Annotated in this window: 86 protein-coding genes, 2 tRNA genes and 4 riboswitches; of the genes, 42 read left to right on the top strand and 46 right to left on the bottom strand. The window is 66.1% G+C overall.

The window, feature by feature from the left end; genetic code table 11:
- Positions 1–187: 187 nt before the first annotated feature.
- From ACWF5H_RS08595 to ACWF5H_RS08585, 3 genes are all read left to right on the top strand, one after another.
- Entirely contained in the window at positions 188–1,015 is an 828-nt protein-coding gene (locus tag ACWF5H_RS08595) for a creatininase (protein WP_452036196.1), read from the top strand.
- 4 nt (positions 1,016–1,019) lie between these two features.
- Complete coding sequence (locus ACWF5H_RS08590) at positions 1,020–1,442, top strand: cupin domain-containing protein (RefSeq protein ID WP_452036194.1); 423 nt, start codon at positions 1,020–1,022, stop codon at positions 1,440–1,442.
- Between the two features lie 61 nt (positions 1,443–1,503).
- Positions 1,504–2,310 carry an IclR family transcriptional regulator gene (locus ACWF5H_RS08585; protein ID WP_452036193.1) on the top strand — a complete coding sequence of 269 codons (807 nt, stop codon included), beginning with the start codon at positions 1,504–1,506 and terminating at the stop codon, positions 2,308–2,310.
- A gap of 92 nt (positions 2,311–2,402) precedes the next feature.
- Here ACWF5H_RS08585 and ACWF5H_RS08580 read toward each other — a convergent pair whose 3' ends face one another.
- Positions 2,403–3,545 (bottom strand): aromatic ring-hydroxylating oxygenase subunit alpha, encoded by a 1,143-nt coding sequence (locus tag ACWF5H_RS08580; RefSeq protein WP_452036192.1) that lies wholly within the window; start codon positions 3,543–3,545, stop codon positions 2,403–2,405.
- 52 nt (positions 3,546–3,597) lie between these two features.
- Positions 3,598–4,803 carry an NAD(P)/FAD-dependent oxidoreductase gene (locus ACWF5H_RS08575; RefSeq protein ID WP_452036190.1) on the bottom strand — a complete coding sequence of 402 codons (1,206 nt, stop codon included), beginning with the start codon at positions 4,801–4,803 and terminating at the stop codon, positions 3,598–3,600.
- 254 nt (positions 4,804–5,057) lie between these two features.
- Here ACWF5H_RS08575 and ACWF5H_RS08570 point away from each other — a divergent pair, with 254 nt between their 5' ends.
- Together ACWF5H_RS08570 and ACWF5H_RS08565 are read left to right on the top strand one after the other, a co-directional pair.
- Positions 5,058–5,408, top strand: a complete 351-nt coding sequence (locus tag ACWF5H_RS08570; RefSeq protein WP_364651968.1) for a bifunctional 3-phenylpropionate/cinnamic acid dioxygenase ferredoxin subunit — start codon at positions 5,058–5,060, stop codon at positions 5,406–5,408.
- 150 nt (positions 5,409–5,558) lie between these two features.
- On the top strand, positions 5,559–8,042 hold the full coding sequence (locus tag ACWF5H_RS08565; protein ID WP_452036188.1) for a GcvT family protein: 2,484 nt from the start codon (positions 5,559–5,561) through the stop codon (positions 8,040–8,042).
- A 116-nt stretch (positions 8,043–8,158) separates the two neighbouring features.
- Here the strand turns inward: ACWF5H_RS08565 and ACWF5H_RS08560 are convergent, their stop codons facing one another.
- The 5 genes from ACWF5H_RS08560 to pcrA form a co-directional block, all read right to left on the bottom strand.
- Positions 8,159–9,214, bottom strand: a complete 1,056-nt coding sequence (locus ACWF5H_RS08560) for a zinc-dependent alcohol dehydrogenase family protein (protein WP_452036186.1) — start codon at positions 9,212–9,214, stop codon at positions 8,159–8,161.
- 116 nt (positions 9,215–9,330) lie between these two features.
- Positions 9,331–10,251, bottom strand: a complete 921-nt coding sequence (sucD, locus tag ACWF5H_RS08555; RefSeq protein ID WP_452036185.1) for a succinate--CoA ligase subunit alpha — start codon at positions 10,249–10,251, stop codon at positions 9,331–9,333.
- A 19-nt stretch (positions 10,252–10,270) separates the two neighbouring features.
- A complete protein-coding gene (gene sucC / locus ACWF5H_RS08550) occupies positions 10,271–11,434 on the bottom strand; it encodes an ADP-forming succinate--CoA ligase subunit beta (RefSeq protein ID WP_364651962.1) in 1,164 nt (387 codons plus the stop codon).
- Positions 11,435–11,655: 221 nt separating this feature from the next.
- Positions 11,656–12,687, bottom strand: a complete 1,032-nt coding sequence (locus ACWF5H_RS08545) for a mechanosensitive ion channel family protein (protein ID WP_452036183.1) — start codon at positions 12,685–12,687, stop codon at positions 11,656–11,658.
- Between the two features lie 102 nt (positions 12,688–12,789).
- Positions 12,790–15,186: a DNA helicase PcrA gene (gene pcrA, locus ACWF5H_RS08540; RefSeq protein WP_452036182.1), complete on the bottom strand. Its 2,397-nt coding sequence runs from the start codon at positions 15,184–15,186 to the stop codon at positions 12,790–12,792.
- A gap of 96 nt (positions 15,187–15,282) precedes the next feature.
- Between pcrA and ACWF5H_RS08535 the strand changes: the two genes are divergently transcribed.
- Together ACWF5H_RS08535 and ACWF5H_RS08530 are read left to right on the top strand one after the other, a co-directional pair.
- On the top strand, positions 15,283–15,924 hold the full coding sequence (locus ACWF5H_RS08535) for a hypothetical protein (RefSeq protein ID WP_452036181.1): 642 nt from the start codon (positions 15,283–15,285) through the stop codon (positions 15,922–15,924).
- 96 nt (positions 15,925–16,020) lie between these two features.
- Positions 16,021–16,093: transfer RNA gene (locus ACWF5H_RS08530), tRNA-Arg, on the top strand.
- Between the two features lie 516 nt (positions 16,094–16,609).
- Here ACWF5H_RS08530 and ACWF5H_RS08525 read toward each other — a convergent pair.
- The 12 genes from ACWF5H_RS08525 to ACWF5H_RS08470 all read right to left on the bottom strand — a co-directional run bounded on the left by ACWF5H_RS08525 (position 16,610) and on the right by ACWF5H_RS08470 (position 30,657).
- A complete protein-coding gene (locus ACWF5H_RS08525) occupies positions 16,610–17,839 on the bottom strand; it encodes an ROK family transcriptional regulator (protein ID WP_452036180.1) in 1,230 nt (409 codons plus the stop codon).
- A 119-nt stretch (positions 17,840–17,958) separates the two neighbouring features.
- Positions 17,959–19,833 carry an ABC transporter ATP-binding protein gene (locus tag ACWF5H_RS08520; protein ID WP_452036178.1) on the bottom strand — a complete coding sequence of 625 codons (1,875 nt, stop codon included), beginning with the start codon at positions 19,831–19,833 and terminating at the stop codon, positions 17,959–17,961.
- A 512-nt stretch (positions 19,834–20,345) separates the two neighbouring features.
- Complete coding sequence (locus tag ACWF5H_RS08515; RefSeq protein ID WP_452036176.1) at positions 20,346–22,655, bottom strand: FdhF/YdeP family oxidoreductase; 2,310 nt, start codon at positions 22,653–22,655, stop codon at positions 20,346–20,348.
- Between the two features lie 51 nt (positions 22,656–22,706).
- Positions 22,707–23,591 carry a formate dehydrogenase accessory sulfurtransferase FdhD gene (gene fdhD / locus ACWF5H_RS08510; RefSeq protein ID WP_364651948.1) on the bottom strand — a complete coding sequence of 295 codons (885 nt, stop codon included), beginning with the start codon at positions 23,589–23,591 and terminating at the stop codon, positions 22,707–22,709.
- Positions 23,592–23,681: 90 nt separating this feature from the next.
- Complete coding sequence (locus tag ACWF5H_RS08505; RefSeq protein WP_452036174.1) at positions 23,682–24,848, bottom strand: molybdopterin molybdotransferase MoeA; 1,167 nt, start codon at positions 24,846–24,848, stop codon at positions 23,682–23,684.
- Entirely contained in the window at positions 24,845–25,123 is a 279-nt protein-coding gene (locus ACWF5H_RS08500; protein ID WP_452036172.1) for a DUF6457 domain-containing protein, read from the bottom strand. Before ACWF5H_RS08500 ends, ACWF5H_RS08505 begins: the two co-directional genes overlap by 4 nt.
- A 51-nt stretch (positions 25,124–25,174) precedes the next feature.
- Positions 25,175–25,840, bottom strand: coding sequence for a molybdenum cofactor guanylyltransferase (gene mobA / locus ACWF5H_RS08495; protein ID WP_452036170.1), 666 nt, complete (start codon positions 25,838–25,840; stop codon positions 25,175–25,177).
- Positions 25,837–26,337: an HNH endonuclease gene (locus tag ACWF5H_RS08490; RefSeq protein WP_452036168.1), complete on the bottom strand. Its 501-nt coding sequence runs from the start codon at positions 26,335–26,337 to the stop codon at positions 25,837–25,839. Before ACWF5H_RS08490 ends, mobA begins: the two co-directional genes overlap by 4 nt.
- Before the next feature lie 292 nt (positions 26,338–26,629).
- Entirely contained in the window at positions 26,630–27,409 is a 780-nt protein-coding gene (locus tag ACWF5H_RS08485; RefSeq protein ID WP_452036166.1) for a C40 family peptidase, read from the bottom strand.
- 4 nt (positions 27,410–27,413) lie between these two features.
- A riboswitch (cyclic di-AMP (ydaO/yuaA leader) is annotated at positions 27,414–27,588 on the bottom strand.
- A gap of 268 nt (positions 27,589–27,856) precedes the next feature.
- Positions 27,857–28,579 carry an NlpC/P60 family protein gene (locus ACWF5H_RS08480; RefSeq protein WP_452036164.1) on the bottom strand — a complete coding sequence of 241 codons (723 nt, stop codon included), beginning with the start codon at positions 28,577–28,579 and terminating at the stop codon, positions 27,857–27,859.
- 3 nt (positions 28,580–28,582) lie between these two features.
- Positions 28,583–28,756: riboswitch (cyclic di-AMP (ydaO/yuaA leader) on the bottom strand.
- 117 nt (positions 28,757–28,873) lie between these two features.
- Positions 28,874–29,644, bottom strand: a complete 771-nt coding sequence (locus ACWF5H_RS08475) for a M23 family metallopeptidase (protein WP_364651934.1) — start codon at positions 29,642–29,644, stop codon at positions 28,874–28,876.
- Positions 29,645–29,648: 4 nt separating this feature from the next.
- Positions 29,649–29,863: riboswitch (cyclic di-AMP (ydaO/yuaA leader) on the bottom strand.
- Positions 29,864–29,961: 98 nt separating this feature from the next.
- A complete protein-coding gene (locus ACWF5H_RS08470) occupies positions 29,962–30,657 on the bottom strand; it encodes a metal-dependent transcriptional regulator (protein ID WP_452036162.1) in 696 nt (231 codons plus the stop codon).
- A gap of 249 nt (positions 30,658–30,906) precedes the next feature.
- On the opposite strand from ACWF5H_RS08470, the gene serC reads away from it, so the two are divergent.
- The gene (gene serC, locus ACWF5H_RS08465) at positions 30,907–32,040 is read left to right on the top strand and encodes a phosphoserine transaminase (protein ID WP_452036161.1); all 1,134 of its coding nucleotides are present in this window, start codon (positions 30,907–30,909) and stop codon (positions 32,038–32,040) included.
- A gap of 127 nt (positions 32,041–32,167) precedes the next feature.
- Here serC and ACWF5H_RS08460 read toward each other — a convergent pair whose 3' ends face one another.
- The 3 genes from ACWF5H_RS08460 to ACWF5H_RS08450 are packed head-to-tail and all read right to left on the bottom strand — an operon-like array spanning position 32,168 to position 34,635.
- Positions 32,168–33,433 carry an MFS transporter gene (locus ACWF5H_RS08460; protein ID WP_364651928.1) on the bottom strand — a complete coding sequence of 422 codons (1,266 nt, stop codon included), beginning with the start codon at positions 33,431–33,433 and terminating at the stop codon, positions 32,168–32,170.
- Positions 33,434–33,480: 47 nt separating this feature from the next.
- Positions 33,481–34,242 carry a DUF3027 domain-containing protein gene (locus tag ACWF5H_RS08455; protein ID WP_452036159.1) on the bottom strand — a complete coding sequence of 254 codons (762 nt, stop codon included), beginning with the start codon at positions 34,240–34,242 and terminating at the stop codon, positions 33,481–33,483.
- A gap of 9 nt (positions 34,243–34,251) precedes the next feature.
- Positions 34,252–34,635 (bottom strand): cold-shock protein, encoded by a 384-nt coding sequence (locus ACWF5H_RS08450; RefSeq protein ID WP_136786865.1) that lies wholly within the window; start codon positions 34,633–34,635, stop codon positions 34,252–34,254.
- A gap of 231 nt (positions 34,636–34,866) precedes the next feature.
- Between ACWF5H_RS08450 and ACWF5H_RS08445 the strand changes: the two genes are divergently transcribed.
- From ACWF5H_RS08445 to ACWF5H_RS08415, 7 genes are all read left to right on the top strand, one after another.
- A complete protein-coding gene (locus ACWF5H_RS08445) occupies positions 34,867–35,121 on the top strand; it encodes a hypothetical protein (RefSeq protein ID WP_452036158.1) in 255 nt (84 codons plus the stop codon).
- 77 nt (positions 35,122–35,198) lie between these two features.
- Positions 35,199–37,796, top strand: a complete 2,598-nt coding sequence (locus ACWF5H_RS08440) for a helicase-associated domain-containing protein (protein WP_452036156.1) — start codon at positions 35,199–35,201, stop codon at positions 37,794–37,796.
- The gene (locus ACWF5H_RS08435; RefSeq protein WP_364651919.1) at positions 37,797–39,452 is read left to right on the top strand and encodes a DNA repair helicase XPB; all 1,656 of its coding nucleotides are present in this window, start codon (positions 37,797–37,799) and stop codon (positions 39,450–39,452) included.
- Between the two features lie 110 nt (positions 39,453–39,562).
- Complete coding sequence (locus ACWF5H_RS08430; RefSeq protein ID WP_452036154.1) at positions 39,563–40,390, top strand: methyltransferase domain-containing protein; 828 nt, start codon at positions 39,563–39,565, stop codon at positions 40,388–40,390.
- Positions 40,391–40,473: 83 nt separating this feature from the next.
- Complete coding sequence (locus ACWF5H_RS08425; protein ID WP_452036153.1) at positions 40,474–41,184, top strand: response regulator transcription factor; 711 nt, start codon at positions 40,474–40,476, stop codon at positions 41,182–41,184.
- A gap of 66 nt (positions 41,185–41,250) precedes the next feature.
- Complete coding sequence (locus ACWF5H_RS08420) at positions 41,251–42,648, top strand: sensor histidine kinase (RefSeq protein ID WP_364651913.1); 1,398 nt, start codon at positions 41,251–41,253, stop codon at positions 42,646–42,648.
- A 118-nt stretch (positions 42,649–42,766) separates the two neighbouring features.
- Entirely contained in the window at positions 42,767–43,057 is a 291-nt protein-coding gene (locus tag ACWF5H_RS08415) for a WXG100 family type VII secretion target (RefSeq protein WP_127515210.1), read from the top strand.
- A gap of 31 nt (positions 43,058–43,088) precedes the next feature.
- Here the strand turns inward: ACWF5H_RS08415 and ACWF5H_RS08410 are convergent, their stop codons facing one another.
- On the bottom strand, positions 43,089–44,093 hold the full coding sequence (locus tag ACWF5H_RS08410) for an RNase H family protein (RefSeq protein ID WP_452036151.1): 1,005 nt from the start codon (positions 44,091–44,093) through the stop codon (positions 43,089–43,091).
- Positions 44,094–44,144: 51 nt separating this feature from the next.
- On the opposite strand from ACWF5H_RS08410, the gene ACWF5H_RS08405 reads away from it, so the two are divergent.
- Entirely contained in the window at positions 44,145–45,068 is a 924-nt protein-coding gene (locus ACWF5H_RS08405; protein ID WP_452036150.1) for a DUF4031 domain-containing protein, read from the top strand.
- A gap of 86 nt (positions 45,069–45,154) precedes the next feature.
- Here ACWF5H_RS08405 and groL read toward each other — a convergent pair whose 3' ends face one another.
- The gene (gene groL, locus ACWF5H_RS08400) at positions 45,155–46,783 is read right to left on the bottom strand and encodes a chaperonin GroEL (RefSeq protein WP_364651905.1); all 1,629 of its coding nucleotides are present in this window, start codon (positions 46,781–46,783) and stop codon (positions 45,155–45,157) included.
- Positions 46,784–47,178: 395 nt separating this feature from the next.
- Between groL and ACWF5H_RS08395 the strand changes: the two genes are divergently transcribed.
- Positions 47,179–47,763: a TM2 domain-containing protein gene (locus ACWF5H_RS08395; protein ID WP_452036149.1), complete on the top strand. Its 585-nt coding sequence runs from the start codon at positions 47,179–47,181 to the stop codon at positions 47,761–47,763.
- A gap of 205 nt (positions 47,764–47,968) precedes the next feature.
- Here the strand turns inward: ACWF5H_RS08395 and ACWF5H_RS08390 are convergent, their stop codons facing one another.
- From ACWF5H_RS08390 to ACWF5H_RS08380, 3 genes are all read right to left on the bottom strand, one after another.
- Entirely contained in the window at positions 47,969–48,175 is a 207-nt protein-coding gene (locus ACWF5H_RS08390; RefSeq protein ID WP_127515201.1) for a cold-shock protein, read from the bottom strand.
- A gap of 152 nt (positions 48,176–48,327) precedes the next feature.
- Positions 48,328–48,966: a LytR C-terminal domain-containing protein gene (locus tag ACWF5H_RS08385; RefSeq protein WP_452036147.1), complete on the bottom strand. Its 639-nt coding sequence runs from the start codon at positions 48,964–48,966 to the stop codon at positions 48,328–48,330.
- Positions 48,967–49,026: 60 nt separating this feature from the next.
- The gene (locus tag ACWF5H_RS08380) at positions 49,027–49,335 is read right to left on the bottom strand and encodes a DUF3263 domain-containing protein (RefSeq protein WP_127515197.1); all 309 of its coding nucleotides are present in this window, start codon (positions 49,333–49,335) and stop codon (positions 49,027–49,029) included.
- A 161-nt stretch (positions 49,336–49,496) separates the two neighbouring features.
- On the opposite strand from ACWF5H_RS08380, the gene ACWF5H_RS08375 reads away from it, so the two are divergent.
- Together ACWF5H_RS08375 and ACWF5H_RS08370 are read left to right on the top strand one after the other, a co-directional pair.
- Positions 49,497–50,252, top strand: a complete 756-nt coding sequence (locus ACWF5H_RS08375; protein WP_364651899.1) for a uracil-DNA glycosylase — start codon at positions 49,497–49,499, stop codon at positions 50,250–50,252.
- 620 nt (positions 50,253–50,872) lie between these two features.
- Positions 50,873–51,760, top strand: a complete 888-nt coding sequence (locus ACWF5H_RS08370) for a siderophore-interacting protein (RefSeq protein WP_452036146.1) — start codon at positions 50,873–50,875, stop codon at positions 51,758–51,760.
- Between the two features lie 148 nt (positions 51,761–51,908).
- Here the strand turns inward: ACWF5H_RS08370 and ACWF5H_RS08365 are convergent, their stop codons facing one another.
- Together ACWF5H_RS08365 and ACWF5H_RS08360 are read right to left on the bottom strand one after the other, a co-directional pair.
- On the bottom strand, positions 51,909–53,543 hold the full coding sequence (locus tag ACWF5H_RS08365) for a threonine/serine ThrE exporter family protein (protein ID WP_452036145.1): 1,635 nt from the start codon (positions 53,541–53,543) through the stop codon (positions 51,909–51,911).
- 139 nt (positions 53,544–53,682) lie between these two features.
- A complete protein-coding gene (locus ACWF5H_RS08360) occupies positions 53,683–55,278 on the bottom strand; it encodes a sialidase family protein (protein WP_452036143.1) in 1,596 nt (531 codons plus the stop codon).
- 181 nt (positions 55,279–55,459) lie between these two features.
- Between ACWF5H_RS08360 and ACWF5H_RS08355 the strand changes: the two genes are divergently transcribed.
- The 4 genes from ACWF5H_RS08355 to ACWF5H_RS08340 all read left to right on the top strand — a co-directional run bounded on the left by ACWF5H_RS08355 (position 55,460) and on the right by ACWF5H_RS08340 (position 59,640).
- Positions 55,460–56,860, top strand: a complete 1,401-nt coding sequence (locus ACWF5H_RS08355) for an OFA family MFS transporter (protein WP_452036142.1) — start codon at positions 55,460–55,462, stop codon at positions 56,858–56,860.
- 1 nt (position 56,861) lies between these two features.
- Positions 56,862–56,963 (top strand): MFS transporter small subunit, encoded by a 102-nt coding sequence (locus ACWF5H_RS08350; protein WP_414962484.1) that lies wholly within the window; start codon positions 56,862–56,864, stop codon positions 56,961–56,963.
- 138 nt (positions 56,964–57,101) lie between these two features.
- Positions 57,102–58,520, top strand: a complete 1,419-nt coding sequence (locus ACWF5H_RS08345; protein WP_452036141.1) for a lipase maturation factor family protein — start codon at positions 57,102–57,104, stop codon at positions 58,518–58,520.
- A gap of 82 nt (positions 58,521–58,602) precedes the next feature.
- The gene (locus tag ACWF5H_RS08340) at positions 58,603–59,640 is read left to right on the top strand and encodes an LLM class flavin-dependent oxidoreductase (RefSeq protein ID WP_452036140.1); all 1,038 of its coding nucleotides are present in this window, start codon (positions 58,603–58,605) and stop codon (positions 59,638–59,640) included.
- 91 nt (positions 59,641–59,731) lie between these two features.
- Here ACWF5H_RS08340 and ACWF5H_RS08335 read toward each other — a convergent pair whose 3' ends face one another.
- Positions 59,732–61,063 (bottom strand): MFS transporter, encoded by a 1,332-nt coding sequence (locus tag ACWF5H_RS08335; protein WP_452036139.1) that lies wholly within the window; start codon positions 61,061–61,063, stop codon positions 59,732–59,734.
- Between the two features lie 205 nt (positions 61,064–61,268).
- On the opposite strand from ACWF5H_RS08335, the gene ACWF5H_RS08330 reads away from it, so the two are divergent.
- From ACWF5H_RS08330 to ACWF5H_RS08315, 4 genes are all read left to right on the top strand, one after another.
- The gene (locus ACWF5H_RS08330; RefSeq protein WP_452036138.1) at positions 61,269–62,141 is read left to right on the top strand and encodes a shikimate dehydrogenase; all 873 of its coding nucleotides are present in this window, start codon (positions 61,269–61,271) and stop codon (positions 62,139–62,141) included.
- Between the two features lie 31 nt (positions 62,142–62,172).
- A complete protein-coding gene (locus ACWF5H_RS08325) occupies positions 62,173–64,029 on the top strand; it encodes a bifunctional sugar phosphate isomerase/epimerase/4-hydroxyphenylpyruvate dioxygenase family protein (protein WP_452036137.1) in 1,857 nt (618 codons plus the stop codon).
- A 66-nt stretch (positions 64,030–64,095) separates the two neighbouring features.
- Positions 64,096–64,878, top strand: coding sequence for an IclR family transcriptional regulator domain-containing protein (locus ACWF5H_RS08320; RefSeq protein WP_452036135.1), 783 nt, complete (start codon positions 64,096–64,098; stop codon positions 64,876–64,878).
- A gap of 224 nt (positions 64,879–65,102) precedes the next feature.
- Complete coding sequence (locus ACWF5H_RS08315; RefSeq protein WP_452036134.1) at positions 65,103–66,272, top strand: CAP domain-containing protein; 1,170 nt, start codon at positions 65,103–65,105, stop codon at positions 66,270–66,272.
- A 28-nt stretch (positions 66,273–66,300) separates the two neighbouring features.
- Here the strand turns inward: ACWF5H_RS08315 and ACWF5H_RS08310 are convergent, their stop codons facing one another.
- A complete protein-coding gene (locus ACWF5H_RS08310) occupies positions 66,301–66,822 on the bottom strand; it encodes a hemerythrin domain-containing protein (RefSeq protein ID WP_452036133.1) in 522 nt (173 codons plus the stop codon).
- A 389-nt stretch (positions 66,823–67,211) separates the two neighbouring features.
- On the opposite strand from ACWF5H_RS08310, the gene ACWF5H_RS08305 reads away from it, so the two are divergent.
- The 3 genes from ACWF5H_RS08305 (at position 67,212) to ACWF5H_RS08295 (ending at position 69,832) form a co-directional block, all read left to right on the top strand.
- A complete protein-coding gene (locus ACWF5H_RS08305) occupies positions 67,212–68,096 on the top strand; it encodes an HNH endonuclease family protein (RefSeq protein WP_452036132.1) in 885 nt (294 codons plus the stop codon).
- Positions 68,097–68,264: 168 nt separating this feature from the next.
- Positions 68,265–69,401, top strand: coding sequence for a M24 family metallopeptidase (locus tag ACWF5H_RS08300; RefSeq protein ID WP_452036130.1), 1,137 nt, complete (start codon positions 68,265–68,267; stop codon positions 69,399–69,401).
- A 92-nt stretch (positions 69,402–69,493) separates the two neighbouring features.
- Entirely contained in the window at positions 69,494–69,832 is a 339-nt protein-coding gene (locus tag ACWF5H_RS08295; RefSeq protein WP_452036128.1) for a hypothetical protein, read from the top strand.
- A gap of 177 nt (positions 69,833–70,009) precedes the next feature.
- Here ACWF5H_RS08295 and dmpG read toward each other — a convergent pair whose 3' ends face one another.
- Together dmpG and ACWF5H_RS08285 are read right to left on the bottom strand one after the other, a co-directional pair.
- Positions 70,010–71,041 carry a 4-hydroxy-2-oxovalerate aldolase gene (dmpG, locus tag ACWF5H_RS08290; RefSeq protein ID WP_452036126.1) on the bottom strand — a complete coding sequence of 344 codons (1,032 nt, stop codon included), beginning with the start codon at positions 71,039–71,041 and terminating at the stop codon, positions 70,010–70,012.
- Positions 71,042–71,043: 2 nt separating this feature from the next.
- Entirely contained in the window at positions 71,044–71,985 is a 942-nt protein-coding gene (locus ACWF5H_RS08285; RefSeq protein ID WP_452036124.1) for an acetaldehyde dehydrogenase (acetylating), read from the bottom strand.
- Positions 71,986–72,134: 149 nt separating this feature from the next.
- Here ACWF5H_RS08285 and ACWF5H_RS08280 point away from each other — a divergent pair, with 149 nt between their 5' ends.
- On the top strand, positions 72,135–72,965 hold the full coding sequence (locus ACWF5H_RS08280) for an IclR family transcriptional regulator (protein ID WP_452036123.1): 831 nt from the start codon (positions 72,135–72,137) through the stop codon (positions 72,963–72,965).
- Between the two features lie 29 nt (positions 72,966–72,994).
- Here the strand turns inward: ACWF5H_RS08280 and ACWF5H_RS08275 are convergent, their stop codons facing one another.
- On the bottom strand, positions 72,995–73,585 hold the full coding sequence (locus tag ACWF5H_RS08275) for a helix-turn-helix transcriptional regulator (protein ID WP_452036122.1): 591 nt from the start codon (positions 73,583–73,585) through the stop codon (positions 72,995–72,997).
- 85 nt (positions 73,586–73,670) lie between these two features.
- Here ACWF5H_RS08275 and ACWF5H_RS08270 point away from each other — a divergent pair, with 85 nt between their 5' ends.
- The 3 genes from ACWF5H_RS08270 to ACWF5H_RS08260 are packed head-to-tail and all read left to right on the top strand — an operon-like array spanning position 73,671 to position 75,438.
- Entirely contained in the window at positions 73,671–74,339 is a 669-nt protein-coding gene (locus ACWF5H_RS08270) for a class II aldolase/adducin family protein (protein WP_452036121.1), read from the top strand.
- Positions 74,336–75,244 (top strand): VOC family protein, encoded by a 909-nt coding sequence (locus ACWF5H_RS08265; protein WP_452036120.1) that lies wholly within the window; start codon positions 74,336–74,338, stop codon positions 75,242–75,244. Before ACWF5H_RS08270 ends, ACWF5H_RS08265 begins: the two co-directional genes overlap by 4 nt.
- The gene (locus ACWF5H_RS08260; RefSeq protein ID WP_452036119.1) at positions 75,244–75,438 is read left to right on the top strand and encodes a tautomerase family protein; all 195 of its coding nucleotides are present in this window, start codon (positions 75,244–75,246) and stop codon (positions 75,436–75,438) included. The genes ACWF5H_RS08265 and ACWF5H_RS08260 overlap by 1 nt, the downstream gene beginning before the upstream one ends.
- A gap of 240 nt (positions 75,439–75,678) precedes the next feature.
- On the opposite strand, the gene ACWF5H_RS08255 is transcribed toward ACWF5H_RS08260, so the two are convergent.
- The 7 genes from ACWF5H_RS08255 to ACWF5H_RS08225 all read right to left on the bottom strand — a co-directional run bounded on the left by ACWF5H_RS08255 (position 75,679) and on the right by ACWF5H_RS08225 (position 82,363).
- A complete protein-coding gene (locus ACWF5H_RS08255; protein ID WP_452036117.1) occupies positions 75,679–77,151 on the bottom strand; it encodes an aldehyde dehydrogenase in 1,473 nt (490 codons plus the stop codon).
- A gap of 64 nt (positions 77,152–77,215) precedes the next feature.
- A complete protein-coding gene (locus tag ACWF5H_RS08250; RefSeq protein WP_452036115.1) occupies positions 77,216–78,235 on the bottom strand; it encodes an ABC transporter substrate-binding protein in 1,020 nt (339 codons plus the stop codon).
- Positions 78,236–78,279: 44 nt separating this feature from the next.
- Positions 78,280–79,077 (bottom strand): ABC transporter ATP-binding protein, encoded by a 798-nt coding sequence (locus ACWF5H_RS08245; RefSeq protein WP_452036113.1) that lies wholly within the window; start codon positions 79,075–79,077, stop codon positions 78,280–78,282.
- A 16-nt stretch (positions 79,078–79,093) separates the two neighbouring features.
- On the bottom strand, positions 79,094–79,843 hold the full coding sequence (locus ACWF5H_RS08240) for an ABC transporter permease (RefSeq protein WP_452036112.1): 750 nt from the start codon (positions 79,841–79,843) through the stop codon (positions 79,094–79,096).
- A gap of 107 nt (positions 79,844–79,950) precedes the next feature.
- Complete coding sequence (locus ACWF5H_RS08235; protein WP_452036111.1) at positions 79,951–80,751, bottom strand: ABC transporter permease; 801 nt, start codon at positions 80,749–80,751, stop codon at positions 79,951–79,953.
- Positions 80,748–81,545 (bottom strand): 2-keto-4-pentenoate hydratase, encoded by a 798-nt coding sequence (locus ACWF5H_RS08230; protein ID WP_452036110.1) that lies wholly within the window; start codon positions 81,543–81,545, stop codon positions 80,748–80,750. Before ACWF5H_RS08230 ends, ACWF5H_RS08235 begins: the two co-directional genes overlap by 4 nt.
- Positions 81,542–82,363 (bottom strand): 2-keto-4-pentenoate hydratase, encoded by an 822-nt coding sequence (locus ACWF5H_RS08225; RefSeq protein WP_452036109.1) that lies wholly within the window; start codon positions 82,361–82,363, stop codon positions 81,542–81,544. The genes ACWF5H_RS08230 and ACWF5H_RS08225 overlap by 4 nt, the downstream gene beginning before the upstream one ends.
- Positions 82,364–82,502: 139 nt before the next feature.
- Here ACWF5H_RS08225 and ACWF5H_RS08220 point away from each other — a divergent pair, with 139 nt between their 5' ends.
- From ACWF5H_RS08220 to ACWF5H_RS08205, 4 genes are all read left to right on the top strand, one after another.
- The gene (locus ACWF5H_RS08220; RefSeq protein WP_452036108.1) at positions 82,503–83,246 is read left to right on the top strand and encodes a FadR/GntR family transcriptional regulator; all 744 of its coding nucleotides are present in this window, start codon (positions 82,503–82,505) and stop codon (positions 83,244–83,246) included.
- A 117-nt stretch (positions 83,247–83,363) separates the two neighbouring features.
- A riboswitch (Fluoride riboswitch) is annotated at positions 83,364–83,436 on the top strand.
- A 15-nt stretch (positions 83,437–83,451) separates the two neighbouring features.
- Positions 83,452–84,177 carry a universal stress protein gene (locus ACWF5H_RS08215; RefSeq protein ID WP_452036106.1) on the top strand — a complete coding sequence of 242 codons (726 nt, stop codon included), beginning with the start codon at positions 83,452–83,454 and terminating at the stop codon, positions 84,175–84,177.
- 344 nt (positions 84,178–84,521) lie between these two features.
- Positions 84,522–85,130 carry a hypothetical protein gene (locus tag ACWF5H_RS08210; RefSeq protein WP_452036104.1) on the top strand — a complete coding sequence of 203 codons (609 nt, stop codon included), beginning with the start codon at positions 84,522–84,524 and terminating at the stop codon, positions 85,128–85,130.
- A gap of 398 nt (positions 85,131–85,528) precedes the next feature.
- Positions 85,529–85,792 (top strand): antibiotic biosynthesis monooxygenase family protein, encoded by a 264-nt coding sequence (locus ACWF5H_RS08205; RefSeq protein WP_452036102.1) that lies wholly within the window; start codon positions 85,529–85,531, stop codon positions 85,790–85,792.
- A 134-nt stretch (positions 85,793–85,926) separates the two neighbouring features.
- Here ACWF5H_RS08205 and ACWF5H_RS08200 read toward each other — a convergent pair.
- Both ACWF5H_RS08200 and ACWF5H_RS08195 read right to left on the bottom strand, forming a co-directional pair.
- A tRNA-Thr gene (locus ACWF5H_RS08200) sits at positions 85,927–86,000 on the bottom strand.
- A 122-nt stretch (positions 86,001–86,122) separates the two neighbouring features.
- Entirely contained in the window at positions 86,123–87,001 is an 879-nt protein-coding gene (locus ACWF5H_RS08195; protein WP_452036100.1) for a DsbA family protein, read from the bottom strand.
- 193 nt (positions 87,002–87,194) lie between these two features.
- On the opposite strand from ACWF5H_RS08195, the gene otsA reads away from it, so the two are divergent.
- The 4 genes from otsA to ACWF5H_RS08175 all read left to right on the top strand — a co-directional run bounded on the left by otsA (position 87,195) and on the right by ACWF5H_RS08175 (position 92,205).
- Positions 87,195–88,652 (top strand): alpha,alpha-trehalose-phosphate synthase (UDP-forming), encoded by a 1,458-nt coding sequence (otsA, locus tag ACWF5H_RS08190; protein ID WP_452036098.1) that lies wholly within the window; start codon positions 87,195–87,197, stop codon positions 88,650–88,652.
- Positions 88,645–89,442: a trehalose-phosphatase gene (gene otsB / locus ACWF5H_RS08185; RefSeq protein ID WP_452036096.1), complete on the top strand. Its 798-nt coding sequence runs from the start codon at positions 88,645–88,647 to the stop codon at positions 89,440–89,442. The genes otsA and otsB overlap by 8 nt, the downstream gene beginning before the upstream one ends.
- A 249-nt stretch (positions 89,443–89,691) precedes the next feature.
- A complete protein-coding gene (locus tag ACWF5H_RS08180; RefSeq protein ID WP_452036094.1) occupies positions 89,692–90,846 on the top strand; it encodes an ABC transporter ATP-binding protein in 1,155 nt (384 codons plus the stop codon).
- A 24-nt stretch (positions 90,847–90,870) separates the two neighbouring features.
- A complete protein-coding gene (locus ACWF5H_RS08175) occupies positions 90,871–92,205 on the top strand; it encodes a DUF4032 domain-containing protein (RefSeq protein ID WP_452036092.1) in 1,335 nt (444 codons plus the stop codon).
- A 6-nt stretch (positions 92,206–92,211) separates the two neighbouring features.
- Here the strand turns inward: ACWF5H_RS08175 and ACWF5H_RS08170 are convergent, their stop codons facing one another.
- From ACWF5H_RS08170 to ACWF5H_RS08160, 3 genes are all read right to left on the bottom strand, one after another.
- Positions 92,212–92,835 (bottom strand): class I SAM-dependent methyltransferase, encoded by a 624-nt coding sequence (locus tag ACWF5H_RS08170; protein ID WP_452036090.1) that lies wholly within the window; start codon positions 92,833–92,835, stop codon positions 92,212–92,214.
- Between the two features lie 108 nt (positions 92,836–92,943).
- A complete protein-coding gene (locus ACWF5H_RS08165) occupies positions 92,944–94,335 on the bottom strand; it encodes an FAD-binding oxidoreductase (protein WP_452036088.1) in 1,392 nt (463 codons plus the stop codon).
- Between the two features lie 143 nt (positions 94,336–94,478).
- Positions 94,479–94,964, bottom strand: a complete 486-nt coding sequence (locus ACWF5H_RS08160) for an SRPBCC domain-containing protein (RefSeq protein WP_452036087.1) — start codon at positions 94,962–94,964, stop codon at positions 94,479–94,481.
- Positions 94,965–95,094 lie beyond the last annotated feature (130 nt).

Below are 95,094 nucleotides of genomic sequence, written 5' to 3'. Positions count from 1 at the left end.
GGGGGGAAGAAAAAAGCAAAAAACGCGGAGCTCCGTTTGGTGGAGCAGACAACCCCTCCTCCCTCCCCCCCTCCTCCCTTTTTTTTTCTCCCTCCCCTCCCCCCCCCCCCCCCCCAGGACCATATCCCCTGCAATAACAAGGCCTTGCCCTCGCGGCCGGACCAGCAACCACGATCTTGGAGACAGCATGCGCACCAGCGTGTACATGGAAGAACTCGACGCCTTTACCTACAGCGAACGCATCAGCCAGGACAACGCCGTGGTGCTGATACCCGTTGGCTCCATCGAACAGCACGGCCCGCACATGCCGCTCAATGTCGATGTGCTCCTCTCCAAGGCCCTGGCCGGAGCAACAGCCGAGGCAATCGACGCATTGGTCGCCGCACCGGTGGTCTACGGCTACAAGTCCCAGCAGCGTTCGGGGGGCGGCAACCACCTCCCTGGCACCACCAGCTTGGACGCCACCACCATGATTGCCATCGCGAAGACACTGACGCTGGAATTTGCCCGGCACGGTGCCCGGAACCTCGCCTTCATCAACGGCCACTTTGAGAACTACCAGTTCCTGTACGAAGGAGTCGACCTGGCGCTCCGCGAGCTGCACCAGAGCGGCATCGACGACGCCAAAGTGGTGCTGCTCTCCTACTGGGACTTTGTTGACGACGCCACCATCGCCGAGTTGTACCCGGACGGCTTCACCGGCTGGGACCTGGAACACGGCGGCGTGCTGGAGACATCGCTGATGCTGCACTTGTACCCGGAGCGGGTCCGGATGGACAAAGTGGTCGATGCCCCGCCCGCCGTCCTGCCCAACTACGACGTCCTGCCGGTCAGGCCCGAACTGACCCCGGCGTCCGGCTGCCTCTCCTCCGCCGCCGAGGCGACGTCCGGCAAGGGCATCATCCTGCTGGAACGTGCCTCCGCTGGCATGGCCGCAGCCCTCTCCCACGAGTTTCCCGTCGCGGCGCTGCAGCCGGCCCGCCAGAACGATCCTGAATCCGTCGGCGCGCTCTGACGACATGCTGGAACGACGCGGCGATTATGCCTTTGACTACAACCTCCACGGCGGCACGGCACCGGTGACGATGCAATGGCTGTTCCACGAACAGTCCCGCCTGCCGGTCGCCGTGCAGACATGGGAGCTGCCGCCGGGCGGAACCGAAGGCATGCACTCGCATCCGGACAGCAGCCGCGCGCTCGAGGAACTCTATCTGGTGCTGGAGGGAGCGGCGCGGATGACGGTGGACGGCCAGGTTCACCATCTGGCCGCGGGCGACGCGGTGCTGGCGCCGGTGGGCTCGGAGCACGATCTGGCCAATACCGGTTCCGGACCGCTGCGCGTGCTGGTCGTCTGGGGAGAGCCCGGCACGGCCGACTACACGGCGTTCGGTTCGCACCGCTCGGCGAAGGCCGCCCGCGCCGGCGAAGCCACGAGCGGCTAGGCGACGCTCCCTGCCATGTCCCAACAGCGTCGATCCGGACGGAATTTGAGACTATGGTCCCATGGCTGAACCTGAAGAGCTCGACGACGAGGCATCACCGGACCTGAACCGTGGGGTGCAGTCTGTGGACCGCGCCATCACCGTGCTGGAAATCCTGGCCCGGCGCGGGGAATCCGGAGTCAGCGACATCGCCGAGGAAATGGGCGTGCACAAATCCACGGCCTCACGGCTGCTGGCGTCGCTGGACCACCGGGGCATGGTCCAGCAGAACACCGAGCGCGGAAAGTACCAGCTGGGGTTCGGCATCCTGCGGCTGGCCAACTCCATCCCCGGAAACCTGAGCCTGGTCCGCGAGGCCCGGCCGGTGCTGGAGCAACTGGCCGACCAGTACAAGGAAACCGTGAACCTGGCGGTGCTGCGCTCCAACTTTGCCGTCAACGTGGATCAGGCCCGGGGCACCGCCACTCTGGCGATGTCCGACTGGATCGGCAGCCTAACGCCCCTACACGCCACCTCAAGCGGCAAGGTGCTGCTGGCCGGGCTCAGCTCGGAGGACCGCTTGAAGATCGTCAAGCAGACGCGGTTGCCGGCGCTGACGGCGAAGACGATCACGTCCCGGCAGAAGCTGGAGAAGGAGCTGCTGCTGGTCTCCGCCAACGGTTACGCCGTGGTCCGGGAGGAATTCGAGATCGGCCTGAACTCCATTGCCGTCCCGGTCTGGGACCACTTGGGATCCGTGATCGGTTCGGTCAGCATTTCCGGTCCCGCGTTCCGGTTCAAGCCGCAGGAGATGCCTGGCCTGATCGAGGACATCAAGCAGGCCGGGCAGGACATCAGCGCCCGGATGGGCTACTCCCGCGAGAGCTGAACCGTGCCGGTGTGGCACCAGCTGCCCCATGACGACGACGGCGACAGGACGCCGTCGGGGCGGCGGCTGCTCTCAAGTGACTGCGACGGACGTCAATTGACGACGACGGCGGCTGGCTCCGCCAGGCGGGCCGTGACCCACTCATGGAACGCGCTGATGTGGTGTTCGCTGGGAACCAGCACTCCGCCCTTGGCGTAGATCTTGGAGCTCATCGCCGGCTGGCAGCGTTCGCAGGCGTCGAAGTCCTGCTGATTGACCCGGTGGAACAGTTCCACCGATGCGGTGAGGTCCCTGCCCGCTTCCACCACGCTGGGCATGTACAGCCAGTCGCATTCCACCACGGTCCGGTCGGCGGCCAGCGGAAACATCCGGTGGATGATCACGTGGTCGGGCACCAGGTTGACGAAGACCGTCGGTTTGATGGTGATGGCGTAGTAGCGCCGGTCTTGGTCCTCGCCGATGCCCGGAATGCGTTCAAGCCCTTCGGAACCATCCACGGTGAAGCCCTGGATGTCCTCGCCGAATTCGGCGCCGTGTCCCACGAAGTACTGCGCGGCGAGTCCGTCGGCGAATTCGGGCAGCACTTCGGTTAGCTCCGGGTGGATGGTGGCGCAGTGGTAGCACTCCATGAAGTTCTCGATGATGAGCTTCCAGTTGGCCTTCACGTCGTAGCTGATCCGGCGGCCCAGGCTGAGGTTCGCGATGTCGTAACCGGCGATCGCACCGGCGTCGCCCAGCCGCTCTTCGATCGCTCCCACCACATCGTCGTCGAAGGACGGCGGTTCATCCGCCAGGCACAGCCACACGTAGCCCATGTATTCGCGGACCGGCACGTCCACCAGCCCGTACTTCTGCCGGTCGATGTCCGGCATCTTGGTCAGGTTGGGCGCTGCGATGAGCTTGCCATCAAAATCGTACGTCCAGGCATGGTAGGGACATTGGAACGAACGACCTGCCTCCCCGCTCTCTTCGATGCAGAGTTTGACGCCCCGGTGCCGGCAGATGTTGTAGTACGCACGTACCGCGCCCTTGCGGTTCCGGGTCACAATGACCGATTCGCGCCCAATCTGCACGGTCCGATAGGCACCGGCCTTGTCCAGATCGGCGGACCTGACCGCACAGAACCACATCTGCTCGAAGATGCGTTCCTGCTCGGCCCGGAAGACGTCGTCGTCAACATAGGTATGGCCGGGCAAGGTGGCGATCAGGCTCTCCGAGACGATCTCAGCGGTCATGCGGTACTCCTTGGATACAGAACGGTTTTCAGTGTTCGTTGGGGAAGGCTGGTTAGGAGGCTGCGACCAACGCGCCCGCCGCTGCGTCCGCGTACCGTTCGGCTTCGCGGTTCAAGAACTTGCGCCACTTGGTGAACTGGCGGACCTCGTTGACCCCCAACACGGCGACCGGTTCGTCCCCCGCGTAGTAGACGGCTAAGAAGCTCTGGTCTTCGAGGCAACCGTGCTCCACCTGGACACGGTCGTGTCCGTGTACATGCCCGGCGAATTGGATCCGCGAGCCGTACTGGTCCGACCAGAAATACGGCGGTTCGACCGTCCGCGGCGCCGGCCCGCCCTGCAACAAGGCGGCAATGGCCAAGGCCGGACGCTCCAGAGCACCGGTCCAGTGCTCAACCCGGTGGTGCGCCTGCAACCGAGGGTTCCACCAGGCCGCGCAGTCGCCGACGGCCACTACCGACGGGATGTTGGTGCGGCCCGCAGCGTCGCAGAGCACGCCGTTGCCCAACTGGATGCCGGAACCGATCAGCCAGTCGGTGTTCGGCTGTCCGCCGACGCCCACCAGCACAAGGTCGGCGGGAAGCTCCCGGCCGTCGTCGAGCACTACGTGGCTGACGCTGCTTACATCTTTCCGGAACGATGCGATGGAGGTGCCGCACAGCATGTCCACTCCCCCGGCGGCATGCAGACCGGCCACGGCAGCGCCCATCTCGGCTCCCAGGGCCCCGGAGAGCGGGGCGGCGGAACGTTCGATGACCGTCACGTCGAGGCCTGCGTCACGCGCCGTCGAGGCGGTTTCGGCGCCGATGAAGCCGGCGCCGACCACCACCATTTTCCGGCCGGGCTGCAATTGCCCGCGCAGCGCACGGGCGTCGTCGAGGGTGCGGAGCGTGAAGACATTGCTGCAGCCATCGACTTCGGGCAGGACCCGCGCCGATGCGCCGGTGGCGAGAACCATTCCGTCCGCGGCGAGGCTCCGTCCGTTGCTGAGCTCTACGGTCATCGACTCAGGGTCCATGCTTTCGGCCTTCACGCCGAGGATCCACTCCGCAGCCAGATCGTCGTCGACCTCCGACAGCGCCAGGTCCGCCTCAGAAATCCGCCCGGCCAGGAAGTCCTTGGACAGCGGCGGACGGTCATAGGGCGGATGGAGTTCGTCCCCCACGATGACCAGTCGGCCTGCAAAGCCCTGCGCGCGTGCCGCGCGGGCAGCGGAGAGACCGGACAGTGATGCCCCGATGACGACGAGGGTCTGCATAGGGAGGCCTTTCAGAACAGCAGCGGGTGGGTCCATCAAGTAGCGCTGTACGCAACAAGATGCGCTATGTGAAACAGAATGAAGATTCGCGCCCACACTGTCAAGGGCTTTGCGCTGCCTATTTTTTGGGCGGAGAAAAATGCGGGCAGACCCTTGACAACGGAATGTGGCGGGGCACACTGTTGCCTATTGTGAACATCGTTGTTCAGCACGGAACTTTCCGCGTTACGCGGTGGCTAGAAAGAAGGCGCCCCATGCACGAAGCCTGCCCGTTGAGCCAGCTGGCACCCGGCGACGCCATCAGGCTGGACACGTCGCCCCCCATCGCTGTCTTCCACACCGAAGAAGGCGAACTCTTCGCCATCGACGACACCTGCACCCATCAGGACGCCTCGCTGGCCGACGGATGGGTGGAGGGCTGCGAAGTCGAATGCCCGCTGCACGCATCAAAATTCAATCTGCGCACCGGCGGGGTTGACGCGCCACCGGCCAAACTCCCGGTCCGGGTCCACGAGGTGGTCGTCCAGGACGGCACCATCATGGTCCAGGAGTCGGAAGCGGCACCGAACCTTCCGCCCGGCCTGAAGGTCGACGGGCACGTGTAGTCGGCGGACGGGGAGCGATGGCGACCGCCAGCCAGCAACCAACCTGCCCGCCGCAGCCCGGAGATTCCACCCGTGCACTATGTCCCGCAGAACCCGCCTATTCCGTCCACGCACCTTGGCCCGTCCAGTTTTCTGAAGGAGCATTGCCGCATGAGTTCCACCCCGCGCGTCGTCATCATTGGAGCCGGGATCGTTGGCGCCAACCTAGCGGATGAATTGGCCGCCCGCGGCTGGAGAAACGTCACCGTCTTGGAGCAGGGCCCGCTGCATCTGGCCGGCGGCTCGAGCTCTCATGCCCCGGGGCTGGTGTTCCAAACGAACCCGTCCAAGACCATGACCGAATTCGCCGGCTACACGGTGGACAAAATGCTCTCGCTGACGGCTGACGGCCTCTCCTGCTTTAACCAAGTGGGCGGGCTGGAGGTGGCCACCACCCCCGCCCGCTTCGAAGATCTCAAGCGCAAGGCCGGCTTCGCCGCGTCTTGGGGCGTGGAGGCCCGGCTGATAGATCCGGATGAGTGCGAGAAATATCATCCGCTGCTGCCCGCCGGCAACGTGCTCGGCGGCCTGCACATCCCGTCCGACGGCCTGGCGCTGGCCGCCCGCGCCGTCCGCTTGCTGATTGCCCGTGCCTCCGCCGCCGGAATTGAATTCCGCGGTTCCACCACCGTGACAGGCATCGAGCACGACGGCGGACGGGTCACCGCGCTGGCGACCGATACCGGGAGGGTGCCGGCCGACCTCGTTGTTTGTTGCGCAGGATTTTGGGGGGCGAAGGTGGGCGCGATGGCCGGCATGACCGTGCCGCTGCTCCCGCTGGCGCACCAATATGTGAAGACCTCCGCCCTGCCGGAACTGGCCGGCCGGAACGAACCGCCCAACGGTGCGCGGCTGCCCATCCTGCGGCACCAGGACGCGGACCTGTACTTCCGCGAGCATGGTGACCGGCTCGGGATCGGCTCCTACGCGCACCGCCCCATGCCGGTAGATCTGGCCGGGCTGCCCGCCGTCCCGGCCGCCGAGATGTCCGACGACCGGATGCCGTCCCGGCTGGACTTCACGCCGGCGGACTTCGATCCGTCCTGGCGGGAGAGCCAGCGGCTGTTGCCCGCGCTCCACGGCGCCAGCATCACCGACGGTTTCAACGGCATTTTCTCCTTCACCCCCGACGGCGGACCGCTGATCGGCGAGTCGCCGGAAGTCGCCGGATTCTACATGGCGGAAGCCGTGTGGGTGACCCATTCCGCCGGCGTGGCCAAGGCGGTGGCGGAACTGCTGGTGGACGGCGGGTCGCAGACGGACCTGCACGACGGCGATGTCCGCCGGTTCGAAGACGTGCAACTGGCCCCGGACTACATCAGCCAAACGTCGCAGCAGAACTTCGTGGAGATCTACGACGTGCTGCACCCGCTGCAACCGCGCGAGTCGCCGCGGAACCTGCGCACCAGCCCGTTCTTCGGCCGCCAGCAGGAACTCGGCGCGGTGTTCCTGGAGTCCGGCGGCTGGGAGCGCCCGCACTGGTACGAAGCGAACGCGCCGCTGCTGGCCGACCTGCCGCAGGAATGGCGGGAACCCGACCGCGAAGCCTGGGCAGCCCGGTATCACTCCCCCATCGCCGCCGTCGAAGCGTGGAAGACGCGCACCGCCGTCGCCATGTATGACATGACCCCGCTCAAACGGGTTGAGGTCTCCGGCCCGGGCGCGCTGCCGCTGCTGCAGCGGCTGAGCACCGGCCAGCTGGACAAGCGGCCCGGCGCGGTGACCTACTGCCTGCTGCTGGACGCCGCGGGCGGCGTCCGGAGCGACATCACCGTGGCACGGCTGGCGCCGGAACGGTTCCAGGCCGGCATCAACAACAACGCCGATTACGAGTACCTGCGTGGCGAGGCGGCCGCGCAGTCGGCAGCGGACCCGGAGCGGTGGGCACAGGTCACGGACATCACGCCGGGAACGTGCTGCATTGGGCTGTGGGGGCCGCTGGCGCGCGAGGTCATGGCCAAGGTCAGCGCCGACGATTTCAGCAACGCTTCACTGAAGTACTTCAGGACGGCACAGGTGCGCATCGCCGGGTTGACGGTCACGGCCATGCGGCTTTCCTATGTGGGCGAACTGGGCTGGGAGCTGTACACCTCTGCGGACCAGGGCTTGCGGCTGTGGGACGCACTGTTCGAGGCCGGGCAGGAGCAGGGCCTCGTCGCCGCCGGCCGTGCGGCCTTCAACAGCCTGCGGCTAGAGAAGGGGTACCGGCTCTGGGGCACCGACATGACCACCGAGCACACGCCGGAGGAAGCCGGCGTCGGCTTTGCGGTCAAGGCGGACAAAGGCGACTTTGTTGGCGCCTCTGCGCTGGCGGCTGCCGGGGCGCCGTCCCGCAGGCTGCGCTGCCTGACCATCGACGACGGCCGGTCGGTGGTGATGGGCAAGGAACCGGTCTATGTGGACAACGACCTGTCCGGGTACGTCACCAGCGCCGCGTTCGGCTACACGGTGGGGCGGCCGGTGGCCTACGCCTGGCTCCCCGCGGACACCTCCGAAGGCGACACTGTGGAGATCGAGTACTTCGGTCGCCGCGTTCCCGCCACGGTCGCCGCCGAACCGCTGGTCGATCCCGGCATGGAACGGCTGCGCAGCTGACGGCGGGTGCACGGTCCTTGGGCGTGCGCGGTCAGCGGCCATGTGCGGCGTGAGGCCGTGCGCGGTCAGCGGCCATGTGCGTCGTGAGGCCGTGCGCGGTCAGCGGCGCAGCGTGTTCAGGGCCGCAGCAGCACCTTGATGGCGCGGCGTTCGTCCATCGCACTGTAGGCTTTCGCGGCGTCCTCCAGCGGCATCACGGCGTCGAAGACCCTGCCGGGATTGATTCTGCCGGCCAGCACGTCCTCGAGCAGTTCGGGCAGATACTGGCGGGTGGGAGCGGACCCGCCGGCCACGGAAATGTTCTTCCGGAACAGGGTCCAGACCGGCAACTCGGCACCGCCCACCGGTACGCCCACGAAACCGACCGCACCGCCCGGCCGGGTGCAGCGTAGCGCCTGGTCCATCGACTCCGCCGTGCCCACGCATTCGAGCACTGAATCGGCGAGGACGCCGCCGAGCAGTGCCTTGACCTGGTCCGCCGCTGCCTTGCCGCGTTCCGCGACAATGTCGGTGGCGCCAAACTCACGTGCCAGCGCCCCGCGGTCTTCATGCCGCGACATAGCGATGATCCGCTCCGCGCCCAGCCGTTTGGCGGCCAGTACCCCACAGAGCCCCACGGCGCCGTCGCCGACCACCACGACAGTGCGTCCCGGGCCGGCCTTGGCGCTGAGGGCCGCGTGGTGGCCCGTGCCCATCACGTCGGAGAGCGTGAGCAGGCTCTTGGCCAGGGCGTCATCCGGCTGGCTGACTCCGGGAACGGGCACCAGCGTGCCGTCGGCAAGTGGCACCCGGACCGCCTCGCTCTGGCCGCCGTCGACCGGCAGGCCATGCTCATCGGTGCCTCCCCAGCTGGCCCGGTGCTCGCAGGACGTCTGCACGCCGTCCCGGCAGGCCCGGCACTGGCCGCAGCTGATCGCCCACGGCGCGATCACCAGGTCGCCGACGGACAAGGTAGTGACCTGGTCGCCGATGGCCTCCACGATGCCGATGAACTCATGCCCGATGGGATGCGGATCCCCTGGCTCACGTGCGCCGCGGTACGGCCAGAGGTCGGAGCCGCAGACACAGGAGGCCGTCACCCGCACCACGGCGTCGGTCGGGGCGAGGATTTCCGGAGCGGGGCGCTCTTCAACCCGGATGTCGCCCGGTCCGTGGATAATGGCAGCGCGCATGTGTCCTCCTGAGCAGTTGTTGTGTCCAGCCTAAACGGGTCTCGGCGGCCGCCGGAAAACAGTGAAGCCCGCCACCTTGTGCTGGTGGCGGGCTTCGTCAACTGGTGGCGGTGTGCCTAGAGGTTGGAGGCTTCCTCGTGCTCCGGGTACACCTCGCGCAGCAGGTGCGCGGTCTCGGACGGAGTCTTGCCGACCTTGACGCCCGCGGCCTCGAGGGCTTCCTTCTTGGCCTGCGCGGTGCCGCTGGAGCCGGAGACGATGGCGCCGGCGTGGCCCATCGTCTTGCCCTCCGGTGCGGTGAAGCCGGCCACATAGCCGACAACCGGCTTGGTGACGTGGTTCTTGATGTACTCGGCGGCACGTTCCTCGGCGTCGCCGCCGATTTCGCCGATCATCACGATGGCCTTGGTCTCCGGATCCGCCTCGAACGCAGCCAGGGCGTCGATGTGGGTGGTGCCGATGACCGGGTCGCCGCCGATGCCGATAGCGGTGGAGAAGCCGAGGTCGCGCAGTTCGTACATCATCTGGTAGGTCAGCGTGCCGGACTTGGAGACCAGGCCCACGCCGCCCTTGCCGGTGATGTTCGCCGGGGTGATGCCCACCAGGGACTCGCCCGGGGTAATGATGCCGGGGCAGTTCGGGCCGATGATGCGGGTGATCTGGTTGCCGTTGGCGTCCTTCTTGGACTGTGCCAGCGCCCAGAACTCGGCGGAGTCCTGTACCGGCACACCCTCGGTGATCACTACGACCAGGCCGATTTCGGACTCGATGGCCTCGACCACGGCGTCCTTGGTGAAAGCCGGCGGCACGAAGACGATGGAGACGTCGGCGCCGGTCTCGGCCATGGCTTCCTTGACCGTGCCGAACACCGGCAGGGTCTTCTCACCGTGGGTGACGGTGGTGCCGGCCTTGCGGGCGTTCACGCCGCCCACAATGTGGGTGCCGGCGTGGAGCATGCGCGCGGTGTGCTTGGAGCCCTCGCCGCCGGTGATGCCCTGGACGATGACCTTCGAGTCCTTGTTGATGAAGATAGACATATTCTTAGTTCCTCGGTCCTTAGGCGTTGGCCAGTTCGGCGGCCTTGTCGGCGCCCTGGTCCATGGTCAGGGCCAGGGTGACCAGCGGGTGGTTGGCGTTGAGCAGGATCTGCCGGCCTTCATCGACGTTGTTGCCGTCGAGACGGACGACCAGCGGCTTGGTGGCCTTCTCGCCCAGGATTTCCAGCGCCTTGACAATGCCGTTTGCCACGGCGTCGCAAGCGGTGATGCCGCCGAAGACGTTCACGAACACGCTCTTGACTTGGCTGTCATTGAGGATGACGTCCAAGCCCGCAGCCATGACCTCGGCCGAGGCACCGCCGCCGATGTCCAGGAAGTTGGCGGGCTTGACGTTGCCGTGGTTCTCGCCGGCGTAAGCGACCACGTCCAGGGTGGACATGACCAGGCCCGCGCCGTTGCCGATGATGCCAACCTGGCCGTCGAGCTTGACGTAGTTCAGGTCCAGCTCCTTGGCCTTGGCCTCGAGCGGATCCGCGGCGTCCTTGTCCTCAAGTTCCTCGTGGCCGGGCTGGCGGAAGGAGGCGTTCTCGTCCAGCGAGACCTTGCCGTCCAAGGCGACAATGTCGCCGGCGCCGGTCTTGACCAGCGGGTTGACCTCAACCAGGGTGGTGTCTTCCTTCTTGAACACGTCCCAGAGCTTGATGATGACCTCGGCCACCTTCGGGCGCAGTTCCTCGGCGAAGCCGGCTTCGGCGACGATCTCGTCGGCCTTGGCCTGGTCAATGCCGACGGCGGGGTCAACCGCAACCTTGGCGAGGGCGTCAGGCCGCTCGACAGCCAGCTGCTCGATCTCCATGCCGCCCTCTACCGAGCACATGGCCAGGTAGTTGCGGTTGGCCCGGTCCAGCAGCACGGAGAAGTAGTACTCCTCGGCGATGTCGGCGCCCTGGGCGATCATGACCTTGTTGACGGTGTGGCCCTTGATGTCCATACCGAGGATGTTGGAGGCGTGTTCGAATGCCTCGTCGGGGGTCTTGGCGACCTTGACGCCGCCGGCCTTACCGCGGCCTCCGACCTTCACCTGAGCCTTGACGACAACTACGCCGCCAATTTTCTCAGCAGCTGCCTTGGCTTCTTCTGGGGTGTACGCAACGATTCCAGCCAGCACGGGTACTCCGTGTGCCTCGAAGAGATCGCGCGCCTGGTATTCAAACAGGTCCACGGGTTGTGTCCTTCTACGTCGAAGTCGTTTCTGACTCGGAGCGGCATCCGCGGTTGGCCGTGACGGTAGCCACGGACGGTGGACGGATGCCTGCAATGCTCCATGGGGAACTCTAGTCCCTTTGGCGTCGGGGGCCGGTCCCAGACTACCGCTTTAGTGGCCAAGGGCACACTTCTACAACTTGTAGAATGGTCACGGGTTGAGGTATCGGCGCCGTGCGGCTAATGCTTGCTGCCAACCTCCGCTTGATCGACGACGGCGGTGTCCCCGCCTTGGGCTGCGTTCTCGCCCTGCGCAGCGCCCCCACCCTGCGCGGCGGCGGTCGAGGGCGCGCTGCCCTTGATGACGGTCTGGTTCAGCAGCGGGATCCGCAGCCCCTCCTGGGCCAGCGCACCCTTCAGGCGTGCCCGCATCTCGCGTGCCACCCCCCACTGCTCCAAGGGCTTAGTGCGGATCGCCAGCCGGATTACCACGGATTCGCCGGTCAGGGCCTCAACGCCCCAGACCTCCGGATCGTCCAGGATCAGCCTGCGGTAAGCCTCGTCCTCACGCAGATCCATCGCGGTCTTGAGGATCAGTTCGGAGACCTTCTCCACATCGGAGTCGTAAGGGACCGGGATGTCCAGCACCGCCCGCGCCCAGCCTTGCGAGGAGTTGCCCACGCGCAGGATCTCGCCGTTGCGGACATGCCACAGCGTGCCGTCCACGGCACGCACCTGGGTGACGCGGAGGCCGACCGACTCCACGGTGCCGGATGCCTCGCCCAGATCGACCACATCGCCGATGCCGTACTGGTCTTCGGCGACCATGAACAGTCCAGACAGGTAGTCCTTGACCAGAGTCTGGGCACCGAAGCCGATGGCCACACCGGCAATACCGGCGCTGGCCAGCAGCGGGCCGAGGTTGAACTTCAGCTCGGTGAGCACCATCAGGATGGTGAGAGTGGCCAACACGATCGTGGTGATCGAACGCAGCACTGATCCGATCGTCTTCGAACGCTGGGCGCGTCGAACCGCGGCGATCGGCGAATCCTGCATCAGCCAGTAGCGCGGGTCTTTGCTGTTCTTGCGCGCCGCGGCGGGATCGAATTTGTCCAGCTTGGCGGTCTCGCCGTCCGCGATCTTTCCGGTGACGCGTTTGATCACCATCCGCAGGACCATATTTGCCAGGAACCCACCCAGCAGGATCAGCGACACGCGCAGCGGGGTGTCGAGCCAAAAGGAGGGGGTCGCCAGCTGTTCCAGGGTATTCATGTCCACGCCATCCATGGATAAGAACGCTAAGCGCCGAGGCAGGCCGCTGCCAAATGCAGCAACGGAAACGTGGCGAATCTCCCAGAGGGAGTTGGCGTCCGGTTAAACGATCTTGGTCAGAGGAGCATACCGCAGCAGCAGCCGCTTCTCGCCGGCGTCGAACTTCACCTTGGCCACCGTTTTGTCACCGGCACCTTCAAGGCTCAGCACCGTGCCATTGCCGAAGCTGGTGTGATTGACCTTGTCCCCGATGGCCAGCGCGATGACTTCCTTTTGCGGTTGCACGCGGCCGGCCCGGGTCTTTGCGGTGGTGATGGACGGCGCCGATCCGCGCAGATTGCTGATGTCCTGGTTGCTGGCCGTGCCGGCACCCCAGTGCGAGCCTCCGTAGCGGCTGGACCCGAAGCTGCCCGCAGAGGCAAAGGTCGGCCGTGCGCTGCCCTCGCGTTTCCAGTCGATCAGTTCGGCCGGCACCTCTTCGATGAACTGGCTGGCCGGATTGAACTGGCTCTGGCCCCACATGCTGCGGGACTCGGACCGGGTCAGGTACAGCCGCTTGCGGGCCCGGGTCAGGCCCACATAGGCCAGCCGGCGCTCCTCGGCGAGCTCCTTGGGGTCGGACATCGAGCGCTGGTGCGGGAAGACCCCGTGTTCCATGCCGGTGAGGAAAACCACCGGGAATTCCAGCCCCTTGGCGGTGTGCAGGGTCATCAGGGTGACCACGCCCTGGTCCTTGGCCAGCTGTGCAGCCTCGGCGTCCGGTGCGTCGGGGATCTGGTCTGCGTCCGCGACCAGCGAGACCTGTTCCAGGAATTCGGACAAAGACCCCTCGGGGTTGTCGCGCTCGTATTCCCGCACCACTGCCACCAGCTCCGCGAGGTTCTCCACGCGGGACTCGTCCTGCGGGTCGGTGCTTTGCCGCAGCATGGCCAGGTAGCCGGTCTGTTCGAGCACGGCCTCCAACGCCGCGGCAGCGCCTGAGCCCGCGGCGACCTCGGCCAGGTCGTCGATGAGCTTCACGAAGCCGGCCACCGCGTTCACCGAACGAGTCGCCATGCCGGGCGCGTCCTCGGCCCGGCGCAGCGCCGCCATGAACGAGACCCGGTCCCGTTCCGCCAAGGCGGCCACCGCGTACTCCGCGCGGTCACCGATCCCGCGCTTGGGTTCGTTGAGAATCCGGCGCAGGTTGACCACGTCGTCCGGGTTGACCAGGACCCGCAGGTAGGCCAGCGCGTCCTTGATTTCCTTGCGCTCATAGAAGCGGGTGCCGCCCACCACCTTGTAGGGCAGACCCACCCGGACCAGCAGGTCCTCAATGGAGCGGGACTGGGCGTTGGTTCGGTAGAACACGGCAATATCGCCGGGCCGCACCCCTTCTGAGTCCTGCAGCCGGTCGATCTCATCGGTTATGAACCGGGCCTCGTCGTGCTCGTTTTCGCCCACGTAGCCGATGATCTTTTCGCCGTCGCCCTCAGCGGTCCACAGCCGCTTGGCCGGGCGGTTCGGGTTCCGCGAAATGACCGAGTTGGCCGCGCTGAGGATGGTCTGCGTGGACCGGTAGTTCTGCTCCAGCAGGATGGTGCGTGCGTTGGCGTAATCCTTTTCGAAGTCCACGATGTTGCGCACGTCCGCCCCGCGGAACGCGTAAATCGACTGATCCGAGTCGCCCACCACGGTCAGTTCGCCGGCCGGAAGCGCGCCGTCCTCGGACTCGCGGGTCAACTCACGCACCAGTTGGTACTGGGCATGGTTGGTGTCCTGGTATTCGTCCACCAGCACATGGCGGAAGCGGCGGCGGTAAGAGTCGGCAATCGCCGGGAAGGCCTGGAAGATGAAGACCACTTGGGCGATCAGGTCGTCGAAGTCCATGGCGTTGGCCTGGCGCATCCGCTGCGTGTAACCGGTGTAGACCGAGGCGACCGCCTGCTCGAACGGATCCGAGTAGTTGGCGGTGGAGGCAAAGGCCTCGTCGTCGATCAGTTCGTTCTTCAGCGCCGAGATCTTGTGCTGAATGGTTTTGGGCGGGAACCGCTTGGGATCCAGGTCCAGTCCCTTGGCCACCTGGTTGACCATCCGCAGCGTGTCGGCCGAGTCGTAAATGGAGAAGTTCGAGTTCAGCCCTACGTGCTTGGCCTCGCGGCGCAGGATCTTCACGCATGAGGAGTGGAACGTGGAGATCCACATCCGCTTGGCCGGGTCCCCCACCAGCGACTCAATCCGCTCGCGCATCTCCGCGGCGGCCTTGTTCGTGAAGGTGATCGCCAGGATTTCGCCCGGACGCGCCCGGCGGGTGGCCAGCAGGTAAGCGATGCGGTGGCTGAGCACGCGGGTCTTGCCGGATCCGGCACCGGCGACGATTAGCAGCGGGGAGCCGGCGTGCTTGACGGCTTCTTCCTGCTGCGGGTTCAACCCCGAAAGCAGCTCTTCTGCGCCGGGCAGATGCGGGGCGGGCGGAGAGGCAACATGCGGGTCGAAGGCCGGGTCGGTGAGGAAATCCATGGTTCCTTAAGTCTATTAGCCGCCACCGACGCTCGGGGACGGCCGCCAAATCTTCCGCCACCAGGCGGCAGATGGCGGCACCGGCATAATGGAAGTATGTCCAAAACCCCAGCGCAGCGCGCGAAGAAACACGGTGCCGCGGCAGCCCCGGCCCCAGCCGGCGGGGCGGCAAAGCCTGCCATCCCCGGCAGCACCCGCTCTCCCCAGCGCGCGGCTGGCAACGCCAACCTGATCGTCATCGCCGGAGCGGTGGCCTCGGCGTTCTTGTTCGGCTATTCGTTCCTGCTGGTGATGCCGCAGTTCGCCCAGCTGACCGGCGGACTGGGGATGCCGGACACCCTCATCGGCGGGTACTCCACGGAATACGCGCAGCAGCTCCGGACGGCGTTCGGCGAAGACGGTGCCGGGCAGTACAACTATTGGCACAAAACCGCGGACACCATCTTCCCGTTGCTGTTCGGCTTTACCTGGCTGATCCTGCTGGGACAGCAAATTAGGCGCGGCCTCTGGCGCTGGCTGGCATGGGCCGTCGTCGTGCTCTATGTGGCGGCCGACCTGGGCGAAAACGTTGCCGTTGACGCCATGCTCGCGACAGACCCGGTGGGCGACGCCTCGCTGGCGAGCTTCCTCACGGTGGCCAAGTCCATCCTGTTCGGGCTGAGCCTGGTGGTGGCGGCAATCGCGGTCTTCACCCGCAAGCCCAAGTCGGCCGAAGGTTCCGTTCCGGCCGATGGCTGACCAGTCCCGGGCCGGGCGAAGCGTGAACCGCCGATGCTTACGCCGCCCGGATGCCGCACCGGCCAGGCACGCCAGTTAAGCTAAGCTTTTGGCGTTGCCCCCGTAGCTCAGGGGATAGAGCACCGCTCTCCTAAAGCGGGTGTCGGCAGTTCGAATCTGCCCGGGGGCACTGATCCTTACCCGCGGCGTGCGCTGTTTCAGCCGCCACGGCGCTGCCGCGCCCGTCCTCATGTTTACTGCCGCAGGGCGCAGGCTTCCCGAACACCAATCGCACGCAGTTTAATCGGAAGCGAGCCGCAACGGAAACACACTGCAAACGGAAACAGGCCACCGCCTGTGCTACCCCCCACGGAAGCACAGACGGTGGCCTGTTCTAGTGCATTTCCACCGAAGTGGGCAGGAATCCCTGTCAGCTTGGGGCCGCTGGTTCCGTTTCTTCCCGTTCTCCGGAGCCAGCAGCAGTTTCCTGCCACCTGTTGGCGGCGACCGCGCCGTTCCCCTGAAGCACCCGAGCCGCTCCGGAACCGTTCATATCCCAGAGTGTGAGTACTCCAGGCACTGCCGCCAGTTCTTATCTAAATCGATTGGATTTAATAAAGCAAGTTCGGCGGCACAGATGAGCCCAAAGTCAAGGAATATGACGAAAAACACAAGATGTTCAGCTGCCTGTGGTACAGGCCGTGATTCAGCTGCCCAGCAGCAGCCCGCTGGCCTTCGGTGACAACGCGTCGTCCAGGATGAGGCAGGCGCCGCCAATAGCGCCCACTTCGAATCCCAGCGAGGACGAAACCACCTCGACCCCATGGATGGCCCGGGAGACGAAGCGGGTGTTGATCTCCTCGTGCAGGGCCGGCAGCACCAGGCCCTCCAGCCCGCTCCATAGCGGGCCGCCGAAGATCACCCGGTCCACGTCAAGGATATTCACCACCTGAGCCACCGTGCCGCCGACCAGCCGGGCAGCCCGGGTGATGATCTCCGCGGCGGCCGGATCGCCCTCAACGGCCATCCGGCACAGGGTGATGATGCTCTCGGTGGCTTGGTGCCGGTCGCCCAACTCTGCGTCGGGCGGAAACACGCCGGCGGCCACGGCCTGCTGGAACAGTGTGCCGAAATTCAACGCCATACCCACGCAATTGCGCTTCCCGCACTCGCACAGCGGCACCTCCGCGTCCACCGGTAAATGGCCGATCTCGCCGATGTTGCTGGAGGCTCCACGCAGCACCGCGCCGTCGAGCACCACGCCGGCGCCCAGACCCGTGCCCAGATACACGAACACAAAGTTCTCGGGCTCCTGCCGTCCGCTCGCCCACAGCTCCGCCACCGCCGCCGCCGTGGTGTCCTTGTCCATCAGCACCGGCAGCCCCGTCCGGCGACTGAGCGGTTCGCGCAGCGGCACCGAGGTCCATTCGCGCATCATCGGCGGGTCCACCACGGCACCCTCGGCCGCATCGATCGGCCCCGGCGCGGCCAGCCCGATGCCCAGGATCCGGTGCCGCTCGATGCCCGAGGCTGCGATCAGTTCTTCGACCGCGCCGGCCATGGCCGCCGTCATGCCGTCGGGCTGGCCGGCACCGGGATTGTCGTGCCGGGCCCGGGCCACCACCTCGCCGTCGAGATTGAGCATGACCAAGGTCATGACCACCGGGTCAAGATGAATACCGATAGCCAACCGGCTGGAAACTTCCAACTGCAGCACCGTACGCGGTTTACCCGGACCGCTGACCGTTTTGCGGTCTTCCCGGACCAGGCCTTCGTCCACCAGCCGGCGCACCACGTTGGAGATGGTTTGCGGGGATAGTCCGGTGCGCTCCACCAGCTCCACCCGGGCGATGCCTTCATGGGCGCGACGGATCGCATCCAGGATCACAGCCTGGTTGTAGCCGCCCAAGCGGCCCAGGTTGGTTCCTCGCTGCATTGCACCGCTTTCCGCTCATCTGTCGCCGGGGACCCCACAGCAACTCTAGTCATTGACCGGCCCGATCACACGCTTGGCGCGGCCGGTCTATCGGAGCGCTGCGCTTCAACCTCTCCGGATCAGCCGGCCACCGTGACGTCGCTGCGGAATTGGGTGCGGTACAGCTCGGCGTAGCGGCCTTCCAGCGCCAGCAGCTGGGTGTGCGTGCCCTGTTCAACGATGCGCCCGCCCTCCACCACCAAGATGCGATCGGCGGAGCGCACGGTGGAGAGCCGGTGCGCAATAACGACGGCGGTGCGCCCCGCGAGTGCCTCGGTGAGCGCCGCCTGCACGGCGGCTTCGTTGGTCGAGTCCAAGGCCGCCGTCGCCTCATCCAGGATGACCACCCGGGGATGGCCCAGCAGCAGCCGGGCAATGGTCATCCGCTGGCGTTCGCCGCCGGAGAGCCGGTAGCCGCGCTCCCCCACCATGGTGTCCAAGCCGTCCGGCAGCGACTTGATCAGTTCTTCCAGCCGGGCACGGCGCAGCACGTCCCAGATCTCGGTGTCGCTGGCCTCCGGCCGGGCCAGCAGCAGGTTGGAGCGGATGGTCTCATGGAACAAGTGCCCGTCCTGGGTCACCATCCCGATGGTCCCGCGCAGCGCCTCGAAGCTCAGGTCCCGGACATCGATGCCGGAGAGCTCAATGGAACCGGAGTCCACGTCGTACAGCCGGGCCAGCAGTTGGGCCATGGTCGACTTTCCGGCGCCCGAGGAGCCCACCAGCGCCAGCGTCTGGCCGGGTTCCACCCGGAAGCTGATGCCGTGCAGCACTTCCTCGCCGCCTCGGGCGTCGAGGGTGGCCACCTCTTCCAGCGAGGCCAGCGACACCTTCTCCGCGGAGGGGTAGGCGAACCGCACGTCCTTGAACTCAACGGAGACGGGTCCCGGCGGGACGGTGCCGGCGTCGTCCTTCTCGGTAATCAGGGGCTTCAGGTCCAAGACTTCGAAGACCCGCTCAAAGCTGACCAGCGCGCTGGAAATCTCCACCCGGGCGTTCGCCAGGGCCGTCAGCGGGGCATACAGGCGGGTGAGCAGCAAGGCCAGTGTCACCACGTCGCCCGGCTCCAACTGGCCGATGATCGCGTAGAAACCGCCCAGCCCGTAAACCAGGGCCAGCGCCAGCGCCGAGACCAGGGTCAGTGCCGTGACGAAGACCCACTGCATCACCGCCGTCTTGATGCCGATGTCACGAACGCGCTGTGCCCGTACCTTGAACTCGCGGGATTCATCGGCGGGTCGGCCGAAGAGTTTGACCAGCGTGGCTCCGGGCGCGGAGAACCGCTCGGTCATCTGGGTGCTCATGGCCGAATTGTGATTGGCGGTCTCGCGCCGAAGGTCCGCCAGGCTGCTGCCCATCCGGCGGGCGGGCAGCAGGAAGACCGGGAGCATCAGCAGGGCCAGCAGCGTGACCTGCCATGACGTGTTCAGCATGACGATCAGCGTCAGGATCAGCGCCACCACGTTGCTGACCACACCGGAGAGCGTGCCGGCGAAGGCCCGCTGGGCACCGATCACGTCGTTGTTCAACCGGCTGACCAGCGCGCCGGTGCGGGTCCGCATGAAGAAGGCGATCGGCATCTTCTGCACATGGTCGAACACGGCGGTGCGTAGATCCAGGATGATGTCTTCGCCCAAGCCGGAGGAGATCCACCGGGTCACCATACTGAGTCCGGCGTCGGCGATGGCCACCAGGGCGATCACCATGGACAGCCAGATCACCAACTCGATGCCGGTCTCGGCGACGATCGCGTCCACCACCTGGCCGGCGAGGACCGGGGTGGCAACGGCCAGCGCGGCAGTCACCACGGAGAGCAGCACGAAGACCGTGATCTTGGCCTTGTACGGCGCGGCAAACGCGAAGGTGCGGCGGACGGTGTCGCGGGAGAACGACTTCTGGTCCTTCGAATGCGAAAGCCGATAGAGCGAACTCCAGGCTGCACCTTCCATGGACATGATGGCTCCTTAGGGCTGATGGTCCTACTGCAACCCTAGAACCTTCCGGAGCCCCTCGCTGTTCCCGCCGGCGCCGCCGCGGCCAGAATCTGTCCTCAAGCCCAGTAGCTAGAGGCCGGATCCCGTGCTTGGTCGCTTGCCAGCCGGGCGCCCGGTACCCGAGCTGCCCGGGACGCCGGAGGCCCGGTACCCGACCTCGGTGCCCGGTACCCGACCTGCCTGGGACGCCGGAGGCCCGAAACCTGTCCTCGCCCTCGCCGCCGGACACCCGAGTCTGTCCCAGTCGAGCTCAGGGTTTGGCGGCCAGAGCACCCCGTATAACCCCAGATCTGGACGCCCGAGTCTGTCCCAGTCGAGCTCAGGGTTTGGCGGCCAGAGCACCCCGTATAACCCCAGATCTGGACGCCAAAGGGAGACCTCGCCGAGAGGTCAGGGGCAGCATCCGATGAGTTGGACGACAACCCCTGACCTGGACGCGTCCCAGGTGGGCCGGGCAGACAGCGGCCGCAACGTCAGCTGAGCTGCTTCTCCTCGTGCGGGATGAAGCGCACCGTCATGGCCTTGAAGCCGGGGGTGTTGGACTCGCGGGCCACCAGGTCCCGGTGGACCAGCGCGTTGGCTTCCGGGAAGTAGGCGGCGGCACAGCCGCGCGCCGTCGGGTAGGCCACCAGCCGGAACACGTCCGCCCGGCGCTCGGTTCCCTTGAACGTGCTGATCACGTCCACCAGGTCGCGGTCGGCGAAGCCCAGCTCGGCCAGATCGTCCGGGTGCACCATCACCACCCGGCGTCCGTTGGAGATGCCGCGGTAGCGGTCGTCCAGACCGTAGAACGTGGTGTTGTACTGGTCGTGGCTGCGCAGGGTCTGCAGGATCAGGTGGCCCTCGGGCGCTTCAAGGTACTCCAGCGGGCTGACCGTAAACCGGCCCTTGCCGATGTCCGTGGCGAAGGACCGGGTGTCGCGCGGCGGGTTCGGCAGCACGAAGCCGCTCTTGTTCCGGATCCGGGTGTTGAAGTCCTCGAAGCCGGGCAGCACGCGGGAGATGTGGTCGCGGACCACGTCGTAGTCCTCGGCCATCGCCCGCCAGTCCACCGGATGGTCGTCGCCGAAGGTGGCCTGGGCCATCCGGGCGATGATCACCGGCTCGGCCAGCAGGTGCTCGCTGACCGGCTCCAGCCGGCCCTGCGTGGAGCGGATCACGGACATGGAGTCTTCCACCGAGAGGAACTGCGCGCCGTTGGGGTGCTTGTCGTCCCGGTCGGTGCGGCCCAAGGTGGGCAGGATCAGCGAGGTCTTGCCGTGCACCACGTGCGACCGGTTGGGCTTGGTGGACACATGCACGGTCAGGCCGGCATTCTTCATGCCGGCTTCCAGCGCCTCGGTCTCCGAGTTCGCCAGCGCAAAGTTGCCGCCCATCGACACGAAAACGTCCACCTTGCCGTCGGCAAAGGCGTCGATCGCCTCGGTGGAGTCAACGCCGTGCTCGCGCGGGGACGTGATGCCGAATTCCTTGTCCAGCGCGGCCAGCAGCCATTCCTTCGGCTTTTCCCAGATGCCCATGGTGCGGTCGCCTTGGACGTTGGAGTGGCCGCGGACCGGGCAGGCACCTGCGCCGGGCTTGCCGAAGTTGCCCTGCAGCAGCAGCAGGTTGATGATCTCGCGCAGGGTATCCACCGAATGCGGCTGCTGGGTCAGCCCAAGCGCCCAGCAGACGATGGTGGCCTTGGACTTGGCCAGCAGGCCGGCCACCTTCGCGATGTCCAGCCGGGAAAGCCCGGTGGCCTTCTCGGTCTCGGTCCAGTCGATGTGGCGGCGGGCGGCGACGTAGTCCTCGAAGCCGTCGGTGTTCGCCTCGATGAACTCCTTGTCCACCACGGTGCCGGGAGCGCGGTCTTCCTCTTCCAGCAGCAGATGTCCGAGCGCCTGGAACAGGGCCAGGTCCCCGCCCACCTTGATCTGCAGGAATTCGTCGGCCAGCTTGGTGCCGCCGCGGACCAGCCCGTCTACGGACTGCGGGTCCTTGAACGCCATCAGACCGGTTTCCGGCAGCGGGTTGACGGCCACGATGGTGCCGCCGTTGTCCTTGCATTCCTTCAGCGCGGAGAGCATGCGCGGGTGGTTGGTGCCCGGGTTCTGGCCCACCACGAAGATCAGTTCGGAGTGGTGGATGTCCTCCAGCGATACGGTGCCCTTGCCGATGCCGATGGTGGGGTTCAGGGCGCTGCCGGAGGACTCGTGGCACATGTTGGAGCAGTCCGGCAGGTTGTTGGTGCCCAGCGACCGCGCGAACAGCTGGTACATGAACGCGGTCTCGTTCGCGGTACGGCCCGAGGTGTAGAAGACGCAGCGGTCCGGCGTCGTCGCCCGGATGCGCTCCCCGATCAGGCTGAACGCGTCCGACCAGGAGATCGGCGAGTAGTGCGTCTCGCCCTCGCGGATGATCACCGGCTCGGTGATCCGGCCCTGCTGGCCCAGCCAGTACTCGGTCTTGGTGGCCAGCTCTTCGATGGAATGCCGCGCCCAGAACTCCGGCGTCACCGTGCGCTTGGTGTTCTCCTCGGCCACGGCCTTGGCGCCGTTTTCGCAGAACTCGGCCGGCTTGCGCGGTCCGGTGATGGATTCCGGCCAGGCACAGCCCGGGCAGTCGAAGCCGCCGCGCTGGTTGATCCGCAGCAGCGAACGGGCGGTGCGCGCGACGCCGGCCTGCTCGATGCCGCGCTCCAGCGCAATCTTCACAGCCGGAATACCGGCGGCAGCCTTCTTCGGTTCCTTGACCTTCAGGGTGCTTTCGTCAATGTCATTCACAGGTGCCGGGCGAGTCATGCCCCTAATGTATCCCGGCTCACACGGAATTCTCGACAGCCCTAGCCGGTCTCACACCAAATGGCCGACGGCGGTGCCAATCCGCGCCGGGTGTGTGTACACATTGATGCTGCGGCCGCGACTGAAACCGGCCAGTGTCAAGCCAACTTTGTCCGCCAGTTCGACGGCGAGCGAGGACGGCGCGCTGACGGCCGACAGGGCGGGGATGCCCGCCAGATGGGCCTTCTGCACCAGCTCGAAGGACGCCCGCCCGGAGACCTGCAGTACCGTGTCCCGCAGCGGCAGCCTGCCCTCGCGCAGGGCCCAGCCCACCACCTTGTCTACCGCGTTGTGCCGTCCCACGTCCTCGCGCAGGCAGAGCAATTCGCCCTCGAAGCTGAACAGGCCGGCCGCGTGCACGCCGCCGGTGCGCTCGAAGACCTGTTGCTGCTCGCGCAGCCGGTCCGGCAGCTGCAGCAGGATGTCCAGCGCCACGCCGCCCGCGCCGTCGGTGCCGTCCGTGCCCTGGGCGGCCCCGCCGTCGTGATCATGCAGCGCGAAGCGGGAGCGCTTGGTCACCGCGTCAATCGACGCGGTGCCGCAGATGCCGCACGCGCTGCTGGTGACCACCTGGCGGTCCAGCCGCGGATCCGGCAGTGCCACGCCGGGGGCCAGCTGTGCCTCCACCACGTTGAAGGTCTGCCGGCCGTTCTCGTCCTCGCCGGCACAGAAGCGCAGGGAGAGCAGCTGTTCGGGCGACCAGACGATGCCCTCGGAGACCAGGAAGCCGGCCACCAGGTCGAAGTCATCGCCCGGCGTGCGCATGGTGATGGAGAACGCGCGGCCCGCCAGCCGGATCTCCAGCGGCTCTTCCACCGCCATCACGTCCTCGCGGCGGCGCGGCGGCGCGTCGAGACTGAGTTTGAGCACCTTACGGCGCTGCGTCAAGCGGCCCATGCACTTCTCCTCTACTGCCTGTTCTAAGGGTAAGCCACGCCTCGCGCCGTGGCCGCCGGAGACGGGAGGACCCGGACCACCGGCGCCGGATCACCAGGGCAGGTCGAGGGCCGGCAACTGCTGGCCGGGGTCGGCACCGGCGGCCGGCACCACCATCACGCCGTCGGCGGCCGCCAGTCCGCGCATCATGGCCGAACCGATGTGGTCCGCGGGAACGGCGCCGCCGTCGGGAGCCGTTCCGTACGGCACCAGCCGGTCCTGGTCGTGGATCGGGCGCAGGGCCGTTCCGGCGCGGACGGTGTGCAGCGGTGCCGGCGCGCGGCCAGTCATCCCCGCCAGCAGCGGGTCCGCCAGGGTCAGCAACGCCATCATCGCCGCCAGCGGGTTCCCGGGCAGGCCCACCAGCGGGCGCCCGTCGGTTAGCCGGGCCAACAGTGCCGGGTGCCCCGGGCGCATCCGGATGGACGGGACCAGGATGGTGGCGCCGGCGGCGTCCAGCACCCGGCGCAGATGGTCGGCGTCGGACGTGCCGGTCCCGCCGGTGGTGACCACCACGTCGCCGCCGCAGCCGGCGATGGCCTCCGCCGTGGTTGCGAAGTCGTCGGGCAGCCGCCGGCTCCCGCCGACTTCGCCGCCGAACCGGGCGATGATGGCCGGCAGGGTGGGGCCGAAGGTATCGCGGACCCGGCCCGGTACGGGGATCCCGGAGGTAACCACCTCGTCGCCGGTGAGCAGCAGCGCCACCCGCGGGACCGCTGCAACGGGAAGCGCATCATGGCCACAGACCGCGGCGACGGCCAGATGCGCCGGGGTCAGCACTGTCCCGGCGGCCACCACGACGGCGCCGGCTGCGGTCTCCTCGCCGGCCGGACGGATGTGGCGCCCGGCTGCCAATTCCCGTTCCTCGGTCCCCGGGCACAGCTCAAGCCACTGGGCTGCCGCGGTCCCGCATTCGCTGCGCAGCACGCCGTCCGTACCGTCGGGGATCAGGCCACCGGTGACCACCGGGGCGGCCTGGCCCGGCCGCAGCGGGGTGCCGGCCGGCACCAACTGCCACGGCCCGGTACCGGCGATGGCCCAGCCGTCCATGGCGGACGAGGCGTAGTGCGGCACCGGCAGCAGCGCCGGCAGGTCGGCGGCCAACGTGCGGCCGGCGCAGGCTGCCAGTTCCACCTGGGCGGCCGGCCGGAGCGCTGCCGCCTGGCCGGCCGCCCAGGCGGCGGCCCGGGCGTCTTCCCAGCGAAGACCGGAGCTCACTCCTGTACTGCGCCGTGGCGGCGCGCAACTTCGTCGGCCACGCGGGAAGCAGCGCGCATGGCCACCTCCGGTGTGGCCTGCCCGGTGGCGGCCGCGAAGCCGGCGGCGTAGCCCACCACGAAGGTGGTCAGCGGCGCGGCGGGACGAACCACGCTGTGCGCGGCCACGCCGGCCAGCCCCAGCACGGCGTCGATGTCCACCGGCATGTCCTCGAGTTCCAGCGCCTTCAGCAGTTCGCTGACATACGGGGAGAGCTGTTCGGCCGCTCCGGACACAATGGCCTCCGATCCGCCCGGTACGCGGGCAACTACGACGTTTGTTTCAGGCTACGGCGCGGGCGGGGCAATGCCAAAGCGGTCCGCGTCCTGCCAGGTGTCGACGTCCGAGGTGTGCAGCCCGGCCCGCTCCAGCTGGAGTTCTACCGCCGGCAGGTCGGCGAGCAGCCGCCGGACAGGCTGGCCGGCCAGCCCTGGCGCTCCCCCGGCCTGCTGCACCGCCGCCGCCAGGGCCGCGCTGTCCGCACAGCACGCCAGCTGTTGCCGTTTGCCGTCCGCATCCACCGGGATCCAGAGCTTGGCCTCCGGAGCGCGGGCGGCACCGCGCAGCAGCAGTTCGGGCAGCCCGGCCAGCAGCGGCATGTCGCAGGCAAAGAGCAGGGTGTACGGCGCCCGGCGCGGGGCACCGCCGTCGTCATCGGCCGCCAGGGCGTGGATCCCGGCCGCGATGCCCGCGGCCGGACCGGAGAACGGCGGGTCTTCCCGGGTCAGCAGGAGGCGGGGCGCTCCGCCGACCACCGACCGGCGGAAAGCGTCCACTTCCGCCAGCAGCTCATCCGGCCCGACGACGGCGATCCGCCGGGAGCCGCGGACTGCCTCCAGCGTGCGGCGCAGCAGCGTGGACCCGTCGAGTTGCAGCAAGGCCTTGGGGCTCCCGCCCAACCGCGAGGAGCGGCCGCCGGCCAGCACGACGGCGTCGACATCGGCAGCCGTCACGCGGCGGTATGGGTGTCGAGGAACTGGCTCCAGGCCGGGGCGGGCCGGTCCAGGTCACGGATGCGCCAGCGGGCGCCGCTGGGCGGACGGGGCGTGAACCGCAGGCTCCAGCCCATGTACGCGAGGGTGCGGTCGCCCTTGGCGTTGTTGCAGCGCAGGCAGCAGGCCACCAGATTCTCCCAACTGTCCTCTCCTCCGCGCGACCTCGGCCTGACGTGGTCCACTGTGGTGGCCGTCTTGCCGCAATACGCGCAGAGGTGGTTGTCGCGGCGCAGCACTCCGCGGCGGGTCACGGCGGTGTCCTGGTTGTACGGGATCTTAATGTACCGGTTAAGCAGGATCACCGAGGGACGGCCCAGGATATCGTTCGGCCCGACAACGGGATCGCCGTCCTCGGCGATCACGCTGGCCTTGCCGGTGAGCACAAGCAGCAGCGCCCGGCGGAAGGTAACGACCGCCAGCGGTTCGTATCCGGCATTCAGAACGAGTGTGCGCATGCACATTCCTCTAGGAGTGGCCTACCCGACCGGCGCCTCAGTTCCGGTCATGGGACTGGATTTTCTGCACTAACAGTCAAAGAGTATGACGGCCGGTACGTTCTGCGCTAACTTTTTTCGCGGCCGGTGGGCCGCATGGGAGCAGAGCGCCGGATGTTCACCGGCTGTTTCCCGGCCGCCGGTGGAGCCGGCCGGAAGGCTGCCGTTCGGTCCGAAAACGCCGCCGGCCCCGGTGCACGCTGGGCGTGGACCGGGGCCGGCGGACGGTCCAGTGGACCGGAAAGGACGAAGCCTAGTTGACGCGGATGGCTACGTAGCCCGATCCGACGTCGGCGCTGGCCAGCGCGGTGGTGTAACCGGTCCAGCCGCCGTGGACGGCCTGGCCGTTGCCCACGTAGATGGCGATGTGCGCAACGCCGGCGCCACCGTCGGAGTAGTAAAGCAGGTCACCCGGCTGCGGGGTGGAAACCTGTGTGCCGTAGCTGAGGAACTGCGCCGGGGCGAGGTCGCCCACCGACTTGCCGGCGGCGCGCAGGGCCTTCTCCACCATGGCGGTGCAGTCCTGCGAAATGCCGATCTGGCCGTAGGCGGAAGAGACCAGGGTGGAGGCAACGCCGCTGGCGGAGGCAGTGGCGGCTTCCTTGGCGGGGGCCGCCGCGGGCTTGGCAGCGGCGGCCGGGGCGGCCTTCTGGACGGCGCCCCGTGCTGCGTCGGCAGCCTCCTCGGCAACCGGTGCCACTTCCTGGGCCACGGTTTCGACGACCGGCTCCGGCTTGGGCGCCGGAGTGGACTTGATGTCGGGGCGCGAGAAGGTCAACTGCACGGCGTTGGAAGCCTGCACAGTGTCCACCTGCACGCGGCTGGGGACGGACACGGTGGATGCGGTGCGTTCGATCGTGGCTGACTGCGCGGGGATGCCTGCGGTCAGGGCCAATCCGGAGGCAGCAGCGATAACGGCTGCAGAGCGCCCCATGGATCCGGCATTGGATGAGACGGCTTTGGAAATCGTCTCCAGCGGGTTAGTGCGGACGGAAACGGCGCGGTGGCGCCCCGTAGCGGTGTTATTGAACACGTTAAAGGCCTCTCCCAATGCCTGCGAGGTGAGCTGTCGGATTCGGATGGGAGTGCACCCGGCCGTAGTCCTCCCCGGCAAAAGCCTGAGAGTCCTGACGACTTAACCCCAAGGGTTCCTGTACGGAACCCGAATTTGGTTCCCCCGCCTCTGCCCGCGAAGTTTTGCGAACGAACTCCGGCTGGTGGCAGAGCTCGGCAATCCACCCGGAGGTCCCAGCCGTCTGACAGCTGGCACGCGTTAGAGCGTATACGATCCGAGGACCATTGTCACGTTCTGATCACGGAACGGTGATCTTTAGGTTACGGAGGTTGCCCGGCGCGCACCGAAACGGGCCCACCAACGCCGAATTCCGCCGTCGTGCTGGGCCCTTAATGACCGACGGCGCGCCCCGAAAGGCGCGCCGCGATACAACCCCTAGAGAAGAGGGAAAGCGTCAGGAAGGCTCTAGCCGGCCGGACGGATGAACACCGGGCCGGAGCCGATGTAGGCGCTGCCCAGCACGGTGCTGTAGCCGGCCCAACCACCGTGGACCGCCTGTCCGTTGCCAACGTAGATGGCCACGTGGGCCACGCCGGCGCCGCCGTTGGCGTAGTAGATGATGTCGCCCGGCTGCGGCGTGGAAACCTGTGTGCCGTAGGCAAAGAACTGTGCCGGGGCGAGGTCGCCGACCGCGTAGCCGGCTGCGCGCAGTGCGTTCTCGACCAGCGCAGTACAGTCCTGGGCCACACCGATCTGGCCGTAGGCTGCGGCGACGATGGCCGCGGCCGCTCCGCTGGCGGAGGCTTCGCCGGCCTTCTTGGTGGACTTACCCTTGTCCGATGCGGCGTCGTCGCCGGCGGTCGGGTTGATCTCGTTAGATACAGCCTGGACAGCTGTCTCCGGTGCCGGCGTGGAAGTGACCCCGGCGCGTTCGAAGGTCAGCTTCACGGCCGCGGAAGCCTGCACGGCTTCCACCTGCACGCGGGCCGGGGCATCGACGCTACGTTCGGCACTGACGGCCTGTGCCGGAATGGCAGCGGTCAGGACCAGGCCGGTAGCGGCGGCGATCACGGCACCTTGGCGTCCAACAGTTCCGGCGTTTGCGGAAACAGCCTTGGAAATAGTCTCAAGCGGGCTGGTGCGGACAGGGGTCGCACGGTGGCGGCCCGCAGTAATGCTCTTGGACACGGTTGTACCTCTCCCAAATGCCTGCGAGGTGAGCTGTCGGGTTCGGATGGGAGTTCATCCGGCCGGTCGGTTTCCGGGCTGGTGGCCCGGTCCTGATCGGCTTTACCCCAAGGACATCCTGCGATATCCGGGAAGTGGTTCCCCCGCTTCTGCCATGCGATTCGGTGCGAACGAACTTCGGGCGACGGCAGAATTCGGCATTCCGCCCGAAGGTGCCTGGCAGTTGATGCCAGGCACAGGTGAAACCTTATAACAGTTTGGCGTCTGAGTCACATTCCGGTTACGGCGTGTCAGTCAGAGCCAGCCGGTGGGGTCCACCAGCTTGCCGTTGACCATGACTTCGAAGTGTAGGTGGCAGCCGGTTGATGCTCCGGTGGTACCGCTTTCGCCCAATACCTCGCCGCGGGCCACGGCTGCGCCAACCGCCGTGTCGATGGTGCTCAGGTGGTTGTATGTGGTCTCCAGGCCGTTGCCGTGGTCCACCACAATCCGGTTGCCGCCGCCGCCAACCTGAAACCCGGCCTCGACGACGGTGCCGCCGGCCGCGGCTGCGACGGGCGTGCCGCAGGGGGCTCCGTAGTCCTGGCCGGTGTGCAGTTCTCCGGCGTAACCGGTGATGGGGCTGACCCGGTAGCCGAACGGCGAGGTCTTGATCAGCTCGTCCATCGGCTGCGAGAGGGATCCTTCGCTGCCAATCGCCTTGGCCTTACCGCCGGAGGCGACCATGACCTGCTTCAGCTTGGTGTCCGGGTCGAACTTGCTGGTCAGCCCGGCCCGTTCAAATGTCAGGCGCGCTTCCGTGGCCGCAGAGATGCTGCTGGTTGCCACTGCTTCCTGCGGGGCGTCGGCCGTGGCGCCGGCCGTCGTTGGAAGCATTACGGTCAGCACCATGCCGGAGGCGGCGGCGACAATCGCTGTCTTATGGCCGACGTCGCGGGCGGCCGCTGCTACCGGCGACGGTGCCGGCTGGGCACGACGGCGGCCGGCTGTTGCGGCTGCGCGCGGGCGTGAGTACTCGACCGGGGCGGTTGAACGGCGCCGTCCCGAGGCTTTGTGTCCTGCCAAAATCTATACCTCTCCCAAAGCGCCTGCGAAGTTAGCTGTCGGATTCGAGTCAAGAGAAAACTCGGCCGCACCGCACAGAGCAACAGTGGAACGATTCACCGAGGCTTTGCCCGCTGCGGCTTCACCCCAAGGCAGCGAACAAAACTGCCGCTTGGTGGGTCCTCCGCCCCTGTCTCACGGATGCACTCCCCCGCCGACAGGGTTCGGCTTGCGGAGGGTGCGGGACCGATGTCTCGGTGCCCGGGACAACTATACGGAAAATTACCCCGAAGTAATAAATCCGTTATCTGCGCCGCGTGATTCCGCGGCGCAACGTTTCATTCCATCGAAACAAAGATGTGGGCGGCCACTTCCGGAGGCAATTCCAGCGCGCCCTCGATGCCCGGGACGCGCACCGAAATGTACTCACCCGCGGTCTCCAACTGCAATGTGGCACCGGGCTTCAATCCGCCCTCTTCGAGCTGGATCAGCAGTTCCGGCTCCACTTGGATCGGCTCCGCCAGCCGGATGATGCTGACCTGTTTGTCCGGCGTATAGCTGCCCATGGCCTGCGCCAGGTTGAGCAGGCCGTAGTTGGTTTCCTCGGCCGGCTGGCCGCCGAGCGCTTCCAGCCCCGGAATCGGGTTGCCATACGGGGACACCGTCGGCTTGCCCAGCAGATCGTAGAGCCGCTGTTCCACCCGCTCGCTCATCACGTGTTCCCAGCGGCAGGCCTCGTCATGGACATAGGCCCAGTCCAGGCCGATGACGTCGGAGAGCAACCGCTCGGCCAACCGGTGCTTGCGCATGACCTCTGTCGCCTTGCGCCGGCCCAGTTCGGTCAGTTCCAGATGCCTGTCGCCGGTGACCACCACTAGTCCGTCCCGCTCCATCCGGCCGATCGTCTGGGAGACGGTGGGGCCGGAATGACGCAGCCGCTCGGCAATCCGGGCGCGCAGCGCGACGATATTCTCTTCTTCGAGCTCGAGGATGGTGCGCAGGTACATCTCGGTGGTGTCGATGAGATCAGTCAATTGGTTCTTGCTCCTCGGCGCGCGGTGAAAAGGGCTGCTCCAGCAGCAGGCATGAGGGTGGGGCCCCTCTCCAGCCTAGCTTGTTTTCCCTACACGACCGGCAGTTCCGCCGCCGGTAGACGCGCCGAGGTGCCACGCAACATTGCCGGTTCCGACTAACGGCGTCTGCCGGCGTTGGGGCAGAATGATACGGGCGTTCAACGGTGAACTGCCATCGAGATCACTGCCACCACGCCAGGAAAGGTATTCATGAGCGATACCCAGTCCATCAGCATTCCCGCCGACCTGCTTCCGAAGGACGGGCGTTTTGGCGCCGGCCCATCCAAGGTCCGCCCGGAACAGGTCGACGCGCTGGTCGCTGCCGGCCGCAACCTGCTGGGAACGTCGCACCGACAGGCTCCGGTCAAAAACCTGGTGGGCAGCGTCCGCGAGGGACTCCAGGAGTTCTTCAAGGCTCCCGCGGGCTACGAGATCATCCTGGGCGTCGGCGGCTCGACGGCATTTTGGGATGTCGCCTCATTCGGCCTGGTCGAGCAGAAGGCACAGCACCTCTCCTTCGGCGAGTTCAGCTCCAAGTTCGCCGCGGCCACCAACAAGGCTCCGTTCCTGGCCGAATCCAGCATCATCACCGCAGAGCCCGGTTCCCGGCCGGAGCCGCGTGCAGAGGCCGGCGTGGACGTGTACGCCTGGGCGCAGAATGAAACGTCCACCGGTGTGGCCGCCCCGGTGCAGCGAGTGGAAGGTACCGACGACGGCGCCCTGGTTCTCATTGACGCCACCTCCGCTGCCGGTGGGCTGGCCGTAGACGTCACCCAGAGCGACGTCTACTACTTCGCACCGCAGAAGAACTTCGCGTCCGACGGCGGCCTGTGGCTGGGTGTCTTCTCCCCCGCCGCGCTGGAACGCGCGGCCAAGATCGGTGCCACCGGCCGTTGGATTCCGGACTTCCTCAACTTGGAAACCGCGATCGACAATTCGTTGAAGAACCAGACCTACAACACGCCCGCGCTGGCCACCCTGGTGACGCTCAATGCGCAGATTCAGTGGCTGAACGGCAACGGCGGCCTGGACTTCGCTTCCGGCCGCACCGCCGATTCGGCCGGGCGGGTGTACCAGTGGGCCGAGGCCTCCGCGCTGGCGACACCGTATGTGGTCAACCCGGAACACCGCTCGAACGTCATCGCGACCGTCGACTTCGACGAGTCGGTTGATGCCGCAGCGGTGGCCAAGGTGCTGCGCGCCAACGGCGTGGTGGATGTGGAGCCCTACCGCAAGCTTGGCCGCAACCAGCTGCGCATCGCCACCTTCGTCGCCGTCGATCCGGAAGACGTCAGCGCCCTGCTCGCCTGCATCGACTACGTGGTGGAGCGCCTGCAGGACTAGGTACCGCACCTAGATCAATAAGGTCCGGCTTCCCGATCGCGGGGAGCCGGACCTTATTCTTTGGGTCCGATTCTTTGGTCCGAATTCTTTTGGTCCGAACCTTCTTAGGGTCCGGACCGGCCCCGGCTCAGACCTGCCGGTCCGGCACACCATAGGTGATGCTTAGCTTCCGTCGGGCCGAACGGTCGAAGCGCAGCCGCATGTGGTGCGCGCGCCAGGCCCACAAAATCCCGACGGCGGCGGCGGCCACCCCGGACAGCGCTGCCACCCCGAGGCCCCAGCGCGGGCCGAAGCTGTTGGACACCAAGCCGACCAGCGGAGCGCCGATGGGGGTTCCGCCCATCAGGATGGCCATATACAAGGACATCACGCGTCCGCGCATCATCGGCTCGGTGGTGGTCTGCACATACGCGTTGGCACTGGTCATGATGGTAATGGCCGCTGCCCCCACCGGCACCAGAGCCAGCCCGAAGAGCCAGACCGTCGGGGCCAGGCCCGCCGCCGTACAGGCAACACCGAAGGCCACCGAGGCGCCGAAAATATAGCGCAACCGAGGCCTGTCCCGGCGCGCGCTGAGCAGCGCCCCGGTGACCGAACCGACTGCCATCACTGAGGAGAGCACGCCGAAGTCACCGGCATGGCCGCCGAATTCGGTGCGCGCCATGGACGCCACGAAAACGGAGAAATTCAGCCCGAAGGTACCGATGATGAAAATGGCGGCCAGTACTACCACCAGGTCCGGCCGGTCCTTCACATACCGGAAGCCCTCGATGATCTGGCCACGACCCTTGGCCACCTTCTGCCGTGGGTGGAGTTCCTGCCTTCGGATGGCCAGCAGCGCCGCGATCATTGCCGCGAAGGTGGCGGAGTTGATCAAGAACACCGGGCCCGGGCCGATGGCCACGGTCAGCACGCCCGCAATGGCCGGACCGATCATCCGGGCCAGGTTGAACGAGGTGCTGTTCAGCGCCACCGCGTTGGGCAGGTAGTCGTCGCGGACCAGGTCCGAGACGAACGTCTGCCGCGCCGGCGCATCCACCGCCGTCACCATGCCCAGCGCCAGCGCGAAGGCGTACACATGCCACAGCTGTGCCACGTCGGCCATCACCATCAGGCCCAGTGCCAGGCCCAGCACGGCCATCGAGATCTGGGTGGCCATCAGCAGCTTTTGCCGGTCGAACCGATCGGCGACCAGCCCGGCCCAGGGGGCCATCAGCAGCTGCGGCCCCATCTGCAGCGCCATCACTATGCCCATGGCAGCGGCGTCCTGCTCGGTGAGGATGTCGTAAACCAGCCAGTCCTGGGCGGTTCGCTGCATCCATGTGCCGACGTTGGAGATCAGCGCGCCGATAAACCAGATCCGGTAATTGAACAGCCGCAGCGAACGAAACATGCTTTACCGCCCCTTCCGGCTGCAGAACCTGCCTCGTCGATCGGATGTCAGGACGTGGCTTGGGTGAAATCCTTGGTCGCGTTGGTTTCGGCTGCGTCTGTCTGGCCTTCGCCAGCCGAAGCATCGGCGGCCTCGCTGGCCGGGGCCGCCTCGTCCGCTGCATCCTGGTCCACGGTCTCGGCGGCTATCGCTGCGTCTTCGTCCGCGCTGGCCGGGGCCGCCTCGTCCGCTGCGTTTTCGTCCACGGCTGCACCGACTTCAGCGGTCTCGTCCTGGCTCTCAGCCGCAGGAACATCTCCCGCGTCCGGTGTAGGAGCCTCCTCTGCGCCGTCCTGCGCCTCGGTTGCCGCAGCCGCCTCAGCCGCCTCAGCCGCTTCTGCTTCGGCTGCAGCCGCCACTTCTTCAGGGCGCACCCGGTCCGCCCACGGCACCCATTCGGGAGCCAGCAGCGAACCCTCGGACGGGAGGAGACCCACTTCGCAGACCGTAGCCTCCTTGCCGCGCGGGACTCGAGCCAACGTGGAGTACCACTGCCAGCCCGCGTAGCCCGCCAGCTTCGCCTCGAACCGGTGGGTGACCAAGCGGTCGCCGTCGGCGTAGCTGCCCGCGTGTTCACCGATTTGTTCGGCCGGGGCGATCTCCAGCACGCCCTCCCGTGCGCGGTCCACCGCGGCGGCCAAGACTAGGTCAAGCTTGGCCGTGCGGCGCGCAGCCCGACGCCGGGGCGCGGCCGCGGCCTCGGGCCCACCGGCGACGGGCTGCTCCACGGGCGCAGTTTCAGCGCCGGAGTCGATCAGGTTTTCAGTCATCAAGTCCGCTTAGGCATCCAGGTCGTCGGCCACACGGCGGAGCACCGCAGCAACCTTGGAGGCGTGGGAGCGTTCCGGGTAGCGGCCCTTGCGCAGCCCGTTGGAGATGCCATCCAGCAGCTTGATCAGGTCTTCGGTGATGACGGCCATGTCCTCGGCCGGCTTACGCGTTGCGCGCACCACCGAGGGAGCCGCGTCGAGGATGCGGGCAGACAGCGCGGACGGACCGCGGCGCCCGTCGGCGATGCCGTACTCCATCCGGGTGCCCGCCTTCACGTCCTTGACGCCGGCCGGCAGCGCCGAAGCATGCAGGAACACTTCCTGGCCGTCTTCGCTGGCCAGGAAACCGAAGCCTTTTTCCGTGTCGAACCACTTGACTTTGCCGATGGGCACTTTGCTTACCTCGTTCTGCTTAAATGTCGCGGCGGTACCGCCCGCTGCTGCGTTCTTACCATGTGCCCCGCCAGCAGTACACCGGCCACAGGCGCGGCCGCGGCGTGGCGGGGAAAGTCTGTCTCTAGATTAGCTTGTTCCGCCGCCGGCGGAGTCCGGCGCGCGGCCGTTTCCGCTCCGGGCGTGCGGGCAGGATTGGGCCGCGGCACGGCCGGGAGTTAATCTGGTGCCATGTCCGGAACAGTCCCCGCCCAGAATGCGCCCCGCCCCGCCGAGTCGGGTGCACTGCACCGCGTGCTGGTCTTTTCAGCCGTCGTCCTCCTGCTGGCAGGGCTGGGCAGCCTCGGCGTCATTCTGGCCGCCGCCATGACTGGCACCCCGGTGTGGACCGGTTTCATGGGTCTGGCATGGTTCTGCTTCCCTATCGCCTTCGTGCTGATGGTGCTGCTGATGGCCGGTAGCATCCGGCGTCGCCGCAGCAGCTAGCGGCACCACGGCTGCCGGCGAAGGGCGTGTCGGCCCGGGCTGCGTCGGCCGCAGCGGTGCGGGGTAACGTTAATCCGGTGTCATCCATCCGTGCCCTGGCCGGCCAGTTGGCCGCCCGCAGCGACTCCGAATTGCGCCGGCTGTTCAGCGCCCGGCCGGACCTCTGCCTGCCGCCCGTACCGGACTTTTCCGCGCTAGCCGCCCGGGCCTGCACCCGGATCAGCCTTCAGCGGGTGCTGGAGAACCTCTCCCGGCCCGAGCTGGAAGTGCTTGAGGCAGTGGTGCTGAGCACCGATGTTGATGCCGGCCGCGCCGCCGACGCCCGCTCCCTGCGGCCCCTGCTGCTGCAGCCGGCGGGCACAGCCGGCCGGCAGGACCTGGACTCTTACCTGGACCGCCTGCGGGACCTCGCGCTGCTGGTGCGCGTGGAACCGCCCTCACATGACGCAGGCGCCTCTACAGCCGACGACGGCGGGGACCTCCTGCTGCCCCCGGCCTACCTTCCAGTGGCCAGCTTGGCCGAAGCGCTCGGGCCGTACCCGGCCGGCCTGGGGCGCAGTTATGCCGCCTTGGCCGCCGCCAGCACGGTGGCCGCGGACCATCTGGTTCACGCGGTGCGGCTGCTGCGCGAGTCCGGCTACGAGCTGCCGGCTGAGCTCCCTCTTCTTGAGGGGGACGAAGACGCCGGCACGGCGGCCGCCGCCCTCGACTGCTGGGTGGCCGACCCGCTGACCTGGCCGGAGCTGATGGCGCGGGCACCGGAGCACACCGACGAACTGCTCGGAAAGTTCCGCCGTTCCCCGCTCGGCGCGCTGCCGCACCTGCTGGCCGGCACCGGCCCCCGCGAAGCCACGTCACCGATCGACTGGCTGGCAGCGCACGGGCTGCTGGTGCCCATCGACGCGTCGCACGTGGAGCTCCCCTGGCCGGTCGGCCTGGCGGTCCGCGGCGGTGCAGTGGCCGACCCGTGGCACACCCTGCCGCCCGCAACAGCTGCCGTGCAGGTCCGGAATTCACTGCGCGACAATGCGGCCTACTCCGCCGTGGCCGAGACGCTGCGGCTGGTGTCCGAGTTGCTGGACCAGGTCCACCGCGGCCCGGTTGCCACGCTGCGCGCAGGCGGTGTGGGCGTCCGCGAGGTCCGGCGGCTGGCGGATGCCCTGCGGATCGACGCGGACGAAACCAGCTGGCTGTTGGAGCTGGCAGCCGCCGCCGGACTGCTCGTGCTGGACGTCGATACCTCCCGCTGGGTGGTCCACGCCGACGCCATGTTCGCCTCGTTGGCGCGCCAGGACCAGTGGCTGCTGCTCGTGTCGGCCTGGCTGCAGCTGGACCGCGCGCCCTCGCTGGTGGGCGGCAGGACGCCGTCGGACACCGCCATTAATGCGCTGGCCGCCGAAGCGTCCCGGCCCGATGCGCCGGCCGTCCGGCGCCGAGTGCTGGAGGCGCTGGAAGAACTGTGCCTGCCGGCGGCTTCCGCAGGCCGGCCCGGCGGCCCGGACGTTGAAACGGACCTCATACCGGATGCCAACGCCACCGGCAGCACCCCGGCTCCCTCCCCGGAAGCGGTCACCGGCTACTTGGTCTGGCGCCGGCCGCGGCAGCAGCGCCGGTTTGAACGGCTGGTGCCGGGCATCCTCGCCGAGGCGGCACGCTTGGGCCTGGTGGGGTCCGGCGCGCTGACCGAACTGGGACGCGCACTGGCGCAGGACAGGCTTGCCGACGCCGCCGAACTGCTGGCCGATCAGCTGCCGGAACCCCTGGTCGAATTCGTGCTGCAGGCGGACCTGACCGCGGTGGCTCCCGGCTATCTGGCGCCGGACATCGCCGCCGTGCTGTCCCTCCTGTCCACCGCCGAAGGCCAGGGTCCGGCCGCCATCTACCGGTTCTCGGCGGACAGCATCAGGCGTGCGCTGGACGCCGGGCGCGACGCGGCCGGGATCCTCGGCTTCCTGACCCGCCACTCGGCCACGGACGTGCCGCAGCCGCTGCAGTACCTGGTGGAGGACACCGCGTCCCGGCACGGTGCGCTGCGGCTCGGTGCGGCCGCCAGCTTCCTGCGCAGCGACGACGAGAACACGCTGACCGATCTGCTCGCCGACCCGCGCACCGGCCGCCTGGGCCTGCGCCGGCTGGCCCCCACGGTGGCGGTTTCGCGAACTGCGGCCCGCGATCTGCTCGCCGCGCTGCGCCAGTATGGCTACGCGCCGGCGCCGGAGGCCGACGACGGCGTGGCGCTGGGCGGTGTGGCCGGCACCGGCGGCGGGCGCGGCAGCGGCGGCGGTTTCGCTGCGGACGGCACCCCGGCGGACGGTGCCGCGACGGCGAAAGCCGGCCGGGCGCCGTCGTCGTTCCCGGTGAAAAACAATCCATGGGAACTCAGCGCCGAGGCGACCGACGCGCAACTCGCCGCGCTGCGGAGCACCGGGATCCCGACCCGTCCGGCCTCCGAGGCGGGGCCGCTGCTGACGCTGGAGACGCTGCGGACCGCCATCCGGTTGAAGCAGCGGGTGCGGATCGGGATTGTGGATCCGGACGGCAACCACCGGCGGCAGGTCATGCTGCCGCTGTCCGTCAGCGGCGGCAGGCTTCGGGTGTTCGATCCGGACCGCGACAGCGAGCGCACCGTCTCCATCCACCGGGTGATGGACATTGAACTACTGGAGGGCAGCTGAATGGCCGACGGACCCTTGATCGTCCAGAGCGACAAGACCATCCTGCTGGAGGTGGACCATGAGCAGGCGAACGAGGCCCGACATGCCATCGCAGCGTTCGCGGAGCTGGAGCGGGCGCCGGAGCATATGCATTCCTACCGGATCACGCCGCTGGGACTCTGGAACGCCCGCGCCGCCGGGCTGGATGCCGAACAGGTGCTGGACACGCTGCTGAACTACTCGCGCTTTCCGGTGCCGCACGCGCTGTTGGTGGACATCGAGGAGACCATGTCCCGGTACGGGCGGCTGCGGCTGGAGAAGGACCCGCAGCATGGCCTGGTGCTGCGCACCACCGACTACCCGGTGCTCGAAGAAGTCATGCACGCCAAGAAGATCCAGCCGCTGCTGGGACCGCGGATCGACGGTGAGACCACGGTGGTGCACTCCTCGCAGCGCGGGCAGCTCAAGCAGCTGCTGCTCAAGCTCGGCTGGCCTGCGGAGGACCTGGCCGGCTACGTCGACGGCAGGCCGCATCCGATCGCGCTGGCCGAATCTGCGAAACCGGGCGGCTGGCAGTTGCGGCCGTACCAGCGGCTGGCCGTGGAGAACTTCTGGGCCGGCGGTTCCGGCGTGGTGGTGCTGCCCTGCGGTGCCGGCAAGACGCTGGTGGGCGCGGCTGCCATGGCCACCAGTTCCACCACCACACTGATCCTGGTCACCAACACCGTCTCCGCGCGGCAGTGGAAAGACGAGTTGGTCCGGCGGACCTCGCTGACCGCCGAGGAGGTAGGTGAATACTCCGGCTCGGTCAAGGAAATCCGGCCGGTCACCATCGCCACCTACCAGGTGCTGACCATGCGCCGCGGAGGACTGTACCCACACCTTGAGCTGCTGGATGCCAACGACTGGGGCCTGATCATTTACGACGAGGTGCACCTGCTGCCGGCCCCGATGTTCCGCATGACGGCGGACCTGCAGGCGCGGCGGCGGCTGGGGCTGACCGCCACCTTGGTGCGCGAGGACGGCCGCGAGGGCGAAGTGTTCTCGCTGATCGGGCCCAAACGCTACGACGCCCCGTGGAAGGACATCGAAGCGCAGGGTTACATCGCTCCGGCCGACTGCGTGGAAGTCCGGGTGGATCTGCCGCGGGACGAGCGGGTGGCGTACGCCATGGCCGACGACGGCGACAAGTACCGGCTGTGCGCGACCTCGCCGACCAAGACACCGGTGGTGGATGCGCTGGTGAAGGCGCACGAGGGCGAACAGCTGCTGGTGATCGGGCAGTACATCGACCAACTGGACGAGATCGCCGAGCACCTGGATGCGCCGGTGATCAAGGGCGGCACCTCGGTCAAGGAACGGCAGCGGCTGTTCGACGCGTTCCGTCGCGGCGAGCTGCAGACGCTGGTTGTCTCCAAGGTGGCCAATTTCTCCATCGACCTGCCCGAAGCCACCGTGGCCATCCAGGTTTCCGGATCGTTCGGTTCCCGGCAGGAGGAAGCCCAGCGGCTGGGCCGGTTGCTGCGGCCCAAGGCGGACGGCCGGTCCGCGCGGTTCTACACCGTGGTGGCGCGGGACACGCTGGACCAGGACTTCGCCGCCAAGCGGCAGCGTTTCCTGGCCGAACAGGGCTACGCCTACACCATCAAGGACGCCAAGGACGTGGTGCAGGGGTAACCTCCGCCCTGTCTCCCCCGCGGAGTGCCGGTGTTCCAGCTCGCCGCGGGCAGACGGACGGCGTCAGTGCGGGCGTACACTCGTGGCATCCTGACCCGTTGGAGGCTGCCATGGACATCGAAGACGACGTCGCCGCCCACTATGAGCACCCCGGCCTGGAGGCCCTCATCCTGGACGGACTGGCTGCGCTTGGCCATGATCCGGACAACATCGACCCGGACGTGCTGGCGGCGGCGGACCAACTGCACATCGGCGGCACCGACGCCACGCAGTCGGTGGCCGAAGGGGCGGGCCTGCGGGCTGGCATGCGGGTGCTGGACGTCGGCAGCGGGATTGGCGGGCCCGCCCGCTATCTGGCCCACCATCTGGGAGTCACAGTCCACGGTGTGGATCTGACGCCCGGGTCAGTGCGGACGGCCGAATCACTCACCCGGCGCTCCGGGTTGGAGGCGCTGGTTCAGTTCAGCGTGGCCAGCGCCCTGGAGCTGCCGTTCGAGGACGGCAGTTTCGATGCGGCGACCATGCTGCACGTAGGCATGAACCTTCCCGACAAGGCGGGCGCCTTCCGCGAGATATACCGTGTGCTGAAGCCGGGCGGCATCTTTGCTCTCTACGACATCATGTCCATGTCCGCGAACGCTCCGCAGTACCCGCTGCCCTGGGCATCGACGCCCGCTTCGTCCTTCCTGGAAGACCGGACCGGATATCTTGCGGCCCTGACGGCGGCCGGCTTCCGGCTGGAGGGCGAACGCAACCGGCACGGTTTCGCCGTCGAGTTCCTGCAGCGGACCCAGGACAAGATGTCCGATTCCGGCGCTCCACCGCTGGGCATGCACCTGCATATGGGTACGGACGCCAGGCTAAAGATCGGGAACCTGGCGGCGGGAGTCCGGCAGGGTGTGCTTGCCCCGGTGGAACTGTTCAGCCGCCGCGGCTGACCGTGTGCCGTCCCCAGCACAGGTCATGATTGCCTGCAGCATCCATTCAGCAAACTCCCAGAAACCGGGAGCACACTGGGAACGTGAAAAAGTCTGAGCCGGAAGCCAAACTGCTGGTCGTCGACGACGAGCCGAACATCCGGGAACTGCTGTCGACTTCACTTCGGTTCGCCGGGTTCGAGGTAGTTGCTGCCGCCAATGGCCGCGAAGCTTTGGACGCTGCCGAAGAGCATATGCCCGATCTGGCTGTGCTTGACGTCATGCTTCCGGACATGGACGGTTTCACCGTGACCCGTAAGCTCAGGGCCTCCGGCCGGCATTTTCCGGTGGTCTTCCTGACCGCCCGGGACGAGACCGAAGACAAAGTCACCGGCCTGACCGTGGGCGGCGACGACTACGTGACCAAGCCGTTCAGCCTGGACGAAGTGGTGGCCCGGATCCGTGCCGTGCTCCGCCGCACCCGGCCTCTGCTGGAGGACGACGCTGTCATCTCGGTGGATGACTTGGAGCTCGACGACGACGCTCATGAAGTCCGCCGCGGCGGCGAAGTCATCGACCTCTCCCCCACCGAGTTCAAGTTGCTGCGCTACCTGATGCTGAACCCCAACCGGGTGCTGTCCAAGGCGCAGATCCTGGACCATGTCTGGGAGTACGACTTCAACGGCGACGCCTCCATCGTCGAGTCCTACATCTCCTACCTGCGGCGGAAAATCGACACGAATCCGGAAACGCCGCCGCTGATCCAGACCAAGCGCGGCGTGGGCTACCTGCTGCGTACGGCCGACCGCCGCTGATCGATGGTTGAACGCTGGAGGTCAGCATCCCTACGGTCGCAACTTGTCCTGATTATGGGTGTGCTCATGGTGGCCACCCTGACGGTCATTTCGGTGCTCACCCTGACCCTGCTGCATGACACGCTGGTGAAACAGCTCGACGCTGACCTGATTAAGAACCGCCAGGCTATCTCCTCCTTTCTGGTCCGCGAGGCGACCAACCCCACCCAAAACCCCTACCCGTCAGAGCGGTACTACGGCGCTTTGCTGTCACGCGACGGCCAGATCAGCATCGATACCAACAACCCCGAGGACCGCCCGGACCTGCCGGCCATTTCTCCGGACGAGGCGGCCACCGTTGAAGGCAAAGGATTCTTCGTTCCGGGGATCGAGCGGGACAGCGACGGCTGGCGGGTGTGGGTGACGCCGCTGCAAAATGGTGCCGGCTCCGTCGCAGTTGCGGTGAGCTACAACGAAGTGAACGAGACCTTCAACAAGGTTTCGGTGAGCACGCTTCTGATCGGAGTCTCGTCGACGGTCGCGGCCATCGGCATCGCCTGGCTGGCGGTGACCCGGTCCTTCCAGCCCTTGAGCCGGGTGGACAGAACAGCCGCAGCCATTGCCGCCGGAGACCTCTCACGCCGCGTCGAGGTGGTCAATCCCGCGTCCGAGGTCGGCCGGCTCGCCAGTTCGTTGAATGCCATGCTCGCCCACATCGAAACGGCCTTCGCATCCCGTACCGCTTCCGAACAGCGGATGCGCCGATTCGTCCAGGATGCCTCGCATGAGCTGCGCACCCCGCTGGTCACCATCCGGGGCTTTTCGGAGCTGTACCGGCACGGCGCGCTGCAGTCGCCGGAAGACGTCGGCGCCGCGATGGGCCGAATCGAAAGCGAAGCCAAACGCATGGGCCAACTGGTGGATGACCTGCTGACGCTGGCCCGGGTGGACGAACAGCGTCCCCTCGAAGCCAAGCAGCTGGACCTCCTTTTGCTCGGCAACGATGCCGCCTTGGACGCGCGGGCCAGCGCGCCGGACCGTGCAATCACCGTGGTGGGGCTTGACGGCGGCTCGCCGCGTCCGGCCCCTATCCTCGGCGACGAGGCCCGGCTGCGCCAGGTAGTGGCCAACCTGGTCACCAACGCCCTGCGCTACACGCCCGAGGGCTCGCCGCTGGAGATCGCCGTCGGCGTCCAGCCGGTGATCGATGACCGGCTGGATTCCGTCCTCGAGATCCGCGACCATGGACCGGGCATCTCCGAGGACGAGGCGGCGCGGGTGTTCGAACGCTTCTACCGGGCGGACACCTCACGCCATCGCGAAACCGGCGGGACAGGCTTGGGCCTGGCCATCGTTGCGGCCCTGGTGGCCCAGCACGACGGCACGGTCCGGCTGACGGAAACCCCGGGCGGTGGCGCCACCATGTCCATCAGGATCCCCTACCATCCGCAGGCGGACGAGGACGAGCCCTTCGACCTGGGCTAATCCACAACGCTCCCGACGCCTCCGGTTATCCACATCCGGCGGCCGGAGCCTCGCGGCTGCTTCCGCCGCTGCCTAGCCTGAACGGTGTCGGGTAGGTACACCAGCAGCGGAGGACACCATGGCCGTATTCCAAGTAGACAGCGAGGCTCTCGCCGCCAAGAGCATGGCGGTGCAGGGCACCATCGGGCGGCTGCAGGCGGAGGTGAACACCATGCAGTCCGGACTGCGCGAGTTGGAGTCGCTCTGGACCGGCGCGGCGGCTGCGAACTTCCAGCAGCTCGTGACGGATTGGCGGGCCACCCAGCTGAAGGTGGAGGAATCCCTGGCCAGCATCAACGCGGCGCTGTCCCATGCCTCGCAGCAGTACCTGCAGGCGGAGGAAGCCAACGCCCGGATGTTCCTGGCCTGAGCAGTGTCCGGCCGGGTGCGGGCGCCGCCGCTCAGCCCTGTTCGGGCGTGCCCTGGTGGAAGCGCAGGCGCCACTGCTGGCCGTCCCGGAGCCAGAGCGAACTGCGCAGGGCAGATCCCTCGCGGCGGACACTGCGGTAGGTCAGCAGGATGCTGTCTTCGCCGAGCCGTTCGACGGCGAAGACCTCCAGCGAGGCATCCAGCTCCGGACTTTCCTGGAGTTCGCTGATCATCGCGTCCCGCGTCCACATCCGGCCTGCTTCGCCGATCTCGGCAAAGTCAGGGTGCAGCAGCACAGCCAGCCGGCCGAAGTCCGCGCGGACCGCGGGGCTGAGCAGTTGCTGTTCCAACCGCACCACCAGCTCTTCCGGCGAGACCTCGGCCGCATCGTCGCCGGCGAAGTCTTCCAGTTCGGAGAACAGATCCGGTTCGGGGGTCATTGCCACCGCGTGACGTGTCCCGTTGCGGGCAGCAAGGGGCTCCGCCGCCGGGCGGCCCGCAGGACTTGTTGCGGCACGGGCTGCGCCGGCCGACCCAGCGCCCAGGACCGCACTGCCCGAGGTGCCCGGTCCGCCCGGGAAGCCCGGACCCGCCGGTGCGCCGGTTCCGTTCTGGAAGGCCACCGCCACGGCGCGGGCACGTTCGTCGGCGGCCTCATTCAGCGGGTGTCCGGCGTGGCCCTTGACCCATTCGAACTCGTAGCTGCGCCCCTTGATCACGGCGTCGATGTCCTTGAGCAGGTCAACGTTCAGCACCGGTTTCCCGTCGGCCTTCTTCCAGCCGCGCCGTTTCCAGCCCGGCATCCACTTGGTCACGCAGTTGATCACGTACTGGCTGTCGCACAGCACGCGCAAGTGCTCCTGGGACACGTGCGCGGTTGCCCGGAACAGATCCAGCACGGCCATCAGCTCGCCTTGGTTGTTGGTGCCGTGCGGCCAGCCGCCGGCGGCCCAGGCAGTGTCGTCGATGTACCAAGCCCAGCCGGCCGGTCCGGGGTTGCCGAGGGCGGAGCCGTCGGCGGCAGCAGTGATAGTCATGATTTCCATCTTTTCAGATCCGGCCGACAATCCTGGCCCTAGGCTGGGCAGGTGGCAATACTTATCGATCCTCCGCTCTGGCCGGCCCACGGCACGCACTTCTCACACCTTGTCTCGGACAGCTCGCTGGCCGAGCTGCACCGCTTCGCCGCGGCCGCCGGGATCCGCGAGCGGGCCTTCGACCGGGACCATTACGACGTACCGGTCAGCCGCTACCGCGAGCTCGTCGAGTTGGGAGCAGTGGAGGTCAGCGGCGGCGAACTGACCCGCCGGCTGCAGGCCAGCGGGCTGCGGGTTCCCGCCCGGCAGCGCCCGGAAAAACTTCGCCGCGTACTGCTGCGGCGGTGGAACGAGTTACTGCCCGGGCAGGAGGATCTGGGCCGCGACCTGCTGGAGCGCTGGACGGAGCCGCACCGCCACTATCACGGCCCCGGCCATCTGCTGGCGGTCTTGGAAGCGCTGAGTCAACTCGCGCCGCCCGTTGGCGCCGGGCCCCGGCAGCGCACCGTGTGGCTGGCAGCCTGGTTCCACGATGCGGTCTACAACGGCCAGGCCGGCCAGGACGAACGGGAGTCCGCCGAACTGGCCGCAGCCAGCCTGCCGGCCGCGGGCATCAGTGCTGGCGAGACGGCCGAGGTGGCCCGGCTGGTCCTGCTCACGGCGGACCACTCCCCCGACCCGCGAGACGAATCCGGGGCGCTGTTGTGCGATGCCGATCTGGCCGTACTCGGCGGAACGCCTGCGGAGTACCGCAGCTATGTCCGGGCCGTCCGCCAGGACTATGCCCACGTGGCCGACGCCGACTTCACCGCCGGACGCACCGCCGTCGTCCGCCGACTGCTGGACCTGGACCCGCTGTACCGGACACCTGCGGCGCGGGAAAAGTGGCTGGAGAGTGCCCGGCGCAACCTCACCGCCGAGCTGGACGCCTGGCAGCTTGAGGGCCCGGACTGGCTGCGCGGGAACCGGGGTTAAAGCCGCAAGGCGCGGCTCCCGTGCTGGGAACCGCGCCTCGCGTAAACAGTGGCCTGTTGACCAGGCCGAGGTAGTGGCTGGGAAGCTTAGAAGCCGCCCATGCCGCCCATCTCGTCGCCGCCCGGCATGGCCGGTGCGGCCTTCTCCGGCTTGTCGGCGACAACGGCTTCGGTGGTCAGGAACAGACCGGCGATGGAGGCCGCGTTCTGCAGGGCAGAGCGGGTCACCTTGACCGGGTCGTTGACACCGGCAGCCAGCAGGTCCTCGTACACGCCGGTGGCAGCGTTCAGGCCGTGGCCGTCACCCAGCCCACGGACCTTGTCCGCCACAACGCCCGGCTCCAGGCCGGCGTTGAGGGCGATCTGCTTCAGCGGAGCGTCGATGGCAACCTTGACGATATTGGCGCCGGTTGCTTCGTCGCCCTCGAGGCTGAGGTTGGCGAATGCCTTGGCGCCGGCCTGGATCAGGGCCACGCCGCCACCGGCGACGATGCCTTCCTCAACGGCAGCCTTCGCGTTGCGGACGGCGTCCTCAATGCGGTGCTTGCGTTCCTTGAGCTCAACCTCGGTTGCGGCACCGGCCTTGATGACTGCCACGCCGCCGGCCAGCTTGGCCAGGCGCTCCTGCAGCTTCTCGCGGTCGTAGTCGGAATCGGAGTTGTCGATCTCGGCACGGATCTGGTTGACGCGGCCGGCGATGGCGTCGGCTTCGCCGGCACCTTCGACGATGGTGGTCTCGTCCTTGGTGACAACCACCTTGCGGGCCTGGCCCAGCAGGTCCAGGGTGGCGTTCTCCAGCTTCAGGCCGACCTCTTCGGCGATGACCTGGCCGCCGGTCAGGATGGCGATGTCGGCCAACATGGCCTTGCGACGGTCGCCGAAGCCCGGAGCCTTCACGGCCACGGACTTGAAGGTGCCGCGCATCTTGTTCACGATCAGGGTGGCCAGGGCCTCAGCCTCGACGTCCTCGGCGATGATCAGCAGCGGCTTGCCGGACTGCATGACCTTCTCCAGGATGCCAACCAGGTCCTTCACGTTGGAGATCTTGGAGTTGACGATCAGGATGTAGGCATCCTCGAGGACCGTTTCCTGGCGCTCGGCGTCGGTGACGAAGTAAGCCGACAGGTAGCCCTTGTCGAAGCGCATGCCTTCGGTGAGCTCCAGCTCCAGGCCGAAGGTGTTGGACTCCTCGACGGTGACGACGCCTTCCTTGCCGACCTTGTCCAGTGCCTCGGCGATCAGCTCACCGATCTGCGGATCTCCGGCGGAGATGGACGCGGTGGCGGCGATCTGTTCCTTGGTCTCGATTTCCTTGGCGGAAGCGATCAGCTCGGCGGTGACGGCGTCAACAGCCTTCTCGATGCCGCGCTTCAGGCTCAGCGGGTCGGCGCCGGCAGCAACGTTGCGCAGGCCTTCCTTGACCAGGGCCTGGGCCAGAACGGTCGCGGTGGTGGTACCGTCACCGGCGACGTCGTCAGTCTTCTTGGCAACTTCCTTGACCAGCTCTGCGCCGATCTTCTCGTACGGGTCGTCCAGCTCGATCTCCTTGGCGATGGAAACACCATCGTTGGTGATCGTGGGAGCGCCCCACTTCTTCTCGAGTACGACGTTGCGGCCACGCGGGCCGAGGGTTACCTTTACGGCGTCGGCGAGGATGTTTAGTCCACGCTCGAGGCCGCGGCGGGCCTCCTCGTCAAATGCAATGATCTTTGCCATAGCGGCTTACGTCCCTTCTGGACAATAGACACTGGACGCAGCTTTTGACGGCTGCTGGCCACCTGCGGTGCCCGCGACGGACGGCTTACGACGACGGCGATTTCGGTACGCCGCGCCGCTCACCTCACATCAGGTGGCGGGTTTCACCCCCCACGGAGACTTCTTAGCAGTCGGCCCGCGAGAGTGCTAAGTCAATAATTAGCACTCGACGGTGTCGAGTGCAACCTGTTGGGCGGCCCGATCGGTCCACTTCGCGGAGGGCGAATCACCCTGACCGACCCCGGGCAAACAATCAGGGTGGACCCCCATGGATGCGGCCGGGGCCTCGCGCGTAGATTGGCTGGTAAGAGAAACCATCTGTGAGCAGCCCGGCAACGGGCAAGGTCGGAGAAACCATGACTGAATCAGGCGACGAGAAGAACGCCAACAACCCCACCGAACCGTTGGGAACGGGAGCCAGCCCGACGAGGCCGATCGGCCAGCCGCCGTACAGCGGCCCCGCCGGACAGCCCAATGGCCAGCCGCCGTACGGTGCCTCGGAACAACGCGCCCCGGGTCAACAGCAAGGCACTCCCGGCCAGCCACACTTTGGCGCTTCCGGACAGCCATACGCGCAGCAGCCGGACCAGTCGGGCCAGCCGGGTCAATACGGCCAGCCCGGCCCGCAGTACGGCCAGCCGGGTCAATACGGCCAACCTGGTCAGCCCTACGGCCAGCAGCAGTATTACGGAGCTCCGCAGGGATACTACTACCCGGAGCAGAAGTCGCGGCTGATCGGCGGCCTGCTGGGCATCCTGCTGGGCGGCCTGGGCATCCACCGGTTCTACCTCGGCTACGTCGGCATTGGCGTGCTGCAGATCGTGGTCACTTTCCTGACCTTCGGCGTCGGCGCCGTGTGGGGCTTCATCGAAGGCATCATGATCCTAGTCGGGGCGGAACCGTTCAAGCGCGACGCCCGCGGCGTGCCGCTGAAAGAGTAGCCCGTCCGCGAACGTAACAATGCCACGGCGCAGCGCGACCACTACGTGGCGCGGTTGGGCCCACCGCGGCGCGCAGCTGCGGGGTGGGCCGGGCCGGCACAGCACGTCCCGTTCACTGAGCAGCACGACCATCCGCCGCTCAGCCAGCCGGCGAAAAAGGCGGTGGAGGCACCCAGCCTCCACCGCCGTCGTCGTTAATGTCCTGCTAAGGAGCGACCCGGACCTCTTCGGCCTGCGGGCCCTTCTGGCCCTGGCCGATCTGGAACTCCACGCGCTGCCCTTCATCCAAGGAACGGTACCCATCCATTTGGATCGCGGACCAGTGGACAAATACGTCGGAATTTTCTTCGTCCACGGTGATGAAGCCGTAGCCCTTTTCCGCATTGAACCATTTGACGGTTCCCAGCGCCATAGTGTTCTCCATACTCAGTAGTTCCGCCTCTGCCGCAGACGGTTCAGCGGCAGGGTGGTTTCACCCTATCTACGCACGGAGTAGAAAGTGACCTAAGGCACACTTAATGTTATTGAGGCGTAACCGAAATCCTCAAAACCAGGTGCGGCCGCCTAGCGGTAGTCGGGGCCGAGCGCCACGGTGACGTATTGCGAGACGTCACCGTTTTCCTGCAGGTCGGTAATGCCGAGCAATTCCCCGAGGGCCTGGGCGTTGGCCTCCTGGCCCGGGTTGTAGAAGATCACCGATCCGGCCAGCGGTGCGCCGCCCCAGTTGTCCACCACTGCGATCGTCCAGCCGTCGTTCTGCACGGTCTGCGAGACCGTGCCGGCCAGCCCTGACACGCCCGCACCGTTGAGGATCATCACCGGATCCTGCTTGTTGACCGCCGCGGCCTCTTCGGTGGGCTCGTCGGTTGCTTCTTCGGTGGGCTCCGGCGTGGCCTCGTCACTCGGCTCCGTGGTGTCTTCCGCCTTGGCGCTTTCGCTTTCCTCCGCCGTTGCCGATGGCGATGCCGAGGCTGTTGCGGCAGGGGTGCTGGTTGCGCCGGCGACCGGCGTGGAAGGCCCTCCGGTCCCCAGCAGCGGCAGCACGAAGAAGGACAAGGCTCCGACCGCCAGCGCCAAGACGGCGGCCAGGATGATCAGACCCAGGCCGTTGGACTTCGGCGTCGCCATGCGGGCGCGATGCACACCGTGGCGGTCTGAAGTTTCAGGGACCTGGTCGAACTCATCCCGGGGGTACTTGGTCATCGCGGTGCTGCATCCTTGGTGGTGGAGTGTCGGGAACCGGCCTCCCGGGCGGTCCCGGAATCAGGCGTCGGTGCCCAGCCGGCGAGCAGTGCGCGCGCGCTGGCGGGACGTACGTAGTCTACGCAATCTCTTCACCAGCATCGGATCGTGCGCCAGCGCATCCTCGGTGTCGATCAGCGCATTGAGGATCTGGTAGTAGTGCGTGGCAGACATGTCGAACAGTTCGCGGATGGCCTGTTCCTTGGCCCCGGCGTACTTCCACCACTGCCGCTCCAGCGCCAGCATCCGCTGGTCGCGCTCGCTCAGCGGGCTGGCGTCGTCAACCTCGGCCTCGAGTGAAAACGCACTGGCCTCGGCCGAACCTGCCACAACACACCTGCTCTTCCTAGTACTTGCCGGCGGCAATCAATACCTCCTCCATGATAAGGGCGAATCACAGGCCTGTCATTCGACCGCCTGCGACTGTCGCTGACTCCCCCTTTGGGCGGCCTGATTGCTGGCCGGCGGCCGATATCCGCAAAGATAGAACGGTGAACTACGACGACGGTGCCCTCTTTCCGCTGCCCGCCCACCCGCCTGCCGCGGACTTTGGTGCCCCGTATCCGTTCGCCGCACCGCAGGAACTTGCCGGCGTGATCCACCCCGAGTGGGCCGAGGTGCTGGCGCCGGCCGAACCGATGCTCTGGGACCTTGCCTCCTACCTGGATGGAGAGCGGGCCGCCGGCAAAACCCTGCTGCCGGCGCCGGGGAACGTGTTGCGGGCGTTCCAGCGGCCGCTGTCCAAGGTCAAGGTGCTGATCGTCGGCCAGGACCCCTACCCCACACCGGGGCATTCCATCGGGTTGTCGTTCGCTGTGGAACGGCACGTCCGGCCGCTGCCGCGAAGCCTGGCCAACATCTACAAGGAACTGCAGATGGATCTGGGTTTCCGGCCGCCTCAGCACGGGGACCTGAGCGCCTGGAGCGACCAAGGCGTGCTGCTGCTCAACCGCTGCCTGACCGTTGAAGCAGGCAAGGCCGGCTCGCACCGGAACAAGGGCTGGGAGCAAATCACCGAACTGGCGGTTCGGGCACTGGCCCAGCGCGGCGGCCCGCTGGTGGCACTGCTCTGGGGCCGGGAAGCCCAGCAACTGGCACCCGTGCTGGAACACGTGCCGCGGATCGAGACCGCGCACCCCAGCCCTTTGTCCGCATCCCGCGGGTTCTTCGGCTCGAGGCCCTTCAGCCGGGTCAACGAACTGCTGGCCGCCCAGCACGCCGACCCCGTAGCGTGGGCGCTGCGCTGAGCCCGAGGGGCCCAGCTGGTTGCCCGAGCGGCCCAGCTGGTTGGACTCGGAATCCGGGGCGGCGTGGCAGCCCTGCCCTGCACTCCCCCGGCGGACCAACTGATACTCGCTCCCACGTTTCGGCGAGGGCATTTGCATCGTCGCAGGTCAGGGGCTTGGAGCGGGCCCAAAACATGTGGGACGTGGAAGTTAGCCGAGTGGTCGCCAGCGGACCACCACGCGAACGTCCGCCCTCCCTGGAGCCGCAGCACGCACCGCGCGAATGCCGCCCCTCCTTCTCTGGAGCGCCGCCCGTCCCGGCCGGATCTTGAAGGTGTCCATGTTCTGCGGCGCCGTTCGGCGTTGCCGCAGGTCAGGAGCCTGCGTCGCGCCAAAACCTGGACAGTTCCTGCTGAACATGGACAGCGCATGCCGCGCCGAAGCCAGGCCGCGGAAGGACAGCAGAGGCCACGCCCTGGTAGACAGCAAAAGCCCCGCCGCCAGCGGACGGTAGAAGCCCAGCCCCATGACGAGCGGCGGTTCCGCCGCCAAGATGACCTTTACTCATAAATTGGGAATCACTCGGACGTGGGTTAGGTTTCCCTAAGTAGCAGTTTCCCTTTGTCAGGAGTAGTACCCCTATGCAGACGCAACCGGCAGCAGCCCCCGCCCGCCCCGGACGGAGCGGCCGGCCCCCGCGCGTGCAGACCAACCTCCAGGTGACGCGCACTGAGTGGCTTTCGAAGCACATGGTCCGCGTGTATGCCAGCGGGGACGCCTTCGAATCGTTTGCCGAGAGGTATGCAGCGAAGGAGGCGACGGACCCCTACATCAAGATTTTCTTCCTGGATCCGTCCCTGGACGTCGAGCTCCCGGTCAACGTGGCCGAGCTCAAGGAAACGCTGCCGGCCGACAAGCTGCCCGTCACCCGCACCTACACGGTGCGGCGAGTGGACCGCGAGACGCGCGAACTAGTGGTCGACTTTGTGGTCCACGGCGACGAAGGCCTGGCCGGACCGTGGGCTGCGCGGGCCAAGCCGGGCGACTGGATGATGTTCAACGGCCCCGGCGGCGCCTACCGTCCCGACCCCGACGCCGACTGGTACCTGCTTGCCGGCGACGATTCGGCGCTTCCCGCCATTGCGGCCGCCGTCGAAGCCTTGACTCCGGACGCCCGTGGCCATGCCTTCCTGGAAGTGGACTCCGAGGACGACGTGCAGGAACTGGACGCCCCGGCCGGCTTGCGGATCCACTGGCTGTTCCGCCGCGGACAGACACCCGGGACCGCAACCATGCTGCGTGACGCTATCTCCGCCCTGGAATGGCCCGAGGGCAGGGTGGATGCCTTCGTCCACGGCGAGCGCGGCGAGGTGAAGTCGCTGCGCGACGTCTTGTTCAAGGACCACGGACTGTCCCGCGAGCAGGTCTCGATCTCCGGCTACTGGGCCTATGGCCGGGCCGAAGACGCTTTCCAGGCGGAGAAGCGCACCCCGGTGGGACAGATCTTCCCGGAGAACGAACCAGCCTGATCCGGCGCGCGTCGGGCCAGCGGGCCCGGCTTGGTCCGGCGGCTCCGACCTGCCTGCGTCCGGCACGGCGGCATAAGCATCCGCCGGTTTCGAGAGCGCCCAGACCGGCGTCCTTCCGGCGGCTCCAGCCCGCGCTTCCCCCAGCGCCCTACCGGCGCCGGGCCCGCCGGCTTTCGTTCGATCCCAGTCCCTTGGTGAACGGGCGGGCCAAGTTGTCGCCCAGCACCGCGCCGCCGGCGATCGCCAGGATCACGGTCAACGCACCGAACAGCCCCAGAATGCCGTTGAACGGCGCCTCCGAGTTGACGGTCAGTTCGAAGATGGACCGGAACACAGACAGTCCGGGCAGCAGGAAGAGCACCGCAGGGACGGCCACCACCAACTGCGGCGAGCCCATCCGCAGGCCGACAATGCGGCCCAGGAAACCGATCACCACGGCACCGACGGCCGGCGCGATCCGGTCCCCGATTCCTGCCCACAAGACGAAGTCGTAGATCAGCAGACCCATCAGGCCCACGGCGGCGGTGGGCAGCAGCATGTTCAGTTTGGTCTGCTCGGTCATGCAGATGGCCATCGTCGCCACCATAAGCAGGAGCGCCCGCACCACATAGGGGTAGTTCCCCTCGCCTTGCACGAAGACTTCGGGGAGGCTGATGCCAGTCATGGTGCCTCCCACCAGCCCCACCGCGACGCCCGCGGCTATGGCCGCAAAGGTGAAGAAGGCGGAGAGGTACCGCCCGGAAGCGGTGACCGGGAAGCCGTTGATGGCGTCCTGTGTGGCTGAGACCAAGCGTCCGGTGGGCAGCAGGAACAGGATCCCGCCCGCGATCACCAGCGCCGGGCTCAACGGCACGTGCAGTGCCCAGAACACCAATGCAATCACGGTGGCCAGGCAGGCGCCGATGCCGGTGATGAAGAAGTCTGGCATCCGCCACTTGCTCAGCTTCTTCCCCACCAACCCCATCAACAGGGTGGAGATACTGCCCACGAGGGCTGCGAAAATGCTGCCACCCAGGAACGCAACGATCGCTCCGGCAAAAACGCCGCCGGCGCCGATGGCCATCCAACGAGGGAAGGGCTTCGGGCGGGAGGTGATTTCCTGCAGCCGCTCCTTGGCTTCGCTGCGGCCCACTCCGCCGTTGACAATGTCGGTGACCAGTTCGTGCACCAGGGACAGTCCGGCGTAGTTGTTGGTCCAGGAACGCACCACGCGCATCACGGTGATCGGCACAGTGTCCGGTTTCGCGTAGTTGATCAGCACCGACTGGTTCGTGATGTCCACGTCGATGTCGCTGAGGCCGAACGCCGCCGTGACGGCAATGATGCTGGTCTCCACCTCCAGCGCGCCGGCTCCATAGCGGAACATGGTTTCCGCCACGTCCAGGGCAAAGTCCAACGTGATCCGCGCGGAGGCATCGATTCCGGCTGCCTGGATCATCGGGTTCGCGTACGGGCTGCCGGCCAGCCGCTCCACAATGCTCATCGGTGCGGTGGGAGGCGCCTCGCCCTGCACCAGCTTGCGCAGCATCCGGCGGGCCGCCGCGTTGGAGCGTGATGCAGCCGCCGAAGCACGCAGCGGCGTGGTTCCGGTCGGAACGGGCTTGACCTGCTTGGCCACCGGCCGGTCCGTCGGGCGCGGCACGGGAGGATGGGTGGGCTGCGGTCCGGCGGCGGAGCCGGTGCGTGCCGGGGCCGTGGAACGGCCGGAACCGGTGTCGGGAACAGGAACGTTTTTCGGCTTGATGATCGGCAGCATTCCCGCCTGCGGAGTCATGGGCGACATGGATTCCTGGTCTGGGTCCTTGTCTTGCACTCCCACTCCGTTCTGCGTCTTCGCCACCGTAACGGCGGCGTTGTTGATCCCGGTTAAATCCTTGCACACTGCTACCGGGAGAACACTCCCGAGGAGGCAGAGAGCCGCGTCACCCCTCGCCGATTTCTCCGCTCACGACGTCGAGGCTGAACTCCCGCGTTCGGCCCACCACCGCGGCACTTCCGGAAGCGGTGTCTACCGGGGCTGCAGTGCAGGTAAAGACCACGGTGAAACGGCCGGCAGCGACGTCGGCGGCGCTCACCGTGTGGACGGGATGGAAGTAGTGTGCCTCCCCACCCGGCCCGAGTTGCTGCGGCGGAAAATCCCCGAGGTTGTCGAACGCGCCGGAAAGTTGCACGCTCAGGTACTCCGGCCCCAAAACCCGCGCCCGTCCGGCGAATAAGAGCATGTCCCCGGCCCGATAGCCCGGCTCCGGCCGCCCTTCGTCCGCACCGACGATCGCCTGCAGCACCATGTCGAAGCGCAACGGATAGTCCCTTGCCACCGGAAGCGGGCCTGTCTCTGGCCGCGACCCACCGGTGCCTTCGTCGGCCTTCCGCGTCACCGCCCCGCGGGGCCAGGCCGCCCGCAGCATCCCCGGATCAGCAGTGGCGAAGGCCAGTTCGCGGCCGCCCTGGCGCTCGTACAGCACGCCAATCCGGCCGTCGGCCAGCCGCACCACGGCCGGACCGCTGGCTCCACTGCCCCAGATAGTGAGTTTGTGCGGCCAGGACTCCCCGTCGTCGCGCGACAGGCTGAGCACCACATTCCGGTTCAGCACGGCATCCTGGCAGTTGGCGGCCAGGATCCAGTGGCTGCTTACCGGTGCGGCCAGTCCGCCCAAGGCTGGCAGCCCGTCGAACCGGATCAGTGAGCCGGCGCTGCCGGGATCGGGCAGTTCCTCGATCGGCTGCAGCGGCCCGTAGCTGTGCCCGCCGTCATCGGATACGGCCGCCCACCGGATGGGCGCGGCGCCAACCTGCAGCACCACTCGGCCGTCGGACAAGCAGGCCACAGCGCCCGGGTCAGGTTCCGGCATGACCAGAACCGGGGAGACCGGCGGCGCCTCGAAGGACTCCGTGGACCCCGGTACCTCCGAGACCGCCGGACCGAGGGCAGACGCATCCAGCGGCTCGCCGACAGTCCAGCTGTCACCGTGGTCGTCGCTGTAACCGGACGCTGCCCTTGGACCGCCCCCGGCCGTCACGGCGAACTGCACCAGCAGCCGTCCGGCGAAGGGACCGGCATGCAGCCCGGTCCCCGAGCCGGCACCTGCCAGTCCGGTCACGGCATCCGAGGCCAATCGCGGGGTGACTGTCCGATGCTGCCAGGTGGTGCCGTCGTCGTCGGATGACATCAGTTCAAAGCGTCGGTCCTCGGCGGCGGGAGCAAGCCTGTCAGCGCTGCCGGCTTTGTCCCGGGCCACGAAGGCCATCAGGATCCGCCCGGTTTGAGCGTCGGACAGCAGCCCGGGCCGGCCGGGCGCCTGCCCGGCTTGGCCCGCCCAGACCACTTGTTGCGGCTCCCAGCTGGCTCCGCCGTCGAAACTGCGGCGCAGCAGCAGGTCGCCGGAGCGGCGTGGTCCGGCCTGCCCGTCCAGACCTGCAAAGGCGGCCATCACGCTGCCGGATGGGGCGACGGCGAGCGCCGGAGCCCGATAGCGGCGGTAGCCCCCCACGCCCCGAACGGCGAGGACCTGTTCCATTCCTCCACCGTACCGGCCATGGTGCCCGGAGGGCAGAGGCTTCAGGAATCGCCCGGTAACAGCGTGGTTCCGCGACACGCCGGGCTAATCCGGTTGCCCAGCCTAACTATCGGTCAGGATGTGAACTGAAACACATGTTGCAGTTTTGCCTCGCACCCCGTCTCTGAAAGGACGCCCAACGATGAGTTGGTTGGACCGATCACGTACGATCGCCCCTCCGGGCTTCAACCGCTGGCTGATTCCGCCCGCGGCCCTGGCCGTGCACCTGTGCATTGGACAGGCCTACGCCACCAGCGTGTACAAAAACGCTCTGGTGGCCCACTTCGATGTGAGCTTGACCGAGATCGGCATCATCTTCTCCATTGCCATGGTGATGCTTGGACTGTCCGCCGCCGTCATGGGCACCTGGGTGGACCGCAACGGTCCTCGCATGGCCATGTTCACGTCGGCGCTCTTCTGGAGTTCCGGCTTCCTGGTCGGTTCACTGGGCATCTTCACCGGCCAACTCTGGCTGGTTTACTTGGGCTACGGCGTGATCGGCGGCATCGGCCTGGGCATCGGCTACATCTCCCCCGTGTCCACGCTGATCAAATGGTTCCCCGACCGCCCCGGCCTGGCCACCGGGATGGCGATCATGGGGTTCGGCGGCGGCGCGCTGATCGCCAGCCCGGTCTCCACAGCGCTGCTGCAGTTCTATGACCCCAGCTTCGACGGCACGCCGGGCTGGGTGGCCAGCGGCGACGCGGTCGGCAAGCTCTTCCTGACCCTGGCCGTGGTCTATCTGGCCTACATGCTGTTCGGCGCCTTCACCATCAAGGTTCCGGCAGCCGACTGGAAGCCGGAAGGCTTCGACCCCGCCAAGGTCAAGGCCAAGGCGATGGTCACCACAGCGAACGTCTCGGCGAAGAACGCCATCAAGACCCGTCAGTTCTGGCTGGTGTGGATCGCCCTGTTCTGCAACGTCACGGCGGGCATCGGCATCCTGGAACAGGCCTCACCAATGATCCAGGACTTCTTCCGCCAGTCCGACGGCGTTTCGCTGGTGACGGCGGGCGTTGCCGCCGGATTCGTGGGGCTGCTCTCGATTGCGAACATGGGCGGCCGGTTCGTCTGGTCCACCACGTCCGACTATCTGGGCCGCAAGAACAACTACATGCTGTACCTGGGCGTCGGCGCCGTGCTGTACGTGGTGCTGGCCCTGTTCGGGTATTCGTCCACCGGGCTGTACGTGCTGCTGGCGGCCGTCATCATCAGCTTCTACGGCGGCGGCTTCTCCACGGTTCCGGCCTATCTGCGCGACCTGTTCGGCACCTTCCAGGTGGGCGCCATCCATGGCCGGCTGCTCACCGCGTGGTCCGCCGCGGGCATTGCCGGACCGCTGATCGTCAACGCCTTCCTGGACGCCCAGGGCAAGCCCGGCGAACTTACGGCGCAGGCCTACCAGCCGGCGCTGCTGACCATGGTGGGGCTGCTGGTCATCGGTTTCATTGCCAACCTGATGGTCAAGCCGGTGGACAGCAAATTCCATGAGGCACCGGCCAGAGAAGCCGGCGAAGCCGCGATGGCCGGAAAGGAGGCCTGACATGAAGAAAGCACAAGTAGCCCTCGGCTGGGTACTGGTCGGCATCCCGCTGCTCTACGGAATCACCCAGACCCTGATGAAGGTCCCGGCGCTCTTCGGCTGATCCTTCGAACCGCCTGGCCGGCAGCCCCGGTGAAGCGAGACGCATCTGCAGGCCCGGCTCTCTGGAGCCGGGCCTGCAGCGTTGAGCGGGGCCTGCAACCTTGACACCCGACCGGTCCGCCGTAGCGTTGGAGGTGCCATGGAGTGGTTCAGCGCCGAGGGGTTCGAGCTGGCGCGGCAAGTGCTGCAGCGCGGCATCGCCGCGGTGTTCCTGATTGCCTTCGCCTCCGCACTGGCCCAGTTTCCCGCCCTGTTGGGCGAACACGGACTCCTCCCGGTTCCACAGCTGCTGGAACGGCGCACGCCGCGCGGCTTCACCCTCTTCCGCTGGGGCTACACCGACGCAAGGCTGCGCGCCGTGGCGGGCACCGGCGTCGTTATTTCAGCACTGCTAGTGGCCGGGCTGCCGCAGTGGGGACCGCCGTGGCTGCCGCTGGTGGCGTTCCTGGCCCTGTGGTTCCTCTACATGTCGATTGTGAACGTGGGCCAGACGTTCTACGGCTTCGGCTGGGAGACGCTGCTGCTGGAGGCGGGCTTCCTGGCCGCCTTCCTGGGCTCGGACCGGGTGGCACCGCCGGCCCCGGTGCTGTGGCTGTTCATCTGGCTGGTATTCCGGCTGGAGTTCGGTGCGGGCATGATCAAGATGCGGGGCGATACCGTCTGGCGCGATCTGACTGCCCTGTACTACCACCACGAGACCCAACCGATGCCGAATCCGGCCAGCTGGTTCTTCCACCACCTGCCCAAACCGCTGCACAAGGTGGAGGTGGCCGGCAACCATTTTGCCCAGCTGGTGGTGCCCTTCTTCCTGTTCTTTCCGCAGCCAGTGGGCAGCATCGCCGCCGCGGTGGTGATCTTCACGCAGCTCTGGCTGGTGGCCTCCGGCAATTTCGCTTGGCTGAACACCCTGACCATCCTGCTGGCCTTCTCCGCGGTGTCCGACAGCGCGGTGCGGGCCATCCTGCCGGTCGGCGACTTCACCCCTCAGTACCAGCCGGAGCCGGTGTGGTTCACCGTGCTGGTGCTCGCGGTCAGCGCCCTGCTGGTGTATCTGAGCTACTGGCCGTTGAAGAACCTGTTCGCCAAGCGCCAGCTGATGAACGCCAGCTTCAATAACTGGCATCTGGCCAACGCGTACGGCGCGTTCGGTTCCATCACCCGGCAACGGTACGAAGTGGTGGTGGAAGGGTCGGCGGACGGCGTCAACTGGCAAGAGTACGGTTTCAAGGGCAAACCCGGAGACCCGCAGCGGATGCCGCGGCAATTCGCGCCGTACCACTTGAGGCTGGACTGGCTGATGTGGTTCCTGGCCTTGGGCTCTCCCGGCGCAAGCTGGTTCATCCCGCTGCTGCGGCGGCTGCTGGAGGCGGACAAGGCCACGCTCAAACTGCTGCGGCACGACCCATTTAACGGAGAACCGCCGCTCCTGGTGCGGGCAACGCTGTACCACTACCGGTTTTCCACTTGGGCGGAAAGGCGGCGGACCGGGCAGTGGTGGATCCGGAACGAGTCGGGCCAGCTGGTGCCCCCGCTCTCCCGGCCGCGCACGGCGGAATAACCGCTGCCTCCCCGCGGTTGCCGCCAGTAACCACAAGATGCATATGCATGCACCATCAACGCAGACGAAAGGCGGCCACAGCGTGGCGCAAACTATCGAACTCGGGCTGGACACCTTCGGGGACGTCACCGCCGGGGCGGATGGAACACTCCTGCCGCACGATCAGGTAATCCGGAACGTCATCGCCGAAGCCAAACTGGCCGACGAGGTGGGCCTGGACTTCATCGGCATCGGCGAACACCACCGCGAGGACTTCGCCGTGTCCGCACCGGACGTGGTGCTCGCCGCGATCGCCGGCCAGACCAGCCGGATCCGCCTGGGCTCCGCCGTCACCGTGCTCAGCTCGGACGATCCGGTCCGCGTCTTCCAGCGCTTCTCCACCCTAGACGCCGCCTCCAACGGCCGCGCCGAAGTAATCCTGGGCCGCGGCTCCTTCACCGAGTCCTTCCCGCTGTTCGGCCTGGACCTGGCCGACTACGACGTCCTTTTCGACGAGAAGCTCCAGCTCTTCACCGAACTGCTGAAGGAAGAACCGGTCACCTGGGCCGGCCGCACACGGCCGCGGCTGGACAACAAGCGGATCTACCCGCCCACTGCGTCCGGCAGCCTGAAGACTTGGATCGCCGTCGGCGGCACGCCGCAGTCGGTGGTCCGCGCCGCGCACTACGGGCTGCCGCTGATGCTGGCCATCATCGGCGGCGCACCGATGAACTTCGCACCCTTCACCGACCTCTACCAGCGCGCGCTGGACCAGTTCGGAAAGCCGGCGCTGCCCATCGGCGCGCACTCGCCCGGCTACGTCGCGGACACGGACGAAGAGGCCCGCGAGGAGATGTGGCTGCCGTATGCCGACATGCAGGAGCGGATCGGCCGCGAGCGCGGCTGGAGCCGGATGACCCGCGGCCAGTTCGAAGCCGAGGCTGGCCCGGACGGCGCCTTGTTCGTCGGCTCGCCGCAGACCGTGGCCACCAAGATCGTCAAGGTGGCCAAGGGCCTGGGCCTCTCCCGCTGGGACATGAAATATAGCCTGGGATCACTCCCGCACGAAAAGCTGATGAAGTCCATCGAGCTCTACGGCACCAAGGTTGCCCCGCTGGTCCGGGAGCAGCTGGCGCAGTAGCGAACGGCGGCTTCGCTTAAGCACGACGCCGGCGGGAGACTTTCGTGAGAAAGCCTCCCGCCGGCGTCGTACTCGCCTGTGTTTTTCTGGGTCAGACCTTTGCGGTCCGGCGCAGGCCGAGCTCCTCCGTGGGCACCTTGTAGGTCTCGCGGGCGGTCAGCGCCGAGACCGAGGCGATGACGGCGATCACGGCGGTGAAGATGCTGGTGGCAACCCAGCCGCCCTCCTGGATTCCGCCGATCGCGGCCACGATGGACGGCGCGAAACCGGCCATCAGGAAGCCGATTTGGGTGCCGATGGCCAAGCCGGAGAACCGGACCCTGGCACTGAACATCTCGGCGTAGAAGGACGGCCAGACGGCGTTGGCCGCGGCATAGGCGCAGGAGAAGACCAGCACGGACAGGGTGAACTGCAGAAGGGTGTTGCCCGATTCCATCGAGAGCAAGTAGAACGGCATGATCGCAGCGCTGCCCAGCGCGCCGTAGATGAACACCGGCTTGCGGCCGATCCGGTCGGCGAGCTTGCCGAAGAACGGCTGGGTAAAGAGTGCGCCGACGTTGCCCGCGACCACCAGCCACAGGGTGATGCCCTCGTCTACACTGCCGACTTCGGCGCCGTACTTGATCGCCAAAGTGCCGTAGACCGTGGAGACCGCGGCGATGAACGCGCAGCAGATCACCCGGAGCACATCGCGCCAGTGGTTCCGGAGCAGGACGCCCACCGGCAGCTTGGCCAGTTCATTGTTCGCCTTGGCTGCTTCGAAAGTCGGGGTTTCGTGCAGCGAGCGGCGGATGAAATAGGTGACAATCACGACGACGGCGGAGAGCCAGAAGGGAATCCTCCAGCCGATGCCGTACTTGATCTCGTCCGGCAGGGCGACCACCGGGATGAAGACCAGGGCGGCAAGGATCTGGCCACCCTGGGTGCCGGTCAGGGTCCAGGAAGTGAAGAAGGAGCGGCGGTTGTCCGGCGCATGCTCCAGTGTGAGCGAACTGGCGCCGGCCTGCTCGCCCGCGGCGGAGAGGCCCTGCATCAGGCGGCAGAAGACCAGGATCGCCGGAGCCCACCAACCGATGGTGTCGAAGTCGGGGATACAGCCGATGATGAAGGTCGCGGCCCCCATCAGGATCAGCGTAAACATCAGCACCTTCTGGCGGCCGATGCGGTCGCCGAAGTGGCCCACGAAGACCGCACCCACCGGGCGGGCGATATACGCGAAGCCGAAGGTCGCCAGCGACATGATTCCGGCTTGGGCGCTTTCATCCGGGAAGAAGACATGCGGGAAGATCAGCGCGGCGGCGGAGCCGAAAATGAAGAAGTCGTAGTACTCGACGGCGCTGCCCATGAAACTGGCGAGCGCCGCCCGCTTTGGCGTCTTGCCGTGATGGGCGAAGGCCTCATCCTCTTGGTGGACGGTGGTCATTGTTGCTCCTTACAACTGCTGTGAGCAACCCCGCCCACAATATTGTGCGTTATGCGCACGGCTGTGCACTCATCGAACGCAGTACAACGTAGCGCACCTCACAGCGGAAGCACAAGATGTACTGGCGCCGGGCTTTGCCCAGCGGCCCTTGCCATGCTGTGCGATATGCGTACAATTGTGCAGTAATCGAACGAAGGGTTTCATCATGAGCACGGTTGCGGAGTCCTATCTGGTCGGCCTGATCGGTGAAGGCATTACAGCCTCCCTCACTCCCCCGATGCACGAACGCGAGGCGGACCAGCATGGGATCCGCTACCTGTACCGGCCGATCGACCTCTCCGTCATCAACCGTCCGGGCGACCAGGTGGGCCAACTGCTGCACCAGGGCCGCGAGCTGGGTTATAACGCATTCAACATCACCCACCCGTGCAAGCAACTGGTGCTGGAGCATCTGGATGACGTTTCCGACGACGCCCGGCGCTTGGGCGCCGTCAACACCGTGGTGATCCGGGACGGAAAGTTCATCGGCCACAACACGGACTTCTCGGGCTTCAGCAGGGGGATGGAACAGGGCCTGCCGGACCCGGAGCTGGGCGCGGTGGTACAGCTGGGCACGGGTGGTGCCGGGTCCGCCGTTGCCTACGCGCTGCTGAAGAAGGGTCTGCAGCGGCTGACGCTCATCGATCTGGATCCCCGGCGGGCCGCAGAGCGACGGGACGCCCTGGCCGTGCTCTTCCCGGAACAGGAAGTGGCGGTCGCGCCCATGGACCAGCTGCCGGACGTGCTCGCGGCCGCCGACGGGGTCCTCAACGCCACCCCTGTCGGCATGCACAGCCACCCGGGCCTGCCGCTGGATCCCGCCCTGCTCCAGCCCCGCCACTGGGTGTCGGACGTGATCTACCGCCCGGTGGAGACCGAGCTGATCGCCGCCGCCACGGCCAGGGGCTGCCGGGTGCTTGACGGCGGCCACATGGCCGTGGGCCAGGCCGTCGACGCCTTCCGCTTCATCACCGGACTGGAACCGGATCCTGCCCGGATGCGCGCACATTTCCTCGAACTCCTCGCCCAAGGCCGGTAACGGCTGCCTTAGCTGCAGGAAAGGTCATTCCTTGCGAACCTCCATCGCCACCGTCTGCCTCAGCGGAACGCTGGAAGAAAAGATGCATGCCTGTGCCAACGCGGGTTTCGACGGCATCGAGATCTTCGAACAGGACCTGCTGGTCTCCCCCTACAGCCCCGGCCAGATCCGTTCGCTGGCGGCCGAGCTGAGCCTCACCCTCGATCTCTACCAGCCGTTCCGGGACTTCGAAGGAGTGCCCGAGGAGCTGCTGGCCGACAACCTCTACCGTGCCGAGGCGAAGTTCCGCCTGATGAACGAACTGGGCATGGACCTGATGCTGCTGTGCAGCAACGTGGCCACCGCCGTCCACAACGACGACGAGCTGGCCGCCGCCCAGTTGCGCCAGCTCGGCGACCTGGCCGCACGCTACGGGATCCGGATTGCCTATGAGGCCCTTGCATGGGGGAAATTCGTCAACGACTTCGAACATGCCATGCGCATTGTTGAGTTGGCTGCCCATCCAAACATCGGCACCTGCCTGGACAGCTTCCATATCCTGTCCCGCGGCTGGGACCCGGCCGGGATCGAGAAAATCCCGGCCGAGAAGATCTTCTTCGTCCAACTGGCCGACGCACCCGAGCTGAGCATGGATATCTTGTCCTGGAGCCGGCATTACCGGGTCTTCCCGGGCGAGGGCGCTTGGGAACTCGACAAGTTCATGGGCCATCTGGTGCGCAGTGGCTACAACGGCCCGGTCTCGCTGGAGATCTTCAACGACGTCTTCCGCCAAGCCGACGAGGAACGCACCGCGGTCGACGCCATGCGTTCGCTGATTTGGCTTGAAGAGCAGACCTCCGTGCATCTGCAGGAGACCGACGGGCCGGACGCGAAGTTCCCGATGGAGCTGGCAACACTGCCCCGGGTCGCCGAGCCGACGGGCTTCAACTTCGCCGAGGTGAAGGCGGAAGACACCGATCAGGTCCAGCGGCTGCTGCGGCAACTGGGTTTCGCCTTTCGTGGCCGGCACCGCACCAAGCCGGTGCAGCTATGGACCCAGGGCCGGGCCCGGATCATCGTCAACGAGCAGCAGGCGCGCGGACTGGAGCCGACCATCGCCGCGCTGGCGTTCGACGTCGAAGACCCGTTGATTGCCGCTTCCCGTGCCCTCCAGCTCAAGGCGGAACCGGTTCCACGGCAGAGCCAGGCCAACGAAGCCGTGCTGCAGGCCGTCAAGGCCCCCGATTCCACCGAAATCTTTCTGTGTGAGGCAACCGAGGACGGCACCTCGGCCTGGACGGAGGAATTCGTCGCCGACGGTGCCGCGCGACCGGGTCCGCAGCTGATCACCGGCATCGACCACGTCAACCTGGCGCAGCCATGGCAGCACTTCGACGAGAGCGTGCTGTTCTACGAGAGCACCCTCTCGCTCGCTCCGCGGCCCTCTACCGAAGTGCCCAGTCCCGTCGGCCTGGTGCGCAGCCAAGTCATGCGTACGGACGACGGCAAGGTCCGGCTCGCGCTGAACATCGCGCCGCTGGTGATGGAGCAGCCCGGCCCATCGGCAGCGTCGGCCTACCCGCAGCACATTGCCTTCGCCTGCACGGACGTGGTCACGCTGGCCCGCAATGCCGTGGCCAGCGGGCTGGAGTTCCTGAAGATTCCGGCGAATTACTACGCCGACCTGCAGGCTCGCTTCCGTCTGGATCCGAAGTACTTGGCCACGCTGCAGCAACTGAACCTGCTCTACGACCGCGATCAGGCAGGCGAGTTCGTCCACTTCTACACGGCAACCGCTGGGAGCGTCTTCTTCGAGGTCGTCGAACGCCGTCATGGCTATGACGGCTACGGTGCACCGAATGCACCGGTTCGCCTCTCCGCCCAGTATCGTCTGAGCAAGAACGGCTAGAATCACTGGCATTGCCCGCCGCCGTGGACAATGCCGTCCACGCAGGTAAAAGGGAAAGGAATGGTCATGGAGTTGCAGGAAGACACTGCACCGGCCTACTGGGTCAAGTCTGCCGAAAAGACCCTGGGCGTGCTGTTGGCTTTCAGCTCCGACGAACCGCGCCTGACCATCACCCGCGCCGCGGCCAAGGCCGACCTGAGCCGTGCCGCTGCCCGGCGGTTCCTGCTCACGCTGACCGATCTGGGTTATCTGCGGTCGGACGGGAACACCTTCGAATTGACGCCACGCGCGCTGGATATCGGGGCCTCCTTCCTCTCCAGCCTGACGCTTCCGCAGATTGCGGAACCGCACCTGAAGCAATTGGCGGTAGATCTCGACGAGACCACGTCCTTATGCATCCTGGACGGCACGGACGTGGTCTATATTTCACGTGTGCTGGCACCGCGGATGCTCCGTGTCTCGGTCAACGTCGGGACCCGCTTCCCGGCTTGGGCCACGTCCATGGGCCGCGTGCTGGTGGCGGGGCTGCCGGAAGCGAGCCGCGATGCCTTCTTCGACCGTATCGAAATCACCCAGTTCACCGAGCACACCGTCAGCAGCATCGAGGCGCTGCGCACCGAGGTCGAGCGCACGGCCGAACGCGGCTGGTCCTTGGTCTCCCGTGAGCTGGACGACGGGCTACGTGGGCTTGCCGTCCCGGTCCGGCGCGGCGGCGACCTGATAGCCGCCCTCAATGTTTCGCTGCAGACGCACCGCGGACCCGAGGACACGATCACGCAGACTGTCCTGCCCCGCCTGCAGCAGGCGGCCGAACGGATAGCCGACGATTTCGGCGGCCGCCGGGCTTGAGCCGGGGGCTGTTGTTGCCGACTCCGAGCCCACCTCGGAGCTAATTTCCCCCTGACCGAATCACGTAGCCGCCTCAGAGGTGCCGCGGGGTCCGGTGAACGGTTTACCCTGAGTGGGTGCGCGCCTCAATAAAACCATTCATCGCTGTAGTCCTGCTGCTGGCCCTGGCCTTTAGCGGGCTTTCACCGGCCTCGGCCGAAACCCGGACCGCCAAGGATCCGTTCGTGGCCGAAGTGCTCCGGTTGACTAACCTGTACCGCGCGCAGAACGGGTTGTCGCCGGTGGTCTGGAACCAGAATGCCGGCAATGTTGCGCAGCAGTGGTCCGAGGAACTAAACACCCGGATCAACAAGAACAAGCTGGACATGGAGAAGATCCACCGGTCCGGTTACGGCAGCAAGGAAATCCCCCGCGGCTTCGACTGGTATACCGAGAACATCGCCATCAATCACTCCGCCCGAAACGTCGTGGACTGGTGGATGGACTCCCCCGCCCACCGCGCCGGCCTGCTCAGTCCCAACGCAACGGACATCGGCATCGGCTACATCAAGACCACGCACAAGGATTGGTACGGGATGACGGTGGCGGTGGCGAACATCGCCGGCTACGCATCCACGAGGGCCAAACTGCCGCCGCACCCGGGCATGGTCAGGGCCAGCTTCCAGCACGGGGACATCGCCGCCGTTGATTCCGGCGGAAACCTTTACGTCTACGACTCGGCCAAGGGCCATGACCTCTACAAGCGCCGTTACGTCGCCAACGGGTTCAAGGGTGTGGCCCAAGTTGAGGTAGCCGATTGGAACGCGGACGGTGTACTGGATGTGCTTGCCCGGTGGAAGTCCGGAAAGCTCACCGCGCACTTCGGGAAGGCGACCGGCGGCCTGCAGAAAGCTGCCACCATCGGCTCCTCCGGCTGGGGCAATTACGACGTCACCGTCACCGCCTGGAAACAGTCCGACACGTATCCAACGCTACTGGCCCGCAACACGGTTAACGGCAAGTTGTACCACTACTCGAACCCCGCTGGGCTCAAGCACGGCAGCCGTAAGTACTTGGGGTCCGGTTGGAAGTCTTTGTCGATCTTCTCCGCCGACGTCGACGGCGACGCGAAGATGGACGTGGTCGCCAAGACGACCAAGGGCCAGCTCAAGCTGTACCGCTCCAATGGCGCCGGGAAGTTTGTCTCCGAGTCCCGGCGGATCATCAGCACCTCAGGCTGGACCGCGATGAAGCACTTGTCGATGATCCAGAACCATCTCGGCGACGGCAAAACCGGGCTGCTGGCCCGGGATAGCCGGGGCAACCTGTATCACTACCCGATCCTGGCCAACAAGCTAGGCAAGCGTGCGGTCATTGGGCTCGGCGGCTGGGAGACCCTGACCATCGGGAGTTGACGCCCGCACGAGGTCCGGGACACCTCGCCTAGCCGTGGGCATGCCTGCTCTCATCCGGCGCGTGCACATGGGTATCGCCGACCAGTTCCACCAGCCCTTCGACCGCCGCGGACAAAGACAGATCGGGAGTCCGGGCGATGAAGGGCAGCAGCACGCGGTTCTCCTTCTCGATGTGCAGGGCGAACACACGGGACAACGACGACGCAACGGTGGCAGCCTCGATTCCGGCGGCTCCCCGAAGCTCATCCAGCAGCGCGGCCAGCTCCTGGTGGTCGGCGGTCAGCGCCTCCACCAGCAGTCGGGCTTCCACCCTTGCTCCGGCCGGCCCGTATAGCTGGGCCTCTTCCGCCGCAGCATGCGGCAGCATTTCCCGTTCTCCCCACTCCAGCAGGATGCCGTGCGCGTTGTAGGCGGTATCCTCGTCCCCGATGTCGATGGCGCGCGTGAGCTCCGCCGTCGTCGCCTGCACTCGCGCCACCAGTTCGGTGTGATGTCGCACCATCGCCGCCACGGCCGCGTTCTCTGCCTCAACATTGGTCTCGATCACCATCTGCTCCTCGGGTTGAGGTGGCCCGCAGCTCGAAAGGCTGGGTTCGTCCATTGTCGACGTCGACCACGAGCCTGTCGAGGGCCGACCGCCGCAGGCACAGCCAGCCGATCACGGCCACACCGGAGTGAGCGCCAGATAAAGGTAATTCTCCGGAGTGTAACCCAAAGTTGTCAGGAAATCTGCGCGCCGAACGCCGCAATGACAGCCGGCGGATCTTGACGCCTTTTAGCGGAAACAACAGGTCGGCCAAACAGGCTATCCGGACCTGACGGGGTCGGCTCAGCCGCCGATAGCTCATTGCAGTAGCGAAGGAACGCTTTCGCAATTCGCTCAAATTAGCAAACTCGCACTGAAGCCGTCCGGGATCCGAGCGGACACATGGGGGAATTATGAATACGTTGACTAACCGTCTGGGCCGGCCGCTGGCTGCCATCGCCACTACCGGAGCCCTCCTGCTCGGCGGCATCTCCGCCGCGACTCCGGTCGAGGCCGCGAGCCCGAAGGCCACGGTGAGCGCTTCCTCAGTGTTGAACACCCTCCCGGTCAAGGGCAAGGCCGCCAAGACCGGTTACTCTCGGGCCAAGTTCGGCAACGGCTGGAAGGACCCGGACCGTAACGGCTGCGACGCGCGCAATGACATCCTCAAGCGCGACCTCACCAAGGACCGTTTCAAGCCCGGCACCCGCAATTGCGTCATCGCCTCCGGGACGCTGAAAGACCCCTACACGGGCAAGACCATCAGACACGTCCGCGGCGGCAACAAGGTGGACATCGACCACGTCGTCGCCCTCGGCCAGGCATGGGTGTCCGGTGCACAGAAGCTCTCCACCACCCAGCGCACCGCGTTCGCCAACGACCCGCTGAACCTGCGCGCCGTGGATGCCTCCGCCAACCGTGCCAAGGGCGACCGGGAGGCCAGCGCCTGGCTACCTAAAAACAAGGCCTTCAGGTGCACTTACGTAGCCACCCAGATCGCGGTAAAGAAAAAATACGCGCTGTCGGTAACCTCTGCCGAAAAAGCTGCGATGAAGCGGGTCCTCGCCTCGTGCCCCGGCCAGAAGGTCGTGAAGGTCACCACTATCAAGCCCGCAGGCAAAGCCTCGACGCCCAAGTCTCCAACCAAGAGCACCACCCCGGCCAAGACCGTCAAGAACGTGACACCGGGCGCCTACTGCGCCACATCGGTCAAGGGACACAAGGGCGTCAGCGCCAAGGGCAAGACCTACACCTGCAAGACTTCGTCCACGGACAGCCGACTGCGCTGGCGGGTCTGACAGCCTGTAAGGGGGTCCCACCGGCCCAGTCCGGAGGGACCCCCTCTTTCAAGAGTTAACGGTCCAGCCTCACCCGCTCCGGGTGGTCTTGTGGGCTGCCCCTTGCCACTTCGGCTCCGTGCGGCGCTTAATGAACCTGTTCTCACCGACCTGTCGATGGAGGCAGCCGTGGCTGAGCAGAACAGCACTGCTGAACCGGTCCCATTCACCGCCCATGACTTCGCCACGCGGCAGCAACGAGCAGCCCGGGCCGCGCACGACGCCGGGCTCGCAGGCCTGCTGCTGACGCCGGGGCCGGACCTCCTCTACATGACCGGCTACGCTCCGGTAGCGATCACCGAGCGCATCACCATGCTGGTCATACCCGCGCACGGTGAGCCGGCCATGATCGTTCCGAAGCTGGAACGGCCCGATGCGGAGAACGCACCCGGCGCCTCCACTTTCCAGTTGCTCGATTGGACGGACGGAAGCGATCCCTACGAGGCGACGGCGAAGCTCCTCGACGCTGCCGGGCGCTACGCGGTATCGGACTCGGCCTGGGCCATGCACCTGCTCGGCTTACAGGACCAACTGGCGTCGTCGTACGTGTCGATGACTACAGCGCTCCCCATGCTGCGAGCAATCAAGGACGCCGACGAGGTGGGCCGGCTGGCCGCCGCCGGCGCGGCCGCTGACCGAACCTACGAGGAGATCCTCAAAGTCCGGTTCGCTGGCCGGAGTGAGACGGACGTGGGCGCGGACCTGGCCGAGCTACTGCGGCAGTTCGGACATTCGCAGGTCGAATTCACGGTTGTGGGCTCGGGCCCGAACGGAGCAAACCCCCACCATGAGATCGGTGACCGGGTCATTGAGAACGGCGACATGGTGGTCCTCGACTTCGGCGGCCTCAAGCAGGGCTATGGGTCGGACACCACCCGGACCGTTCACGTCGGCGAGCCCACCGAGGAGGAACGCGAGGTGCACGACGTCGTTCGCCGAGCACAACAGGCAGGCTTTGAGGCGGTGCAGCCCGGCATCGAGTGCCAGGAGATCGACCGCGTCCCCCGAGCCGTGATTACCGAAGCCGGCTATGGCGAGTACTTCATCCACCGCACAGGTCACGGCATCGGGCTCACCACCCACGAACCGCCGTACATGGTGGAAGGCGAAACCCACCTCCTGCAGCCGGGCATGTGCTTCTCGATCGAACCAGGCATCTACCTCCCCGGCCGATTCGGAGTCCGCATCGAGGACATCGTCACGGTCACACAGGATGGCGGGCGCAGGCTCAACCAGACCCCGCACGAGATGGCGATCGTTTCGTAGCCATACTCCGCCAGGCTGCCTGGCCTCAAGGTCTCCTCGGAGCGCGTGAAGTTCTTGTTGTCATACCTCCCCCTGGAGAATAGATTCTCCGCATGGAGCAACGTCAGCCGCACGCGACGGTGCCGGTGCCGGTATTCGCACTCGCGCTGGCTGCCGGCGCCGTGGCCTGTTTCGGCGTAGGCGATGCCGTCGGATTCCACAGTCAAGCCGCGGAAGACCTGTTCGTCGTCAGCTGGCTGATGGGCTGGGTGCTTCTCGCCTGGTCCGCGATCGTCGGCGGAGGTTGCGCCGTTCTGCTCGCCCGGCGGGTATTGTCTCGGCGTGCGGTGTCCAGGGCAGAAGTTGCGCTTGCCGCCTCCTCTCTGGCGCTTATCGCGATGGTGCTGGCGACTTACCCGCTGTGGGGAACTGGTTCGGCCGTCGGCGGCTGACCGGCTGTTCGCCAGCTGGCCTGCTTGAGAGGCTTGCTCGGAACTCCCACAGGGCAGGTCCTGGATCTGGTCCATGGGTCACAGTGGCCGGCACCTCCGATCGCGTCGAGTAGCTGTCACCGATTTACCCGGCTGCCCGGCCCCGAGGACTCCCCCGGGCCTGGCAGCTTTCGGACGTTAGGCGGCCTGCTTCTTCAGGAGGTCAAGTGCCACATCTACGATCATGTCTTCCTGGCCGCCGACCATTTTGCGGCGACCAAGTTCAATCAGGATCTCGATCGTCGGGATCCCGTACTTGGCCGATGCCGTTTCGGCGTGGAGCAGGAACGACGAATAGACGTTGGCGTAACCCAGCCCGAGCGTCTCGCGGTCAACCTGAACCGGGCGGACCTGGAGCGGGCGCACGATGTCATCGGCGGCGTTCATGAGGGCCATCACGTCGGTGCCGTGGTTCCAGCCCAGCTTCTCGGCGACCGCGATGAAGACCTCAAGCGGCGCGTTGCCGGCTCCTGCACCCATCCCGGTCAGGCTTGCATCGACGCGGTTCGCGCCCGCTTTCACGGCAGCGATCGAGTTGGCGACACCTAGTGAGAGGTTGTGGTGGGCGTGGATGCCGATCTCGGTTTCCGGGTCCAGCACGTCGCGGAGCGCGTTGACGCGGTCGGTGACGTCGTCCATGGTCTGGGCGCCCGACGAGTCGACGACGTACACACACTGGGCACCGTAGCCCTCCATGAGCTTCGCCTGCTCTGCCAGCTTGGCGGGCGTCGTCAGCGCGCTCATCATCAGGAAGCCCGCCGTGTTGAGGCCCAGATCTCGAGCGGTCGCGATGTGCTGCGCCGAGACGTCCGCTTCGGTGCAATGCGTTGCGACCCGCACGTAGCTGACACCGGCGGATGCTGCCCGCTTGAGATCGGAGATGGTCCCGATGCCCGGAATGAGCAGGGTGGCGATGGCAATGTTCGATGCGACCTCGGCTGCCGCCTCGATCAGTTCGACGTCGGAGTGGCGGGAGAACCCATAGGTGACGCTGGAGCCATTGAGCCCGTCGCCGTGGGCGACCTCGACGCTGTCCACGCCGGCGGCGTCAAGCGCCGTGACGATGTCGCGCACGTTGCCCTCGGTGTACTGATGCCGCACGGCATGGCTGCCGTCACGGAGGGTGACGTCGGAGATGAACAGCTTCTCGGGAACGAGGGAATCGGTCATGGCTATGCCACCTCCATGGTCAGTGCGTGCGCGGCGATCGTCTCAGCCGTGCGAAGCGCGGCTGAGGTCATGATGTCGAGGTTGCCTGCATAGGCCGGCAGGTAGTGTGCCGCACCCTCCACTTCAAGGAAAACGCTGGTCTTGAGCCCGGTGAACTGCCCGATGCCGGGCACGTTCACCGCTTCGGTGATCTCGTCGAACTGGACCCGCTGCTTGAGCCTGTAGCCCGAGACGTAGGCGTTCACCTTTGCGACCATCTCGTCGACGGACGCTTCGATTGCGTCGCGGTCGGCAGCATCCGTCAGCACAAAGACCGTGTCTCGCATCATCATCGGCGGTTCGGCAGGGTTGAGGATGATCAGGGCCTTGCCCGAGGCGGCACCGCCAACGCTCTGGAGCGCCTCGGCAGTGGTCTCGGTGAACTCATCGATGTTGGCGCGGGTTCCGGGGCCGGCGGATTTGCTTGAGATCGAGGCGACGATCTCGGCGTAGTGCACGGGTGTCACAGCGGAGACTGCAGCGACGATCGGGATCGTCGCCTGGCCGCCGCAGGTCACCATGTTGACGTTGAGAGCGTCCAGATTCTGTTCGAGGTTCACTACGGGAACGCAGTAAGGGCCGATCGCTGCCGGTGTGAGATCGATCAGACGGATGCCAGGCTTCGCGGCGCGCAGCTTCTCGGCGTTGTATCGGTGCGCGCCCGCGGAGGTTGCGTCGAAGACGATCTCGATGTCGGCGAACACCGGGGAGGCGATGAGTCCATCGACGCCGGTGGAGATCGCCGGGACGCCGAGGCGGGCCGCGCGGGCCAGGCCGTCGGATTCAGGGTCGATGCCGACCATGGCCTTGACAGAGAGGATTCCGCTGCCTCGGAGGATCTTGATCATCAGGTCGGTGCCGATGTTGCCGGAACCGATGATCGCTGCGGGAACGCCTTGTGGCATGTTCCGCTCCTTTCACTTCATTGTGATACTTCGTTCGAGCCTGTTGTTCGAAACTTCGGCACCTGTTCTAGATATCGAACATGAGTAACAAGTCTTTTGTCAACGTCAACCCATTTGCGGCCTGCGGTTTTCCCCGGTATTCATAAGGCATGGCCCGACTCACTCCCGCTGTGCTGCGCACACTCGACATCCTCGAGTTGTTCCTCGATGACAGCGCACCGCTCAGCGCGCCGGACGTTGTGCGGAGGACGGGCTTGCCGCGCACATCGGTTCATGAACTTCTAGCGACGCTTGTCGCCCGCGATTACCTGCAGAAGGACGAGATCACCGGCACCTTCCGCCTGGGCGTGCGGCTGCTCCAACTCGGAAACGCTTATTCAGCCCGGTTCGACATGCTGTCGACGGCAAACGATGTCGCCCGCGACCTCGCCGCCCGGAGTGGTGAGACCGTCAGTGTCGCCCTCCTTGAAGGAGGCGACGTCTTTTACCTGGCAAAGGTCGAAAGCCAGGACAATCTGCGGCTCCCCTCCAGCATCGGCCAGCGCCTGCCGGCCAATGTCACCGGTCTAGGCAAGGCCCTGCTCGCCTATGCGTCGCCGCAGTCACTCGCTTCTCGGTTCAACGACCGCGACAACCTGCCGCGGATGACCGAGCGCAGCATCGGCACTCTCGCGGATCTGGAAGTGGAGCTGGCCCGGATCCGGAAGCGGGGGGTTGCCTTCGAGAATGAGGAGTCGACCCCCCACATTCGCTGTGCCGCTGCTCCCGTTCGCGACGGCACGGGAGCAGTCGTCGCCGCGATCAGCGTCTCGCTGTCGAAGTCGCGTTGGGATCAGCATCCGGAGGAACACTGGGTCGCTCTTGTGCTTGACGGCGCCGCACACTTTTCGGCTCTGCTCGGGTTCCCCGCCCAACCCGCCGCAGCACACCCCCAGCTTGATCGGCCAGACGGCGAGGGTGCCATCCGGACTGCGCTGTAGGCGGACGTCAGACGGGGCTGGATCCCGCGTTAGTGACGCACGGCTGGCGAAACACCCATGATGGCAATCGCCTTTTCCGCCCACTCGATCCGGAGCGTCGCGGAGTCGATCAAGTAGTCGAACACGTGGGTCTTGAGATTCACGATCCGGGCGTGATCGGCAGGGTCCCGCCGCTGCAGCCTCTCCTGAATGAGCGGTGTATCTGCGGCCGCCAGCCGGGCGCGGTGTGCGGCCCACTGCTCGCGTCGATCTTGAATTTCGGCCACGTGCGCGCGAAGAACGGCTTCCGCTTCCGCGGGCGGGATCATGTCGAGAAACAGAACCTGTAGCAGGAACGCGTCACGAACATTCGGCTCGGCATGCGATTCAGCCAGCCAGCGGCGCAACTCGGCCAGGCCGGCATCGGTGATGGAGTACGACGTGCGCTTGAGCCTGCTGCCGCGCACCTGCTCCTCGCCCGCTATGAGTCCGTCGGTCGCCATCTTCGTGAGCAACGGGTAGATCTGGCTTTGCGGCGCGGTCCAGACCCAGCGGGCCGTCGACTCGAAGAATTGGGTGAGCTCATAACCGGTCATCGGACGCGCCTCAAGCACGCCCAGCACCGCATACTGCAGGGACATACGCCCATCCTAACCATTGACATGTCTTGATTGACATTTCTATCCATACATGTAGGCTCATTGCATTCTACCAAGGAGTATGAGCGTGCTCACATTTGCCCAGACGGAACTGCACGGCGCTGCGGCGGTCGTCGCGGGTGCCGGACTCACCGATGCGTTCGGCCACCTCTCGGTGCGCATGTCAGCGACCGAGCTGGCGATCACACCGCCCGTCGCCCTATCCACGCTCACTGCCGAACACGGGCTCATCACTCTCTCCGCCGGTTCCTCAGACCTGCCGAGCGCCGCGCCGAAGGAAGCCTGGATTCATCTGGCCCTCGCCGACGCCCGCTCAGACATCGGGGCGATCTGCCGTGCGCAACCGCCCGCGGTCGCGGCGCTCGTCGCAGCCGGCCGGGCGGTGCTGCCGCTCAACGGCCATGGTGCATTCCTCGGCGAGCAGGTACCGGTTTATCAGGACTCCCGCCTTATCCGTGATGCCGCCAGCGCGACGGCGGTGCGAGACACACTAGGCGACGCGAACGCAGTGATTCTCCGAGGGAACGGCGCCGTCACAACCGGGCCCGACCTCGCGAGCGCTGTGGCGCTGATGTGGGTGCTGGAGAAGACCGCGGAACTCAACCTCCGCGCGCTGGCCGCGGGGACCCCGCAGCCCCTGCCCCTCGACGAACAATCCTGGTGGCGTGACCGCGCCACCGAGTTGCTGCCAAGAATCTACACCTACCTCACCAACAACTACCGAAAGGGTCAATGATGATCGAGATCACCGATATCGCCTACGTGCGATCCGGATCTGCGGATGTCGACGCTGCCGTGCGTTTCGCCGTGGACATCGTCGGCATGCAATATGCCGGCAGCGACAACGGGGTGCATTACCTGCGCGCCGACCACCGCCACCACTGCCTGGCTTTCGTCGAAGGGGAAGCAGGCGTGCTCAGCTCCGGGCTCACGCTGAAGGACGACGACGCGCTGCGGCTTGCCGAGACCGAACTGGCCGCCGCCGGCGTAAACGTCGTGCGCGGGACCGCTGAAGAGGCGCGGTCGCGGCGCGTCAGCAGCTTCATCAGCTTCGACGACCCTTGGGGGAATCGCTTCGATCTGGTGGTCGGTCAGGTGTACGACGCCGATACCGTTCATTGGGGCAGGCAGGCCGGCATCATCGAGTTCGGCCACCTCTGCGTGGACGCACCGGATGTCAAGGTGGCCTACGAATGGTGGAGCTCGCTGTTCAACATCAAGATCAGCGACTGGATCGGTGACTGGGCCGCGCTCATGCGCTTCGACCCGGTGCACCATAAACTCGCCGTGTTCAAGGGCAGCGAACCCGGTCTCTGCCACATCAACTTCCAGGTCGAATCGCTGGATGACATCATGCGGAGCTGGAATTTCCTGTTGGAGCAGGGCGTCGAAATCGAGCAAGGTCCTGGCCGGCATCCCCAGTCCACCGCGATCTTCCTCTACTTCAAGGGGCCGGAGGGACTCACCTACGAGTACTCGTACGGTGTGCGCCGGATCGAGGACGATGCCGCCTGGCAGCCCCGCACCTTCGACCCGCTTCACCCTAAGTCGATCGACATGTGGGGCGGCGTCACCCAGCGAGTGCAGACGCAAAAGCAAATCCGTCGACCACTCGGCTCGTCTGAATTGCAGGATGCCTGATGCCCCTGGTCGAGATCAGTATTGCCGAAGGACGCAACGAAGAGCAGCTGCGCGACCTCATGGGGCGCGTGCATAAGGCCATCGAGGAGTGGGGTGCACCAGGACAGAGCGTCCGGGTCCTAGTCCGCGAGATCAACCCGAAGCTGTGGTTGTCCGGCGGCATCACCTTGGCGGAGAAGACCGCCACCAAGTAGGCGCAAGGAGCATGCGGAGGGGCCCACAGTCGAGAACTGTGGGCCCCTCCGCATGCGCACTGGTCCAGATAACGCCTTGGACGTCCATCTGGGGCTTGCCTGCACAGGCGCGCGGTGTAGGCAGCAATGGTGCGCCCCGGCCCGCTCAGGCCCAGGTCGTGAGATTTGGGTCTGAGCGGGCCGGGGCCGACCTCTTTGCCCTCGGCGGCAACCGGCCGTTCGCGCTGGCAGGATGTTTGGTCAGTAGGCTCCGGTAAGCGTCACCGGCGGATGAGGCATCGGCGGCTCTAGCTGCATCACTACGGCCTTCGGTTCGGTGAAGAACTCCCGGCTGAAGTTGCCGCCCTCGCGGCCAACTCCCGAGGCGCCCACGCCGCCGAACGGAGCACGCAGGTCGCGGATGAAGAAGCAATTCACCCAAACTGTGCCGACCCGGAGGGAAGCGGAGACGCGGTGCGCCTTGACCAGATTCTCGGTAAACAGCATCGCATTCAGCCCGTAGGGGCTGTCATTCACCTCGTGCACGACCTCGGCTTCGGTGTCGAACGGGGTGATGGTTACGATCGGCCCGAAGATCTCTTCGCGCTGGTGCGGTGCGTCGCGGTGCAGCCCGGTGATCACGGTGGGGCGGATGGTCCAACCGTCGCCCAGTGAACCGGTGACCAGCTTGCCGCCGGCTTCTTCAATCGTGTCGAAGTAGCCGCGTACCTTCGTGTAGTGCTCTTCACTCGCGAGCGGACCGATCTGGGTGGCAGGATCTTTCGGGTCGCCGACAACCATCGCGTCCGCCGCGGCAGTGAACCGCTCAGTGAACTCGTTAAGGATGGAGCGTTCGACATAGATCCGGCTTCCGGCGAGACAGACCTGGCCCGCGTTAGTGAAAATCGCCCGGATGGACCAGCTGATGGCGTTATCGAGGTCGGCGTCGGCGAAGACAACGTTGGCACCCTTGCCACCGAGCTCCAGGCTAACCGGGGTGAGATTGGCGCTCGCAGCTCGGGCAATCACCCTCCCCGTGTTCGACTCTCCTGTGAACGTGATTCGGTCGACGTCGGGATTCTCGGTGAGTGCCTGACCGACCGAGTCGGGGCCGAAACCGTGGACGACGTTCAAGACACCGGCCGGGATGCCGGCTTCCAGGGCCAGACGGGCCAGGATGGTAGCCGAAGCGGGGCTATCCTCGGCGGGCTTCAAAACGACGGTGTTGCCCCACGCCAGTGCTGGCGCGACCTTCCAGCTTTCAAGCATCATCGGAAAGTTCCACGGCGCAATCGCGGCGACAACTCCGGCGGCCTCGTATCGGGTGTACGTGTGGTGGCCGGAGTCCATCGGCAGGACATCAGCGGGGCTGAGATGCGCGTGGTCGGCGAAGAATCGGAAATTCTGGGCGGTCCGGGCGACGTCGTTACCCAGGCTTTGCGTGATTGGCTTGCCCATGTCGCGGGTGTCGGCCATCGCGAGTTCCTCGCCGTGCTCGATGATCAGGTCGGCGAACCTGTTGATCAGTTCACGGCGTTTGCCGGCCGTCATCCGCGGCCAGGGGCCCTCGTCGAATGCGCGGCGGGCGGCGGCGACAGCCAGTTCCGCGTCGGCTTTGTTACCGAGCGCGATCTCCGCCCATGGTTCGCGGGTGTACGGGTCGATGCTCGGGAAGGTCTCCCCCGAGATTGACGGGATTTCCTGGCCATCGATGATGTGACCGAATGTCTGCATGGCCTGGGGCCTTTCTTGGTGTGCCGGGCGGGCGTTTTGGCCCGCCCGGCGGGTTGTGAGCTGTTTACTTGCCGGGGACGTAGACCATCTCGTCGAGGTCCACGGGAGCGGGGATGGCGCCCTGGCCGACCATGATCTCGTTCCAGACTTCAAGGTTTTCTGCGCTGGCCGATCCGGCGACCCACTCGGGCAGCTTGATCTTGGCAGCGAGTTCCGGCGTGGTCTTGCTATAGGTCGGAACAATCTCACGGGCGGCGTCGGGGTTCTCGGCGAGAAGCGCATTGGCCTTTTCGAGCGCACGAATGAACGCAGCAGTGGTATTCGGGTTCGCCTTGACAAAGTCGGCGGTCATGCCGAGGCCGGAGAGCGGAACGCCCGCAGTCGGGCCGGAGAAGTTCGCGAAAAGCTTCTTGGCGCCGGCTTCGTTTGCGGCGGTCTGGAACGGTTCGACCAGCCACACCGCGTCGACGCCGCCGGACTGCAGGGTCGGCACCATATCGGGGAACGGCAACTCGAGGAACTCGACCTTGCTCACGTCCATTCCGGCTTCTTCCATCAGGACCTTGATGGTGAGCTCGCCGGTGTTCTTGAGCGTGTTGACGGCAACCTTCTTGCCTTCGAGGTCCTCGATCGAGTTGATGCCGGAATCCGCCTTGACGTAGACGCCGTTGCTTTCCTCATTGCCACGCACGCCCTCGGCAACGATGTTGATCCCGACCCCGCCGCTCTGCGCGAGCAGGAACGAGGGGTAGGTCGCGAAGGCAGCCTGCATGTCGCCGGCGATCATGGCCGGAACCGCGGCGGCGCCGCCCTGCGCGGGCTGGGCGGTCACCTCGAGGCCCTCGTCCTCGAAGAATCCCTCGTCGATGGCAATGAAAACGGATGCCTGGTCGGCGACGGGGGTGATTCCGACGAGCAATTCCGTCGTCTCAGGCTGACCGTCACCGGCAGGCGCGGGTGCACCATCAGCGGGTGCTGCGGCGTTGCCTCCCGAGCAGGCGGCGAGGCTGAGAGCCAGCGCTGATGCCGCGGCGATGCCGAGCCAGGTCTTCTTCGTACGAACTGTTTCTGATGTGATGGGCACGTTTCCTCCTTGAAATAGTGCAGTGATTGGTGATGCTGGGACTTTTAGGCGAGGTCGGCCACCGGAGTGGCGACATCGTCGTTCTCGGGATGACGGATGAGGCGGGCGACCTCGCCGCGCAGCCGGATGAATTCCGGGTCCTCTTTCGTCTCGATCTGGTCGCGGCTATCCGACAACGGGATGTCGAGCGTGGTGACCACGAAAGTCGGCGGCTTGGAGAGCACAACCACCCGGTCGGCCAGATAGACGCTCTCGTCGATGTCGTGCGTGACGAAGAGGATGGTCATGTTGAACTTCTTCTTCACCGACAGCACCAGATCTTCGAGGTCTTCCCGGGTTTGGGCGTCGACGGAGGCGAACGGCTCGTCCATCAATAGGATTTTCGGGCGGTAGGCAAGGGCGCGCGCGATCGCGACGCGCTGCTGCATGCCGCCGGACAACTGGGACGGGAAGCGGTCCTCAAACCCGGTCAGACCGACAGCTGAGAGCGACTCGGCGACGCGCTCCTCCAGATCGGCCTTGCTCAGGCCGAGTTTCGCGAGGGGGAACTTCACGTTCGCTGCAACGGTAAGCCACGGAAACAGCGATCCGCGGTAGTCCTGGAAAACCATCGCGAGGCCCTCCGGTACAGAAGTGATCTCGTCACCAAGGAAGGTCAGGTCGCCGCCAGTAGGGCGCATCAGTCCAGCCATGGTCCGCAACAGGGTTGTTTTGCCGCAGCCTGACGGGCCGACGATGGAGACAAGTTCGCCAGGCTGGACCTCGAAAGTGATGTCTTTGAGTGCGAGGTGCGCCTTCGCGCCCGTTCCGTAAGTGTGGGTGAGGTGGGAGACGTTGAGCATGTTTGTTCCTTGTGGTCTAGGCAGTTTCGCGACCGGAGCTGCGCTGCCAGGCGAGAATGCGGCGCTCGATGAGCGTGAGAACGGTGTTGAGCAGGAAGCCAATGATTCCGAGGAGGACGATTCCGGCCCACATGTCAAGGAACCCGAACCCGCGCTGTGCCTGCACAATCGAGAAGCCGATGCCGCTGGAGGCCGCGACCATCTCAGAAATGACCATGAGAATGAGAGCCAGTGAGAGGCTGGTCCGGACACCTGCCAGGATCTTCGGAGCGGCGCCCGGCAGAACGATTCGGGTGAGCCGTCCGAGGAATCCGATCCGGAACACGGTGGCCGTCTCGTACTTCAGCTCTTCGATGGACCGAACGCCTTCGATGGTGTTCAGCAGGATCGGCCAGGCTGTGCCAAAGGCGATCAGCAGCACCCGCATTTCATCGCCAGTGCCGAAAAGCACGAGGAAGATCGGCAGCAGCGCTGGCGGCGGCACTGCCCGGAGGAACTGGATGATGGGGTCGATGTAGTCGCCGACCTTGCGGCTGAGCCCGATCACGGTGCCCAGGGCGACGGCAACCACCACGGAGACACCGAACCCTAACAGCATCCGTCCAAGGCTTGGCAGCACGTCGCCCTGCATGCTTGGAGTGAGAATGCCGTTCGCCCCGGGGAACCAGAGCAGTGCGGCTCGTTCAAAGATGCGGGCCGGCTGCGGGAAGAACGGCGAAGGAAAGGCGACCGTCGCTACCTGCCAGAGGGTGACTAGGACAGCCAACACCACCCATCGCAGAGCGAACCGCCCCCACCATTGGCGTCTGGCTGTCTGCTTCTCGGAGCCCTGGCGTGATCTGCTGGCGCTAGGCACCGCTGTGGTGAGCGCCATTACGCCACTCCCTCTTTCTTCCAGGCGAACATCTTGCGTTCGACGGCAACCAGCACCAGATTCACGACGACGCCGATAAGACCGGCAACGATGGTTCCCGCGAACACCAGCGACGTGTCGCCGCCGCCCGAACTGATCCGCAGAATGTAGGCGCCGATACCACTTGCCGAACCGGCAAGCAGTTCGGCACTGATGGTTACGATCAGCGCGATTGCCGCTGAAATCCGTACCCCTGTGGCGGCCAGCGGTGCCGCATAGGGCAGGCTCACCCGGGCCAGGATGCCGATCCGGCTGAGACGGAAAGTGCGGGCGGTTTCCTTGGCCACCGGATCTACATCCCGCACGCCATAGACAGTATTGAAGAAGATCGGCCACAGGGAGGCGTACACCACGAGCGCGATCTTCATGTCGGTTCCTTGGCCGAACACGAGGATGGCAAGAGGGATGAGGGCGACCGAGGGAATCGGCCGCATGAATTCGACGACGGCCGACGACGCCTCATACGCGATGCGGAATGATCCCAGCACCAAACCGAGCGGAACAGCCACGATGATCGCAATGCCAAGGCCGACAGCCCATGCGGTGAGGGTAGAACCGACGTCGCCGAGGAACTCGGGATCTACCAGGAGCCCGGCCGTGTCAGTCAGCACGCGGGACATCGGAGGCAGGATGCTCGCCGGCACGATGCCGAACCGCGATACTGACTCCGCGAGCAACAACAGTACGGCGACGCCGGCCAGGCCGCGGGTGACCTTGGTGCTCGTCCCGCGGTGGACAGGCAAGGTGGCGACGGCGGTCATGCCGACATCCGCACAGGCACGACAATGGAGCCCAGTGACGTGAATTGCACGGAGACCTCGTCGCCATCCTGGATGAACACGGCGTCCGTCAAGCCACCGGTCAGCACGATCGACCCTGCTTCGATCGCCTCACCGCGAGCCGCGAGGGCATTGGCGGCAAGTGCCAAGGCCTCGGCGGGGTGGCCCTGCACCGCGGCCCCTGTCGCGGTGTCGACAACAGACCCGTTGATGCGCAGCACGCACGCCTCCAGGGCGAGGTCCAGCCCGATTGGTGAAACGGACGTTGCCCCGACCACGAATCGCGCACTGGAGGCGTTGTCCGCAACGACGTCGGGCATGGCGAAGCTAAAATCGCGATAACGGCTGTCGATTACTTCGAGCCCTGCGTGCACCGAGGCGACAGCGCGCATGGCGGATGCAGCCGTCACTCCCGGCCCCTCCAGCCGTTCGCCGAGCACGAAGACGATCTCAGGCTCGACCCGGGGGTGAATGAGTTCATCGAGTGGGATCGGCACACCGGCTTCGAGCACCATTTTGTCCGTGATCACGGCGGTCAGTGGGGAGTCGATTCCCATGCGTTGCTGCTTGGCGCGGGAGGTGAGTCCAAGCTTGACGCCGATGACCGTGTGCCCGTCAGCTTGCTTGCGCTCGATCAGCAGTCGCTGGGCGGCGTATCCCGTCTCCAGGTCAAGCCCGGGCCACTCGTCGGTGATGCGACCGCGGTCTGTGCGGCTGGCCTCTGCGTCGAGCAGGATGTCGGCGACCTTCTCGGTAGTCCATTCTGTTGTCGTCACGCTGCGGCCTCCGTCGTTGCTGTGGCGAAACGAGCGCTCACGGATCCGAGGTGAGCGAACGTAGCGGTGATGGTGTCGCCGGCGGCAATCGGGATGGCAGCGGTGATCGATCCGGCCATTACTACTGAGCCGGCCTCGAGGGTCTGGCCGAGGGATCCGAGCTTGTTGGCCAGCCAGAGCACGCCGTTGAGCGGGTGGCCCAGCACCGCGGCGCCGGCGCCGGTGGCGGCCACCTCGCCGTTCTTGGCAAGCACACACCCGGCAAGCCCCAGATCCGCGACATCGAGCTGCACCGGACGAGTACCCAGAACCAAGGCTCCCGACGAGGCGTTGTCCGCGATCGTGTCTGAGAGCCCTATTTTCCAGTCCGCTATGCGGGAGTCGATGATTTCGAGGGATGCGATGGCGTAGTCGATAGCCCCGATCACGTCGGCGACGCTCAGCCCCGGACCGCGCAGGTCCTTCTTGAGTACAAACGAGATTTCGGGTTCGATTCTTGGGCTGATGAATCCACTAAGATCGATGCTCGAGCCGTCGAGAATCATGTCGCTGAACAAGTGCCCAAAGTCCGGTTGGGAGACACCGAGCTGGCGCTGCATTGCGAGCGACGTCAGGCCGACCTTGTAGCCGGCCACAACCCGACCCTGTTCCTTCCACCGTTCCACTTGGTGCAGCTGGATGCGGTACGCATCTTCCACCCGCAGGCGCGGAACTTCCTCCGTCAGCGGGCGCACCGGCCGGCGGGTTGCATATGCCTCAAGCAAGCTCTCGGCCCGGGCGCCGATCTCTGCCTTTGAGTACTCAGTCTCGTCGTTCAAGTGTGACCTCGTTGTCGTCGAACTAACTCTTCGTGGGATTACGCTAGACCATATTATTCAACATGTCGAATACCCTGAATTACCTGCTTCTGGCCGCATCTCGCGGCAATTCATCATGTTCAATGCTAGGATTCTGCAGATGAGTGATCTTCTCGACGGCGGCATCAGCCCCAGATTCGACCGGGTGGCGAGCGACCGTACTTCGCGGGCAGAAGCGGTCGCGCAGCAGGTGAGCGAGTTGATTTCGCGTCAGAATGTCCAGCCGGGCGCGCGGCTGGGCCGCAAATCCGATCTACGAGACCAGTTCGGCGTCGCTGCATCCACTCTTAACGAGGCCGTCCGCTTGCTCGAAAGCCGCGGACTGGTCGAAACGCGACCGGGCCCGCAGGGCGGCATCTTTGTTGCGAAGCCCACCGCGCAAATCCGTCTCAGCCATCTGATCCTCGGACTCGATGCCAATTCCCTGTCCGTCGCCGACGCACTCGAAATTCGCAATGCGCTTGAGTTGCCCCTGGCTGCGCATGCAGCCCTCCGCGCTGATCGCGACAGCCTGGCCCGGCTGGAACGCATCGTCCGTCGGATGGGGGAACTTCAAGACGATCCTGCGGAGTACCTGAGTCAGAACTGGCAGCTACATGAAGAGATTGCCCGGATGTCGAGCAACGAACTTCTACGCACGATTTACCTCTCTCTGCTAGACACCGCCCGCCAGTCGCTCCGAGAGGTAGCGCCCGACGCGCAGTTCCGCGAAGCATGGCAGGAGAATTGGGCGCTGCACCGCGAACTGGTTGATGCGATCTCGTCGGGCAGCCCGGGACGGGCCCGGATCGCGGCCGAGCGCCATGCACCCTACGCGGAACGACTCAACGAAAGCGTCTCGTAGCGACCGCCGCTTTAACTGGCCAGACTGGACTAAGCGCCGATAGCACTTCTCGGCCGGCGCCAGCCCGAGTAAATTATCCTTCCTCTCAGGACCATCACACACGGAACGGCGATAAAATATAAGCACGGTGATGGATCCCGCCGGAGCTCGCAGCTCGAACCGCCGTGTGGCTGATGGTTCCTACCTTTCGAGAAAGGTAGGAACCATGTTGAGGACTCCAAGATTCCAGAGTTCCATCCCTCCTTCTGCGTACCGCTCGCTGCCCACATACCGTAGGGTGGCCTTGGCTTGTCTCCGCTTCCTGTTCCCGCAGCAACTGAGCGCCTCAGCCAGACACGTCAGTTTCCGGCGTTCAAACGAGAAGCACTCAGAGGCGCCGGCGGGCGGCGGGCTGACCCAAACCGTGCATGAACCGGAGACTGGAGGGACAGCGGTGGATAAGTCAGACGCATCACGACCCGCCACTGGCTCCGTCTTAGTCGGGGTAATACCGGGTCAACGGCCAGCCGTGGTGCGGCGGGCAGCAGTCCTGGCCGCCGACCTTGGAGTGGATTTGGTGTGCGTTCACGTAGACGTCTCCACCTATGAGGAGACTCGGCCTGATGGGTCTACCGTTCTGTTACCTATCGACTCCGACGGCGACTTCAGCTACGTGGAACAGACTGCCGAAGAGATCCGGGCCAATCTGTCCGTGGCTCTGACAGACTGCCGGGTGACTTGGTCATTCCGGACCATGGCTGGTGAACCGGCGCGCACCTTATCTGATGCCGCAGATTCAATCGGCGCATCAATGATCGTGGTGGGAACGCGTGAACCGGGCGTAATCCACGCCCTCGAGGAAGTTCTTGTCGGGTCCGTGGCCGTTCATCTGGCCCATCATCAGCACCGGCCGGTGCTGATTATCCCGCTCGACCCCCGACCCTTCGAGTAGTGACCTGAACAGCAACGGTGGACCTAGTTGTGCCGGGCAGATATCTGGCACAGCAGTAGTGCCGTGGTGTCATACCAGGGTGTGATCAGAGAGTGTGGCCCACTCCTTCAGGTTTGGCCACACCTAATGACCGTCGCCGGGCATCTTATTCCGGAATCGTGGTGATGGCTTGCTGTGCCTGACGAGACTGATGTAACGGTTAAGTTGCAACATTCACCACTGATTGGAGCAGCAGCATGTCATCGATTACGAAATCCAGGGCACGCAGAATGGCCGCGGCCGTTGTCGTTACAGGCTTGGTTACTGCCGGAGGTGCAGGAGTCGCCTCGGCCACTGAAACAGATGTGGCAACAACCGGAAGTGCAGAAGCCACTTCGGCAGCCGAAACGCAGATTCAGTTCGTCACGATCGATGCTGAGAGAGTGTTCATCACACCGGGTGTGGTCGGGCAGAACGAGCCGGTCGTCGAAGATACCGCCGACCAAACTTCCGCGCAGGCTACGGAGGACGAGCAGCTGGCCCCGGGCGATGAAACCGAGACCGGGGAAAACCCGGCTGAGGGAGAAAAGCCTGCCGCGGAACCGGTAATCCAAGGACCTGGTGATGAGGACCCGATCGAGGAGCAGCCCACTCCTGAACCGGTAGAGGAAGAGCCGGTGGCCGAGGAGGCTGCCCCGGAACCGGTCCAGCCGAGCCATGCTTGGAAGGCTGTCAAGGCCGAATCGGACGCCAAGTGGAAAGCAGCGAAGGCCAATGGGCAGGGCGATTGGAAAGCTGTAAAACACTCCGGGATGGCCGACTGGAAGGCTGCCAAGCATGAAGGGAAGCCGCATTGGAAGTCGGACAACCATGGTGGCAAATCACACTGGGACTCGGACAAACGCGGGCTTGATGTGAAGAAGGACTCCAAGCACGAAGGCTCTTCCGAGAAGAACGGCCACGGGGACGACTAACCAGTCGATCCCATGCAGCTAGGGCTGCCTTGGAGCGCGGAGCAGCAACGCCTGTCGAAAGGCAGCAGAAGGGCCCTGCAGCAGCGGGGCCCTTCTGCCTGCTCAGTTCGTTTTAACCGGTCTGCGCCATTGGGGGGGACTTCTGTCCGATCGGAACGCCCTGCCTGGAGTTCTTGAGCAGAGCGCAGGTTGCATGAGATCACCAAGGCCGCTGGAAGTCCAGCGTGTCCGGCGACAGCGGCACCCGTAACCGCCCCTCGGTGGCAGGGCACGCCGAAACGACGCGGCATCTACCCGCCCCTGTCAGTAGAGTTCCGGCGGGCGTAAACTCAGCCTGTGCCGGCCCTGTCCGCGGGATCCATCCGCCCGGCCTGCAGCCGCATATGGAGGAGCCCGCCATGGTTGTCCTGACCAAAAGTCACGTGACCGGTTTGACCCGGGAGCAATATGAAGGACTCGCCGCCGTTCTCACCGACAAGCTCAAGGCTGCTCCCGGATTCATCGCTCACTATGCTTGGGAGCATGAAGACGGAATGAGCGTTGTGGAGATTTGGGATAGCGACGAACAACACGATGCCTGGTTCGAAAACAACGTCAAGCCAAACCTGCCGGTGCAAGTCATCCCGGAGAAGCACGAACTGGTAAACAAGGTGACGGCCTAGGCAGAGTCGTCCCCACTCTGTTTCCCAAAACGGCGCTTGACCGCGGCTATTTCAGCAAGCCCGTGCCGCTCATGCAGCCCCGAGCATGAGAAAACCCCTCCCGACTGGCTGTGCCAAGTCAGAAGGGGCAGCGGAGCCCCCTGCCGGATTCGAACCGGCGACCCCCTGTTTACAAGACAGGTGCTCTGGCCAACTGAGCTAAGGAGGCGAGCTGGCCCGCGGACCAGTGTGCCGGACAAAACCGGCTAGATAAGGTTAGCCCAGGCGGCGGCTCCGCGTGAAACTCGGGAGCCGCCGCCTGCCGCGCCGGGCACCGGCGCGGCGAATGGATTAGGCGCGGGCGTCGATGACGCCCTGGGCGAACTGCTGGAAGTCGTTGTCAGTGTTCGGGTCCCACTTCTTCCCGTCCACGTAGACCGTCGGCGTGCCGCCCACCTGGTACTCGGAGAAGGTCTGGTTCACGAACTTGGCCCAGGGACGGAATTCGCCGTCGTCAATGCAGGAGGATACATCGGTGGCTCCGGCGGTTTCGGCAATGCTGGCCAGGGTGGCGTTGTCCAGCCCGGCCCCACCTTCGGTGGGCTGCTGGGAGAACAGCTGCGTCACGTAGTCGTTGAAGACCTCGGGGTTGGAGTCGGCGACACAGGCCACGGCGTTGGCAGCACGGGACGAGTAGTTGGTGGTCGACACCCGGTCAAGGAAGGTCGCCACCCGGTACTCGACGGTTGCGTCGCCGGAGGAGGTGAGGTCGGTGAGATACCCGCCATACTGGCCTTCAAAGCTCTTGCAGACGGGGCAGCCCATGTCCACGTACATCACGATGCTGGCGGGCTCGCCCTTGGGCGCGGCGGCCACACCGCCCGGCACAATGACGTCGCCCTCGGCAGAGGCGGGCGCAGGGATGTTCGCCACATCCACCTGGACGGGATCGGTGTCCGCCAGCCCGTCCTGGGTGACGGTGATGCCGCCGAAGGCGTTACCGTGAGCCGGCGCAGCACCGGCGTCGGCAATCTGACCGCGCTGGTTGGTGATCACCACTGCGGCAATCACACCAATGATCACCAGTACGGCGACCACCACCCCGCCCTTGACCAGCAGCGAATTGCGCTTTTCCCGCTTCTGCTGTGCCTCGCGCATCTGGCGGGCCTTGTCGCGGGCCGCTGCGGTGCGCTCGGCCTTGGTCGGCTTAGGGCTGTTTTGGTGAGCCATGAATCCTCGCGTCTTGTCGGTCTGCTTCGCCCGGGGCAGGGCACATCAGCACCAGTTTAGTTGCAACTTCAACGTTCGGGCGGCATCAGTGGCCGCGTTCACGTTTGTACTTGTGGGAACGATCCGGGGAAGCCACAGGTTTCCATTCCTTATAAGGTCATCTTCAGGACGACTTCACACAAAGGAGAGTCAATTGGCGAATTCCGCTCAGAACGGCAAGGACGCAGAAGGACGCCAGTATGGTGAGTACGACCTGATCGTCGTCTCCAATCGGCTGCCGGTGGACCACACCATCGACGAGGACGGGCAGGGCGAGTGGCGCCGGTCGCCCGGCGGACTGGTTACGGCGTTGGCGCCGGTGATGGCCAAGACCGAGGGTGCCTGGGTGGGCTGGCCAGGTGTCCCGGACCAGGAAGTAGAGCCGTTCGACCACGACAATATGCATCTGGTGCCGGTGGCCCTCAGCGCCGACGACGTTGAGCTGTATTACGAAGGCTTTTCCAACGCCACGCTCTGGCCGCTCTATCACGACGTGACCGCCGCACCGGAATTCCACCGCACGTGGTGGGAGTGCTACAAGAGGGTCAACCGGCGCTTCGCCGAGGCCACTGCGGAGATCGCCGCCGAGGGCGCCACCATCTGGGTGCAGGACTACCAGCTGCAACTGGTTCCCAAGTTGCTGCGGGAGGCCAGACCGGACCTGCGGATCGGCTTCTTCAACCACATTCCGTTCCCGCCGCTGGAGATCTTCGCCCAGCTCCCGTGGCGCCGGCAGGTGATCGACGGTCTGCTCGGCGCCGATCTGCTGGGTTTCCAACGGCCCAGCGACACCAGCAACTTCCTGCGCTGTGTGCGCCGCTTCAGCGGTTTCAATGTGCGTCAGCAGCAGGTGCAAGTGGAAAACAACGACGGCGGTGTCCGCCTCTGCAGGGCCGGCGCCTTCCCGATTTCCATCGACGTGGAGCACATCAGCGAACTGGCCCACCGGCCGGACGTGATTGCCCGGTCGGAACAGATCCGACACGAACTGGGCGACCCGGACACCGTGCTGCTCGGCGTGGACCGGCTGGACTACACCAAGGGCATCGGGCACCGGATCAAGGCCTACGGCGAGCTGCTCGAGGACGGCAAGGTGGACGTGGAGAACGCGGTGCTGATCCAGGTAGCCTCGCCCAGCCGCGAACGGGTGGAATCCTACCGGCTGCTCCGGGAGGAAATCGAAGGGGCTGTCGGCCGGATCAACGGAACCTTCGACACGCTGGAGAACACCGCCATCCGCTACCTGCACCACAGTTATCCGGTGGAGGAGATGGTGGCGCTCTATCTGGCCGCCGACGTGATGCTGGTGACGGCGTTGCGCGACGGGATGAACCTGGTGGCCAAGGAATACGTTGCCTCCCGCAAGGAAACGGACGGGGCACTGGTCCTCAGCGAGTTCGCCGGTGCCGCCGACCAGCTCAAGCAGGCGATTCTGGTCAACCCGCACGACATCGACGGGCTCAAGGAAGCCATTGTCCGGGCGGTCAACATGCCGCCGGCCGAGGCAAGCCGCCGGATGCGGGCCATGCGCCGGCAGATCCTGCAGAACGACGTGGAGCATTGGTCGCGCTCGTTCCTGAAGGCGCTGGAGAACGCGGGCACCCGTGACTGAGCAGGGCCCCGGCGCCGTCCCGGCGGAACTGCGCGCCGCACTGGAAGATCTGGCCGGAGCGGAGATACTTCTCATCGCCTTGGATTTCGACGGCGTGCTGGCACCGATCGTGCCGCGGGCCGAGGATGCCCGGCCGCTGCCGGACTCGGCCGCTGCCGTCGCCGCGTTGGCTGACCTGCCGCGGACGTCCACCGCCTTCATCTCCGGCCGGGCGCTGGCCAGCCTGCGCACCGTGGCCGGCCCCGACGCCCGGACCCTGCTGATCGGCTCCCACGGCGGCGAAGTCTTCACCGGCCCGGACAGCCCGCCGCTGGTGTTGGACGAGCCCCAACAGCAAGCGCTGGCAGCCGCCACCGCCGTCGTTGAAAAGGTTGTGGCCGCCCACCCGGGCACGCGGCTGGAAGCCAAGCCGGCCGGCGTCGTGCTCCATACCCGTACCGCCGCCGATGAAGTTGCGGCGGCAGCCACCGAGCAGGCCAGAGCCGCGCTGCAGGAGATCCCCGGGCTGCTGGTCAGCGACGGCAAGCGCGTGCTGGAGACGTCGGTGCTCAGTGCGGACAAGGGCCAGGGCATCGGCCTGCTACGCACTTTTACCGGCGCCACGGCCGTTTTCTTCGCCGGCGACGACGTCACCGACGAGCACGCCTTCGCCGTCCTTCGGGATACCGACGTCGGCGTCAAGGTGGGGCCGGGCGCCACGGCGGCGCAATACCGGGTGGAGTCGCCGCAGGCGTTCGCTGCCACGCTGGCTCAGTTGGCCGATCTCCGGGCGGCTGCGCTGCGGGTGTAGCGCCGGGCAACTGTATCTCCGGGCAGCCGTAGCTCCGCGCACTGGTGTCGGCTTGAACCGGCCAGCTGGGCAGGCGATGCGGCGACACAGGCTCTCCAGCGGTGCTTCGCTGGGTGCTTTGACAGCCGTGGCATACTAAGGGGCGTGAGCCGCCTCACTCTGTGGGTGCGGCGAGCCGCTTGGAAACTGAATATTCACCCATCACTACGGATCGTCGGGCACGTACCTGCCCGTGAAGGGAAAATCATTATGGCAACGGTAACGTTCGATCATGCCACTCGGCTGTACCCGGGCACCGATAAGCCCGCGGTGGACAGCCTCAATCTGGAGATTGCCGACGGCGAGTTCCTGGTTCTGGTCGGCCCGTCCGGCTGCGGCAAGTCCACTTCGCTGCGGATGCTGGCCGGCCTCGAAGACGTCAATGCCGGGCGGATCCTGATTGGCGACCGGGACGTGACCGACGTACCGCCCAAGGACCGCGACATCGCGATGGTGTTCCAGAACTACGCGCTCTATCCGCACATGTCCGTGGCCGACAACATGGGCTTCGCCCTGAAGATCGCCGGCGTGTCCAAGGAAGAACGTGCCGAGCGGGTCCGCGAGGCCGCCAAGCTGCTGGATCTGGAAGAGTATCTGGACCGCAAGCCCAAGGCGCTCTCCGGCGGCCAGCGTCAGCGTGTGGCCATGGGCCGGGCGATCGTGCGCAACCCGCAGGTGTTCCTGATGGACGAACCGCTCTCCAACCTTGACGCCAAGCTGCGTGTGCAGACCCGCACCCAGATCGCCTCGCTGACCCGCCGACTGGGCGTCACCACCGTCTACGTCACCCATGACCAGGTGGAAGCCATGACCATGGGCGACCGCGTTGCCGTGCTCAAGGACGGCGTCCTGCAGCAGGTGGATACCCCGCGCGCCCTCTACGACCGGCCGGCGAACGTGTTCGTGGCGGGCTTCATCGGCTCCCCCGCCATGAACCTGCTGGAACTGCCAGTGACCGACGGCGGTGTCCAGTTCGGCGGCATGACCTATCCGGTGCCGCGGGACCTGCTCGGCGAAGCGCACGGCAGCACGGTGACGCTGGGCGTCCGTCCGGAGGACCTGGAGCGGGCCCCGGACAACCACGGCCTTGCGGTGTTCGTGGACGTGGTCGAAGAGCTCGGCGCCGATGCCTACGTTTACGGACACACCGAACTGGACGGCAAGCGTTACGAGATCACCGGTCGCGTCGATGGACGGACGCCGCCGGTAGCCGGCAGCACCGTCTACGTGCGCCCCAAGGAGGGCCACGTGCATCTGTTCGACACACAGACCGGGCTGCGGCTGGGCGAGCATGCACCCGGAACTCCGGAAGCTTCAGTGGAGGACCTCAACGCCCCGGTGGAGGCCGGAAAGACAGCCGACTAGGTCCACGCCTAGGATGTAGTCACTATGGCTGCTCACTCCGGCACCGGCGGCCCCGTCCGGGGCACCGCCGACACTGCTCTTTCCGGTGGGGCCGCGGCGATCGCTTCTTTGAGCATCACCGCGGCCACCACCGACGAGCGGCTTCTTGACCTGCCATGGCATTTGGCCTTGGAAGACTGGCCGGCTGAAAATCTGGCGGCGTTGCCGCGAGGCCTGTCCCGGCACGTGGTCCGGTTCGCTCCGCTGGGTGCAGGCGTGGTGGCCATCAAGGAGACCGCCGAAGAGCCGGCGCGGCACGAATACCAGATGCTGCGCAAGCTGCAGCGGCTGGGCATTCCTTGTGTGGAACCGGTAGCCGTGATGACCGGGCGGATGCGCACGGATGGATCGGCCCTGCAGCCGGTGCTGGTCACCCGGCACCTTCGCTTTTCGCTCCCCTACCGGGCCCTGTTTTCCCAAACCCTGCGCCGGGAGACCCTGACCCGCTTGATCGATGCACAGGCGCTGCTGATGGTCCGCCTGCATCTGGTCGGTTTCTATTGGGGCGACGTCTCACTGTCCAACACGCTCTTCCGCAGGGACGCCGGCGCATTCGCGGCGTACTTGGTGGACGCCGAAACCGGTGAATTGCACCCGCAGCTCTCCGACGGCCAGCGGGAACATGACCTTGAGATAGCCCGGGTGAATATCGCTGGCGAGATGATGGATTTGGTCGAGGGCGGCCTGCTGGAAGACAAAGTGGACCCGGTGGCAACCAGTGAGCGGATCATGGACAGCTACCGAAAGCTCTGGGCAGAGCTGACAGCCGAGGAGTCGTTCGACCTAGGCGAGCGGTGGCGGGTCAACGCCCGCATCCGGCGGCTGAACGATCTCGGGTTCGACGTTGAAGAGTTCTCCATCAAGAGCACAGCCGACGGAACCAGCATCCGTCTCCAGCCCAAAGTGGTGGACGCCGGGCACCACCAGCGCCGTCTGCTCCGGCTCACCGGCCTGGACGTCCAGGAAAACCAGGCCCGGCGGCTGCTCAACGATCTGGACGCCTACCGCGCGGACCATTATTCGGAGCAGAGCGAGGAGGTCAGCGCCCACAGCTGGGTCCGCCACGTCTTTGAACCGATCGTCAAGGCCATCCCGCGCGAGCTGGCGGGAAAGCTGGAACCGGCCGAAGTGGTCCACGAGGTGCTCGAGCATCGTTGGTACGTCTCGGAAGACCAAGACCGGAACGTGCCGCTGGCGGAGGCCGTGCAATCCTATGTCGACTCAGTGTTGCGCCACCGGCGGGACGAGGCGGCCATCATGCTGAATCCGGACGAGCGGACCGCTGCGGCCTTGGACGCCGCCGAGACCGACGAGGGCTGACTCGCCTCAGGCTTGCTGCTGCACCGCCATCTTGCTGAACACCGCCACCAGGAAGTCCGAAGACTGTGTGAAGGGCCGCAGGTCCCAGGTGGACAAGCGCAGGTCCGATGCTAATCCGGCGGCGGAAGCGTCGGAGAAGAACTCGTCGAAGTCGTAGCCCCGGCCGGCACCGAACCCGGTCACGAGCCGGCCGCCAGGAGCCAGATGGCGGGACAATTTCCCCAACACTTCACCCGCGGTGCCCGGGGCGAGGAACGTCAGCACGTTTCCGGCGCTGACGATCACGTCGAACGGCTCGGCGATGCCCTGGGCGGGCAGATCCAGTTCGGCCAGGTCGCCCACCAGCCAGGTGCAGTCCGGATGGTCCTTGCGGGCAGCTTCGATCAACTCAGGATCCACATCGACGCCCACCACGGTGTGACCGCGACGGGCCAGCTCGCCGCCCAGCCGGCCCGGGCCGCATCCGGCGTCGAGGATACGGCTGCCGCGGGGCACCATCGCATCAATCAGCCGGGCTTCACCGTGCAGGTCGGTGCCGGCGGCCCGCATCTGTTCGAAGCGCTGGATGTACCAGGCCGAATGGCCCGGGTTCTGGCGCTTCATTTCTTCCCACAGCGTCTCTTTCCTCATGGCACTAGCCTACGCGCGGGCCAACCGTCTGCCGCCGGCCACAACCCGCAGCCGACAGTCTGGCCATCCACTGCCTGGTTGCGTCAGCGGCAGCGACTCCGCGGCCGCTCAAGATGTGATCTGCTCCGCCACGCTCTGGGGCAAGGCCTTGCCCGGGTTGAGCAGCCGCTGCGGGTCAAACACTTCCTTCAGCCGGCGCTGCAGCTCCAGTACCTCTTCGCTCTGCTCGCGGCCGAGCCACCGCACCTTGAATTGCCCCACCCCGTGCTCGCCAGTGATCGTGCCGCCCAAGGCCAGGGCTACATCGATGGACTCGTCCAGCGCCGCGTTGAGCGCCGGCACCTTCGCCACCTCTCCGGGGCCCACCCAGAAAGTGGGATGCAGGTTGCCGTCCCCGGCGTGGGCCACCACCTTGAGTCCGACGCCGTATCGTTCGGCGATTTCCTGCAATTTGTGGATGTAGTGCACCAATTGGGATCGGGGCACTGCCACGTCCTCGCCGACCCGGAAATCGTCGTCCACCTCGGCTCCGCGGCTGTGACGACGGAGATCGACCAGCCGGACCGCCTCCGCGGCGTCGGCGGCCTTGATCTCGCCGCCGAGCCCGCTGAGCACTTCCCGGATGATGCCGGCTTCCACCGCGGCCGCATAGCCGTCGGCCTGGATCAGCAGCAGCGCCGCGCCCCGGCTACGCAGGCTGGAACCGTGCTCCTTGTCCAGCTGGGCCATGGTGTGTCCGTCCAGCAGCTCCATGATCGCGGGCTGCACCCGCGCGCGCCCCACGGCAAGCACGCCAGCCGCGGCAGCGGCTACATCGGGGAAAAACGCGGCCACCGTCTCCACCGCAGCGGGCAGGTAGCGCAATCGGACGGTCGCTCCGACCACTACGCCCAGAGTTCCCTCCGATCCAACGAACAGCCCGGTCAGGTCGTAGCCGGCAACCCCCTTGAAGGTCCTGTGGCCGGTGTGGATCAGGGTTCCGTCCGCCAGCACCACGTCCAGCGCCAGCACGGATTCGCGGGTCACGCCGTACTTAGCGCAACGCAGCCCTCCCGCGTTTGTGGCGATATTCCCGCCGATCGTGGAGACACGGTAGCTGGCCGGGTCCGGTGCGTACATCAGCCCGTACTCGGCCACCGCGGCGTTCAGATCGGAGTTAATCACTCCAGGTTCCACGCGGGCGACCTCGTCCTCGGGATGGATTTCCAGAATCCGGTTCATGCGTTCCAGATTCAGCACCAGACACCCTTCGGTGGCATGTGCGCCGCCGGATACTCCCGTCCCGGCGCCCCGGCATACTACTGGCACCCCGGCCGCGTGGGCTGCGCGCATTACCGTCTGCACGTCCTCCACGTTTTGTGCCCGCACGACGGCGATGGGCAGCTGATGGTCGAGCACCGGTCCTTGGTCGACGGCGCAGGCCGCCAGATCTGACGGTTCGGTGCTGACACTACCGGCGGGCAGGTCATGCAGAAGCCCTGCAAGGAAGGAATCGGTCACGGTTTCAAAGCCTCCAGTGGTGGTCCGATGAGGATCTGCTGCCGGCAACAACCGGCAACTGCTATTCGTCTGCCAGGATCAGCCACACAGTGCCGCAGGCAATACGAGAGAACTGACATGCGCCGAGGGTCTGGACACTCGGATCATGCCGGGCCGCCCATAAATCGGACATAACGACCGATCACCTCGGGCCACCCCTCGGCATAAACAGACCGCTGCTGCTGGCCGTCGGACATATTTTCCCAGCCAGAATGGATCAAATGGATCTCAGTGCTGCCGGGGGCAGCTTCTGTAAAGTCGATGCGCAGTTCACCGGATGTCGCAGGGCTCGTGCCCGGATGCCAGGTCAAGCGCACGTAGCTGTTGGGTACCCAGTCCAGGATTTCGCCCCACACGTGAACTTGGTCCTCAATGCTGGTTTCAGTCAGGACCTTGTCTTCGAACTCCACGTGGCTGCCTTCGCCGGCCACGCTATGACTGCCGACAGGCCACCACAGGTGGATGAGGTCGGTGAACCCCTCGAACGCTTCCCTGCTGTCCCGTGCGACCGTCACACGGTATGTCACCGGTTCCGCGCTCTTGGCCGGTTCGGGCTCCCGTGGGGCGTGGGAGAACAAAGACGTTTCCATACGCCCAAGCCTAGTCTGGCTGGGGTGGTTTGGGGGTTAACGAAGGGAAGGCCCCGCCGTCGTTGGCGGGGCCTTCCCTTGTAAAGAATGTCCGGCGGTGACCTACTCTCCCACACCCTCCCGAGTGCAG

The sequence above is a fragment of the Arthrobacter sp. NPDC055138 genome (genome assembly GCF_053607305.1).
Note: the sequence above shows the minus strand (reverse complement) of the source record. Positions and strands in the feature narration are given on the sequence as shown.

Excerpts from the sequence above, each read along its gene's own strand:
- ACWF5H_RS08595 (WP_452036196.1), top strand. The coding sequence starts at position 188 with ATGCGCACCAGCGTGTACATGGAAGAACTCGACGCCTTTACCTACAGC.
- ACWF5H_RS08590 (WP_452036194.1), top strand. The coding sequence starts at position 1,020 with ATGCTGGAACGACGCGGCGATTATGCCTTTGACTACAACCTCCACGGC.
- ACWF5H_RS08585 (WP_452036193.1), top strand. The coding sequence starts at position 1,504 with ATGGCTGAACCTGAAGAGCTCGACGACGAGGCATCACCGGACCTGAAC.
- ACWF5H_RS08580 (WP_452036192.1), bottom strand. The coding sequence starts at position 3,545 with ATGACCGCTGAGATCGTCTCGGAGAGCCTGATCGCCACCTTGCCCGGC.
- ACWF5H_RS08575 (WP_452036190.1), bottom strand. The coding sequence starts at position 4,803 with ATGCAGACCCTCGTCGTCATCGGGGCATCACTGTCCGGTCTCTCCGCT.
- ACWF5H_RS08570 (WP_364651968.1), top strand. The coding sequence starts at position 5,058 with ATGCACGAAGCCTGCCCGTTGAGCCAGCTGGCACCCGGCGACGCCATC.
- ACWF5H_RS08565 (WP_452036188.1), top strand. The coding sequence starts at position 5,559 with ATGAGTTCCACCCCGCGCGTCGTCATCATTGGAGCCGGGATCGTTGGC.
- ACWF5H_RS08560 (WP_452036186.1), bottom strand. The coding sequence starts at position 9,214 with ATGCGCGCTGCCATTATCCACGGACCGGGCGACATCCGGGTTGAAGAG.
- sucD (WP_452036185.1), bottom strand. The coding sequence starts at position 10,251 with ATGTCTATCTTCATCAACAAGGACTCGAAGGTCATCGTCCAGGGCATC.
- ACWF5H_RS08545 (WP_452036183.1), bottom strand. The coding sequence starts at position 12,687 with ATGAATACCCTGGAACAGCTGGCGACCCCCTCCTTTTGGCTCGACACC.
- pcrA (WP_452036182.1), bottom strand. The coding sequence starts at position 15,186 with ATGGATTTCCTCACCGACCCGGCCTTCGACCCGCATGTTGCCTCTCCG.
- ACWF5H_RS08535 (WP_452036181.1), top strand. The coding sequence starts at position 15,283 with ATGTCCAAAACCCCAGCGCAGCGCGCGAAGAAACACGGTGCCGCGGCA.
- ACWF5H_RS08525 (WP_452036180.1), bottom strand. The coding sequence starts at position 17,839 with ATGCAGCGAGGAACCAACCTGGGCCGCTTGGGCGGCTACAACCAGGCT.
- ACWF5H_RS08520 (WP_452036178.1), bottom strand. The coding sequence starts at position 19,833 with ATGTCCATGGAAGGTGCAGCCTGGAGTTCGCTCTATCGGCTTTCGCAT.
- ACWF5H_RS08515 (WP_452036176.1), bottom strand. The coding sequence starts at position 22,655 with ATGACTCGCCCGGCACCTGTGAATGACATTGACGAAAGCACCCTGAAG.
- fdhD (WP_364651948.1), bottom strand. The coding sequence starts at position 23,591 with ATGGGCCGCTTGACGCAGCGCCGTAAGGTGCTCAAACTCAGTCTCGAC.
- ACWF5H_RS08490 (WP_452036168.1), bottom strand. The coding sequence starts at position 26,337 with ATGCGCACACTCGTTCTGAATGCCGGATACGAACCGCTGGCGGTCGTT.
- serC (WP_452036161.1), top strand. The coding sequence starts at position 30,907 with ATGAGCGATACCCAGTCCATCAGCATTCCCGCCGACCTGCTTCCGAAG.
- ACWF5H_RS08460 (WP_364651928.1), bottom strand. The coding sequence starts at position 33,433 with ATGTTTCGTTCGCTGCGGCTGTTCAATTACCGGATCTGGTTTATCGGC.
- ACWF5H_RS08455 (WP_452036159.1), bottom strand. The coding sequence starts at position 34,242 with ATGACTGAAAACCTGATCGACTCCGGCGCTGAAACTGCGCCCGTGGAG.
- ACWF5H_RS08445 (WP_452036158.1), top strand. The coding sequence starts at position 34,867 with ATGTCCGGAACAGTCCCCGCCCAGAATGCGCCCCGCCCCGCCGAGTCG.
- ACWF5H_RS08435 (WP_364651919.1), top strand. The coding sequence starts at position 37,797 with ATGGCCGACGGACCCTTGATCGTCCAGAGCGACAAGACCATCCTGCTG.
- ACWF5H_RS08430 (WP_452036154.1), top strand. The coding sequence starts at position 39,563 with ATGGACATCGAAGACGACGTCGCCGCCCACTATGAGCACCCCGGCCTG.
- ACWF5H_RS08420 (WP_364651913.1), top strand. The coding sequence starts at position 41,251 with ATGGTGGCCACCCTGACGGTCATTTCGGTGCTCACCCTGACCCTGCTG.
- ACWF5H_RS08415 (WP_127515210.1), top strand. The coding sequence starts at position 42,767 with ATGGCCGTATTCCAAGTAGACAGCGAGGCTCTCGCCGCCAAGAGCATG.
- ACWF5H_RS08410 (WP_452036151.1), bottom strand. The coding sequence starts at position 44,093 with ATGACTATCACTGCTGCCGCCGACGGCTCCGCCCTCGGCAACCCCGGA.
- groL (WP_364651905.1), bottom strand. The coding sequence starts at position 46,783 with ATGGCAAAGATCATTGCATTTGACGAGGAGGCCCGCCGCGGCCTCGAG.
- ACWF5H_RS08395 (WP_452036149.1), top strand. The coding sequence starts at position 47,179 with ATGACTGAATCAGGCGACGAGAAGAACGCCAACAACCCCACCGAACCG.
- ACWF5H_RS08390 (WP_127515201.1), bottom strand. The coding sequence starts at position 48,175 with ATGGCGCTGGGAACCGTCAAATGGTTCAATGCGGAAAAGGGCTACGGC.
- ACWF5H_RS08385 (WP_452036147.1), bottom strand. The coding sequence starts at position 48,966 with ATGACCAAGTACCCCCGGGATGAGTTCGACCAGGTCCCTGAAACTTCA.
- ACWF5H_RS08370 (WP_452036146.1), top strand. The coding sequence starts at position 50,873 with ATGCAGACGCAACCGGCAGCAGCCCCCGCCCGCCCCGGACGGAGCGGC.
- ACWF5H_RS08365 (WP_452036145.1), bottom strand. The coding sequence starts at position 53,543 with ATGTCGCCCATGACTCCGCAGGCGGGAATGCTGCCGATCATCAAGCCG.
- ACWF5H_RS08360 (WP_452036143.1), bottom strand. The coding sequence starts at position 55,278 with ATGGAACAGGTCCTCGCCGTTCGGGGCGTGGGGGGCTACCGCCGCTAT.
- ACWF5H_RS08355 (WP_452036142.1), top strand. The coding sequence starts at position 55,460 with ATGAGTTGGTTGGACCGATCACGTACGATCGCCCCTCCGGGCTTCAAC.
- ACWF5H_RS08350 (WP_414962484.1), top strand. The coding sequence starts at position 56,862 with ATGAAGAAAGCACAAGTAGCCCTCGGCTGGGTACTGGTCGGCATCCCG.
- ACWF5H_RS08345 (WP_452036141.1), top strand. The coding sequence starts at position 57,102 with ATGGAGTGGTTCAGCGCCGAGGGGTTCGAGCTGGCGCGGCAAGTGCTG.
- ACWF5H_RS08335 (WP_452036139.1), bottom strand. The coding sequence starts at position 61,063 with ATGACCACCGTCCACCAAGAGGATGAGGCCTTCGCCCATCACGGCAAG.
- ACWF5H_RS08330 (WP_452036138.1), top strand. The coding sequence starts at position 61,269 with ATGAGCACGGTTGCGGAGTCCTATCTGGTCGGCCTGATCGGTGAAGGC.
- ACWF5H_RS08320 (WP_452036135.1), top strand. The coding sequence starts at position 64,096 with ATGGAGTTGCAGGAAGACACTGCACCGGCCTACTGGGTCAAGTCTGCC.
- ACWF5H_RS08310 (WP_452036133.1), bottom strand. The coding sequence starts at position 66,822 with ATGGTGATCGAGACCAATGTTGAGGCAGAGAACGCGGCCGTGGCGGCG.
- ACWF5H_RS08305 (WP_452036132.1), top strand. The coding sequence starts at position 67,212 with ATGAATACGTTGACTAACCGTCTGGGCCGGCCGCTGGCTGCCATCGCC.
- ACWF5H_RS08295 (WP_452036128.1), top strand. The coding sequence starts at position 69,494 with ATGGAGCAACGTCAGCCGCACGCGACGGTGCCGGTGCCGGTATTCGCA.
- dmpG (WP_452036126.1), bottom strand. The coding sequence starts at position 71,041 with ATGACCGATTCCCTCGTTCCCGAGAAGCTGTTCATCTCCGACGTCACC.
- ACWF5H_RS08285 (WP_452036124.1), bottom strand. The coding sequence starts at position 71,985 with ATGCCACAAGGCGTTCCCGCAGCGATCATCGGTTCCGGCAACATCGGC.
- ACWF5H_RS08280 (WP_452036123.1), top strand. The coding sequence starts at position 72,135 with ATGGCCCGACTCACTCCCGCTGTGCTGCGCACACTCGACATCCTCGAG.
- ACWF5H_RS08275 (WP_452036122.1), bottom strand. The coding sequence starts at position 73,585 with ATGTCCCTGCAGTATGCGGTGCTGGGCGTGCTTGAGGCGCGTCCGATG.
- ACWF5H_RS08265 (WP_452036120.1), top strand. The coding sequence starts at position 74,336 with ATGATGATCGAGATCACCGATATCGCCTACGTGCGATCCGGATCTGCG.
- ACWF5H_RS08260 (WP_452036119.1), top strand. The coding sequence starts at position 75,244 with ATGCCCCTGGTCGAGATCAGTATTGCCGAAGGACGCAACGAAGAGCAG.
- ACWF5H_RS08255 (WP_452036117.1), bottom strand. The coding sequence starts at position 77,151 with ATGCAGACATTCGGTCACATCATCGATGGCCAGGAAATCCCGTCAATC.
- ACWF5H_RS08245 (WP_452036113.1), bottom strand. The coding sequence starts at position 79,077 with ATGCTCAACGTCTCCCACCTCACCCACACTTACGGAACGGGCGCGAAG.
- ACWF5H_RS08235 (WP_452036111.1), bottom strand. The coding sequence starts at position 80,751 with ATGACCGCCGTCGCCACCTTGCCTGTCCACCGCGGGACGAGCACCAAG.
- ACWF5H_RS08220 (WP_452036108.1), top strand. The coding sequence starts at position 82,503 with ATGAGTGATCTTCTCGACGGCGGCATCAGCCCCAGATTCGACCGGGTG.
- ACWF5H_RS08215 (WP_452036106.1), top strand. The coding sequence starts at position 83,452 with ATGTTGAGGACTCCAAGATTCCAGAGTTCCATCCCTCCTTCTGCGTAC.
- ACWF5H_RS08205 (WP_452036102.1), top strand. The coding sequence starts at position 85,529 with ATGGTTGTCCTGACCAAAAGTCACGTGACCGGTTTGACCCGGGAGCAA.
- ACWF5H_RS08195 (WP_452036100.1), bottom strand. The coding sequence starts at position 87,001 with ATGGCTCACCAAAACAGCCCTAAGCCGACCAAGGCCGAGCGCACCGCA.
- ACWF5H_RS08180 (WP_452036094.1), top strand. The coding sequence starts at position 89,692 with ATGGCAACGGTAACGTTCGATCATGCCACTCGGCTGTACCCGGGCACC.
- ACWF5H_RS08175 (WP_452036092.1), top strand. The coding sequence starts at position 90,871 with ATGGCTGCTCACTCCGGCACCGGCGGCCCCGTCCGGGGCACCGCCGAC.
- ACWF5H_RS08170 (WP_452036090.1), bottom strand. The coding sequence starts at position 92,835 with ATGAGGAAAGAGACGCTGTGGGAAGAAATGAAGCGCCAGAACCCGGGC.
- ACWF5H_RS08160 (WP_452036087.1), bottom strand. The coding sequence starts at position 94,964 with ATGGAAACGTCTTTGTTCTCCCACGCCCCACGGGAGCCCGAACCGGCC.